Source organism: Aeromicrobium sp. PE09-221, from assembly GCF_002174305.1.
GTDB lineage: Bacteria > Actinomycetota > Actinomycetes > Propionibacteriales > Nocardioidaceae > Aeromicrobium.
This window is the reverse complement of the sequence record NZ_MIJB01000010.1, coordinates 1-113149: the sequence shown is the minus strand read 5'-3', so window position 1 is coordinate 113149 and position 113149 is coordinate 1. Positions and strand designations below refer to the sequence as shown.

The following is a 113149-nucleotide window of genomic DNA, read 5'->3' as shown; positions in this document are numbered from 1 at the left end:
CGGTCGAGCGGCCCGATCCACTCAGGATTACGAAGTTGGTCGTAGAAGATTCTCCGGTGCTGAGGTCCGCCGACGCGAGCGAACGTTGCCGCCACTTCGCCGGCCGAGGGGGTTGTCCAGTCGCCGCCACCGGTTCGCACGTTGGCAGCGTCCACCGCGTCCCGAAGTTGTCGCTTGACCCTGAAGAAGCCGAGGACACGACTAGTGATCGCACTCTCAATGACGGTCAAGGCGCCCATGTACGCCTCACGGTCCATCGGCAACTCAGCGTCAGCCTTAGACGGGTGTCGGAGGCGCTCAAACGCTCCGATCGCGCTAATCACAACTCTGACGCTGCTGTCCTCGACGCCTTCGGTCGTTCCGAGGACGAGCGCCGCTCGCCGTGCCTGCGAGTTCTCACTGATCTGTTCCTGAGCTTGTACCCACGCCGTCATCGCCTTCATCACCGTGTCCGGAACGAGACCCAGCGCGGCCGTGCCAGCGGCGATATCGGCTTGGTAGTCGTTCCATGTGCCCACGAGCTGTTCACGCAGGTGCGCATCAGGGACCCGCTCGGGGAGGTCCACGTCTCCCAAGATTGACGGGAGGAGATTGACCAACTCGCGGAGGGCGTGGCCGGCGACAACCAACTTGCCGGTATCGAACTCAGTCGCCTCGACCGCCTCAACCACTTCGCGATATAGCTGTCCGCACAAGGCACTCTGGGACGAAAGAGCATCGAAAAGCTCTTCGCGTGGGACGGTCCACATCGAGCGGCGAGGTTCGGAGCTCGATTCTGGAGCGTCTGACGTGAGAGGAAGGTCAGTCGATTCACCAACGTCGTCGGATGAGCTACTGCTGCTGGTCTGCTCCGGCAAGGTTGCCTACCATCCCCTCGCTGGTCGAATTCTGGCGTGTGTAGGAAGAGACTAGGCCCACGTATCCGTGCTTGTGGCGGAGGCGAACGCCAACGTTGGGTCCGCGAGTTGTCAGTCGCACTGCCTACGGCCACGGCGGTCGAGCGCCGCGGCAGGACTTTACTGGTCCTGACCTTGGGTCCGGTCATAACCCGTTCACGACCCGCCTTCCTAGGTCACGCCGCGAGACCCCATGCCAGACTGCGGCGCCCTGCATGTGACGCCTGACGCCGTCCCCAGGGGGCCCGCGCGCACGTCGCTTCCAGACAGGGGGTGTTCGGAGGTGTTCGCGTGGCGAGGGTTCCGAATATTCTCCATTTTTTTCCGAACGGCCTCTGACCTGCGCAAACACTCTGCGAACGCCCCCAACGGCATGGGGGTGTTCGGGGGTGTTCGCACCGTGTTGCGCCGGAGCGGGGTGCACATTCGGGGCATGAGCACAGTCCAGATGCCGGCGGCGCCGGCGTATCGCTGGGGACCCGAACTGCACGAGGCACTCGCTATCGCCTCGACGCGCTTGGATGCGGTGAGTCTCCTGCTGAGTCGGGGCATTCCCGTGTTCCCGTGCGTGCCGGGCGGGAAGATTCCGCTGACGGCGCATGGGTTCCACGACGCCTCCTCCGACATCTCTCAGGTCGGCCCGTGGTGGACCCGGTGGCCTGAGGCCAATATCGGCGTACCGACCGGAGAGCGATCGGGCGTGGACGTGGTGGACGTGGATGTTCACCCCACTGGTTCAGGGTTCGCTGCCTTCGAGCGGGCGCGCTCGGAGGGTCTGGTCGATGGCTGGTCGTGGCTGGTGCGGACGCCGTCGGGCGGGGTGCATGCCTACTACCCGAGCGAGCCGGGTCGTGAGCAGCGGTCGTGGCAGGTGCCCGGCAAGCACATCGATTTTCGTGGCGATGGTGGCTACATCGTCGTGCCACCGTCGGCGGTCGCGGACGCTGACGGGTGCGGCGGCGTGTACCGGTCGATCGCTGTCGCCGCCCACCACGAACCGGCTCCCGTCGATGCGCGCGCGTTACGGGCGTTCTTGGATCCACCGAAGCCGATGGCAAGGCCGATCGACGCGCCGTCGGTCGATGCTGGGCCGGAGCGGCTCGCAGCGTGGGTGGCGAGTCGTACCGAGGGTGGACGGAATGCTGGCTTGTTCTGGGCGGCGTGCCGAATGGTCGAGCAAGGTCGCGACTTCCCCACGACCGCAGCTTTGCTGAGTCGAGCCGGCTGCGAGGCGGGTTTGTCCGAACGCGAATCGATCACCACCATCCGCTCGGCCTACCGGGCGGCGACCCCAGCACGTCCGTCTGCGGACCGATCAGTCTCCGTTGAGGCGGTCGGGCGATGAATACGCAGCAGCCGTACCGGCGTCGCGTTGACCGTGCCGCCCGTGAGCTCGGCACCACCCCTGTTCCGGATGGAAGCACGGATGTTGCCACGCGCACCGAACCGCCGATGCCGGGTACGCCTGGTCACTCGTCGTCGAGAAGTGGACAGAGTCGGACCATCGCGTGGGTGCGCGTCAGTGAACTGCACGCGGTGCTGGGGTCGCGCGTCGCTGGGCGCGGGATCGATCTGCAGGGCGAACTGGCGCGTCGGGCACGCCGGGCTCCCAGCGCGGTCGCGTCGCGAGTCTCGGCGTTGGGGCGCCCATGGCCATCGGCCACGCCGGGCGAATCGGCTCGCCCGAGTGACCGGACGGAGGAGCGGTCGCTATGACTGCGCATACGAATCTCGAGTCCACGGAGGGTCTGAGGTTCCTGTTGCTCCGGCTCGCCTACTCCGGGCCACGCGCGTGGCAGGACGAGGCCGAGGCCACCGAGCTGGTCGACTTCCTGACGACCAAGTACGGCGCGCTGGCCCGCAAGTACGGGCTGGAGCCGGCTGACGCCGCGGCCGCCGCCTTCGACGTCATGCGCACCAGGTCGGCCCGGGTCGCGGACGACACGTGGGCTGTCATCACTCGTGCCGTGCAGCTGACGCTGATCTACGAGGCACGTGCGCAAGGACTCTTGTGTTCGAACCAAGCGGCTCGGCGCCCCGAGCTGGCGGACTGCCATGACGCGGAGCGGTTCAGCGACCGCGAGCGAGCGCTGGCCGAGTTCCATCCCGCGTTCCACATCCGCGACACCGAGCCCTGTCCCGACACCGACGACGATCGCGCCGAGGAGTCGACCAACTCCTTCGTCGCACTGGACCGCGCGGTTGAGCTGTTCGCCGAGAACGGATGGCCGCCGGCCGCGGCCCGGATGGCGCTGGAGTACGTCTGCGCCCAACTGAGCAGCTGCGGTGACCGCCAGCGCGCCTACGAATACCTTCGCCGCGACGTCAAAGGCCGCAACCAGCTCGATCTGGATCAACGGTCATGGATCCGCTTGTTACGGGTCGTGCTCGGCGATCCGCGCCGAGACTTCGCCGGCACCCGCATGGGACGGGGGATCCTGCTTCGACTCTGCTTGGGTGAAGAACTCACCGAGTTGTGTTGCGACGACGAGGTCACCGCGATCATCTGGGACTCGTCGCCGACGGCGACGGGAGACGCTCATGTCTGAGACCGCAGGCCATATCGAGCTCGAGCGCCGGACCGATTCGATCCGGGTAGGCGTCCGGCACCGCCACACCACCGGCGACCTCACGCCATTGGTGACCTCGATCGGACGTGTCGGCCTGCTGCAACCGATCACGATCACCCCCGATGGCCTGCTCATCTGCGGGTATCGCCGCCTGGAGGCGGTGAAGCAACTCGGGTGGCGCACCCTTCGGGTGTGGGTGCGGCCCGGGCTGTCTGATGACCTGGCTCGCTTGCTGGCCGAACGAGATGAGAACACCACCCACAAGCCGCTCACCGCCCTGGAAGCAGCCGCGCTCTACGACGAAGTCAAGACGCTGCTGCGCGAAGACGCCGCCCGTCGCCAAGAGGCCACGAGGTTCGGCGGCGAAAACAACGTTTGCGCAGGTCAACCCGGTGATGCCGAATCGGCGGCACCGGGGCGCGGCCACGGGGACGTGCGCCGACAAGCCGCCGAACTCATTACGCACCGGGCGTCCTACAACCAGTTGGAGCAGATCCTGCAGATGGAGCGTGTGGCGGCGGATCGTGGCCGTCCGGCGGATGTCCGCAAGGTCGCCGAGGACGAGCTCGAACGGATCCGCAACGGTGGTGCAGTCGATCCGAGCTACCAGCGGGTGCGCGCGGTGGTGAGGGCGGCGGAGCAACGACCCACGCCCGCTGACGATTTCGATGAGATCGCCGCTGCCGCTCTGGCACGAGCGAAGGAAGATGACCGGCGACGTGCCCGTGAGAACAAGGCCCGGCGCGCCGCAAGTCTCGCGTCGATCAAGCGGAGCCCGCGGTCCTTCACTCTGTTGTGGGCCGAGATGTTGGGCTGGACCGGTCGGTACGACGCCGAACAACTCGCCCGGGAGCTTAAGGACGACGACTGGCAGCTGTTCCGCAACGTCTTGGACGAATCAACCGAGTTCGCGCGTGAGATTGAAGCGCTCCGGGCGGAAGCGGCCACCTGAGTGGTGCCACTTCTACCGAAGGCCACACCATGCTCAGTCCAACCCTGACTCGCCCCCATCCCCGACGGTTGCTCGTCTTGGCCGCCACAGGTGTGTCGGTCGCGTTGATGCTCGGCGCCATCGCGATCAGCTTCGACTCCCGACCGTCTGAGCCCACCACGCGTCCCGGCGACTCAACAGTGCCCCTGTCCTCCGCAGCGCCCAGCAACGCCGATGTCCGGCCGGCCGTGGCCGTTCCCCGCAATGGCGATCCGCGGCAGTTCGTGCGCGATGTCGCCGCCGCGATCTTCGCGTGGGACACCCGGACCGCGTCGGGACCCGCGGAGCTCATCGAGCCGTTTCTGACGATCGCGGACCCGACCGGTGAGTCCTCCCCCGGGCTCGTCTCAGACCTGGCCGGGTATCTCCCGACCCACGACGCCTGGGTGGATCTGCGCCGCTACCAAACCCAGCAGCGTCTCGAGGTCACAACGGTCGCGGTACCGGAACTGTGGGCCACCGCAATCGAGCAGGCGGGCGGGGAGCTCGCACCGGGCACTGCCGCTTTCACGGTCCGCGGCATCCGTCATCGCGCGGGTTCGTGGGAGGGCGACCTGGTGAGGTCGAAGCACCCGGTCGCGTTCACGGTCTTCGTCGTCTGCGCCCCGACGTATCCCACCTGCCACCTACTGCGGTTGTCGCGTCTCGACGACCCGCTCGAGTAGGACGCTGCGATGCGAGTCCTGCTCGCCAGTGCACTGATCTCGGTCCTGTTCGGACCAGCGGCCGTCCTGCTGAGCGTCGGCCTGCTCGTCAACCCGGCTGCACAGGCCTCCTGCATGACAGGCGAATCAACCCTGAGGGTTGGCCCGGTACCGGACCATCTCGACACCAAGACCGCGGACGGCACGCGAGTCCGGCTGAACCGCCAGCAACTCACCCACGCAGCGACGATCGTCCAGGTCGGCAGCCGTCTGGACGGCGTCGGCCGCGACGGGATCACCATCGCGTTGATGGCCGCGCTGACGGAGTCGGGCCTGCGGATGCTCGCGAACTCCATCGTCCACCCCGGCTCACGGTCGTTCCCGAACGACGGCGACGGCGGCGATCACGACAGCCTCGGCTTGTTCCAGATGCGGCCCAGCAGCGGCTGGGGACGAGTTCCCGAGTTGATGGACCCGACTTATCAGGCGCGAGCGTTCTTCGGCGGCCCGTCCGGCCCGAACCACGGGTCACCGCGTGGCCTACTCGACATTCGCGGCTGGGAGTCGATGTCCAAGAGTGCCGCGGCCCAAGCCGTCGAGGTGTCGAGATACCCCGACCGCTACGCGACCTGGGAACCGGTCGCCACGCGCATCATCGACACGCTGACCGGCGCGTCCCGCGCCACGGCCAGCGAGCCCGAGTCCAGCCGTGTCGTGTTTCCCCTCCCCCGCGGGACGTGGGTGCGCACCAGCGGGTTCGGGATGCGCCGGCACCCGGTCACCGGTCAGTACAAACTCCACACGGGCGCCGACTACGCCACCGCGGCCGGAACCGCGATCCTGGCCGCGGCGGACGGCCGCGTCACGTTCGCCGGCCCGGCGACCGGGTACGGGAACCTGATCATGATCGAACACACCGTCGGCGGCCGCCGCGTCGCCACCGGCTACGCGCACATGTACGCCGACGGCATTCACGTGCGGGTAGGTGACCGGGTGACGGCCGGTGAGCGCATCGCTGACGTCGGCGTCGCCGGCTATTCCACCGGCGCCCATCTGCACTTCGAAGTCCGCCCAGGTGGCGCCGACGCCGCACCAAGCGACCCCGAACCGTGGCTCGCCGCCGGTGGCGCCTCCGAACTCGAAACAAACCCGACCGAGACGGGTGCGCGCTGCGGTCCACCGACGGACGACGCCGAGAGCTTTGCCGGAGCGGACCCCGGCCAACTCGTCGACGACCCCACGACCTCCGGCCGGATCACGGCACGAGCCGCGCACGTCCTCACACAGATCGAGCAACGCTTCCCGACCTCATCCTGGGCATGTTGGCGACCGGGCAACCCAGACGACAATGACCACTCGGCCGGTCGCGCCTGCGACGGCACCTTCGGCAACTCAATCGGCACCCGCGCCACCGGCGCCGCCCTCAATGCTGGCTGGACAACGACCAACTGGCTCAAGGCGAACGCCGAGCAGCTCGGCGTCGAGTACCTCATCTGGCAGGGCCGGATCTGGTCCGTCCGACGCGCCGCGGAGGGATGGCGGCCCTATGACGGCGGCGGAACGTTCGACCCCCGATCCGTCACCGGCGGGCATTACGATCACCTGCACGTCACGGTCTCCTGACCGGCGCGCGCACCTGCATGACGTGACCCATCCACTCTCCTTCGCGCCTACGCTGGCCAGCCCGGACTTCGGGGCAATCGGCTCGTCCTCAACGCTGCGCCACCTCGTCGGGGCCCTGCTGGCCTACGGCCTGCTGACCGCCATCCTGATGGTCGTCGTCTGCGCAGCGATGTGGGCACTCGCTTCAGCGCAAGGCAGCTGGCACGCCGCCACCAAGGCCAAGACCGGGATCGTCGTCGCGCTCGCGGGAGCCGTACTCACGGGAGGCGCGCTCAGCTGGGCGAACTGGCTCCTCGATCTCGGAGCAACGCTCTGACCCATCGCGCACCACCGGGCGCTCTGCGCACCTGTGAAGCAGGACCCAACCCGCCAGGAGGCAACCGTGCTTCACCTCAACCCGACTCGACTTGCAACCCATCTGCAGGCGAACGTCGACATCAACCCGAACTCCAATGGGCTTCCCGGGATCCGCCAGCTCAGCTCCATCGTCGGCGCTTCGATGACCGTCGGGCTGATCCTGGCGGTGCTCGCGGTCGTCATCTCGGCGATCGTGTGGGCACTCGGCTCGAACTCGTCCAACCCGCACCTGGCCGGGCGCGGCAAGCTCGGCGTGCTGGTCGGGCTGGGCGCAGCGATCGTCACCGGCGCATCAGTCGCGCTGGTGAACTTCTTCTGGAACGTCGGCCAGGCCGTCTGATCTGCCATGGCCGATGTGTGTGACGTCCCGGTGATCTCCGCGGTCTGCGCCACCGCGGGTGAAGGTGCCGCGAGTCTGGTGGCCGCCCCGTTCGACTGGCTCGCCGTGAGCATGGGGAACGCGGCCGCGTGGATGTTCGAGTCCGTCTGGGCGGTCTTCGACTCCACCACGATGGTCGACGTCACCTCCGGCCAGTTCACCAAGGTGTACGACATCTTGTTCGGGGTCGCGGTGTTCGTGATGCTCGGGTTCTTCATGCTGCAGGTCATCGGCGGGATGATCCGCCGCGAACCCGCGGCGCTGTCGCGAGCGGCGCTGGGCCTGGCGAAGTCGATCCTGGGGTCCTTCGTCGCGCTCGCTCTGATCGCCACGGCGCTGGAGATCACCGACCGGATCAGCATCGGCATCGTCCACGCCGCCGGCACCAACATGGACGCGATGGGTGAACGGATCACCCTGCTCGCCGGCGGAATCGGTTCGCTGCAGGTCGCGGCCCCGGGCGCCGGCGCGGTCATCACGATCCTCGTCGCCGGTCTGGCGCTCGGCGCAGCGGTCATCGTCTGGATCAGCCTGCTGATCCGCAAGGCACTGCTGCTGATCGCGATCGTCTTCGCGCCGGTCGCGCTCGCTGGAGCGAGTTGGGACCAGACCCGTGGCTGGGTGTCCAAGTGGGCCGCGTTCGTGCTCGCCCTCATCCTGTCCAAGGTCGTCCTGGTCGTGATCTTCCTGCTCGCGACCGCGCAGGTCTCCGCGCCCATCGACAGCGACCTTCGGTCGGTCAGCGAACCCATCTCCGGCGTGGTGCTGATGCTCATGGCCGGGTTCGCGCCGTACCTGACCTACAAGGCCATCGGCTTCATGGGATTCGACATGCACCACGCAATGTCCGCCGAACAAGAAGCCAAATCCGCTCTCAACCGGCCCGTGCCCATCCCCCTGAATCGCAGATTCGGCCAGGCACCGTCCGCCGTCTTGGGAGGCGGAAGCTCAGGCACGTCCCCCGCATCACCTACGCCGTCGCCGGGACCCAAGCCCGGGACAGCGACGGCCGGCCAGGCCGGCATGGGCGGCGGCCAAACCGCGGCCGCGGCCGGCCCGGTCGGTGTGGTGGCTACCGCGGCCACCACCGCATCATCAGTCGCCAAGGGCGGCGGCAGCGTCGGCCGAGCGGTCGGTCACGCAGCGACCCAGCAGGCCCACGCCAGCACTCCCCCGCCATCAGCCCCGCCCCCGCCGACCGCGGCCGTGCCTGTTGTCGACTCGCCCGGCGGACGGTGAGTGCCATGACCGACATGTCTGAGGCGGCCCTGCGCCCGGTCAAGTTCTCCCGCCTTTCACGCCGCGGGGTTCTGCTCGGACTGTCGGTTCCTCAGCTGGCGACGGTCGGTGTAGGTGCCGTCGTTCTGGTGGTCGCGCTCTATGCCGGCGGATCGGCGCCGCTGCTGATTGCTGTCCCCGTCGTGGGCGCGTGCGTCGTGTTGGCGTTCGTCGGGATCGGTGGCCGCAAGCTGGTCGAGTGGACGCCGATCGTCGCGGTGTGGCTGTGGCACGCGACGGGCGGTCAGTTGCTGTTCCGGCGCCAGGTCGTGCGCCCGCGTCCCGCTGGCACGCTGGCCCTGCCAGGTGACGCGGCACGGCTGCGCGAATGGGTCGACCCGGGCACCGGCGCGGTGATGGTGCACGACCCGCACGCCGCCACGCTGACCGCCGTCGTGGCGGTGACGCATCCGGCGTTCATCCTGCTCGACCCCGCGGAGCAACATCGGCGAGTGCTCGGGTGGGGGCGAGTGCTCGCGACAGCCTGCCGGTCCGGCCGCGTCGCGGCGCTGCAGGTCTGTGAGCGGACCCTCCCGGACTCCGGGCGCGGATTGAGTGACTGGTGGACCCGTCATGGCGAGCACGACGGGACGTGGGCTTCGACCGTCTACGACGAACTCATTGGTCGGGCGGGGCCTGCCGGCGAGCGGCACGCGAGCACCGTCTCGCTGTCGATCGACTTGAAGTCAGCCGCGCGGGCGATCCGCGCTGCTGGTGGCGGCAATCGCGGCGCGGCCGAGGTCTTGCGCCAGGAGATGTCGACGCTGACCTCGGCGCTGCGATCAGCCGATCTGGGACCGACGGACTGGCTCGGACCGGGCGATCTCGCGGTGATCCTGCGCTCGGCCTACGACCCGGGTGTGGCGGCGGCGCTGGAGCGCCACGGCGACGCCGGCCGTGACCTCGCGACGGCTGGTCCGGTCGCGGTGAGCGAGGAATGGGGCAGCGTGCGCAGCGACTCGGCGCACCACTGCGTGCTTTGGATTAGCGAGTGGCCCCGGTCGCTGGTCTATCCAGGATTCTTGGCGCCGGTGTTGCTGTCCTCGGGGATCCGGCGGACCTTCACGCTGCTGTACACACCGATGCGGACCGATCAGGCCGCCCGCGACATCCGGCGCAAGAAGACCGAGTACATCTCCGACGCGGCACAACGCCAACGCATCGGCCAGATCGAGGACGCGCAACAACACGCCGAGTACACCGACGTCCTCGCGCAGGAGGCCGACCTCACCGCCGGCCATGGCGTCCTGCGGCTCACCGGGTTGATCACCCTCAGCGCCCCGGACGTTAACGAGCTCGAGCGCGCGGTCGCCGACGTCGAGCAGGCCGCGATCCAAGCCTCGTGCGAGACCCGGCGGCTCTGGGGCCAGCAAGCGCGAGCATTCTGCGCCGCCGCCCTGCCGCTGTGCCGCCACGTCTGACAACGACAGTCCCCCACCCACTTATCGATCAGGTCTCAGGAGGCAACCGGCATGAACGATGCCACGGCTGACGACGATGCAACACGACAGGCACTGCAGGCACTCACCAAAGAAACCGCACAGCTCGACGGTATCGAGCAAGCCGACACGACGGTCGCATCGCTCACTGCCGCCACCGAACCGCTGAGCGAGTCCCTGCACCAGATCACCGCATCCCATCACCAGCAGAACGCGTCGAGTCGCCGCAGTGCGCGCACCAGCGCTCCCGCGAGTTGGACCGGGGTCAGGCGATGAGCCGCCGCGCCACCGGCCGCGTGCACAGCGCCGTCCTGGTCACTCCACGACGCGAACGCCGCCGGATCCGTCGAGCGCGAAAGGTGGCCGCCACCAAGCGGGTCACAACGGCCCGTGCTGACCAAAAGGCCGCAAATCGTTCCGAGTACCAAGCACTGCGGCAAGAGCGGCGCGACACCGAGATCCTGCCGCGGTCCGGTGAGGCGAGGGCCGAGGCCCTGCGGACACCAGGTCGCCTTCGGGTACCGCGTCACCAGGACACCTCGGCGACCCTGGCCGGCGCCTATCCCTTCCTCGCCGAAGGCGGCACCGGCAGCGACGGCGTCTTCATCGGCCAGGACCTCTACAGCGCGAGCTCGTTCGTCTACGACCCGTGGGTGCTCTACGCCCGCGGCCTGATCACCGCACCCAACGTCGTCATGGCCGGCATCGTCGGTGCCGGGAAGTCGTCGCTGGCCAAGAGTCTGTACACGCGCTCGATCCCGTTCGGCCGTCGCGTCTACGTCCCCGGCGACCCCAAGGGCGAGCACACAGCCGTCGCCGAAGCCGTCGGCGGCAGGGCGATCGCGCTCGGTCACGGGATGGTCAACCGCCTCAACCCTCTCGATCCTGGTCACCGTCCGACGGGCGTCGACGACGTCCAGTGGGCCGCGCAGCTCGCCGCGCGTCGCCGTGATCTCCTCGGCGCTCTGGCCGAGACGGTCCTGGAGCGCCGGCTCACTCCTTTGGAGCACACGGCGATCGACGTGGCTCTGGACGACACCGTCGCGTCATCGGACGTGCCGGTGCTGCCGATGGTCGTCGACCGGCTGCTGTCACCCGCGACTCATGCCGACCCCGGCGGTCGCCTCGCGGAGGATGGCCGCCTGGCTGGTCACGCCCTGCGCAGGCTGGTGGCCGGCGACCTGGCGGGACTGTTCGACGGACCGTCGACCGTGCGCTTCGACCCGACGCTGCCGATGGTCTCGCTCGACTTGTCCCGGGTCACCGAGAACTCCACGCTGATCTCGGTGCTGATGACATGCGCGTCGGCATGGATGGAGTCGGCCCTGCTCGACCCGAACGGTGGCCAGCGCTGGGTGATCTACGACGAGGCGTGGCGCCTGATGGCCCACCCGGCACTCCTGAAGCGGATGGACGCCCACTGGCGACTGGCCCGCCACTACGGGATCGCCAACATGCTGATCTTCCACAAGCTCTCGGACCTGGACAACGTCGGCGACCACGGCTCGGCCATGCGTGCCCTCGCCTCCAGCCTGTTGGCGAACGCCGAAACCCGAATCGTGTACCGGCAGGAGTCAGATCAACTTGGGTCCACCGCCGCTGCTCTCGGGCTCACCGGAACCGAGCAAGCACTCCTTCCGACGCTCGGGACGGGGCAGGCCTTGTGGCGGATCAAGGACCGCTCGTTCGTCGTCCAACACCAACTCCATCCGGCCGAGCTGGCGCTCTTCGACACCGCCGGTCGGATGAACGCGTCATCGCCCAGACACCTGAACAGCGAGGCAACGACCAAAGGCGATGGTGACCGATGAGCAAGCCGGCACGGGATCAGGAAGCGCGCGACGCGAAGCTCGAGGCGCTCCAGCGGGGCCTGACCGACGCGGTGGCCTCCCTGGTCACCAGTAACGACTGGAAACGGGCGATGGAGTTCGCCGCTCGGTTCCGGGCCCGGTCGTTCAACAACACCATGCTGATCTACGCCCAACACCAGACCGCCTTCGATGAGGGGCGAGTACCGGAACCGATCCCGACATACGTGGCAGGTTTCCGCCAGTGGCTCACCTTGGGCCGCCACGTCGACAAGGGACAACGCGGCTACGGGATCCTCGCCCCGGTGACGGCCCGGTTCGCATCGCCCTCCCCCAGCGACTCCACCTCATGGCGACGTCTCGCCCGCGGCGAACGCCCAGCTCCCGGCGAGGCCGTCCGGTCCCGGCTGGTCGGACTCCGACCGACGTACGTGTGGGACGTGTCCCAGACCAACGGGGAACCACTGCCGGAACAACCTCGCGCGACCCTGCTCCGGGGAGTCGCGCCGGAAGGACTCTGGGACGGCCTGGCCGACCTCATCACCGCCCACCAGTTCGAGCTGCGCCTCGTGTCGACCGCCACCGCGATCGGTGGCGCCAACGGACTGACCGACTACACCACCCGCGAGGTCTCGGTCCGGATGGACATGGACGACGCGGCACAGGTCAAGACGCTGGCGCACGAGCTCGGCCACGTGATGCTCCACCGCCGCGACAACGCGGACGTGATGTTGCATCGGGGTGTCGCGGAAGTCGAAGCCGAATCGGTCGCGCTGATGGTCGCCGCCGCGCACGGCCTGGACACCAGCACGTACACCGTCCCCTACGTCAGCTCATGGGCCTCCACGGTCACGGACAAGACGCCCGACGAAGTGGTCCGATCCACCGCCGAACGCGTCCGCGCCGCAGCAATCACGATCCTCGACGCGCTCCCAACCACGCAGCTCGGGGACGGCAACCCACCCGGACTCGACCACAAGCCCCTCTCGACACCGCAGCCCGAGTTCACCGCACCGGCCGCCTCGAACCGGGTCGCGGAGGTGACGACGCCATGAGCATCAACGCTGCATTGTCGTACCGACGTGTAGAACGGCCGTCGCTGCAGGTGCCACCTGTGCTGCCGCAGGTCACCGTCTCCGTCGACGAGGCAGGGCACCTCGACGTCCGCCTGGACGCCGAGCCCTACGCGACGGACAAGACCTGGGAACGGTCCGACCTTCAACCGATCATCACGAGCATCGCGGCCGACCTGGCCAGTCCCGTACGCGTCGAAGTCCGCGAGACCGACGGCGCAGTTTTCACCGACATCGTCACCCCAGACGACCAACCTCCGATCGAGGACCCGGCGCCCGAACCCCCGACTGCGGTCGACACGTTGACCGCGACCGGCTTCACGCCCCACGCGCCGGTGGCAGTCGTGGTCATCGTCGCGCACCAGACCGCCGACGCGGACGGGACCGTCACGGTCCACCTGCCACCGTCGCTGCTCGCGACGCACGGCAGCAAGCTGCTGATCGTGCCGGCTCCAGCGGTCTCACCGCCGGTCGAGGGTGCGGCGTGAACCAGCGGGGCAGGTCGGTCGACGACGGCTTGGTGAACCTCGCGCTGGTCGCCGTCGCGGTCCTTGGCGTGGTCGCTGCGGTGCTGCGTCTCGCCGGGGGCGTGACGGCCTGGTTGACCGGGGCGGACACGCCCGCCGTCGGGTGGTCCGGGGCGGTCGGAGTGCTCGCTGACCCCCGCAATCCAGGCGCCGCGCTCGGCTCCGGCGAACTCTCGCCTTGGGCGTTCTGGTCGGTGACGGCCGCAATGGTCGCCGCTGTAGTCGCCTGCGCGCTGGTGGTGTGGCGCCGGATCAATGCGTGGCGGCACCGGACCCGGCACGACCCCCGCAGGTTCGCCGGCGTCGCGACCCGCGCCGACGTCAAGGCCACTGCATCGCGCCGAGCCCTCCTGGTCCGCGCCCGCACCCTACGCCCCTCGGTGCACAAGCCGAAGGCGGCCGACGTCGGGTATCTGCTGGGCCGCGCGCACGGGCAGGACGTGTGGGCGTCGGTGGAGGACTCGATCCTGCTGCTCGGTCCACCACGCTCCGGCAAGGGCCTGCACGTGGTGATCAACGCCATCCTCGACGCCCCCGGCGCGGTGATCACCACGGCGACACGACCGGACAACATCGCCGCCACACTCCGCGCCCGCGAAGCCCGCGGCCCGGTCGCGGTGTTCGACCCGCAGGGGCTCGCCGCGGGTCTGCCGGCTGGGTTGCGCTGGTCGCCGGTCCGGGGGTGTGAGGACCCGCTCACCGCGATGATCCGCGCCGCCGGCCTCGCGTCAGCCACCGGTCTGTCGACCGGCGGTGTGGAGTCCGGCGGGTTCTGGGAAGGCAAGACACGCACCGCGCTGCAGGCGTTGCTGCACGCCGCCGCGCTGGATGGCCGCACCGCACGCGAGCTCTTCAGTTGGACACTGTCGCCGCCGGCCGCGTCCGATGCCGTCGCCATCTTGGCCAGTCACCCCGCAGCCGCCGCGGGGTGGGCGGACTCGCTGGAGTCGATGATCCACGCCGACCCGCGCACCCGTGACTCGATCTGGATGGGGGTCTCGCTGGCGTTGTCGTGCCTGGCCGACCCGCGCGTGCTCGACGCCGTCACACCGAGTCCCGGCGAGCACTTCGACCCGGCAGAGTTCCTGACCAGCAACGGCACCCTGTACCTGCTCGCCACCGGCGCCGGAGCCGGCGCCTCCTGGTCACTGGTGGCGGCGTTCATCGAAGACCTCGTCGAGACCGCCCGCCATCTGGCCGCCGCATCCCCCGGCGCCAGGCTCGACCCGCCACTGCTGCTCGCCCTGGACGAGATCGGAAACCTGTCCCCGCTGCCATCACTGCCGGTGCTCATGGCCGAAGGCGGCGGCACCGGCATCACCACCATCCCCGTGCTGCAGTCGCTGTCCCAAGCCAGAGACAAGTGGGGTGCCCACGCCGCCGGGTCGATCTGGGACGCGTCCATCGTCAAAGTCATCCTCGGCGGAAGCTCCTCGGCCGCCGACCTCCGAGACCTGTCCTCACTGATCGGCGAACGGGACGAGAACACCGACACCGTCTCAGTCGGCGACTACGGCTCACGGTCCCTGCAACGATCCACCCGCCGCGTCCCGGTCCTGCCACCAGAGACGATCCGCACCCTGCCGTTCGGCACCGCACTCGTGCTCCTGCGCAGCGCACCACCCCTGGTCACCGAGCTGCGCGGCTGGACCCGACGGGCCGACGCCGCACGTCTCACCGAACAGCGCGCCAACATCGAAGCCACCCTGCGTCGCCGCTGACCCTCGTCAATAGTCCTGGGTCGCGACATCCTGGCGATCGGCTCGCGCAGGTGCAGCGTTCGGATCAGCCCACACCGGCACCAGCCGCTCGGCTCGCACCCAGTCCACGTGCAACGACAACGTGGTCTGCACGCGCTCGGGGTCGTCGACCACATACACGACCTTGGCCTCCCAGCCGCCCCGTCGGGTACGGCGCCAGCCAGTCACCAACCCCCGAGCCGGCAACTGCCACCGCTCCCGGCGGATCAGGACGAAACGCACGGACCGGTACGCCGGCCACGCATCACGCCGCCCCGGATTCGCACCCATGGCGACACCTTACGCCGCACTCGAACACCTGTTCGACTGGTGGCCTAGGCGACGACGGCGCACCTGTCCGTCGAGACCGACAGCGACCAGGAGTGCACCATGACGATTCCCACCCAAGTGAGCCTGCACGGGTTCATCGCGACCGCACCCGAACTCAGCTTCACCGGCACCGGCGCAGCCCGGTTCTACGCGCGAGTCGGCGTCGAACAGTTCCGCAAGGAGACCGACGGAACGTTCACCAAACTCGAGCCCACGTTCGCCGACCTGGTGATGTTCAACAAGACCGCCGAACGCGCCTACTCCCGGCTCCGGGTGGGCGACCAGTTCGTCGCCTCCGGCTACGTCCACCAGTACGAGCGAGACAAGGACAACCGCACCGTCGAGCAGTTCGTCGCCCGTCGCATCGGACACGACTGCGCCCGCACCCGCTACAGCGTCGACCGCTCCCCTACCCACCAGCCCGACCCGCCCGCCGACCAGATGGCCGTCACCGATTCCCCAGCACCGGCCGTGGGGCTGTGACGACGATGAGCGCCGCACACGACTACGTCGACCAGGAGCCGCTGTTCACCGACGGCGAGTTCGACGACCCACCGTTCCAGACCACCACCTCATTCGACGACGCACTGGTCAGGCCGCTGAACTGGAACCTGCTCACTGCGGACGAAGCCGAAGCCGAATGGCTCGACCTCAACGCCTGGGTCAACTGGCTCCGGCACACCTACGGACTCCCACCGACCGTCGTGCCGCCGTTCTGGCATCGGCACGACGAGCTCGTCTGGGAGCTGTCAGCGCTGCACCAGCACTGGCTGAACTCCTACGACCCGGACGGCTCCCCCTCCGGACCCCTCGCCTGGCACCGCGACTTCGCCGACGCCCGCAACCGACTCCGCGAATGGGTATCGACCTGCGGCACCAAGCTCGACCGCGACCGGCCCACCCGTCAGACCGTCTGGCCTGGCGAACCGGCGACCGTCACGGCGATCGAATCCGTCGTCGAGGACCGCGACGCCGACTTCGTCCAATTCGTCCTCGACGACGTCGAAACCCGCCGCCACGTGGAACTCGGCGGCCGGACCTGACCATCCCCGGTGCCAACGGCGTCGGGTTCTCCACAGATCCAGGACGCAGCCGACTCCACCTGGGTCTCACGAACACACGGTGGTCTCACTACCCGCGACCGAAAGGAATTGCTCATGCTCTTGGCTCACGCTCTCGCACTCGCCGAGGCCCGGTCAGCCATCGCCTCTCTGGCCGACCGCGCCCATACTCGTGACGCGTCTCTGGAGTACGAGCGCGCCCTCCTGCAGCTCGACTGGACCCACCACGACGTCACACCAGGCATCACCCCCGCGATAGACGACGCCCGCGACGTCCTCCTCTGCATCGCCGAGACCGCGATCGACCAACTCGCCGGCTTTGGCGTCGACGCCCTCGAACTCGAGCTCGTCCTGTCCATGCTCGACGCCGCCCGCGCGAGGGACGACGGCTGATGTACGGCGAGAACACCCGCGTCATCCGCGAACAGCTCGCCATCCTGCTGCGCCAACACCGCATCCAACACCGGATCGGCGGACCAGGAATCCCCACCCTGCCGGTCACCACCACGCCAGCAGAGCGGCGCCTGCTCGGTCTTCAACTCGGACGCTACCGCCACGCCGTCCTCGTCTGGGCACTCGAAGCCGTGCGCGCCGTCGACCCCAGCCCCCACGTCCCGCTGGCAGACCGGCGCGACAGGTCACCCGCGACCGAACTGCAGATGCGACTGGACGAGTGGGTGCGGCTGTCAATGCGTCGACCCACCATCGAGGAACTGAACAGCCCACAGCGTTACCCGATGCTCGCCGCATGGCAAGCCGCCGCGCGGGCCGCAAGCCTCGGCGAGCACGACTTCGGCGCAGACATCAGCTTCAGTACCCTGCGCGCCGAACAAGTCCGAACCGTCCTGAAAGACGCGGCGACGGTCACCCGGGCTTTGATCGTCCTGGATCAGCGCTACGCGAACATCCCCGGCTGGCGACAACTAGGCCATGCGCTCCGCGTGGAGGAAGCCGCGGAACGCTGCATCGCGTTCGCCGAGTCCCACGGGACCGACCACAGCGTCGACCTCCGTGGATGGCGGCGGACGCTGGAACTGATCGAGGAACCGGCACCTCCCGGCCTCGCCGGCGTGCTCCACGCACACCACAACCTGCTGGTCTCTCTCAGTTCGATCCCCGATGCCCGCGACCTGCGCCGCATCGTAGCGTCCCAGTTGATCGTCTCGAGGACAATCGGTGGCCTCGCGCCGGAGGACACCGCGCTCCGCGAGGCGTGGCTGGACCGCGAGCAGAAGTACGAACTCCTTCAGCGCTGGACGAGAGACCTTTACGGGCAGGTTGGCCACGGCACACCCGCCGTACCCCACGCGTACCTCGCCGCCAATCGAACCAAACAGTTGACTGTTGACGACCTGCACAACGAGCCGCAACTGCAGAAGCTCTTGGCGCTCTCGAGGCACATCGACGTCCGCCTCGGCCGAATCATCGAAGCAGGAACACGCAAACGACTCTTCTTCGAACGCGTCCCGCTGCCGGAGATGGACAGCCGATCCGCTGCGCTCGTCAAGGTTCCGGCGGCGGAGTACATCCCCGTCCGATCAACCGCCGCGGCCGGTCTCGACGCTTTCGCTAGGGAACACCTTCGAGCCCCGAGGCGATCTGATGATCGCTCAACCGATTCGCAACAGAGCCGAACTCGACTCGATGCAGCACTCGGTCCCCGCAGCTCCGGCGATGGGCAAGGTCCCGTCGCACCAGCGGTCTGACCACATGCTCCCGATCCGCCTGTGGCTGACCTATTCCGCCCAGAAAGACACACCTCCGCAGTTGCCATCTCCGTCGACGTCGGTGAGGTCGGGGAGGTTAGTGCTTACCCACGACGTTGAGAAGACACGCAGGCATGAGCCGACTATGTGAGATCGAGGCGTGCTGCCGCCGCGAAGGAATTCAAAGACTCGTCGGCCCACCGGTAGGCGGCGCTCACCGCATCGGCCGATGGGGCGTCGGCGATATCGCTCGCGACGTATTCATCGAGGGTTCGTAGTAGCCCCTCGGCGGCGTCGGTCGTCCCTGGCGAGGCGTAGAGGCGAACCGTTCCGAGCGATCGGACGACGTCGTCCAAGATATCGAAGTCAGGTTGAGCAGCCCCTTCGCGGTGGGCCTTCCAAACTGCCTCGACGACTAGCCGAGCACCCGACTGAAACTCCTCATAGGCGACACGCCGAGCGTGAAAGAGACGTTCAGTTCGGGCTTCCTCGCGATCCGCGTCGGCGCTCTTACTTGCGAGGATTGCGGCGACGACGACGAACACGCCAGAGAGAACGGCACCGATCGCGACGCCCAGCAGCGTCCATAGAGCTTCAGGCATGCGTCGACGCTATCGTGACTATGACGACGAGAGGCCTCGCTCCTCGTCGGTGCGATACCTGGAAGGGCGAGGCTGTGTCGTGTCAGGAACGCTGGGCCAGCACGTCCAATATTTGCGCTGGTCGGCCCGGTGGGCCCCTGCTTGAGTTGTTCGCGAGGGGCGCCCACGCCGGTGCACCCGGCACGGTCCGCCCGCGAGCCTCCGAGCGGTATTAGAAGAGTTTCCTATGCTCTCGGACATGAGTGAGGCGGAAGCGGGCGTGTGGAGGCCAATTTCCGCGCGGAGGTCGGCGCTGCGCGCGGAGGAGTTGGCGAGTGTTGTCGAGGGATTCCCTACGTGGCTTGCGCCCTCGGTTCGCGAGTGGCTCGGCTCGGCCTCACATGGACTCGACGCGCAGAAGGCGGAGCGTGTGTTGAGGGTGGTTCTCCCCCACTACGCAGGCGCGTACGCTTCGAGGTTCGTCGACTACTGGGACGAGGTCGACGACGACGACGATCGGATCGACCTCGTCGACTTTGTCCTCCGCGAGTGTGAGATCGAGTTTCGGGGTGGATGGGGAGCAGCAGCGCGGAGCGGAGCGGAGAACATCCCGTTCTGGTTGGAGAACATCCTCGCCGAAGGTGGCTCAGCGTGGCGCGTCGTGGAGACGCCTTATTGGGGGCTTGAGCGCCGCGTCAGCGAGGAGACGAGGGGGCTCGTCGAGTCGGCAGCCAGCGGCGAGACGGATGCGGCGAGGGCGATCAGGGGAGCGTGGAACGCGTGCTACTCGCCGAGCCCGGACTATTCGAAGGCCTACGGCGAAGCGGTGAAAGCGGTCGAGGCGTGCGTGTTGCCGCTGACGATTCCGAAGGACGCGGGGGCGACGCTCGGTAAGGCGATCGGTCATGTTCGGGACACGGTCTCGGTGTGGTCAGTCGGTGGCCTGGGTGGGAAATCCCGGGCGCCGGGCGAGACCCTTCTAGCGATGCTAGAGACGCTCTGGCAGGGACAGGAGCGACACGCGACGCCAGAGGGCGCGATCCGAGACGTAGCCCAGTCGGAGGCGGAAGCGGCGGTCTCTCTGGCGGTGACACTCGTTCATTGGTTCACGTCTGGACTCGTTAGCCGCCCTTAATAGCGCGCGTCGTGTGGGGATTCGCCGATGCGGTCCGCGACAGTCGGGACTGCCGCTGTCAGGTAACAGCCGGCGTCCGTCACTCCACCGCAAGTGATCGTTGAGGCGCGGCCCAGTTGACAGAAAGATGGCCCAATCGGTCTGGACCGAGATTGAGAGACCCGAGGCGGGCGTGCCCGTCACCCGCGTTGTCCGCTACGAGCGAGTCAAGCCCTCCAACCGCAGGTCCGCCTGCCACAGTCCCAGTGGGATCAGATCCTGGACGAGTAGGGAACTGGGCCGCTCTCGCCTAACGCGCTCCCCAAGAAGTTCGGCGTCCACCCCAGGCAGTGCTCGATCGAGTTCACCCTGCCAGAATCCCGATCAAGCATCCGTGGAGTGAGAGACGCTGCGAGGCGCAGAAGAACCGCTGACACACGACTTCTCAACCAGAACGTTCAGGCCCAGCCCCACTGCTGGAGAATCTCGGGGTAGGCGTCCGTTTCTCGGTAGTCCCACCAGTGCTCGACATCGTGGTCTGCGGAGTGCTCATCATCGTGATCGTCGAAGCTGAAACCGAGCAAGTTGTGGGCGTCGCGTAGGAACGCGCCAACAACGGTCCACGCGATGTGGCTCGCTGTGAGCACGTCGTGGTCCGCGCTCAGTTTCGGCTCGTAGTAGATCCTCCGGACGACGTATTGCTCACCCTCCGGGCGGCGGTCGTCGGGAAATAGGAGGTTGGTCGCCCGGACGCGCTCCAACACGTTCGCGCTGGGCTCGTCTGACTTTCGCTCCCACCCGAAACTGAGCTTCCGTCGGTTGTACTTGAACAGGTTCACCTCAACTCGGCTGCTCTGAACGAGGGCACCCTGGTGAAGCACGATGTTCCGACCGTGCGAGAAGGCCGCGAACACGGAATCGCCCTTCAGAGCCTCGAACCGAGCGCGTCGCCACTCATTCTGGCCGGCACGTTCGAGGTCGAGTCGCAGCATGTCAACAACTGACTTCAGTGCGCTCAAGAAGGCGTTGGCCGAGAAACGGAACGTAAGTGGGGTGTGGTAGTTCGTCATCATCTGATGCATGAACCAATGCGCTTCTGAGAAGCGTTCGTGCGCCAGGGGCACCGGGCAATCAGCACTCGCGTCGCCCTCGACGGTATTGCCGACGGGGCTAGGGATCTCGAAGTCCGTCACCCACCTAGCAAACCATCCACCGGACCGAGCGACATCAGCACGAGGTGTGCCTGAATAGATCGAATGGGATCAGGTCCTCAACGACCCGCGCCGGACTGCTGTCCGCGAACGTTCGCGCCAGGTAACGGGTTCGTCTTGCAGACGGGTCTTGACCCCGGAAGGGACTGTTGCCGGTCGACGTTCAACGGCGGGTGGGTCCTTCCGCCGCGAAGGCAGTAGCCGGTCCTGAGCTCTAGGCCGGAAAGGTTCGTTCCGGAGCCGGTGAGCTCTTTAGCCATACGACACCAACGGCCACTCCAGCAATGCCCAAGAGCGCCGCCTCGCCGAGTGCCGACAAGACAGTCCGTTGGATTTCTGCTGGAGCCACCCGCGCGACAGCGCTCTGTACGTCGCACTGGACCGTGAACCGACCGCTCGGAGGGGTGGTGAAGATGAGGTCGAGCATCTCGGTATCCGACGTCGTAAATGTGACGCCCGGGTCTCGAAGCTCAATCGGCTGACCATATTCGTCGGCGGCCCGGCACGAATGGCCGTAGCCGCTGTTGTCTGAGTCGTTGAAGTAGATTCCCCACGTCTGGCTGCTTGGCGCTTGGACCTGAATCGGCTTTTCTTCCAGAACCACGCTCGTAGCATCGGATGCCTGCATGGAGATGGCGATCGGCACCACGAAGGCGAACGCTCCGAGGACAAGCAGGAGCAAAGACAGCCAGCCCAGCGCTCATGATCGTCTGCGCGCAACAGCCATGCACGAACCTTGGCACGTCAAAGGACGGTCCGGACCCGAACGATCACACCGAGGCTGCCCGGCGACCACGAGCGGCGGAGTCCATTCGCGTCGGCTTTGGATCCACTCCGCGTCCTTGCCCTGCCTTTGACGGGATGCCGAGGCCGTCGCTGCAGCAGCCGGACAAAAGTGCCGGTGGGGTCTGAAGAAACTGCTGCGTGGGCGCATTCGACTTCGCCGCCTAGGCCGGGCTTTTGGCTCGTCACATTCGGAGGTTCGTCGCTTTCTGCCTCGTCCTTGGTGTCCCGGGCGTCCCTTCATTGCGGGACTGGTATGGCGATCAGGCCGCGCGTCACGGCAAACACATCGCCGACGCGATCGTCCAGCAACTCGACTTCGCGTCGAGCGCAGCGCTGTCCGCGCCCGCCCGTCGCCAGACGAGAAGTCTCCCTAGTCGAAGGCGGCTTCGACCGAGCACATCTGCGGCACCGCGAGCGCCCTGCAGCATTCCACCGCGTTGGGCACGCTGGGCGAAGTGACGGAGCACCTACGGAATGGGAACAGCTCCCTGCGTCCGCTGTCACGGACCCACTTCCTTGGAAGGTGCCTGCTCATGACCGCCGAGCCCGTTGAAGACCGTCGAAACGTCCATCTCCTGACCGTCGCCGAGGCTGCGGCGTACTTGAACGTTCCGCAGCGCTGGGTCGCAGACGCGGTCCGCGCGAGACGAATCCGCTGTACGAGGATCGGCAAGCATGTGCGCTTCCGTCCTGCTGACCTCGAGGAGCTCATCGTGGCCGGCGAGCAGCCGGTGCTCGACCATCCGTCAAAGGTTGCAATCCTCCGGCACGCGTCGAGTGCGCGTTCGCACCTGTGACGGCCTCACCGATCGCCCCGCACCAGCCGCATGACCGGCCGGATGCGCCCTCCGGTGAGCGCCGTCTCGATGATTTCGGAGATCAGCTCGTCGCCGGCAGGCAGCAGGTGACCGTAGGTGTCGATCGTGGTGGTGATCGATTCGTGGCCCAGGCGCGCTTGGATGTGCGGCAGTGGTGCGCCGCCGGCGATGAGCCAAGCGACGTGGGTGTGGCGCAGGTCGTGGAACCGGAACGGCGCTATGCCCGACTCCTGCAGATCGAGACTGAGAGGCTGCCACACGCGCTCGTAGAAGTCGCTGTTGTGGACGGCGAGTCCGGTCGGCGAGGTGAAAACGATGTCATCCGGGAGCCGGCCTTCCACGAGGGGTCGCAGGAGCTCGACCAGGGCCGGGGCGATCGTGATAGTGCGGCGTGACTTCGGTGTCTTGGGGTTGCCAAGGTGATGGCCGCGCATGGCGTGCTTGGGTCGCACCAGCTTCTTGAGCCATCCGGGAGTCTCGGTCTCCCCATCCTCGCCGTCGCGTTTCCAGGCCTTGTTCACGCGGATGGTTCGGTGCTCGAGATCGATGTCGCCGCACCACAGGGCGGTGACCTCCCCGAATCGCAGCCCGGTGCCGACCGTCAGGGTGAGCAGGTCCTTGGCGTCGGCGGCGAGTTGCGCGGCGATCCGGAACTCGTCCTCGGTCAGGAATCGCAGGTCGGCTTGGGATTGGCGGATTCGCGATCGCTTGGGCGCGGTGCGCGCGCAAGGGTTGACGTCGACCTGGCCTTCTTCTTGGGCGTAGGTGAAGATGCCGAAGAGCAGCCCGTGGTAGTTCGCCTTGGTCTTGATGGATCGGTCCCAGTCGATCAGCCAGGCTTTGATGTCCTTCTCGGTGATGGCGTCGATGGGTCGGTTGAAGATCCGTATGCCGCGGACCTCCGTCTCCCTCAGCACCCGCACTTGGGACAGGTACCGGCTGCGCTGCCCGGGCGACAGGTCGACGATCTGTCGCACGTACTCCTCGGCCACCTCGGCGAAGGGCGGCGGCGGCACGTAGCGGTCGTCGCGCGAACGTACGAATCCCTCGCCCTTGACCCAGCCGTCGGGCCAGTTGCCACCTGCGGCCTCGACCATTTTCTTGAAACCCTCAGCGCGAGCGCGGTTCTGCGCGTCGGTGCCGGCGCTGAACGTTTCGATCTGGAACGGGCCCGTGCGGCCCCCTCCGAGGCGCCACTTGACCCGCACTGAGATCCCGCTGTCGGTCCGGTGCCGCTGTTCGATCCATGCCATGTCGGGTGCTCCTTTGACCCTGGTTAGGTGTCATCGGTGCATCCCGCTGGGCCGCATGTGCTCCCCTGGTGCTCCCCTGGGCGCAAATGCAAAGTGGCCCCGCCTGCGTTTCCGCAGATCAGGGGCCACTTCACAGGTGTGTCCGAGGGGGGACTTGAACCCCCATGCCCGTAACCGGGCACTAGCACCTCAAGCTAGCGCGTCTACCTATTCCGCCACCCGGACGTGGTCCCGAACCGGAACCGTGGTGCGTCGAGAACACTACCAAATAGCTCCAGCGAGGCGAACAGGGAGGGGGTGTCGTCGAGACACCCCCTCCCCAGGCTCAGGGGGCCCGGACCTGCGCTTCCACGGTCACCCGTTCGGCACCGAACCCGCCGCCACCGAGGTAGTGGATATCGAGGGTGTGGCGTCCCGGTCCCAGGACGACCGGCAAGACCGGGACGCGCGCCGATCCACCGCTGAGACGTCCGATGCCGACCGGTAGCCAGCCGGCCTTGACCACGACGCCCCCGCGCGCGTCCGCGTGGGCCGAGACCTCCACCACCGGGCCCTTGGGCCACCGGACCGGGTCCGCGCGGGCGCTGAGGCCCAGCACAGGCTCCTCGGACGTGGACATGCCGACCACGGCCGGATTGTGGTCGCTCGCCCGATACGGGCTCGTGTCGTACAGCTGGGTGACGTTCTGGTTGAAGCGGCTGTACTCCCGAGCGATCGACTCTTCGGCATTGATCGTCCAGACATGGGCTCCCGTGACCCGCTCGGCGGCACCGGGTGAGGCGAACACGTGATCGAGGGATCCCATCTGACCACCGAACTGATAGGTCGGATCGGCCCCGTATTCGGCCGGCACATTGACATATCCGGCGTCCTCGATGACGCGGAGGGGGTCCTCCTTGCTGTAGGCATTGAAGTCCCCTGTGAGGAAGACCAGCTCCGTGTCCGCGCGCTGCTGCTCGGACTCGGCGAAGGCGACGAGGGACGTCGCCTGCCGCACGCGAGAGGCATTCGAACTCCCCTGCCCGTCCCCCTGATCCGCATCCTCGCCCGAGCCCGAGCCCTTGGACTTGAAATGGTTGACGATCACCAGGAAGTCGTCCTCCTCACCCGAACCGACCGGACGGAACTCCTGCGACAACGGCTCGCGGGCATTGCCGAACGCCTCGTCCTCGAGGATCACCGAGTCACCCACGAGCTCGACCTCGGCGGGCCGGTAGATGAAAGCCGTGCGGATGACGTCCTCGTCCTCGGGTACTGCTTCCGGGGACGGCACGAAGGCCCACCGGTCCTCACCCGCATGCTCGTTCAGCGCCTCGACCAGGGTCCGCAGAGCAGCGTCCCGGTCCTCGCCGAAGGCCGCCGAGTTCTCGATCTCCTCCAGCGACACGACACCGGCATCGAGTCGATTGATCGCCGCGACGATCTTGGCCTCCTGACGCTCGAAGCTCGCCCGGTTCGCGGCCCCGCGTGGACCGTTGTTGGCGCACGAGTCGACCGTCAGGTTGTCGCCCGCGCGATCGGCGTAGTAGGTGCAGTCACCCTTGCCGGCCGCCGCGTACTCCTCCCCCAGCGTGGTGAAGTAATTCAGGACATTGAAGGTCGCGATCCGCACATCGCCACCCACGTCGGCGGGACCCTCCGTCCGGGTGGACCTCTCCACCACGAGCGGCTCCTCGTCTCCCGCGGCGAGCCGGCTCGTGGGTTGGAGCTTCCACGTGTCGTTCCGGAAGTCGAGGATCATCGGATCGGTCACGGTCGCCCGGGCACCGACGCGAACCTCGTTCTCGGGTGTCAGCCAGGGCACGGGGATCTCGCGATTCGCGCCGTTCAGGAAGTTCACGGTCGAGCCATCGTCCACGGTCACGGCCCGTTCCGCGTTCTCGAGCACCAGCGCCTCGTACTCGGCCGACCCCGGACGCGCCACATCCGTCGGCTGCGCCAGCGGGGCGTCACCGGCCGCCAGACCGATCTGGCCGTACTGATGGGTCGTGTAGTTGTCGGTGACCGTGAAGTCATTGGCCGGGGCCACCAGCATGCCCTCGAGGGACTCGCGCTGAGCCTCCGTGAGGGGGAACTCTACCGACGCGGGTTTCACAGCCTCCGCCGGATCATCGAGCACCTGCCAGCCACCCGCCCGTGGGACGAGCTGAGTGAGTCCGTAATACTCCCCGACCGTGCCGGTGATCTCCAGATGATCGCCGACCTCCGCCTGCGCGGCCAGAGTCGACGAGTACACGAAGAGCCCGTTCGAGGCGACATGCTCACCCAGTTCGAGGTCGCCTCCCGTCCCCTCGGTCTGCAGGTACAGTCCGTCGAATCCGCTCTCGGGATAGACGGCCGTCACCACACCGCGCGTGCGCACCGGTCGCCCGAGCAGGGGGCTCTCGGCGCCCTCGCCCTGGATCTTGGCGATCGTCACATCCTGCGGCTCGCCGGGCTCGCTCGCGTCGCCGTCGCAGACCTCACCACAGGCCTCGGGCGATGGGTCCTGGGCCGAGAAGTCCGCGGCATTGTCATCGGTGTCGGTCAGATCCTCGTCTCGCCCGATCGCCGATGTGACCGAGTAGCCCTGTGCCTGTCCGCTTCCCTCGTAGGTCACCGACGTGCCGTATCCCACGAGGTCGACGAGGGTGGGATCACCGAGGACCGTCTCTCGCTCACCGCTCAGCGCGCCCGCCGAGCGGACGAGTGCCAGGATGCCACCCGCGCTGCCGGAGAAGGCGATGCCGCTCGTGACATCGGGCTCCGGATTCTCGGTCCCCGCGCCCCCATTGCTGTTCCCGCCGACCAGGAGCTGTCCGCCCGCGGGGATGGTGTGATCGCCGAGCTCGATGACGCCGCTGAACCTCCCCGTGCTCGTGGCCGAGCGGTACTGCACCGACCATCCGCGGACGTCGACCGCCTCGTCGGTCGGATTGGCGATCTGCACGTACTTGTTCCGATAGGCCGCGCCGGCGCTGCCGCCGTTCAGATACGCCTCCGAGATGACGAGGCCGTCCCCGTCGGGTGCCGCCGTGCTCGCGGCCGGAGCCCCGAGAAGCCCCGCGGCGAGAGCCAGGCTCCCGAGCAAGCCTCCGACGACCCGACCACGGGTCCGGCTCATCGTCGGACCTTGACCGTCACCGGTACCGAACTGCGTTCGTACTGCCGGTCACCCCAGTGGGTCAGCGTCAGCTGGTGCTCACCCGGTCCCAGCACGAAGGGCAGGGTGTACACCCTCGCCGAACCACCGCTCAGGAAGCCGACGCCGACCGGGAAGCCCTTCGAGGCGACCGTCACCACGCCGGTCGCGTCCGGACGCGCGGTGACATCGATGCGCGCGGGCAGCGGGTAGCGGACCGGGGACGCCTCGGCGCGCAGACCGGCACCGGGGGCCTCCTGCGGGTTCACGGTGACCGGAGGGGTGGTCACGACCGTGCCGGTCGGCTCTGCCGTCATCCGCAACCGCACCTGACCGGACAGCTCGGCGGGCAGGTCGACGGAGACCTCGGCTGCCCCTTCGCTCACGGGCACCGTGCCGAGATCGACGGCCTCGTCGTCCTCGGTGACGGCCTCGACGCGGACCTCCGTATTGGCCGGCGCGCCACGCGATGTGAGATCCAGCGCAGGGAGGGTCAGGGTCAACGTGTCACCGGCGGTGTACTCCTCGGCGAGCCCCTGGACCTCGACGGAGCGGCGGGCGAAGTCGGGCGAGACCGGCGAGGTGGACTCCAGGTACTCGATCCACGCCTCGTAGTCGACCAGTCCGGTATCGGTATTCGTGCCCTCGGCGAAGGCTCGGAAGTTGTCACCGCCCTGGGCCAGGAAGGAGAACGTGGCGATCCGGTAGCTCGCGGCGGGATCGACCGGCTCGCCGTCGATGGTGATCCCGGTGATCCGATCGCCCTCAGGACGTGTCGAGTCGAAGCTGTACGAGACGTTCTCGGAGACCCCCAGCTGCAGATAGGCGCGGCTCGGCACGTCACCGTTCGCATCACGCTGCCACTGCTGCTCGAAGATCCTCTTGAGGGTCTCCCCGGTCACCTCGACCGAGCTGACATTGTTGACGAAAGGCAGGACCGCATTGGCTTCGGCATAGGTGATCTCCCCCGGCTGCTCGGCACCTGACGGCGCATACAGCAGGTCCGCGCGCAGACCGCCCGGGTTCACGATCCCGAGATCGGCACCCGCCTGAGTGTCGGAGACCTTCGCCAGCAGCGAGTCCGCCACGAGACCGCCGAGCGTGGACTCGGCCCCACGGTCCTCGCTCGTGCCGCTGAAGGCCCGGGTGATGTCGGCGGTCTGCGATCCCTTGACCTCGCGCCCGATCTCATCGGCCACCTCCAGCGCGGCATCGACGATGGCCTGGACCTCGCCCACACGGGGGAACTGGTCGACGAGGACGGCATCCTCGGTCTCCGTCCGCGGCACGTTGCGTACCGTGTGCGAGACGACCTCCCCGGACTCGGTGTCGATCGTCAGACCGACCTGTCCGATGTTCTCCCCGTAGCTGCCGGTCTGCAGGATCGGCCGCGTGCGATCGGGCTGACCGGGTACCGGCGCGTCCCAGGCGTACTCCTGGTGCGTGTGCCCCATGAAGATGGCGTCCACGGAGCCCGAGACACCCTCGGCGATGTCGCGGAAGGTCGGGCTCGATGCGACGGCCTCCTCGTAGCTGACGCTGCCATCGGGAGATCCCTCGTGGATCTGCGCCACGATCACATCCGGCGGCGTCTCGCCGGCTTCGAGCTCCTCGACCGCCTCGTTCACGGACTCCGTCACGTCCGCGAACTCCAAGCCCTCGACACCGCCGGGACTGACCAGCGCGGGCGTCTCCTCGCTCACCGCCCCGACCACGGCGACCTCCAGGCCAGCCACCTCGAAGGTTTCATAGGCCGGCAGGACCGGATCACCGTCGGGGCCGAGCACATTGGCCGCCAGATAGGGGAAATCGGCGGCGTCCCCCACGCGGCCGGTGAGATCGTCGACCCCCTTGTCGAACTCGTGGTTGCCCACCGAGCTCGCCGCGACGCCGAGCGCATTGAGCACGTCGAGCGTGGGGATGTCCTCGGAGACCGCCGAGGCGAACAGCGAGGCGCCGATATTGTCGCCATTGGACAGCACGAGCGTGTTGTCCGCACCGCCCTCGGCCCTCAGCTCCTCGACGGTGCCGGCGAACTTGACGGTGTTCTCGTCGATACGGCCGTGGAAGTCGTTGAAGCTGAGCAGGTTCAGGGCGACCTCGTCGGCCTGTGCCGGCGCCGCCGCGAGTGTGGTCAACGTGCCCGTGACCAGCAATGATCCGAGCGCCGCTCCTGCGAGACGGCGCGATGCGCGTGTCATCGATATTCCCCCGATATGGTGTCTGGATACTCCAGGTCCCGACACCATCACCCGAAGGTGAACGCGCTGTCAACGGTCGATGACGAATGCGGTGCGATCCTCAGTAGGAGGCGGCGTCCTCCGCGCCCGTGCCCCGACCGCCGGCGGATCGCGCCGCGAGATCGTCCAGGATCACGCGGGTCGCGCTCGTGCCGAAGCGAGTGACTCCCGCCTCGCGCATCTCCAACAGGGTGTCCAGGCCGCGGACGCCCCCGGATGCCTTGACCTGGACTCCTGGACCGACCGAGGCCCGCATCAGACGCACGTCATCCAGGGTCGCTCCGCCCCCGGCGAAACCGGTCGAGGTCTTGACGAAATCGGCGCCCGCCCGCTCGGCCGCGCCGCATGCCGCGATCTTCTGATCGTCGTCGAGCAACGCCGTCTCGAGGATGACCTTCACCACCTGGTCTCCGGCGGCCTGCTTGACGGCACGGATGTCCTCCTCCACATCGTCCAGGAGACCGCTGCGCAACCGGCCGATGTTCAGCACCATGTCCAGCTCGAGGGCCCCGTCCTCGAGCGCCTGGCGTGTCTCGGCGACCTTGGCCTGCGTGGTGGTGGTCCCGTGCGGGAAGCCGATGACCGTTCCCACGGCAACCGGCGAGCCGGCGAGCCGCTCGACCGCGTGCGCGACATCACTGGGACGTACGCACACGCTGAAGATGCTGTATTCGCGTGCCAGCTCCAGATCGGCGTCGACCTCGGCTCGGGTCAGCTCGGGCTTGAGGATGGCGTGATCGATCTCGCCGGCGATCTCCGCGACAGAGAGCAACGTGGTCATGTGCCCAGCCTAAGAGGTCGCGCCGTGTCTGGGCGAGCGGTCCGCGCCGGACGGCGGGGCGTGGACTCCCCGTCGTCCGGGCGTGTTTCCATAGATCCATGCCCACGCACGTCTCCGTCGACTCCGGGCCTCGTGTCCACCCGGCGAGGCCTACCGCGTGAGCACCACCCTCCACCCCCGTTCCGAGCGGCCCGCGACCGATACCGAAGGGTCCCCTCGTCCGGTTCGGCACCTCGCGGCACTGGACGGACTGCGGGCGATCGCCGTGGTCCTGGTCCTGGCGTATCACGCCGATCCGGATCGTTTCCCTGGAGGCTTCGTCGGTGTCGACGTCTTCTTCGTGCTCAGCGGCTTCCTCATCACCGCCTTGATCCTGCGCGAGGCGCAGTCCCGAGGACGTCTCGCGTTGCGACGCTTCTGGCTGCGCCGCATACGCCGGCTCGCCCCCGCCCTCCTGGTGATGGTCGCGGTGACCAGCGCCATCACGCTGGCGGTCGGCAACGACACCGGTGCCGGGCTACGGAGTCAGGTCCTCGGCGCCCTCACCTGGACCAGCAACTGGATCCAGATCCACGAGGGCTGGTCCTATGCCGATGCCAGCGTCCCACCGCTGCTCAACCACCTCTGGTCGCTGGGCATCGAGGAACAGTTCTATCTCCTGTGGCCGGTCCTCATACTCGGCCTCCTCACGGTGACCAGCCGAACGGCGAGCCGACGGATCGTCCTCGGACTCGCCCTCGTGTCCGCCGCGCTGATGGCGGCCTGGTACGTCACCGCCGACCCGACGCGCGCCTACATGGGTCTCGACTCGCACGCTTTCGGGCTGCTGCTGGGTGCCGCCACCGCGCTCGGCAGCGCCCCGCACCTGCTGCGGGACGGCTTCGCCGCCGCCACCGAGAAGATGCGGTACACCGCCCTCGGACTCCTCGGCCTCGGCGTGCTCGCCGTCTACACCCTCACCGTGCCCTGGGACAGCGACCGGACCTTCCTCGGCGGTCTCGCGCTCGCCAATCTCGCCACCGTCGGCCTCGTCCTGGCCGCGGCCAACCCGACACCGCTCGCGCGAGCCCTCGGCTGTGCACCGTTGCGGTGGCTCGGCGAGCGCTCCTACGGCATCTACCTGTGGCATTGGCCGCTCCTGGTCATCGTCACCCGCCTCGTTCCCGGCGAGCACCGGGTGCCGGCCGGCTGGCTGGCGGTGCTCGCCTCCGTGCCGGTGGCAGCCCTCTCCTATCGTTTCATCGAGTCGCCGATACGACGCGACGGTGCCCGGGCCACGATCAGCCGGTGGGGGGCGCAGATCCGCGGAGACGAGACGGTCTACCGCCCACGGCGCACCCGCCCCCTCGCCCTGGCCGCGCTCGCCGTGCTCCTCACGGCGTCGGTCGCCGTCTGGAAGGCTCCGGCGGAGTCCGATGTCGAATCGGCGCTGCGCGAAGGTCAGCGCGCCGTCTCCGCCTCGATCGAATCATTGGAGGAGCCGGCGCAGCCCGATGCTCCGCCCGCCCCGCCCGATGCGTGCCGCGCCGTGGGTGCGAACGAGGCCGTCAGCGCCTTCGGTGACTCCGTCACCGTCGCCGTGGCTCCTGCGCTCCTCGAGCGCCGCCCCGGCTCCTCTGCCGTCGCCGTGGTCGGCTGGCAGTACGGGGATGTCGCCGGCGCGGTCCGGGAAGCCGCCGCGCAGGGACAGCTCCATCCCACTGTGCTCATCGCCACCGGCACCAACGGTGAGATCGACGCCGCCGACCTGGACGCCCTCGTCGGGAACGAGCTCGCCGACCGGCAGGTCGGGCTCGTCGCCCCCTATGTCCCGGGCCGCTCATGGAGCGACCAGTCCCTCGCGGCGGTCCGGAGCGTGGCCGAGGCCCACGACAATGTCCACCTGATCGACTGGAACGCCCTCGCCTCACAGCATCCGGAGATCACCGGGACCGATCAGGTGCATCCGACCGGTCATGGACAGGGCGTGTTCGTCGACCAGGTCGGCCAAGCCCTCGCCGTCTGCTGATGCAAGCGCGCGCCGTGATCGTCGCGGGCCCCTCGGGCTCCGGCAAGTCGCATCTCGCCGCCCGCCTGGGATGGCCGGTACTGCGGCTCGACGACTTCTACTACGACGCTGATCACCCGTCGCTGCCCATGAGTCCCCTGGGACTTCCCGATTGGGACGATGTGCGGAGCTGGGATCGGGACGAGGCGATCCGTGCCATGGAGGAACTGTGCCGGACGCGCGCCACCAGCGTGCCGGTCTACGATCTCTCACGCAGTGCGCGCATCGGCAGCCATCGGGTCGAGGTCGTCGGTGACCGGTTCATCGCCGAGGGTCTCTTCGCCCCGGATATCGTCGCCGCCTGCAGGGAGCGCGGCCTGCTGGCGGATGCGATCTGTCTCGTGCGGCCGCGCCTGCTGACCTTCGCGCTTCGACTGGCCCGTGATCTGCGGGAGTCCCGCAAGCCGCCCGGTGTGCTGCTGCGCCGCGGGTGGGCGCTGATGTCGACTGAGCAGGCGGTCGTCGCGCGCGCGGTGGCGGCCGGATGCCGTCCGCTGACCCCGGCACGTGCCCGGCGTGAGCTGACCGCCTCGCTCTGACGACATCCGACCATGGCGGCGGTAGTCCATCAACCTCATCGGGGCCGGATGAGGTTGACAGACTACCTCCACCGGAGCGGAAGGGTTGATGGCGTACCGCCGCCGGTGGCGGTCAGGCGCCGTAGCCGGGCTTGATGACCTCGTCGATGAGCTGGAGCCGCTCGTCGAAGGGCAGGAAGGCGCTCTTCATCGCATTGACCGTGAACCAGCGCAGGTCGCCGACGGAATAGCCGAAAGCCTCGCTGAGCAAGGTCAACTCCCGGCCGATCGAGGTCTGGCTCATCAGCCGGTTGTCCGAGTTCACCGTCACCCGGAAGCCGAGCTCGGCGAGCAGCGCGATCGGGTGGTCCGCGATCGAGGCCGCCGCCCCGGTCTGGACATTGGACGAGGGGCACAGCTCGAGCGGGATGCGCCGGTCGCGGATGTACGCCGCCAGCCGGCCGAGGCGCGGACGGTAGCCCGAGACGTCGATATCGTCGACGATCCGCACGCCGTGGCCGAGTCGGTCGGCTCCGCAGCGCTGGACGGCCTGCCAGATCGATGGAAGTCCGAAGGCCTCACCCGCGTGAATCGTGAAATGCGCATGCTCCCGGCGCAGATATTCGAAGGCCTCCAGATGCAGGATCGGTGGGAAACCGTCCTCGGCACCGGCGATATCGAAGCCGAAGACCCCGCGATCGCGGTAGGCGACGACGATCTCGGCGATCTCCAGTCCACGCGAGGCGTGCCTCATGGCCGTCAGCAGCTGTCCGACGACCATTGTCCCACCGGCTGCGCGGACGGCCGCGACACCTTCGTCGATACCCTCCTGGACCGCCTCGACCGCCTCGGTGAGGCTCAGCCCTGCCTGCTGGTGCTGTTCGGGAGCCCAACGGAGCTCGGCGTACACGACCCCATCGGCGGCGAGGTCCTCCACGGCCTCACGGGCCACACGACGCAGGTCCTGCGGCCGCTGCATCACGGCCACGGTGTGCTCGAAGGTCTCCAGATAACGTTCCAGCGATCCCGAACTCGACGCCTCGGCGAACCAGGCGCCGAGCGTCTCGGCCGGAGCCGGAAGCTGATGACCGATCTCGGCGGCGATCTGCGCGACCGTCGCGGGCCGGACTCCGCCGTCGAGATGCTCGTGCAACGCGACCTTCGGCAGCCCGGCGATCTGCTCCGCGCTGGCCCGACTCATCCGGCCGTCCCCCCGTTGTCCATGAGCAGCACGACGGCCTCGGCCACACAGGCGGGTGTGTCCTCACCCTCGATCTCCACCGTGTGCTGGAAGGTCACCTGCTGGCCCTTGGCGATATCGCGCACCTCCAGGACCGTCACCCGGTCGCGGATGCGCGAGCCCACCCGGACCGGCGTGATGAACCGGACCTTGTTGAGGCCATAGTTGACCCGCGCGAGATCGCCCGCGAAGGCGTACACCTGGGCACCGAGGAAAGGCAGCATCGACAGCGTCAGGTAGCCATGGGCGACCGTCGCGCCGAAGGGGCCCTCGGCCGCGCGCTCGGGATCGACATGGATCCACTGACGATCGCCGGATGCGTCGGCGAACATGTCGATGCGATCCTGCTCGATCGGCATCCACGCGCTGACCCCGAGTTCAGTACCCGCGGAGTCGGCGATCTCTTGACGATTGTTCAGCACACGCATGGCCCGACCCTAACCAATCCGGTCGATCACGACGGGACGCAGGTCACATCCGGTGTCGTCGATCGTCCACGCGCCGGCGAGTGCCGCCGCCGCGCGCTCGAAGCGCTCCGGGGTGTCGGTATGGAGGGTCGCGAGCGGTTGTCCGAGGCGGATCGGGTCACCCGGTTTGGCATGCAGCTCCACACCAGCGGCGGCCTGGACCTCCTCCCCCGGACGACTGCGTCCCGCTCCAAGCCGCCACGCGGCGACGCCCACGGCCATCGCGTCGAGGCGGCCCAGCACGCCATCGGTCTCGGCGAGGATCACCTGCGTCTCCGCCGCCTGCGGCAGCGCCGCATCCGGGTCGCCGCCCTGCGCCGCGATCATGCGCCGCCAGACATCCATGGCACGCCCCGAGGCCAGCACGTCCGCGGGGTCGACGTCCTCGCGGCCCGCGCCGGCGAGCATCTCGCGTGCCAGCGCGAGGGTCAGCTCGACGACATCGGCCGGCCCGCCCCCGGCCAGCACCTCGACGGACTCCCGGACCTCCAGCGCGTTGCCGGCGGTCATGCCGAGCGGTGTGTCCATATCGGTCAACAGAGCGACCGTGCGCACACCGGCATCCTCACCGAGCGCGACCATCGTCGCCGCCAGCTCGCGGGCGTCCCGCTCCCTCTTCATGAAGGCGCCCGATCCGGTCTTGACATCGAGCACCAGCGAACCGGTTCCCTCGGCGATCTTCTTGCTCATGATCGAGCTCGCGATGAGCGGCAACGACTCGACGGTGCCCGTGACATCGCGCAGCGCATACAGCTTCTTGTCGGCGGGGGCCAGGCCCGATCCTGCCGCGCACACCACCGCGCCGACGTCCTCGAGCTGCGCGAGCATCTCCTCATTGCCCAGATGAGCCCGCCAACCGGGGATGGCCTCGAGCTTGTCGAGGGTCCCGCCGGTATGTCCCAGCCCGCGTCCGGAGAGCTGCGGCACGGCGACCCCGCACGCGGCGACCAGGGGCGCCAGCGGAAGCGTGATCTTGTCGCCGACGCCGCCCGTGGAGTGCTTGTCCGCGGTCGGGTGCGACAGCCCGCTGAAGTCCATCCGCTCGCCGGAGGCGATCATCGCGTGGGTCCACCGGGCGATCTCGCCGCGATCCATGCCGTTGAGATAGATCGCCATCGCCAGCGCGGCCATCTGCTCCTCGGCGACGACGCCGCGCGTGTAGGCATCGATCACCCAGTCGATCTGATGTTCCCCGAGCACCTGACCGTCACGCTTGACGGCGATCACCTCGGTCGCATCGAACGGCTCCTTGGCCACCGTGTTCACTCCTTCGCTCGTACGGGGATGCTCTCGTAACCGCGCAGCACCCAGGTCGGACGGCGCGGCGCGGGCTCGGCGAGAGCCAGAGCGGGCAACCGGTCGAGCAGAGCACCGATCGTCAACTGCAGCTCGAGGCGCGCCAGCGGGGCGCCGAGGCAGAAATGCAGACCCATGCCGAAGCCCACGTGCGGATTAGGGTCGCGCGCGACGTCGAACTCGTCGGCACGCTCGAAGACCGCGGCGTCCCGATTCGCCGAGCCCATCAGACAGGCCACCTTCTGACCCTCGCGGATCGTGACTCCCTCAACCTCGATGTCTCCGGTCGCCGTGCGCTCGAACAGCTGCAGCGGAGCGTCGTAGCGGATGAGCTCCTCGAGCGCCGTCTCGACGGATACCTCACCACCGCTGACGCGCGCCAGCTGCGGACGATCGGCCAGCAGCGCATGCATGCCGTTGCCGAACACATTGACCGATGCCTCGTGCCCGGCGTTCAGCAGCAGCACCACCGAGGCGACGAGCTCGTCCTCGCTCAGACGAGTGCCGCCATCGCGTTCGGCGATCAGGTCGGTGATGAGGTCCTCACCGGGGTGATCCCGGCGATGGGCCACGACGCCCCGCACATAGCCGGAGAACGCCTCGCTCGCCTCGATGGCCGCATTCCTCGTGTCGGCATCGACATCGGGCTCGTACATGTGCACGATCGCCTGCGACCACCGCCGCAGGTCGTGATGATCGGCACGCGGGACGCCGAGGAGATCGGCGATGACGAAGACGGGCATCGGTTCGGCATAGGCCGCGAGGATGTCGACGTGTTCACCGTCGTTCACCTGCTCGATCACCCCTCCGGGAGCGTCGAGCAGGGAGGCCGCGAGGTCGGCGATGCGCGGGCGCATCCGCTCGACATGGCCACGGCCGAAGGCTCCCGCGACCAGACGGCGCAGCCGGGTGTGCGCAGGAGGCTCGTTCTCCATCATCTGGTTGCGATGCAGAGCGTTGAACGGCTCCATCTCGTCGAGGGGCGCCTGATCGGTCCAGATCCGACCGAAGCGCCGGTCCCGCAGCACGGCGCTCACCGCACCGTGGGTCGTGGCGAGCCAGACGCCCCAGGTATCGTGCCACACCACCGGCGCCCGTGAACGCAGGTCGGCCAGCACCGGATAGGGATCGTCGAGGAAGCCGGGGTCCGAGGTGTCCAGGCGGGCGGCCGTCATGCAACCACCACCGCGGTGGAAGATCGCGCAGATGACTCACCAGGCATAGGTCTCCTCGTCACTGCTGCAGGTCGGTCTCGTCGAAGGCATCGGGAAGCACCTCGGACATCGACACCGGGCCTCGTGGGGTCAGCACCTGGCAGTCCGCTCCTCCGTGCTCCCAGATCAGCTGGCGACAGCGCCCGCAGGGCATGATCGGCTTCCCCTCGCCGTCCACACAGGCGACCGCGCGCAGGCGTCCTCCGCCGGTCGAGTGCAGTGCCGAGATCATCCCGCACTCCGCGCACAGGGCCACGCCGTAAGCGGCGTTCTCGACATTGCAGCCGAGCACCACTCGGCCGTCCTCGACCAGTCCCGCCGCTCCGACGCGGTAGGACGAGTACGGCGCATAGGCCCGGCCCATGACCTCGGTGGCATATCGGGTGAGGGCGTCCCAGTCGACGGGGGCCGCAGCCGAGGTGAATCCGAATCCAGCGCTCATCCGGCTTGTCCCTTCCGATACGGTTTTCCGTCCGCTGCCGGCATGCGCAGCCGTTGCGCGGCCACTGCCAACACGAACAGGGTGAGGATGTAGGGGGTCATGCCGGTGAAGTCCGAGGGCACGGAGTCCACCGCCAGATACCAGGCGAAGAGAGCCACGGCGATGCCGGCGACCACATAGGCCGTCATCCGCTCACCGCGACGGAACTTCAACGCGGCATAGCCGAGCAACAGCACCGCGAGGAGCAGCAGGATGGCGTGCACCAGAGGTCCGTTATTGGACAGCAGGCTGATGCCGTCGGCGTACCCGAACATCAACGAGCTCGCGAGCACGCCGGTGGGATTCCAGTTGCCGAAGATCATCGACGCCAGGCCGATGTACCCGCGTCCATTCGTCTGCCCGGTCGTGAACGACGAGGAGGCCACCATCGCGAGATAGGCACCACCCAGTCCGGCGAAACCGCCCGAGATGACGACCGCGATGTACTTGTACAGATAGACGTTGACGCCCAGTGTCTCGGCCGCCTGAGGGCTCTCGCCACAGGATCTGAGCCTCAGGCCGAAGGGCGTTCGCCACAGCACCCACGCCGTGAAGGCCACGAGCAGCAGGGCGAGGATCGTGAGCAGCGAGAGGCGGGTGGTGACCCCGGCGATCGCGCCCGCGACATCCGAGATCAGGAACCACCGTTGCTCTGACACCCAGCGCGCCGCCGAGGAGATGCCGGGGATGGTGACCTCTCGGGGCACCGCGTATCCCGACAGATTCCGCGGACCGCCGCCTTCGTAACCGTCGAAGAAGGTCTGCGCCAGGTAGCCGACGGCTCCGAGGCCGATGATATTGATCGCGACACCGGAGATGATGTGGTCCACGCCGAAGGTGACGGTGGCCAGCCCGTGCAGCAGCCCACCCAGGGCGCCCATCGCGATGGCGCCGGCGACTCCCGCCCAGGCGCCGAAGTGATAGGCGAAGAAGGCGGCTCCCCAGGTGCCCAGCAGCATCTGGCCCTCGAGGCCGATGTTCACGATCCCGGCGCGCTCGGCCCACAGACCGCCGAGGCCGGCGAGCAGGATCGGGCAGGCCGCGATGAGTGCGAGCCTCAGCGTGCCAGGCGTGGTCATGCGGTTCTGATCGGTCAGCACGCGCACGAGGGACACGGTGATGAGGACGGCCAGCACGACGATCCACGTCAGGTACCGCACCTGCCGGACCGCCGCTGGGGAAGCGATCGTGCGCGTCATGCCCGCACCCCCTCGCTCGTCGCGCCCAGTTCTCGGGCGACGCTCTCCTGTTCGCGCCGGGCCTTGACCCGCCGGGAGATCTCGAAGGCGATGACGACCATCAGCACCACCACGCCCTGGGTGATCTCGACGACATCGCGGCCGACGCCCACGCTCTGCAGACGATTCGACTGCGTCGAGAGGAAGGCGAACAGGGTGGCGCCGAAGAAGATGCCCAGGGACGTGTTGCGGCCGAGCAGCGCGACGGCCAGCCCCGTGAAACCGAGACCGCGCTGGAAATACTCGGGGATGCCGAAGGTGTGCGTGCTCCCGAAGAAGCTGGGCATCCACACCAGCCCGGCGATCGCACCGGAGATCGCCATCGTGATGAGCACCATCTTCTTCGGATTGATGCCATTGGCCAGGGCCGCGGTCCGCGACTCACCGGCGGTCCGCAGGTCGAAGCCGAAGCGCGTCCACCCGAGCAGGAAGGAGTAACCGACGGCCACGATCACCGCGAGGATCGAGAGGGCCCAGACATCGGGCGCCCCGGAGAAGATCCCGAACCCGAGCGGCTGACTCGACGGCGGGATGGTGCCGGTCGTGAAGGTGTACCCGCTCTTGGAGCCGTAGGTCTTCACGAGATAGCCGGCCAAGGTGAGCGCGACATAGTTCAGCATGATCGCCGAGATGACCTCGCTGACGCCGCGGGTGACGTTCAGGACGGCGGCGATCATCGCCCACGCCATACCGGCGAGCATCGCCACGACGAGCGTGGCGAGGATGTTCAGCGGACCCGGCACGATTCCCGACCCGGCGAAGAAGGCACCGGCGCATGCGCCGATGATGTACTGCCCCTCGACGCCGATATTGAAGATATTCATGCGGAAGCAGATCGCGGCGGCGAAGGCCGACAGCGCGATCATCGAGGCCTGGTTGACGATGATCACCAGATCACGCTGTCCGGGGACCGAGAGCATGGCCTCGAGGAAGCCACCGACCGGCGCCCCCGAGATCCAGACGATCGCAGCCGTGGCCAGCAGCGCCGCGGCGATCGCCACCAGGGTCGGCACGATCGAGTACGTCACCATCTGCGTGACCCGGCGGACGAGCTGGCTCATGCCGCCACCGCCTCGAAGAAGACGAACAATAGGCGATGCCGGCATGAGAGAGACCCCACCGTTCGCTCGCCGCGCTCGCTCATGCCGCGCCTCCTGTCATGGCTGTGCCGAGCTCCTGGGCGGTGACTTCGCGAGGATCGAGCTGGGCGGTGAAATGTCCGCGCAGGATCACCTCGAGACGATCGGACAGCCCGATGAGCTCGTCGAGATCAGCAGAGATCAGCAGCACGCCCAATCCCTCCTGGCGCGCTCGGCGGATGTGGTCCCAGATGGCGGCTTGGGCACCGACGTCGACGCCACGGGTCGGATGCGAGGCGAGCAGCAGGATCGGATCCCCGCTCATCTCTCGTCCGACGATGAACTTCTGCTGGTTGCCGCCGGAGAGGGCCCGCGCCGTGGTGTGCACCGAGGGGGTCCGCACGTCGTAGGCGTCGATGATCCGCTCGGCGTCCCGTCTGGCTCCGCCGGGACTGAGCAACGGTCCGCGTACTGCCGGAGCAGTGGTCTGGTGCCCGAGGATCCGGTTCTCCCATAGGGAGAAGTCGAGGACCACACCGTGACGATGCCGGTCCTCGGGGATGAATCCCACCCCCCGCTCCCGGACCTTCCGCACGGACAGCCGCGTGATGTCCTCCTCGGCGAGCACGATGCTGCCCTCGGTGGCTCGCCGCATGCCCATGATGACCTCGACGAGCTCAGTCTGACCGTTGCCCTCGACACCGGCGATCCCGACGATCTCGCCTCGGTGGATGGTCAGGTCCAGATCGGCCAGCAGGGTGCGTCCGGTGTCGTCGACGAGCGAGATGGAGCGCAGCGAGAGCACCGGCGTGTCGGTCACCGTGTCGGCACTCAGCTCGGGACTCGGCAGTTCGGCCCCGACCATCAGCTCGGCCAGCTGCTGACGCGTGGCCGTCGCCGGGTCGGCCGTGCCGACCGTGGTGCCACGCCGCATCACCGTGATGTCGTCGGCGATCTGGAGCACCTCGTCGAGCTTATGGGAGATGAACAGCACCGAGCAGCCCGAGGCGACGAGCTCGCGCAGATTGGCGAAGAGAACCTCCACCTCTTGCGGCACCAGGACCGCCGTCGGCTCGTCGAGGATGATCAGTCGCGCTCCGCGGTACAGCACCTTGAGGATCTCGACGCGCTGTCGCGCGGCCACCCCCAGTTCGGCGACACGGACGTCGGGGTCGATATCGAAGCCGAACTCGGCGGAGATCTCACGGACCCGTCCGCGAGCCTTCTCGCCGATGCCGTGCATCTTCTCCGCGCCGAGCACGATGTTCTCGAGCACGGTGAGATTGTCGGCAAGCATGAAGTGCTGGAACACCATACCGATGCCGGCCTCGATCGCATCGGTCGGCGAGGAGAAATGCCGTTCCCGGCCGTCGACGACGATGGTGCCGTCGTCCGCGCCCTGGACGCCGTAGAGGATCTTCATGAGAGTCGACTTCCCGGCGCCGTTCTCGCCGATGAGGGCGTGGACGGCCCCGGCTCGGATCGTGAGGTCGACATCGTGATTGGCGATGACGCCGGGAAAGCGCTTGGCGATCCCCCGCAGCTCCACCTGCATGCTCTGCCCCTGCTCTGACATCGTCGTGATCGGGCGAAGGCCCGGGGTCGCACCGTCAGGCGCGACCCCGGGCCGTCGATTCAGCGTCTCACGGCTCCGCGGGAACCTCGAGGTCGCCGTCGATGATCTGCTGCTTGTAGTCGTCGATCTCGGTGACCAGGTCCGCGGGGAGGAAGTCACCGGAGGTCGAGTAGTCGACACCCTCGTCGGCGAGCGTGAACTCGGTGTAGCCCGACAGCGGCTCACCGTCGAAGGCCGCGGCGATGAAGTCGTACGTCGAGACGTCGACCCGCTTGAGCATCGAGGTCAGGATATGCGGCTGCTGCTCCGGCGAGGCGGTCAGGTACTGATCGGAGTCGACGCCGATCGCCCAGAGATCGGCGCTCGTCACGGCATCGAAGACACCGATGCCCGAAGCACCCGCGGCGTGGAAGATGACATCCGCGCCGTCGTTGATGAGCCCCTCCGCGGCCGCCTGGCCACCGGCCGGGTCGCCGAAGCCGCGGGGATCGGACTCCTCGATGTAGGTCGTGACGACCTCGGCATCGGGATTGGCCTCCTCGACGCCCGCCTTGAAGCCGGCCTCGAACTTCTGGATGAGCGGATTGTTCACGCCGCCCACGAAGCCGACCGTGTTGCTCTCGGTGGTCTCGGCCGCCGCGACACCGACGAGGAACGAGCCCTCATTCTCGGCATAGGTCAGGTAGGCGACATTGCAGTTGACGTCGTCCTCGGTCGGGTCGAAGCCGTCGATGACGGCGAAGGAGACATTGGGGTAGTCCGGCGCGACCTTGTCCACCGACTCGCTGTACGCGAAGCCGACGCCCACGATGACGTTGTAACCGTCATCGGCGAAGCCGCGGAGCCGCTGCTCGCGGACCTCCTCGCTCTCGTCGGAGGCGGCCTCGCCCTCGGTGCCCTCGAAGCCGAACTCGGTCTGTGCCCTCTCCAGGCCGGCGTAGGCCGCGTCGTTGAAGGACTGATCCCCGCGTCCGCCCACGTCGTACGCGAGCGCGACCTGTGGATCGCCCTCGAGCTCCACGGCCTCGCACTGCTGCCCGTCGGCGTTGTCGTCACTGTCGTCGTTGTCAGCCGCGGTGCCGCAGGCACTCAGCACGACTGCTGCGGCGCCGACTAGCACGGCAGCCTTGGTCAGATGGCGCACTTCTCCTCCTCGTCTCGCACCAGCGCGTCTGGCACGTTCACTGCACGTGGCCGACCCTAATCGCGGTGACGGGAGCTTGGGGAGGGGCGGAGAGCTATTCAACGCCCCTGACACCGATTTGTAACCTGTGCGGCGCGATACGACGGCTCCGACGGTGAGCCTCCCGCGACGGTACCCTGAGGCCATGGACGCCATCTCCTCCCCGATCGTCGTCGGACACGACGGTTCGGCCTTCGCCGACACGGCTCTCGCATGGGTGCTGCGGTGGGCGGACGTCACCGGTCTCCCGGTCACCATCGCGCGGGCCTGGACCCTGCGCACCGCTCCCCGGCCGTCTACCTGGGAACACGGCTATGTGCCGCCCGCTGCCGATTTCGAGCAGGCCGTCCGTGAGCGCCTCATGGCCGACACGCGGACGCTCGTCTCGCAGTACGGCACCGTCGAGGTCTCCTATGCCACTCCCCGCGGTCCCGCCGCGAACGGACTGCTGACGCTCGCCGAGGGGGCGAGCCTGGTCGCGGTCGGGCCGCGCGGTCTCGGCGGGTTCAAGGGCCTCGTGCTCGGCTCTGTCAGCGAGGCAGTGGTGCGGCACGCCTCCTGCCCCGTGGTCGTCGTGCGCGACAGCGAGGATCCTGCCCGCAGCGACCGAGTGCTCGACCTCGACAGCTGATCAGCTGCTTTCGCGAGAGCACATCAGGCGTCGAGCGGGCGCGCGGCCACACCGGCGAGCACCCGTGCGCCGACGGAGATCGCCTGCTCGTCGACTCGCAGATTGCCCTGGTGCAGGTCGTAGGTCGGTCCGTCGGGAGTCCGCGTCCCCAGGCGTCCCATCGCACCCGGGATGGCCTCCAGGTACCAGGCGAAGTCCTCTCCTCCGAGACTCTGCGGAGTGCTGGCCGCTCCCTTGACGCCGAGCGTCTCGGTCACGGCCTGACGCAGGCTCTGCGTCGCGGCGAAGTCGTTCACGACCGGTGGGACGCCCCGCGTGTAGGTGATCTCGGCGGTCACGCCGAAGGGCTCGATGATGTCAGCGATGAGTCCTCGGACGAATCTCTCGGCATCGTGCCAGGCCGCCGAGTCGAGCATCCGCAGTGTGCCGGTCAGCTCCCCGACGGAAGGGATCACATTGGCGGCATTGCCCGCGGCCACCTGGCCCCACACCAGGCTCACGCCGGCACGGGGATCGAAGCGGCGCGACAGCACCGCCGGCATCTGCGTGATGAGGCTGCCCAGGGCGTAGGTGAGGTCCTCGGTGAGGTGTGGCCGGGAGGTGTGGCCGCCTCGGCCGCTCAGCACGACATGGACATGGTCCGACGCCCCGGTGATGGGGCCCTCGCGCAGCCCCACCTGTCCGACATCGAGCGAGGGATCGCAGTGGAGCGCGTAGATGCGCGCCACCCCCTGCAGCGCGCCCTCGCGGAGGACCCGCAGCGCCCCACCGGGCATGACCTCCTCCGCCGGCTGGAAGAGCAGTCGTACCCGGACCGGGAGGCCGTGCTCCTCGTGCGCCCGGGTCAGCGCGTGTGCGGCACCGACGAGCGCCGAGATGTGGACGTCGTGGCCGCAAGCGTGCGCGATACCGGGCTGCCGCGAGCGCCACGGATCCTGAGTGGCGTCCAACACCGGAAGGGCGTCGAGATCGGCGCGCAGGGCGACGATCGGCCCCTCGGCGGGACCGACGTCCGCCGTCAGGCCGGTGCCGATGTCCAGGCGCTCGTACCGCAGACCGAGCTTCTCCACCTGAGCGACCACGACATCGGTCGTGCGGTGCTCCTGCCATGAGAGCTCGGGGAAGGCGTGCAGGTCGCGACGCAGCTCGATCAGATCGGGGGTGATCTCCTCGATGGTCTGCGCGATGACGTCCTGGACACTCACCGGCCCAGGGTACCGCTCACTGCTCGAGCACCCGCAGCGCGAGAGCGTCGAGGGTTGCCGTCCGGCGCTGGCGCCTCTGAGGTGGTGGTGGATTCGGCACCTCTCAACGCGGTTGAGAGGTGTGTAATCCACCGCTCTCGCACGGGATCACGGAGCATCGGGGGTCAGGGATGCTGATCGAGCCCGTCCTCGAGGAGATGTGCTCGGGGTGCGCGCCGCGGCACGAGGCTGCGCAGGCTGACGTGACGTACGCGAGCGTAGGCCAAGCCCGCGACACCGATGCCCACGCCGACGATGGCGCCGCTGATCACCAGTGCGGCGCGTCCGCCCAGATGCTCTCCGAACCAGCCGATGATCGGGGCACCGAGCGGGACACTGCCCATGAACACCATGAGATACAGCGAGACGACACGGCCGCGCATGGACGGCGTGGACGTCATCTGGATGAGGGCATTCGCCGTCGTCGCCGTCGTCAGGACGCTGAGCCCGACGAGAGGGAGGATCGCCGCATAGGACCAATAGGTCGGCATGATGCCCGAGGCGATCTGAGCCAGCGAGAACGCCAGACCGGCGCCCACGATGAACCTCAGCCGTGGATGGCTGCGGCGAGCGGCGAGCAGTGCGCCCGCCAGCGATCCGATGGCCAGGATGGAGCCGAGGACGCCGAACTCCCCCGCGCCCTTGCCGAAGACCTCCGTGGCCATGAGCGCCGAGGTGATCTGGAAGTTCATGCCGAAAGCCCCGAGGAAGAACACACAGGTGAAGAGCAGGAGCAGATCGGGACGCGAACGGACATAGCGCAGACCAGCCCGGACGGCACCCCGTCCTCGCCCGACCATCGGCGGACGGTGCAGGGCGGTGCCGTCCAGCACGGCCAATGCCACCAGGGTGAAGCCGTAGCTCAACGCATTGAGGAGGATGACCCAACCGGTGGCGTCGACCCCCGAACCGAGTGCTGCGATCAGAAGTCCGGCCAAGCCAGGACCGATCAACCGCCCGGAGTTGAAGGAGGCGGAGTTCAACGAGACGGCATTGGCGAGCCGCTCGATATCCACCATTTCGCTGACGAAGGACTGCCGCGCGGGCGCCTCGAAGGCACGGGCGCTGCCGAAGACGAAGGTCAGGACGTAGACGTGCCACGGTTCCACCAGGCCGGTGACCGCGAGAACGCCCAACGCGCCACAGGGCAGCGCCATGCCGATCTGCATGATCGCCAGCAGGCGCCGTTTGGACATCCGGTCCGCCAGCACCCCGGCCATGGGCGAGAAGAGCAAGGACGGCAGCAGCTGGAGCGCGACGGTGATACCCAACGCCGCACCCGAGCCGGTCAGCTGCAGGACCAACCAGGCCTGCGCCGTGTTCTGCAACCAGGTGCCGATATTCGAGACGAGGCCGCCCGTCGCGTAGATGCGATAGTTGCGGATCGAGAGCGCGCTGAAGGTGGGGCTCACTCGGACTCCGCCAGCCGCGTCAGGATCGGTGTCGCATCCCGCAGCAGCCGTCGCTCAGTCTCACTGAGGGCGGCGAGATGCTGTTCGAGCCAGGCGTCCCGTCGTTCGCGTTCATCGGCGAGGATGCGATCTCCTTCCGCCGACAGCTCGATGAGCAGCTGGCGGCCGTCATCGGGATGAGGGGCACGCGAGACATAGCCGCACTCGACCAGGTGATTGAGCACTCGGGTGATGGACGGCGGACGGACCCGCTCCACGGCGGCGATCGCACCGGGTGTCGCCGGGCCGATCCGAGCGACCACGCCGAGCACCGACAATTGGGTCGGAGTCAACGTGGACTGACGCTCCTGGCGCAGTCGGCGGCTGAGGCGGGCCACCGCCATAGCGAGTCGTTGAGAATCCGTCGGCACGCCCTTTAGCTTAGCTCATTACCCACGCTAAAGACATGCCATCGACCAGCGCCGGATCTGCGCATCGCGAAAGGACCGTTAGGCTGTCGCACGTGTTCTCGGACTGGAGCCGACGTCGCGCCGCGCGACGGGTCAAGGCCGGGGACGGACACCCTCTTCAGCGCTACCGCTGGTGGCAACCCCTCTCGCGATCGCTGCTCCACATCGAGCTGCCCGCTCAGGACGGCCAGACCCACACCTGGTCGGTCGACGTGCGACTGTGGGGAGACGAGGACGGTAATGTGCTCGGTCAGCTCTACCGAGACGGGCGGCATCACGCGCAGTCCAAGCTGCCTGCGACCTTCCCTGTGCCCGGAGGCCATATCGAGGTCGTCACGACCCAGTTCGGGCTCAAACGCTGTCACTTCGTGGGCACGGACGGCTCGGAACGCCAACTGGTGCCCGACCCCGCCTCCGCCGAGGGACGGCGCGCGCGGCTCGATCGCCGTCATCCCCTCGTGGGACGCGCCCTCAGCCTGATGTCGATCGTCGTCCTGTTGTTCGCCGCGGTGCTCGGCATCCCGCAGATCGTCGATCAGATCTCGCATATCCCGCTCGTGGCAGAGAGCATCGGCACCTTCACCTCGCCCTTCGGCCTCCCCGCGTGGCTCAACATCACGCTCGTGGTCGCGACCCTGGTAGCCAGCACGGAAAGGGCGCTGCGACTGCGCAATCACTGGCTGCTCGACGGCGGCCTGTTCGAAGGCGACACCTGACGGTCGCCGCCGCTCACTCGAAGGGGGTCGGATCCCCCGCACCCACTCGCACGACCTCCGCGACACCCTCGGAGAGATCCACCACGGTGGTGGGCTCAGCACGAACGTCCTCGCCCGCGTCGATGATCGCGTCGACCCGCCCGTCCAGTTCCTCGTTGATCTCCCAGGCGGTCGTCATCGCATTCTCCTGGCCGGGAAGGATCAAGGTCGTCGACAACAGCGGCTCGCCGAGCGCCTCCACCAGCGCGAGGCTGATGCGGTGATCGGGGATGCGGACACCCACGGTCTTCTTCTTGGCCTGCAGCAGCCGACGCGGCACTTCGCGAGTGGCAGGAAGGATGAAGGTGTAGGAGCCGGGTGTGGCTGCCTTGACGGCACGAAACACGGCGTTGTCGACGTGCACCATCTGCCCCAGCTGCGAGAAGTCACGGCACACGAGCGTGAAGTGGTGCTTGGAGTCGAGATCTCGGATCGAGCGGATGCGGTCCAGCGCCTCGGCATTGCCGAGCTGGGCACCGAGGGCATACCCCGAGTCGGTCGGATAGGCGATGAGTCCCCCGTCGGCGAGCACCGCCACCGCCTGGTCGACGGATCGCTGCTGCGGGTTGACCGGGTGAATGTCGATGAAGCGTGCCATGGAACGAATCTAGTGGTTCATAGGATCGTCTGCTGCCGGGGAGAGGCGATGCCGCCCCGAGAACGGCATCGCCTTTCTCCGGCAGACGGTCAGGTGAAGATGCTGACACCACCAGGACCCACCAGCAGGGCGACGACGATGAGGATCACACCCATCACGATGTCACGCTGCAGGAGACGGATGATGCCGATAATGCCGATGATCACCGAGGCGATCCACAAGATGGTGGCCCACATGGTCGCATCCCTTCGTCGAGGCGTCGTACTGACCGATGCGTCCAGCATCGCCCCCTGTGACCCGGTCCGCCATTCGGACAGCGCGATGCGGGAGCGGTCGGCGACCTAGGCTGGGACCCTCATGAGTTCCACACCCCTGACCCTGGCTGAACGTCGTGAACGCCAGCTCGCCCACGACAGCGCGCGCGAGCGGCATCGCGCCGAGCGCCCGTCGCTGCTGGCACCGAAGCGCTCGGCCGACCAGCTGCGCGCGATCGCCGACGAGGCCGAGACGCGTTTCGCCGAGGCGGACACCGACGAGGTGCTCGCCTGGGCCGCCGAGGAGTTCGGCTATCGCACCGCTGTCGCCTGCTCGATGGCCGATGCGGTCCTCCCCCATGTCGTCGCACGACACATCCCCTGGGTCGACACGCTGTTCCTGGACACCGGCTATCACTTCGCCGAGACCATCGGCACGAGGGACGCGGTGGAGGCCCAGCTGGAGCTGAGCATCGTCGACGTCACTGCCCACCAGACCGTCGCCGAGCAGGATGCCGAGTATGGGCCTCGCCTGCACGAGCGCGACCCGGCACTGTGCTGCCAGCTCCGCAAGGTCGAACCCCTCCAGCGCACCCTCGGCGAGTACGAGGTGTGGATCACCGGCGTCCGCCGGGAGGAGGCACCGACCCGCGCGAACACGCCCTTCGTGACCTGGGACGACAAGAACGGCCTGGTGAAGGTGAACCCGTTGGCCGCCTGGTCCTGGGACGATCTGCTGGGCTATGCCGCCGAGCATGATGTCATCGTGAACCCGCTCGTGAACGACGGCTATCCGTCGATCGGCTGCGCCCCCTGCACCCGCCGCGTGGCGCCCGGAGAGGATCCTCGCTCCGGACGCTGGGCCGGCCTGGACAAGACCGAGTGCGGACTGCACACCTGAGAGACGAGACCATGACACTCACCCCTTCCCGCGAGCTCAGCCAGTTGCAGTGGCTGGAGTCCGAGTCGATCCACATCATCCGCGAGGTGGCCGCCGAGTTCGAGCGCCCGGTGATCCTGTTCTCCGGCGGCAAGGACTCCGTCGTGATGCTGCACCTGGCGGTCAAGGCCTTCTGGCCCGCGCCGGTCCCCTTCGCGGTGCTGCACGTCGACACCGGCCACAACTTCCCTGAAGTGCTGCAGTTCCGCGACGAGACCGCCGAGCGGCTCGGCCTGCGCCTGGAGGTCGCGCGCGTCCAGGACTACATCGATGACGGTCGCCTGCGCGAGCGCGCGGACGGCACCCGCAATCCGCTGCAGACGCAACCGCTGCTCGATGCGATATCCGAGCATCGCTTCGACGCGGTCTTCGGGGGCGGGCGGCGCGACGAGGAGAAGGCACGCGCCAAGGAGCGCGTGTTCAGCCTGCGCGATGAGTTCGGCCAGTGGGACCCGCGCAATCAGCGCCCCGAGCTGTGGAATCTCTACAACGGCCGCCACACGCCCGGCCAGCATGTGCGCGTCTTCCCGCTCAGCAACTGGACCGAGCTGGACATCTGGCAGTACATCGGTGCGGAGAAGATCGAGCTGCCGAGCCTCTACTACGCCCACGACCGCGAGGTCTTCGAGCGCGACGGCATGCTGCTGGCCGTCGGACCCCACTCCGAGCCCCGCGAGGGCGAGACGGTCACCACCCGGCAGGTGCGCTACCGCACGGTCGGCGACATGTCTTGCACCGGCGCGGTCGCCAGCCCGGCCTCGACCGTCGAGGACGTCATCGCCGAGGTGGCCGCCACGCGTGTCACCGAACGCGGGGCCACGCGCGCGGACGACCGCATCTCCGAGGCCGCGATGGAAGACCGCAAGAAGGAAGGCTACTTCTGATGAGCACGCTGCTGCGGCTGGCGACGGCCGGATCGGTCGACGACGGCAAATCCACCCTCGTGGGGCGTCTGCTGTTCGACTCCAAGTCGGTGCTCGCCGATCAGTTCGACGCCGTCGAGCGGGTGAGCCGCGACCGCGGGCTGGCCGCCGCTGACCTCGCGCTGCTGACCGACGGCCTGCGCTCCGAGCGTGAGCAGGGCATCACCATCGACGTGGCCTACCGGTACTTCGCCACCGCGCGCCGCACCTTCATCCTGGCCGACTGCCCCGGCCACGTGCAGTACACGCGCAACACCGTGACCGGTGCGAGCACGGCCGATGTCGTCGTGGTGCTCGTCGACGTCCGCGGCGGCCTGCAGGAGCAGACCCGCCGCCACCTCGCCGTCGCCTCGCTGCTGCGCGTCCCGCACGTGGTCGTCGTGGTCAACAAGATCGATCTCGTGGACTACGACCAAGCCGTCTACGACTCCGTCGCCGCCGATGTCATCGCGGCAGCGCGCGACCTCGGCATGCCCGATGTCACCACCATCCCGGTCTCGGCCCTCGCCGGCGACAATGTCGTCACGCGCTCCGAGCGCACACCCTGGTACACCGGTCCGAGCGTGTTGGAGCACCTCGAGGAGCTCTCCCCCAAGGGTGCCCCTGATGACGAGCCGCTCCGTTTCCCCGTTCAGCTCGTCATCCGTCCGCAGAGCGCCGCCGACGCGCGCTTTCGCGACTACCGCGGCTATGCCGGGCAGATCGCCTCGGGCGTGGTCCGTATCGGTGATGAGATCGTCGCCCTGCCGAGCGGCCGCACGAGCCGGGTCGTCGGCATCGATCAGGCCGGCCAGGAGCTCGACGAGGCCTTCGCGCCGCAGTCGGCCACCCTGCGTCTCGCCGATGACATCGACATCAGCCGAGGCGACCTCATCGCTTCCGCCGTCGGCGCCCCCGAGCTGACCCAGGACATCGAGGGCACGCTGGCCTGGTTGTCGGACGCACCGCTGCGCGCGGGCAGCAAGGTGCTCGTCAAGCACGGCACCCGCACCGTTCAGGCCCTCGTCAGGGCCGTGACAGGGCGTCTCGATCTGGACAGCGCCTCGGTGCTGCCGGCCGACACCCTCGGCCTGAACGACATCGGCCACGTGACCCTGCGTCTGGCCTCGGCGGTCCCCGCCGAGCCCTATGTCGACGCACGCAGCACAGGCGCCTTCCTCATCGTCGATCCGCACGACGGCAACACGCTGGCCGCGGGCATGGTGGGCGACGCGCTGCTGGCGACGGCGAACGTCTGACGGTGACAGAGGCGCTCTTCCCGCTGTCGCTGCGGATCTCCGGACGACGCGTGGTCGTCGTGGGAGGCGGGCACGTCGCGACCCGGCGGGTCGCCACCCTGCTGGACGCCGGCGCCGACCTCGTGGTCATCTCTCCTGAGGTCACCGAGTCACTCGCCGCGACCATCGCCCGTGAGTCCCTCACCTGGCTGCGTCGCGGCTACCGCACCGGCGATCTCGACGGCGCCTGGCTCGTCCAGACGGCCACCGCGGACGCAGCCGTCGACGACCTGGTCGCCCGGGATGCCGAGGAGTCCCGCATCTGGTGTCTCAAGGGAGGAGACCCCGACCATGCGACCGCCTGGGCGCCTGCCACCGGACGAGTGGACGACATCACGATCGCCGTCAACGCCGGAGGCGACGCACGACGCGCAGCGCTGCTCCGCAATGGCCTCGTCGCGGCCATCGAGACCGGCGATCTGCCCCTGCGCCATCGCACACATCATCCCGGCGGCCGCGTCGCCCTCGTCGGCGGCGGACCGGGCGACCCGGGACTGCTCACCGCCCGCGCCCGACGGCTGCTCGCCGAAGCCGATGTCGTCATCACCGACCGGCTCGCGCCCCTCGCGGTGCTCGACGAGCTCGACCCCGATGTAGAGGTCATCGATGTCGGCAAGCTCCCCGATCGCCACCCGATCCCCCAGGACGAGATCAACCGACTGATCGTCGACCGTGCGCAGGCCGGACATGTCGTCGTGCGCCTCAAAGGCGGTGACCCGTATGTCTTCGGGCGCGGCGGCGAGGAACTGATCGCCTGCCGGGAGGCGGGTGTCGAGGTCGAGGTGGTTCCCGGTGTCACCAGCGCGATCGCCGTGCTCGCCTCGGCGGGCATCCCGGCGACGCATCGCGGTGTCGCGCGCGGATTCACCGTCGTGACCGGCCATGAGGAGCTGGGTGAGCTGCCGAGCCGCGGTGACCACACCCTCATCCTGCTGATGGGCGTGCGGAGGCTGGCTACCACGACAACCGAGCTCATCGCCAGCGGCCATGATCCGTCGACGCCCGCCGCGGTGGTCGAACGCGGCTGCACGCCGGACCAGCGGGTCACCGTCGCCACGCTGGGCACGCTGGCGGAGCGGGCAGCGGAGGTCGGCGCCACGTCACCGGCGATCATCGTCATCGGCGATGTCGTCACGGCACTGGATCACTGACCCCGTCTCGGGCGGTGACTTACGCACCCCTCGACCCTCAGAGCGGTGACTTACGCACCCCTCGAGCCGACTGAGAGGTTCCTGAGCCACCGCCCCAGGCGGCGAGGGGTGCGTAAGTCACCGCCCTCCAGCCAGGCGGCGAGCCGGCGTTCCCCGCGCCGCATCAGAACGGCGTGCGACACCACGAAGATCGGGCGGGCCAACGGATCCACGCTCCGCATCCAGACTCGCGTGGCGACGACGTCCCACTCGATCAGCAGGATCGTGGCCGACCGCGCCGCCGGCACGAAACGGACCACAGCCCGCCCTCGTAGGTCGCCGTCCGCTGAGAAGGTCAGGTGGTCGGGGCGGGCGAGCTCCAGATCGGACACGGTGAACCTCAGCCGGTATCCGAGACCGGTGTCCGCGCGCAGATCGATCGTGTCGGGAGTGGTGCCGACCGCCCGCACGGAGCCCCACCACGGCAGCGGATCCCCGGATTCCAGCTGGGACAGCAGCGCGTCCCACAGCTCGCCTCGTCCGACCGGCAACACCCAGCGCGAGCGCAGAAAGTAGGGCCGGGACCACACGGGCTCAGCCTCGGATGGCGCGGTTGCGGAAGACCCACCAGAGGCCGATGACCGGAAGCAGCAAGGGAACGAAGGCGTACTGGATGCCGAAGGTTGACCAGACCGTCGCGTCCGGGAAGAGCGCCGCATCGAAGACCGTGAGCACGCCGACCACGACGACCCCGACGAGCTCGAAGCCGATCGTCCAGGTCGCCAGGAGGCGGCGGTTGGTGGCCAGTGCGTAGGTCGCGACGATGTAGACGAGGCCGGCGAGCGCCGACAGACCATAGGCGAAGGGGGCCTCATCGGCTTTGGTGGCCAGCTGATAGAGCGAACGCGCCGATGCCGACAGGGCGAACACGGCGTAGACGGCCACCACGATGCGGCCGAAGCCGTGGGAGGTGTGAGTGTCGGACGACATGATGACCCCAGCCTAGAGCCCCGCCCGCCGACCAGAGCAGCCAGTGCCGCACCGATGATGATGCATCGTGGTGGCTATAACAGCCCGAACGGATCGAGTGCGGACCCCGGCTCAGAAGGCCGAGCCCGATCCGGTCCAGATACCGTGCAGGCGGAGCATGAGAGCGGCAACCGTCACCATGGCGATGACGACGACGCCGGTCCCCCATCTCGACCTCTCGATGACGCCCCAGAAGACCGCCACGGGGGGCACGACGAGCACGGTCGCGAGATAGGAGAAGAACAGCACCGGATCGACTTCGTGGTCGCGTCCGTTGTACGCGATGATCGCTCCGATGAGGATGGCGACGAGCACGAGCTCCAGCACCGCGAGCGCGTAGAACAAGGGATTGCTGAAGCGATAGCCGCGCCAACTGTGCCAGCCGGCGTACACCGCGATCGCCAGGGCGTAGGCACTCGTCAGGTAGACCACGAGCGAGCTCATACCGTCCCTTTCCGGTCGTCCACCGTGCTCAGTCTCCCATGTCCGTGCCATACCCCCGTTGGGCGGTGAGTTATCCCGCGCTTCGCGCCAAAGCGCGGGATGGCTCACCGCCGGCGCGAGGTGTTGCGTCAGGCGGGGACAGCTCACCGCCCACCGCTACGTGAGTCACCCGATGGGCGCGAAAGCCTCCGGCGGCGGACACGAGCACATCAGATTGCGGTCACCATAGGCCTGGTCGATCCGGCCGACCGGAGGCCAGTACTTGTCCTGGGTGACTCCGGTCGGGAAGAGGCCCTCGGCCACCGGATAACCGTGCGACCAGTCGAGCAGCTCGCGCGCGGCATGCGGCGCGCCCGCCAGCGGCGTATCGCCGTCGGCGTACTCCCCCGCCGCCACACGGTCGATCTCGGCACGTATCGCCAGCATCGCCTCACAGAAGCGATCCAGCTCAGCGAGATCCTCGGACTCCGTCGGCTCCACCATCAGCGTGCCAGCCACGGGGAAGCTCATGGTCGGCGCGTGGAACCCGTAGTCGATGAGCCGCTTGGCCACATCGTCGATCGTCACGCCCGCGGGACCCGCGACCGATTTCACATCGAGGATGCACTCGTGGGCGACCAGGCCGTTCTCGCCGGTGTAGAGCACCGGGAACGCATCGGACAGCCGCGCGGCGACGTAGTTGGCGGCGAGCACCGCCACCGAGGTCGCATCGGTCAGTCCTTGCGCTCCCATCATCGCGATGTACGCATATGGGATCGGCAGGATGCCCGCGGACCCGTACGGAGCCGCGGAGATCGCCCCGGTCTCGGCACGGCGATCGACATCGGGATGCAGCGGATGCGTCGGCAGGAAGGGCACCAGGTGCTCCGCTACGCCGACGGGCCCGACCCCCGGGCCTCCACCCCCGTGAGGGATGCAGAACGTCTTGTGCAGGTTCAGATGAGACACATCGCCACCGAACTCACCCGGGCGGGCGTGTCCGAGCAGGGCGTTGAGGTTGGCTCCGTCGACGTAGACCTGGCCGCCGACTCCGTGGACGATCTCGCACAGCTCGGTGATCCCGTGCTCATAGACCCCATGCGTGGACGGATAGGTCACCATGATCGCGGCGATCTGGTCACCGTGCCGCTCGCAGGTCGACCGGAGGTCGTCGAGGTCGACCTCACCTGCCTCGGAGGCCGGGACGATGACGACCCGCATGCCCGCCATGACCGCCGACGCGGCATTGGTGCCGTGTGCGGAGCTCGGGATGAGACAGATGTCGCGGGCCTCATCGCCCCGGCTGCGATGGTACGAGCGGATCGCGAGCAGGCCGGCGAGCTCTCCTTGCGAGCCGGCATTCGGCTGTACGGACACCGCGGCATAGCCGGTGACCTCCGCGAGCCACCCCTCGAGCGTCTCGACGAGCTCGATCATGCCGGCAGCATCGGCCGCAGGCACGAAGGGATGCAGGTCGGCGAACTCGGGCCAGCTGATCGGTTCCATCTCCGTCGTGGCGTTGAGCTTCATCGTGCAGGAGCCCAACGGGATCATGCCCCGGTCCAGGGCGTAGTCGCGATCGCTGAGGCGGCGCAGGTAGCGCAGCAGCTGCGTTTCACTGCGGTGTTCGGTGAAGACCGGATGGGTCAGGATGTCGTCACGACGCACGAGCGGCTCGGGCAGGTAGGTGCGACCGCTGAGCATGCTGCGAGCCTCGACGCCGAAGGCCCGCAGAACGCGGTTGACATGATCGAGCGTGGTGACCTGGGAGCAAGCGATCTGTACATGGTCGCCGTCGAGGATCCAGAGATGGACGTCCTCACTCCTCGCCGCGGCAACGACACTGTCAGCCCGACCGTCCACGCGGACGACCACGGTATCGAAGAACTCGTCGTGGAGCGTGACGATGCCGGCATCGTTCAGCGCATCGTGCAGCGTCGCGGCGTGCTGGTGGACCGACAGAGCGATGGCCCGCAGCCCCTCCGCACCGTGGTAGACGGCATACATGCCCGCCACCACGGCCAGCAGCACCTGCGCTGTGCAGATATTGGAGGTCGCCTTCTCGCGCCGGATGTGCTGCTCGCGGGTCTGGAGCGCGAGACGGTACGCCGGTTGTCCGGCGGTATCGACCGAGACGCCGACGAGCCGGCCCGGCAACTGCCGCTCCAGACCGTCACGCACCGCCATATACCCCGCGTGCGGACCCCCGTAGAACATCGGCACGCCGAAGCGCTGGGTGGAGCCCACGACGATATCGGCGCCCAGCTCCCCCGGGGACCGCAGGGCCACCAGGGCCAGCGGGTCCGCGACGACGACCGCCAGTCCGCCAGCCTCGTGTGAGGCGGCGATGACCCCGCTCGGGTCCGTGACGGCTCCGTCGGACGCGGGATAGGCGATGACGACTCCGGCGGTCTCCGCCACCTGCGCGGGCCCGCTGAGATCGGTCTCGATCAGCTCGATCCCGATGGCCTCGGCACGGGTGCGCAGGACGGCTAGGGTCTGCGGGGCGAGTCGCGTGTCGACGGCGATGGGTCGCAGGTCCTTGCCCCGCCTCGCCCGCCGGATGACCGTGAGGGCCTCGGCGGCAGCCGTCCCCTCGTCGAGCAGCGATGCGTTCGCGGTCGGCAGTCCAGTCAGATCGCTCACCATCGTCTGGAAGTTCAGCAGCGCCTCGAGCCGGCCTTGGGAGATCTCGGGCTGGTACGGCGTATAGGCGGTGTACCAGGCGGGATCCTCGAGGACATTGCGCCGGATCACAGCCGGCGTCTCGGTCGGGTAGTAGCCGAGACCGATCATGGCGATACCGGGGGTGTTCTTCGCGGCGAGCTCCCGCAGTCGCGCCGTCGCGGCCGCCTCGCTCGCCGCGGGCGGGAGGCTCAGATCGGATTCATCGCGGATCCCTCGCGGGACCGCGGCCTCCATGAGGTCCTCGAGTGAGTCGTATCCGAGACGCTGCAGCATCGCGAGCTGGTCGGTGGGGCGTGGGCCGAGGTGGCGCGAGGCGAAGGGCGCGGACGTCACGAGGAACTCCTGGGTCGGCGGTCAGAACGCCTCCCCCTCTGTCACAGCGCTTCAGAGGTGCCTCGATCACGTGGTCCGGGTGCCTGAGAGGTTCCGGGGAGGAATTGCCCCTTCGGCGCCGCACACGAAGGAACGGACTCTCCCACGCGCGTCTACAGCACTACCGAGTCTAGGACATCGCCGCGCCGGAGTGTCAGCTGGACTTGCGGGCGCGACGGGCAGCGAGCTCGTCGGTGATGTCGCTGGTCGTCTCGGCGCGCTCGGTGGGGAGCTCGAGGAGCGTACCCTCGATCTCCTTCCAGACCCCGCCGATGGCGATGCCGAAGACGCCCTGTCCGCCCTGGAGGAGATCGATGACCTCGTCGGCCGAGCGGCATTCGTAGACGCTGGCTCCGTCGCTCATCAAGGTGACCTGGGTGAGGTCGTCGGTGCCGCGCTGACGCAGGTGGTCGATGGCGGTGCGGATCTGCTGCAGCGACACTCCAGCGTCGAGGAGACGCTTGATGATCTTCAGCAGCAGCACGTCCTTGAAGGAGTACAGCCGCGCCGTGCCCGAGCCCGTGGCATCGCGGACCGTCGGGACGACCAGCCCGGTACGCGCCCAGTAGTCGAGCTGGCGATAGGTGATGCCCGCCGCATTACAAGCCGTGGGACCACGGAAACCGGTGTCCTGCGGGAGTGGCGCGAGGTCGTCGTTGAAGAGCAACCCCTGATCGCCGGCGCGCTGGCGCGCCTCAGCGGAGTCGTCTCCGTGGGTCGGATCGATCATCGTGCGCCTTCCTGCGTGGCCGTGAGGGAAGTCTACCGCGTGGAACGACACTCGTGTACTTCCACGTGCACCCTCAAGTTAAGGGTGAAGGTCTGCCCGCGTCCACGACCGGCGCGGCGTGTCGCGGACGAGTCTGAGCTCAGCCCTCGAAGTCCTCGGGATCGACCGACTCGAGGAACTCGCGGAAACGCTCGACCTGGGTCTCCTCGTCCTCATCCTGATCGATCGCGGCCTGGTCGAGCACGTCCTCGGCGCACAGGATCGATGCTCCGATCCTGAGCGCCAGCGCGATCGCATCGCTCGGCCGCGCCGAGACGAGGGCCCCCGACCCGAACACCAGTTCAGCGAAGAAGACCCCCTCGCGGACATCCACGATGCGCACCTCGTCGATATCGTCCCCGAGCGCGTCGATCACGTTCGCCATCAGCTCATGGGTCAAGGGGCGCGGCGAGAGGACACCCTGCTGAGCCTGGGCGATCGCCGCCGCCTCGACCGCACCGATCCAGATCGGCAGGTAACGATCGCCCTCGACCTCACGCAGCAGCACCAGCGGTTGACTCGTGGGCATCTCGACCCGGACGCCGATGACCTCGAGCTCACGCATCGCTCAGCCCCGCAGCTCCCCGCGCACCAAGACGGCGTGCAACCTCACCATGGTGGCGGCCAGCTCGATCACCTGTGCCGTCGAGTGGGCGTTGGTCCGCGACCCGCGCGGGATGGCCTGGTCCAGCAGCGCGGCCTCGCGATCGGCGGCCGCCCGGAAACCGCGCAGGTGGCGCGGCTCGATCCCGAGTCCCGCCATCTTGCCGACCAGTGCCGCGATCTGCAGATCGTCGCGGCTGTAGAACCGCTGATGGGGACGCCGGCGGATCAATTGGAAGCCCTCGATCTCCGAGAGCATCGCGTCGTCGATGCCCGTGGCCTCGAGCAGTTCGTCACGCGAGAGCCGAGTGGATCCCCGGCCCTCGGCGAAGGTCTCCACGGTGGGGAGCCCGTCCTCGCCGACCGCGACCTCCGGCACGAACAGCGCCGGATCGTCGATCTCGGGCATCGCCCCGCGGTCCATCTCGTCGAGGACCTGGCGGATGTGGCTGAGCGGCCAGAACTTCTCCTTCTGCATCCGCAGCACGAAACGCAGGCGCTCGACATCGTCATAGGAGTACTTGCGGTATCCGGCGGCGGTCCGCTCGGGCTCCACCAGCCCCTCGGTCTCCAGATAGCGCAGCTTGCTGAGCGTCAGCTCGGGGAAGTCCGGCCGCAACTCGTCGAGGACCTTGCCGATCCCCAGACGCGCTGGCCTTTCGCCGAGGGCTTCGCTCACGCCGACCCGTCCTGGGAGGATCCAGGGAAGTAGATGAGCCGGTACTTGCCGATCTGGACCTCGTCACCGCCGCTGAGGGCGATATCGCCATCGATGCGATCACGGTTCACGTAGGTGCCGTTGAGGCTGCCCAGGTCCGAGACGACGTATCCCCGGTCACGACGCGTGAAGACCGCGTGACGGCGCGAGACGCTGATGTCATCGAGGAAGATATCGCTCGAGGGGTGACGTCCCACCGACACCTGCTCGGCGTCGAGCAGGAATCGCGAACCGGCATCGGGGCCGCGCTGCACCAGCAGCATCGCGCTGCCCTCGGGAAGACTCTCGACGGCCGAGATGTCGGAGGCTGACATCTCCTCGGTGTCGGCGTCGATCGCCGGGAACATGTTCGTGTCGTCGTCGGAACCACCCGGCGTGGACATCGATCACCAACTCCTCTTCAGTCTCAAGGTCACGTTCACCGTCAGGCTCCAACCTAGCAGGAGGGACGGGCCCGCGACAGAGCCCGTGAGCACTGCTCGTGGACGCTTCAGCCGGCGATGTGGGCCGCATAGCCCGAGGCGTCCAGCAGGCCCTCAGTCGGGTCGCCCGCGACGCGGATGCGCAGCAGCCACCCCTCGCCATAGGGATCGCCGTTGATGGTCTCCGGGGTGCTGTCGAGTGTCTCGTTGCGCTCCACGACCTCGCCATCGACGGGCGAGAAGACATCCGACACCGACTTGGTCGACTCCAGCTCGCCGATGACCGAACCGGATGCGACGGCCTCGCCCACCTCCGGCAGCTCGACGAAGACGATGTCACCGAGCTGATCCTGCGCGTAGTGGGTCACTCCCACGGTCACGACATCGCCGTCCGGGCGAACCCACTCGTGTTCGCGGCTGTAGTGCAGGTCCTCAGGGATCACGGTGTCTCCTCCGGGTCGGTCGATGCGGGTCGAGCGTACTGGGCTTCGGTCGCGTCAGCCAAGGCAGTGATCGTCAACCGCTCGCGCCGCTCGACGCTCACGGTACCGCCCTTCGACTCGACCCGGTCGGCGAGTCCGCCGCGGAAGTACACGGCCTCGTCCAGCGTGTGCGGGTCGCCGATCGCCTCGATCACGAAGGGCGGCTCCAGCAGGCGTCCACCCACGCGGATGCCGTCGCGGTCGTCCAGGAAGTAGGTATTGGCGACGACCCGTGCGGTGCCGTTGACCGCCAGGACCTCGGCTCCCGCGTCACGGAGCTCCTCGATCGCGTCGAGCAGGACCGCGGCGGTCATGACCTCCTGGCCCCCGTCGATGTCGACGGCGATCCCCGGTCCCGCGGCGGGAGCCGTTCCCGCGAGGATCGCGAGCTCATCGGCGCGCTTGCGGGCCGCCTGCTCGGCCTGCTCGTCACTGGCCGTGGAGTCGCGCAGCTCGTCGCGTGTCTCGGTCAACTCTGCGATCTGGCGCGACAGGCGTTGGTTCGAGGCGTCGAGGGACTTCAGCAACTCGCCGAGCTCGGCACCGCGGACACCGGCGAAGTCACGCTGCTCGTCCTCCCGCCATTGGGCCACGATCGCGAACCCGAGGGCACCGACGAGCAGCGCGATCAACAACTGCATCGGGCGCGTCACCCTGCGGCGCCGCTCACGCATGGAAGATCTGCCTACGAATCGCCGCGGCATTGGCGAAGATGCGGATGCCGAGCACGACGATGACGCCGGTGGACAGCTGGGAGCCCACACCGAGTTGGTCGCCGAGGAAGACCATCGCGGCGGCGATCAGCACATTCGAGACGAAGGACACCACGAAGACCCGGTCATCGAAGCGCTTCTCGCCCATCGCCCGTGCCGCGCCGACCACGGCATCGAGCGCCGCGATGATCGCGATCGGCACATAGGGCTGCAGCGGGGCGGGCACCGTGGGCTGCAGCACCAGGCCGGCCGCGATACCGATCGCCAGACCGATGACGGGGATCATGGCGCCTCCTCCAGCTTCGTCGCCTGGTTCAGACGCAGACGCGTGTCGGGCGCCGCAGGGAGTCGCAGCGTCTCGGCCTCCTCGATTGTCCAGGAGACCCCGCTCTCGGCCGAGCGATGATCCCAGTGGCGACCGGAGGGATTGGCGCGCAACCTCTCCCCCAGGCTCGCCGGACCGATCGCCGCGATCTCGTAAGGCTCGTTGATGGGTCGGAAGTTGACCGTCACCGACTCCCCCGCCCACCGGATCGCCGTGGTGCTGGCGAGACGCTGTCCGTTGATCGACACCGCCTCCGCGCCGGCGTACCACAGGCCGTTCGCCAGCAGTTGCAGGTCCTGATCGGTGATCTCGCCGCCGACCCCCTCACCGGATGTCGCGGTCACCGTGATCCCAGGACCCTCGACCGGCATCGCCGCGGCCGCGATCGCACCCTGCTCACCGCCGGCGCCCGGCACCGCGGCCTCGGTCCGCAGACCCTCGACCTCTGCTGTGAGCTCCTCGATCCGCGCGCGCTGCGATGCCACCAGATCCTCCCGTTGGTCGATGTCGCTGATGACCGCAGCGCGCTCGAGGTCGCTGGCGGGCTGCCCGACCCGTGTCTGCACCGCCGCCGTGGCGATGAGCAGACCGAAGGCCAGCATGGTGACCGCCGAGAGGGCGCGCGCCCGCCGTGGCGGACGATCATGCGGGGCGTAGTACTCGTCCTCCAGCGCGGTGTCCCAGATCCGGTCCAGCAGGGACTCGGCCCCTTGCGGCCCCGTCCGCGGGCCCTCGGTCATGTCGAGCGCACCGCGGGCGTGGCGGACATCAGGTGCCGCAGCTGGAAGGTGTAGAGGATGCCCGCCCACCAGTACAGGCCGACACCCCAGATCGTGAACGCCCAGCCGAAGACATTGGCCAGATCGGCCACGACGCCGACACCGTCGCCGAGCAGCAGCAGCGGGAAGGCGTAGAGCAGGCCGGCCGTCGCCGCCTTGCCGAGGAAGTGGACGGGGAGAGCACTGTAGCCGCGGGTGCGCAGGAACGGGATCAGCGAGAACAGCAGCACATCGCGCAACGGCAGGATGATCGCCAACCACCACGGGATGATGTCGCGCAGGCCGAGGCCGACGACGACCGCGAGGATGTAGAGCCGGTCGGCGACCGGGTCGAGGATCGCCCCCAGACGAGAGGTCTGCCCGAGCGAACGGGCGATCTTGCCGTCGAGATAGTCCGTGATGCCCGAGACGACGAGCACCGCCAGCGCCGCGACATCCCACTGCGGCCCGAGCACCAGCCACAGGAAGACCGGGACCAGGGCGATCCGCACGAAGCTCAAGAGGTTGGGAACGGTGAATATCCGTTCGCTACTGCGCTCGGTCACCCGACCTCCTTCGTCAGCTCGCCGATGTCTGCAGAACAGCCTAGGGTATCGGGCCTTGCGCGGTCCGCACGCGCCGCCGGGTGATCCCGGTCTTGCGAGTCGGGGAAGGACTGAGAGACTGAGGGTGTTACTTCCCCCATAACGCTCTGACGCGAGCCGCCGAGGCTCGCGCGATAGAAGGAGGACGCGTGGCTGAGTACACTTTGCCGGATCTGCCCTATGATTACGGGGCGTTGGACCCGCATATCTCGGGCAAGATCATGGAGCTGCATCACGACAAGCACCATCAGAACTACGTCAACGGCCTGAACACCGCGCTGGAGAAGCTCGAAGAGGCCCGCGCGAACGAGAAGTTCGACACCGTGAACATGCTGGAGAAGAACCTGGCGTTCAACCTCGGCGGCCACATCAACCACTCGATCTTCTGGAAGAACCTGTCCCCGGACGGTGGCGACAAGCCCACCGGCGAGCTCGCGGCCGCGATCGAGGACAACTTCGGCTCCTTCGACGCCTACCGGGCCCAGTTCGAGCAGGTCGCCCTCGGCATCCAGGGATCGGGGTGGGCCATCACCGCCTGGGACACCCTCGGACAGCGTCTGGTGATCGTCCAGCTCTATGACCAGCAGTCCAATATCCCCGCGACGCTGATCCCGATCTCCCAGCTCGACATGTGGGAACACGCCTTCTACCTGGACTACCTCAACGTCAAGGGCGACTACGTCAAGGCCTTCTGGAATATCGCCAACTGGGCCGACGCCCAAGAACGCTTCACCGCCGCCACCACCGGCGGACAGATCATCTTCTGACCCGCACGCGTTGAGTGGGGGGGGAACCTCCCTGGACGGAGCTCTGCGGAGTCTTTGAGTGTGACGTTTGGACGGCGAAAACAGTCATTTGACCGTCCAAACGTCACACTCAACGCGAAGACGAGTGACAAGTGCCGGCGCCCGCCCCACCTGAGGCGGGCGCCGTCGTCATTCCCGATCGAGCGACTCGAGGTACGCGTTGTAGCGCTCGAGCTCGGCATCGGCATCCCGGTCGGCCTGGCGATCGTGACGGCTCGCCTCCCGCGCGTCCGATCGGACCCACTGGACGAAGATCGCGATCAACACCAGGACGAGAGGGACCTCGCCAGTCGCCCAGGCGATCCCGCCGCCGACGTACTGATCGTGCAGCAGGTCGGTCGCATAGGGCCGGTCGAGCACCTCGTAGAAGCTCTCGGCGATCACATAGCTGGCACTCATGACCGCCACCGAGAAGAAAGCGTGGAAGGGGATCGAGACCATCAGCAGCCCGAAGCGCACGAGCGCCGGCACAGGGCGCGGAGAAGGGTCGACCCCGATGACGACGTAGTAGAAGAGCACTCCAGCCAGCAGGAAGTGCAATTCCATGAACACATGTCCGGAATGCGACTGCATGAGCGTACCGAAGAGATCGCTGAAGTAGAGCACATAGAGACTGCCCATGAAGATCGCGGCCGAGACCACCGGATGGGTGAAGAAGCGCGCGACCCGCGAGTGCAGGAAGGCCATCAGCAGAGCCCGCGGCGACTGCTCACCCGGCCGCCGGGCACCGGGCAGCGTCCGCAGCGCGAGGGTCATGGGCGCCGCGAGCACCAGGAAGATCGGCGCGATCATCGACAGCATCATGTGCGACACCATGTGCCAGCTGAACATCACGTGCGAGTACTGACCGATACCACCGAAGGTCGCCCACGCCACGATGACGACCCCGGTGAACCATGAGGCCGTGCGGGCGATGGGCCAACGGTCGCCGCGCCGGTGCAGCACGATGAGTCCCCAGGCGTAGAGCGAGACCGCGAAAGCGACGAAGGCGAGCCCGAATCCGTTCGGATTGAATCCCAGGAAGATCTCGCGCACGCTCGGCGGGGGCGGCATCGGCCCGCCGAGCAGACGCTCGGCGGGGGTCTGGAGGACATCCTCCCCGACGGGGGTCGGTGTCCGCGAGAGGACCACGGCCACGGCGATCGTCGCGACCATGATGAAGACCTCGGTCACCGCGAGTCTCGCGAATCCTGCCCCCCGGGCGACGATGCGCCGTCGCTGGGCCCATCCGAAGACGCCGAGCGCCACGAAGGCGACCGTCTTGACCACCACGAGCGCGCCGTAGTCGGTGGCGATCTCGCTCCAGCTGCCGAGACGGATCGAGGCGTTGACGACCCCGGACACGCCTACGGTGGCGAAGGCCCACAGCGCGATGGTGGAATAACGCTCGACTGCCTCGTCGAGGCGTCGGCTGCCACGCAGGGCGACCCAGCCGAGCGCGAGGAGTCCACCGACCCACACCATCACGCCGAGCAGGTGCAGCATCAGACTGAACACGGCCAGCGTGTGCGAGCCGGCATTGGCGGCGTGGCCGGCGAGGGCGACGGGGACGACCGCCGCCAGGGCGATGCCGAGGGTCACGGCCAGCGGGCGGATCCCGAGGGTCCAACGGCACGTCACCGCGACGATGAAGGCACCGAGAGCCTGCAGAGCGAGTGCCCTGCCTGGCCCGAAGTCCAGCACGAAGGAGGCGATCAGATCGATATTCAGATCACCGAGGGTCCGGGCGAAGACATCGGCCACATTGAGCACGAGCAGGATGGCCGACGCCGTCCCCCAGGTGAACGCGAACCACGACGCGATCCGCACCGCCTGGACCGAGAGTCCCTCGAGACGCGGGCCGGACGGCAGCAGAATGACGGCCGTGAGCAGGAATCCGGTGGTGGCGAGGGAGGCGATATCGGCCGTGAGCCGGGCGACGGGGAGTCCCCAGCCGACCAGCTGACCGGGATCAGGGATCCCCGGCGGGGCCGGCTCAGGTGCGTTGCCCGGGATCATCAAGGCGAGTGCCACGACGGCGAGCGCCACGATGAGGCCCGCGGCAGCGAGCCGGACCGTCTGTCTCATCGCGGGTCCCTCTCCCGCCGGCCGCCGCGGGCGAGCACGACCGCGATCACCAGCACCAACACGACGATCCCGGCCCAGGGCCAGGGCGTGCCCCAGATGCTCTCGTCCTCCTGCGCGCCCTGGCCGATCGGCTCATCGTTGACCTCGGCGGTGGGTACCGAGAAACGGGTGCTGCCTTCCAGCACGCCGCTCCCTGCCGGGACGCGGTAGGCGACCAGCCAGTCGCGCCCCGCGGTCTCGACACCCGAGAGGTCTACGACGACGCGGTCGCCCTCGACCACCGGGTCACCTGCCGGCAACGTCACCGGATGGCCGTCCACGACGACGCTCGCGTAGGCGGGATCGCTCACCGGCTCGTCGAAGGTGAAGGTGACGGCCGACGGCACATCGTCCAGCTCGGCGCCATCACCGGGATCGACGGACACAGGGCCTTCGGATGTCGCGGCCGCCGGGGTGCCGAGCAGCAGCACGGTCGCGGCGAGCGACAGGATCAACAGACGGCGGCGCGCCGCGGACATGACGACTCCAGAGGAAGAGGTAGGGGCACCTCGAGGATACCGGCGTGCTGGTCTCGACCGATCAGCCTGCCTAGTGTGGGGCCATGACCGATACGCAGCAGACGGCCGAGTACATCGCTCGCGACGAGCGCTGGGGTGCGCACAACTACCACCCCCTGCCCGTCGTGATCTCCGAGGCGGAGGGTGCCTGGGTCACCGATGTCGACGGACGCCGGTATCTGGACTTCCTCTCCGGATACTCCGCACTGAACTTCGGCCACCGCAATCGGCGGCTGATCGACGCGGCTCACCAGCAGCTCGACCGGCTCACCCTCACCTCCCGGGCCTTCCACAACGACCAGTTCGGTCTCTTCTGCGAGGAGCTCGCCGACCTGACCGGCACCGAGATGGTGCTGACGATGAACACCGGTGCCGAAGCGGTCGAGTCGGCCATCAAGATCGCCCGGAAATGGGCCTATGAGATCAAGGGGGTGGAGACCGACCGGGCCGAGATCATCGTCGCCACCCATAACTTCCACGGCCGCACCACCACGATCATCTCCTTCTCCGATGACCCGGCCGCGCATGACAACTACGGGCCGTTCACTCCCGGCTTCGTGACCGTCCCCTATGGCGACGCCTCCGCGGTGCGCGCCGCCATCGGCCCCAACACCGCCGCGGTGCTGATGGAGCCGATCCAGGGTGAGGCGGGAGTCATCGTCCCGCCCGCGGGGTTCTGGTCCGATGTCCGCAGTGCCTGCGATGAGAACAATGTCCTGCTGGTAGCGGACGAGATCCAGTCCGGGCTGGCCCGCACCGGCACGCTGTTCGCGCTCGATCACGAGGGCGTCCGTGCCGACCTGTACACGCTCGGCAAGGCGCTCGGGGGAGGCATCATCCCGGTCTCGGCGGTCGTGGGACGTGCCGATGTGCTCGGCGTGCTGAAGCCGGGCCAGCACGGTTCGACCTTCGGCGGCTACCCCGTGGCCTGCGCAGTCGGCCGGGCCGTCGTGGAGCTGCTCTCCACCGGTGAGTTCCAGCAGCGGGCCAAGGAGCTGGGCGAGCACCTGCACGCGGGGCTGCGCTCTCTCGAGGGCAAGGGGATCTCGGCGGTACGTGGACGTGGACTCTGGGCCGGGGTCGACATCGACCCGCGCGCCAAGACCGGCCGCGAGGTCTCGATGCTGCTGCGTGATCGGGGTGTGCTCTGCAAGGAGACCCACGAGCGGACCCTGCGCATGGCTCCCCCGCTGGTGATCGAACGCGAGGAGATCGACCAGGCACTCGCGGCGCTCGCCGAGGCCCTCGATGAGTAGGCCGGGCGCGTTGGCCCGCCAGAACGCCAAGCTGACCGTCGTCGGGGCGGGGAGCGTCGGCACGAGCCTGGCCTATGCTGCGCTCATCCGCGGTATCGCCCGCGAGGTGGCGCTGTACGACATCGACGAGGCGAAGGTCGAGGCCGAGGTCCTCGACCTCGCCCACGGCACGCAGTTCACGGGCGCCAGCCAGGTGACCGGGGGCGCAGATCCGGCGGTGGCAGCGGGATCGCAGCTCGTGATCATCACGGCCGGGGCGAAGCAGAAGCCCGGACAGACCCGGCTCGATCTGGCCGAGACGAATGTCGGCATCCTGCGCACCCTCCTGCCGACGCTGCTCGAGTACGCCCCCGACGCGGTCTACTGCATCGTCACCAATCCGTGCGACGTGCTCACCGTCGCTGCGCAGCAGATCAGCGATCTGCCCACCGCGCGCATCTTCTCCTCCGGCACCGTGCTCGACACGTCGCGACTGCGTAGACTGCTCGCCGACCGGGCGGGCGTCTCCGCCTCGAGTGTCCACGCCGATATCGTCGGTGAGCACGGCGATTCGGAGTTCGCCCTCTGGTCGCAGGCGCGCATTGGACCGGTGCCGATCCTGGACTGGGTATCGCCGGATGGCGACCACTTCTCCTATGGCGAGCTGGAGCGCCTCACCGATGACGTCCGCGGCGCCGCCTATCGGGTCATCGAGGGCAAGGGCGCGACCAACTACGCGATCGGTCTCGCCGGAGCGCGGATCGCTCAGGCGATCCTGCACGATGAGCACGCCGTGCTGCCGGTGAGCACAGTGCACCGGGGCTACCGGGGACTCCACGGGGTGGCGTTGTCGGTTCCGAGCGTCGTCACGGCGCGCGGAGTGGAGCACGTGCTGGACCTGACCATGTCGGCCGCCGAGGAGCGTGGTCTCCACGCCTCGGCAGAGGCGCTCCTCGCCACTCAGCGCACCCTCGGCCTCTAAGGCCTCCGGCCCACCTTCTGCCGGGTTGTGGCCCTCTCTCGCCCTCGAAAAGGGCCACAACCCGGCAAAAGTCGGACCTGTACGGTCAGGTGGGCCAGGCGAGCGGAAGCAGGTGGTCGGTGCTGAGCGGGGCGATCGGGAGGCGCTCGAGGTCGGCCGGCTCGATCCAGCGCAGCTCCTCGATCTCGGCGGCGATGACGACCTCGGGTCCCCGGACATCCACGAGGAATGCCTCCGCCTCGACCTGATGGTCTGGCTCGTTGGCCGCCTCAGCGACGAAGCGCCCGACATAGGTCAGCTCATCGGGTGCCAGCTCGAGGGACAGCTCCTCGGCCAGCTCGCGTCGGATCGTGTCCAAGGCCGTCTCCCCCGGCTCCGGCTTGCCACCGGGTTGCATGAACATCGACGTGCCGCGCTTGCGGACGGTGAGCACCCGGTCCTGATCGTCGAGGATGATCGCCGCTGCGACTCGTACAACGCGCTGCTCCACCCCCCGAGCATCCCATCACCGCTCACGGTCATGACACGTGGGAGCCCCCCGGACGATGTGCTTCCGCGGTCGCCATCACAACCACAGAAGCACATCCTCCGTCATCACGGGGCAGAGATGAGCTGGCTGCAGTTCGCCCCGCCGTGTGGACGCTGAGCCACGGTCCGGGGCCGGGGGAACCCGCGAAGGGCCGGGGACGGGCATCGCTGCGCGTCCCCGGCCCTTCGTCAGGCAGCTCAGGCCTCGTCGTCGAGCGCCTTGGCGACCCGGCGATGGGCCTCCCAGATCTCCTCCGGCAGACCCTCGAACTGGTTGAGGTGCTCCTCGCGGAAGCCCATCTCCTGACGCCAACGATCGACGTCGATCGTCAGGATGCGGTCCAGATCCTCCTGCGGGAGGTCCAGGCCTTCGAGGTTCAGTTCCTCCTCGGTCGGCAGGACGCCGACAGCGGTACGACGGCCCTCGACCTGGCCGTTCTTGTACTGCATGAGCCACAGCAGCGCCCGCAGGTTCTCGCGGTAACCGGGCCACAGGAAGTGGCCGTCCTCGGCATCGCGCTGGAACCAGTTGACGTGGGCGAAGACCGGCTTCTCGCTGGCCCGGCCGATGACCTCAAGCCAGTGAGCGGCGTAGTCGGCCTCCGGGTAGGACATGAACGGCCGCATCGACATCGGGTCGTAGCGCAACTGACCGTCCAGGCCGTCGGCCGCGAAGGTGGCCTCGGCGCCCAATGTCAGACCGTCGTAGACGCCCTCGGCGACATCATCGATCGCGCGGATCAGCGGCTCACGGTCACGTGTACGACCACCGAAGATGATGCCGTGGATCTCGACGCCCTTCGGGTCCTCGTAGTCCTTGGCGACATTCGGCACATTGGCCATCGTCGTGGTGAAGCGGCTGTTCGGGTGCGCCCACGGCTCGTCAGCCTGCTCAGGCGTGCGATCGGCGATCGCCTCACCCTTCCAGTCGTGCCAGCCGTCGAGATCGGCCGGAGGGTTCTTCGTCTTGCCCTCCCACCAGACCTCCTGGGTCTTGACGTTGTAGGCCACATTCGTGAAGATCGCGCCGCTACCGGGCCGGATCGAGTCCAGCGCCGTGGGGTTGGTCGCCTCGTTGGTGTCCTTGGCCACGCCGAAGACACCGTTCTCCGGGTTCATCCCGTAGAGCTTGCCGTCCTCGCCGATCCACAGCCAGGCGATGTCGTCGCCGTAGAACTCGACGTAGTACCGGTCGCCCAGCGCGTCGGGGGCCAACGTCATCGCAAGATTCGTCTTGCCCGAGGCGCTCGGGAAGCCGCCACAGATATTGTACTTCTCGCCGGTCTCCTTGTCGGTGATGCCCAACAGCATGAACTGCTCGACGAGGAAGCCGTTCTTCCAGCCGTCATAGGAGCCCTGGCGCAGACCATGGGCGATCTTGCCGAGTAGCGCGTTGCCGCCATAGGACGAGCCGAAGTGCAGGATCGTGCGCTCGTCGGCGACCGTCACGAAGTAGCGCTTGTCGTCCGGGGTGCCCTGGCCGAGGTTCGGCAGGTCGCCCGTGACGTGCACGGCCCGCACGAATGAGTCGCCCAGGTCGTTGATGTACTCCGCTCCCACGCGGGCCATGCGGATCATCTGCATGACGACCGACCGGTTGTCGGTCAGCTCGACGCCCGCGGCGAACTTCGCCAGCGGGGAGCCCTTGGGCGACATGAGGTACGGGATCACGTACATCGTCTTGCCCGCTGAGGCACCGGTCATCAGCTCGATGAGCTTGGGCTTCATCTCGCTCGCCGGACGCCAGTTGTTGTAGATGCCCTTGTCCGCCGGATCGTTCGTCGCGACGATCGTGCGCTCCTCGGAGCGCGCTGTGTCCTTGTAATAGGACTGCGAGTAGTACAGACCCTCTCCCGCCGGCTTGAACTCGCCCGATTCCAGGGCTTCGGCGACCAGCCGCGCATCATCGGCGGCGCTGACGACCTCGATCCGATCGGGCGTCGTGACCGCCGCCCACTCCTTCACGTACTCGCGCACGTGCGGGTTCGTCAGACCGGCTTCGTCCAGGACCTTGTCCACATCGACCATCGGCTTGTCTCTGTCCTCTCGTACGAACACCCACCGCCCCAGTCGCTCCAGTCTCGACTGTGATCGGCGTTCTACTTGGTGGGCACACTACCCGACCCCCGGGGTCGCCAGACGGCCGGATGTGACGGAGAGTACTCAGGCCTGGGAGTCGAGCGCTGCCACGACCTCATCGACGGCCGTAGGAGGTCCCGCGACGGACCATGTGACCGGTCCCACATCGAACTGTCGGGTCGCTCCACCGACCCCGGCGACCAGTGCCGCTCCGGGCAGCCAGTCCCAGGTCGGGACGCTGTGCTGAAACCAGCAGCCGAGCAGGCCGGTGGCGACGCCGACGAGGTCCATCGAACCCGATCCCAGCATGCGCAGGGTGGCCGGTAGGGACGCGGCGCGCATGAAGGCGTCCGCGATCTCCGGTTCGCGCAGCCGCGGAGGATGCAGATAGGTGGCGGCGCTGATGCCCGCGAGCGGGAGATCGGGAATCGGGCCGGCGGGCAGCCCGTTCACGGTGGTGGGGCGTTTCGGGCCGCCGACGTAGACATCTCCGGTCGACGCGTGCGCCACCGCCCCGAGCACGAGCTCGTCGCCGTCGACGAGGGCGATGGCCGAGCACCAGTAGTCTGAGCCGGAGGCGAAGTTATAGGTGCCATCGACCGGGTCGATGATCCACCGGCGCCCGCTCGTGCCCTCAGCGGCCGCACCCTCCTCCCCCAGGATCCCGTCCTCGGGGCGTGCGCCGGCCAGAGTCTCCACCATATGACGTTCGGCCGCTGTGTCGGCGGAGGTGACGATGTCCGAGATCGAGGTCTTCTGCATGATGCGCAGATCACTCTCCGAACGCATGCGGGCGGCGAGACCCGCCGCCTCGCTGACGAGCGAGGCCGCCAGCCGCGCGTCGTCAGTCATCCGCGTGCCCCGTCAGCTGCTGCTCGATCCGCTCGACCTTGGCCGTCAGCTGACCGTCGTGCCCGGGCCGGATATCGGCCTTCAGGACCAGGCTCACCCGTGGGTGCTTCTCGGTGAGGGCGTCGACACAGGACTTGACGACGGCCATCACCTCGTCCCAGTCCCCCTCGAGATTGGTGAACATCGCGTTGGTCTCGTGTGGGAGACCTGAGGCGCGGACGATGCGAACCGCCTCCGCGACGGCCACCGAGACGCTGCCGGAATCGTCCGGGGTCATGGGAGAGATGCTGAAGGCGACGAGCATGTCTCCATCGAAGCACGCCGGTCCAGCCGGGTCCTACCGGGTCGGATGCGCTCAGCGACGCCCGAACAGGACCACGGCATCGTCGATCGTCGCCTCCTGCCCGTCCGGACCGGTGACGGCGCGCGGACGGTTCTCCGCGACCAGGACCTCCCAGTCCCGGGACGGCAGGTCGAGTGCGGTGACCTCCTCCTCCGCACGGCGCAGAGCCGGGCCGTGCCAGTCATGGTCCCTAGCCCAGGGCGGCGGCGAGGCATGGGACACCACGAGAAGATGTCCACCCGGTGCAATGCTGCCGGTGAGCTGGCGCAGCACCTCATCACGAGGGAGCTCAACCGGGGACTGGAAGAAGCAGGCCGCGATCAGGTCGACTTGTCCAGCAGGCTTCCAGACAGCGAGATCGGCGCTGACCCAGTCGATGCGGTCGGTATCGATCCCCGCATCGTCGGCAGCCCGCGCTGCGCGGTCCAGGGCGACCTGGGAGATGTCCACAGCGGTGACCTGCCAGCCCTGTCGCGCCAGCCAGATCGCGTCGCCACCTTCGCCAGCCCCGAGATCGAGGGCCCGCCCCGGTGGCATGTCCTCGACCACGTCGACGAGGGCGGCATTCGGGCGCCCCGACCAGGACTGCTCCCGCTCGCCGTACCGCTGGTCCCAGAAGTCCCGCACCTCGTCGCTCATGTCACCAGTCTGGCACTGCCCCCGGCTCAGGCCGGGAGCGGTGAGTTATGCACCCGTCGTCGCGACCTCAACCCAAAGAGCGGTGAGCAGAGCACGCCTCGAGCGCGTCGAAAGGTGCATAACCCACCGCTCACGCCGTCGAAACGTGCGTAGGTCACCGCCTTGGGACGCGGGAGCGTCACGAGGGGTCCAGTGCGGCGATCTTGGCCTCGATCACGCGGCGTTGGGGCCCGTCTGGCAGCAGCTCGACGGCCCGACGCAGTTCCGCGCCGGCCTCGTCTCTGCGACCCGCTCGCAGCAACAGCTCGCCGCGCACGCTCGGCACCAGATAGGAGGACCGCAGAACCGTGAGATCCGCCTCGTCGAGGAGCCGCAGGCCCACGAGAGGGCCACTCGCCATCGCCACGGCGACGGCGCGGTTCACCGTCACCACCGGATTGCCCGTCAGCTGCTCCAGCGCCTCGTAGAGCGCGACGATTTCGTGCCAGTCAGTCGTGTCGGTGCTCGATGCGCGCGCATGGCAGGCCGCGATAGCCGCCTGCAGCGCGTACGGGCCCCGGCCCCGGCCGAGAGCGTCGGAGTGCGCCAGGGCGCGTAGACCCCGGTCGATATGACCCCGATTCCAGCGGGTCCGATCCTGATCCTCCAGGAGCACCGGTGTGCCGTCGGCTCCGCGGCGGGCAGCAAACCGCGATGTCTGCAGTTCCATCAACGCGACCAGGGCCTGGACCTCGGGCTCGCGCGGCACCAGCGAGACGAGGATCCGTCCGAGCCGCAGCGCCTCACCGGCGATATCGCGACGAACCCATTTCTCACCGGAGCTCGCCGCGTAGCCCTCGGTGAACATCAGATACACCACCGACGTCACCGCGCTCAGCCGTTCGGGCCACTCCCCCGGATCCGGGATCTCGAAGGGCACCCGCGCCGCGGCGAGCGAACGCTTGGCCCGGACCACGCGCTGCTGGACCGTCGAGACCGGTACGAGCAACAGCCGGGCGATCTCCTCGCTCGACAAGCCGGCTACGACGCGCAAAGTCAGCACGACCCGGGCGTCCCGGCTCAACACCGGGTGGCAGGCGGCGAAGACGAGCTTGAGCACGTCATCGCGGATGGGCTTCCAGTCGTGCTCCACCGTCTCGCTCAGATCGCGGCCGATATCGCGGTAACGTTCGTCCAGCCGTTCGCGCCGCCGCCACCCGTCGATCGCGCGGCGCTTGGCGACCGCGGTGAGCCAGGCCCCCGGATTCCGCGGAACGCCACCCGCCGGCCACTGCGCGAGCGCCTCGGTGAGCGCATCCTGCGCAAGGTCCTCGGCCAGGCCGACATCGCCCACCATCCGGGCGAGGGTGGCGACGACCTGGGCGCCCTCGATGCGCCAGATCGCGTCGAGGGCGCGGCGGAGGTCGTCGCTCCCGCCGCCGGCCTGCTGATCGCTCACTGCGTGCCGAGCTGCTCGCGCCAGCCCTCCTCCTTCTGGACGTACTCGTTATCGGCGTAGTCGGCAAAATCGGTCTCGTCGGTGACTCGGCGTACCTCCAGCTTCACACCCGCGCCGAGGGGTGCCCGCGTAGCCCATTCGACCGCCTCCTCACGGCTGGCGACCTGCAGGATCCAGAACCCGTTGAACAACTCGTGGGTCTCGCCATAAGGGCCGTCGGAGACGATCGGGGCCTCGGCGGAGAAGTCGACCACGAAGCCCTCGCTCGCATCGGTGAGGCCCTCACCTGCGACGAGGACTCCGGCGTTCATCATCTCCTCGTTGTAGCGCCCCATCTGATTGATGATCTCTTCGAAGTCCATCTCGTCGGACGCGGCAATCGCCTCATCGCTCGAACGCATGATCAGCATGTACTTCATCGGGTCCAACCCTTCATCCGGGGCGCTGCCTCCCAGCGCCCTCTATCCAGACGTCGAACGGCGCGGCCCAGGATCGACATCGCGCGAGAAACTCTCTCAGATCCGCGCGCGAAGCTCTACTGTTCGGGCGGCAACGGCAGTCGCCGAGCGCTGGCGAAGCAGCGCGGGACGCCGTCGACGGGGTCCGCGAAGCGCAGCTCGCTGGCGAGCAGCTGCAGGGGGCGGGTGAAGTCATCGGGGTCAGTGCGGGTGATCTCGGGATACAGCGGGTCGTCGACGATGGGCACGCCGAGTCCGGCGAGATGCAATCGCAGCTGGTGTGTACGTCCGGTGCGCGGGACGAGCCGGTAGACGCCGTGCCCACCGTGTCGCGCCTCCAGTTCGATATCGGTCTCCGCATTGACCGGTGCGCCGCCGACGACCTTCGCCCGCCACTCGCCTCGGACCTTGTGGATGTGGTTGCGGACCGTCCGAGGCAGGGTGAGCGTATCGTCCACGGGGGCGAGTGCGCGATATACCTTCTCGACGCGACGTTGCTGGAATAGCGACTGGTAGGCGCCCCGCCACCGTCGTTCCGTGACGAGCACCAGCACACCGGAGGTGATGCGGTCCAGGCGATGCGCGGGTGTCAGCTCCGGCAGCCCGAGTGAGGCTCGTAGCCTCACCACGACGCTCTGACGGATGTGCCGACCTCGAGGGATCGTCGCCAGGAAGGGCGGTTTGTCGACCACCACGATCCGCTGGTCGTGGTACAGGATCGGCAGAGCGCCCGGCACCGGCGTCTCCTCACGCAGGTCGCGATGGAACCATACGAAGGTATGCGGCAGATAGGGATCGCCGCCGACCACGGGCCGGCCGCTGTCATAGACGAAACGCTGGTCGCGGAGCATGCCCACGGCATCTACATGGTCCGGGAGGCGGCTCCTCAGCCAGTCCCCCATCGTCGTCCACGGCGCAGGCGCGGTGCGATCACGATCAGGTGTGCGGAGCCAGGCGGCGTCCAAACCGTGTCGCGGCGGCAATGGGGAACGAGGTGGCACCCCGGCATCGTACGGGCTGCCCTGAGGGATGCGGCAGGATGTGACCATGCTGGACGTCGTGCTATACGTGCTCGCCACACTCGGGCTGGTGGTCGTGGCGCTGATGATAGGCGGCGCACTGCGCGTGACGCGGATGCGCCGGAGGCATCGGCGGGCGCTCGCCGCCGCCGGTGTGACTGAGTCGACCGCCGCGACGCTGTTCGGTCTCGCCTCGGAGCGACGACACCAGCGTCCGGGGCCCGGCACACTCGGCCTGAGCGATGACGGCCTGATCTTCGTGCAGATCGCTCCTCAGCGCGAGGTACGGGTACCGCGCGCCGAGATCACCTCGGTCTCGGTGGACACGAGCTTCATGGGCCGGGCGGCGTCCCGGCCGTTGCTGGTGGTGACCTGGGACGCGCAGGGCATGGGCGATGCCGCCGCCTTCGTCGTCCCCGATGCCGAGTCCTGGCGCGGGCGCCTCACCTGAAGGCGGTACGTCGTCAACCCTTCCGTCGCGGCGGAGGTAGCTGGTCGACCCCATCGGTGGACCATGAAGTTGAACGTCCACTCCGGCGAGCGACCGTCGTCACTCTGCGACCACCCGCAGCTCGTGCGTGCCTGCGGGCGTGCCGATCGCGACCACATCGCCGGGGATCAGCTGCCGGCCGCGGCGGGTCTCCGGCTCACCGTTGACCCGCACCTCCCCATCGGCGATGATCGCCGCCGCATGCGAGCCGGACTCGGCGACGCCCGCGAACTTCAGCAGCTGACCCAGCCGGATGACGTCGGACGTGATCGGGATGTCTTCGCTCTCGGCCATGGCTTCTACTGTGCCCTATCCTCGGCCCATGGATCCCAGCACCGTACGCACCGACGTGTGGGTCTGGGCCGTGCGACTGTTCCCGAGCCGCTCGGCCGCGGCCACGGCCTGCAAGGGCGGCAAGGTCCACGTCAACGGCAAGCGGGCCAAGCCGGCTCAGCCGGTCGCGGTCGGTGACCGGGTGGAGGCGACGGCACCATCAGGTGAACGCGTGGTGGTGGTCACGCGGTTGCTGACGAAGCGCGTGGGTGCCACCCCCGCGCGCGAGTGCTACGAGGACCACTCGCCGGCGCCGGAGCCCCGCGAATGGCGACTGGCGATGCCCCGCCGCGACCCGGGGACCGGACGCCCGACCAAGAAGGAGCGCCGCAAGCTCGACCGCTTCCGCGGTCGCTGAGGTAGTTCAGGCGGTGTCGGCGCGCACCTTGGCGAGACCGGCCGCGCGATCGAACTCCTCCTCGATCTCCTCATCGCGCTGGTAGGTGGCCAGGCTCACGATCACCGCGACCACGACATTGGCGATGAAGCCGGGGATGATCTCGTACAGCTCCGTGCCCCAGGCATTCCAGGCGAAGACGGTCACCGCCCCGGCAATGAGGCCTGCGAGAGCGCCCCAGTTGGTGAGCCGTCGCCAGAAGAGGCTCAGCAGGATGATGGGGCCGAAGGAGGCACCGAAGCCGGCCCAGGCGAAGGAGACCAGCTCGAGGATCGTGCCATTCGGGTCCAGGGCGAGGAAGGCGGCGAGCACCGCGACGACGAGGACCCCGCTCCGGCCGAGGAGCACGAGGGCGGCCGGAGCCGGCGGCCGCTTGGCCACGACCTTGTACAGGTCCTCGACCAGGGCCGAGGAGCACACCAGCAGCTGACTGGAGACTGTGCTCATCACGGCTGCCAGTACCGCGGCCAGGACGAATCCGGCGACGACCGGGTGCAGCAGGATCTGTGACATGGTCAGCATGACCGTCTCGGGATCGCCGAGGTCCACATCGGACTGCGCGAAGTAGGCGACGCCCACGAGACCGCCGGTCACCGCCCCGAGGAGGGACAGGATCATCCACGTGATGCCGATCCGGCGGGCGCTTCGCGCGCCGGAGGGATTCGGCAGTGCCATGAAGCGCACGATGATGTGCGGCTGACCGAAGTATCCGAGGCCCCAGCCGAGAGCCGAGATGATGCTCACGACCGCGGCACCCGTCAACGCACCGCCCCCGACGAAGGACAGGTGGCCGGGTTCCAGTTCGCGCACCATCGACCACGCCTCACCCGGTCCGCCGACCGCGATGATCGCCATGACGGGGACGATGAGAAGGGCCACCATCATCATCAGCCCTTGGACCACATCGGTGAGCGAGGCACCGAGGAATCCGCCGAACAGGGTGTAGATCAGCGTGACCCCTGCGACGAGGGCCATGCCGAGCAGATAGGTCGAGCCGAACGAGCTCTCGAAGAACACCCCTCCGGCGACCATGCCCGAGGAGACGTAGAAGGTGAAGAACACCAGGATCACGAGCCCGGCGGCGATGCGCAGGAGCCGCGTGGTGTCACGCAGCCGGTTCTCCAGGAAGCTCGGGATGGTGATCGAGTTCCGGGAGACCTCGGTGTAGGCCCGCAGTCGCGGCGCGACGATCAGCCAGTTGAGATAGGCGCCGATGGTGAGCCCGATGGCGATCCACGCCTCGATGAGGCCGGCGACGTAGATCGCCCCGGGAAGGCCCATCATGAGCCATCCGGACATGTCCGAGGCGCCGGCGCTGAGCGCTGCTGCCCAAGGAGGCAGGTTGCGCCCGGCCAGCATGTAGTCCTCGTGATCGCTGGTCCGCCGGTAGGCGTAGAAACCGATGGCGAGCATCAGGGCGAAGTAGATGCCCAGGGCGATGATCTCCCAGGTCTGATCGGACATGACCGCGGCCTTTCTCGAGCGTGGGCGTCACCCTACCGTGATCACACCGGCTGATGCGATCTCACCGCTGTCACACCTGCGGACGCATCGGACGCCCGCCGGGACGGCTCACGCGCTCGGCCACCGCGGCGATCAGCTCCGGATCGACGACCTTGCGGCGAGAACGCCGAGCGGCTGCCCCACGGACCCGTTCGAAGCGCTCCACCGCGCGCCAGGTGGCGAGGTCGACGACACCTGGGAGGGTCCGGGTCAGGAAGGAGTCGAGGGGCTCGCGGGTCGCCGATCCCAGTGGCACTCGGCCGATGTTCACATCGGCCACCAGACTGGCGATCGTCTCCTGGGCATCCGTCTTATTCGTGCCGATATATCCCGAGGGTCCGCGCTTGATCCACCCGGTGACATAGACCGGCGGGGACGCCGGGTCACTCTGTCGAACCCGTCCGTCCTCATGCGGGACGGTGCCCGTGGCGGGGTCGAAGGGGAGGTCGCGCAGCGGCACGCCGCGATAGCCGACCGAGCGCAGCACGAGCGAGGTGTCGATCGTGATCGCCTCCTCAGTCGGCTCGGCGGTCACGCGGCCGTCGATCACGCGGAGAGTGTTGACGCCCAACCGCACCCCCTCGACACGTCGCGCTCCCTCGATCTCCCACGGCGAGAGACCGAAGCGGAAGACGATCCGGGGGCGATCGTCATCGGGGGCGGAACGGTCCGCCAATGATTCGAGAAGGCTGATCTTGTGGTCGAGGAGTGGATCGATGGTGCCGTCCCGGCGAGCCCGCTGCGTCCCCTCGTCCAGGTGCAGATCGCCCTCGACCAGCACGGTCAGGTCGTCGCGTCGCGAGAGGCTGGTCAGCTCCGGGAGCGTGCACGCGGCTTGGGCTGCCCCGCGTCTGGCCACGATGACGATCTCGCGCACGCGCGAGCCGCGCAGCGCCCGCAGCGCCTGATCGGAGATATCGGTGCCGGTGAGCCGCTCGGGGTCGGTCGCCAGAATCCGCGCGATGTCCAGCGCGACATTGCCGTTGCCGATGATCACGACCCGTTCGGCGGACAGGTCGAAGGAGGCATCGGCGTGAGAAGGATGACCGTTGATCCACCCGACGAGGCTTGTGGCGGGGTGGCTTCCGGGAAGCTCCTCTCCCGGAACGCCGAGACGCGTGTCATCGGAGGCGCCCGTCGCGTAGATCACGGCGTCAACGTGGCGGAGGAGATCCTCGTGGCTGACATCCGTGCCGACGTCCACGCCCAGGCTGTAGGCGAAACCGGGCAGCTCCTCGATCTTGGCGAAAAGGGCCGAGACGGCCTTGGTGTCGGGGTGGTCCGGTGCGACCCCCGATCGGACCAGTCCGTGCGGCGTCGGGAGCCGGTCGACCACGGTCACCTGGACGTCATCGTGGCGGAGCAGCTCGTCCGCGGCGTACAGACCGGCCGGTCCGGCTCCGACGATGGCTACGCGCAGTGTCGCCCCGCCGGTGCGCAGCCGTTCGTACACCGGCGTCCTGGCCTGCGGGGGGCGTGGGGCCGGCTCGGCATGGAACATCTCGTTGATCGCCACGAAGGGCAGCTCGGCATCGGTGAGCTTGGTGTGATGCTTGATCGCACCGACCGGGCAGGCACTCACGCAGGCCCCGCAGTCGACACACGAGGCAGGGTCGATGTAGAGCATCTCCGCTGTCGCGAAGCCCGGCTCGTCGGGGGTGGGATGGATGCAGTTCACCGGGCACGCGTAGACGCATGAGGCGTCGCCGCAGCAGGACCGGGTGACGACATGGGTCATGGGGTCACCCGGCGAAGGCTGTCGGCGGCTCGCTGCGGAAACGCGATGGACGCCGGCCGAGCATCCGCAGCCGCTTCCATACGCGGCGGCTCACCGGATTCATGAGCCCTGACTCCTCGGCCAGCATGCGCACATCGGCGAAGGTGTCGCCCAGGAACCGCTCGGACGCGTCGGACTTCCAGTACAGCTCGTCGATGAGTCCCTCGGGGACATCGAAGCGCCGCTGGAACTCCTTGGGCGGCAGCAGGATCGCGTCGCCGAGGATCCGCATGATGACGGGGAACATCAGCGACACGAGGAACCGCGAGACCGGGTTCAACCGTGGAGCATGTCTCTTGACGAATTCGTGCGCGAAGGAAATGTGCCGGGCCTCCTCGGCGACATGGATCTCCATGATCCGGCCCATCACCGGGTGGATCTCTCGACGGCTGCGCAGCACGGCCTTCTGCAGGTGATCGATGGGCTCCTCCCCGGCGAGCACGCCGACGAAGAAGATGACCGGCATCCGGTGGGCCACGAGCGGCAGGAACGGACTCACGGCGCGGATCCAGCGCGGCATGCCCGAGACATCGATGCCGACCCGGTTCACCGCCTCCTGGAACATCTGGATGTGGTGGCATTCCTCGGTGGCCTCGTGCATGAGGTACCGGTACTCCGTGGACCGATTGGGCAGGCTGAAGTTGTACTGCAGGATGCCGCGGATGAGGATGCTCTCGAACTGCCAGCCGACCTTGAAGATATTGGACTGCCGCCACAGTCCCATGGCGATCTGTCTGTCGAGGGGCTGGGCCCGGTACCAGTCGCTGCCGCCCAGCGGATCGGCCTCCGGGAGCCGCCAGCGCGGATCATCGTGCCGCACCTCGAAGTCGGGGTGGTCCCAGTCGATATCGGCGAAGGCATCGAAATGACGCTCGACGGAGGCCACGGAGAGGCGGTGCAGCACCTCATCGTATTCGGCCGTGGAGAGCCCCTCCGGGATCTCCGGGGCGTCCCAGTCGATCTGGTCGAGCAGTGCTCGATCGGCGGCATCGGTGGTCATGGCCGTCTCCTCGTCCCCCGGTCGTGGTCGTCGACCGGGTCCTGGCGCTTGCCACCATCCTCCGTGCCCCGGAGAACCCTGTCAATAGGTATGTGACATCTGCACTGTCACGTTCTCGGGAGTGTGAGGACGCAGAGGCGGCAGCTCATCTTCTCGCGGACGTGATAGGGGCGCTCGGCGATCTCGGCCGTGACCGCTCCGAGGGCGACCAGGCGCTCGATTTCAGCCCGGTAGCCGCCGGATTCCCAGACATCGGAGTGCACGGTGACGACGATGACCCCGCCCGGCGTCGTGATCCGCGCGAACTCCGCGAGCACCGCCGGACCGACATGGCCGCCCGTCAGCGTCCCGACGCAGACGACCGCGTCGTAGGTGTCGTTGTCGATCGACAGCCGTGTGGTGAGATCGGCGGTCTCCAGCGAGCGGTAGACATCCCTCGCCCTCGCGCGTTCGAGCATGCCTGGAGACAGGTCGATGCCGTCGAGAACGACATCGCGATGACGACGGACCTCCTCGCCCACGAGTCCGGTTCCACAGCCGGCGTCGAGCACGCTCACACCGTCCTCGATGCGTTCGGCGAGCTTTTCGGCGGCGATTGCCGGCGCGACATAGCCCATAGCGCCGACGGTGTCGTGGTCGTACTCCTCGGCCCAGTCGTCGTACACCTGACGGGCCTCGTCGGCATCCTTCAATGCGTAGAGCCGTGCCAGCTTCGGGTGGGTGTCGTTCACCGTGGGCACTCCTTCGTCTCGGGGGCGAACATGAGTGATGCCACGCTAACGAAGGTGTGCCGTGGCCTCACGACTCCATGCCGCGGATCCGGCTGTCATCGCCTTCGTCGACCAACAGGCGGGAGATCTCGCCGACCTTGACATTCGAGTGCTGTGACGCCCTCTTGAGGACCGCGAAGGCGGCGACCGCGTCGATCGAGAAGCGTTCCATCAAGATGCCTTCCGCACGACCGATCGAGGTCCGCTGGGCCAGCGCCGACTCGAGCGAGTCCACCACTTTCGCCGCCATGAGCGAGGCCGTGACGTGGTCGGCGAAGAGGCGGAGCTCATCGGGGTCGAGATGTGCGAACTGCTCGTGCCGGCGGCCGTAGAGGTTCAGCGCGCCGAATCGGCTGGTCTCGGTCACCAGATCGACGGCCACCACGCTGCGGATGCCGAGACCGGCGATCGCCGGTCCCCATCGAGGCCATCGGTCATCGCGCTGCGGGTCGTCGGAGACGACCAGCTGCTGCTCGGTGGCCGCGTCCACACACGGCCCCTCGCGGAGCTCGTATTGCAGCTCGTCGGCTCGGAGGGCGATCAGCTGGGTAGGCCCGATCGTCTCCAGGCGTCGTCCGCGGATGACGGTCACGCCGGCCTCATCGGCCTCGAAGAGCCACCGCGCGGTCTCGGTGACCCGTTCCACCGACTTGTCCAGTCCCGGGAAATCGGCCAGTTCCATGACGAGCTCGGTCAGATCGCTCACCTCGAAGCGCATCGTTGTCCCCTCCACTGGCGACGGCCTGTCGAGGTCACGACAGCCTACTGGTCTGTCTACTCTACGAGCCGCGTAATCTTCCTGTCGACGCACCGGTCAGAGCGTGGCCATCGAGCGTCGTGACGTTAGGCGCGTCGTTGAACGACAGCTTCTCCGAGAAGCTTGCCTCCGCCGTTGTCCGCTGGTCGCATCATCAGGAGCTGGCGGGCTTCGCACATGACTGTGCCCTCTTCTGCGCCGACGTGCTCGAGGGCTGCACGTTCGCCGCCTTGGGCCAGACCGGACGCCGGATGCGGCTCTCGCATCTCGCCGCCACGGGCACGGTGGACGACGCCCCATGGCACCGCCAACTCCAGTGGCGAGAGGGTCCCTCCTTCCATGCGGTCGCCACCGGGGCGACGGTCAGCGCCAGCGCCCTCGATGCCGGCGAACGGTGGCCGAGGTGGTCCGCCGCCTGGACCGCGGTCAACGGTCACGGTGCCGTCCGGGCGTTCCCTCTGCGCCATGAGGACACGATCATCGGCGTGCTCGAGCTCTGGACGCGCCGACCCGAGGACGCCGCGCGCCTTCCCGCCACACTGTCGGAGCACGTGGCCGCCCACTTCGCGATGGTCCGGCGACACGAGCACCTGGACCGGGCGCTCACGACCCGGACCGTCGTCGGACAGGCGCAGGGCATCGTGATGGAGCGTTTCGATCTGACCGCCGAGGCGGCCTTCGCGGTCCTGAGCCGGCTCTCGCAGCACCAGAACATCAAGCTCACGCATCTCGCCCGTCGGCTGGTGGCCGGAGGGGCGGTCGACGGGCTCACGCCGGCCGGGGACGACGGCGAGGCCGAGGAGCTGCCCTCGGCCTGATTCAGAGCACCAGGTCCAGGGCACGGTCACGCCATGACCACAGCGAGTCCCGAGGACGCCGGCTCGAGGACGGCCGTGACCAGCACGGCGAGCCCGACCAGGTGGCCTGGCCATCATCCCGACAGGAGCCGAGCATGAGCAACGATCCGCAGCGTCCGCCGGGTGCCCCCGGCGCCGTACCGCCCCCGTACGAGGAGCCGACCTCGCCGAGCGGGGAGGCACCGTACCCCAAGCCCGACCAGACGACTCCCGACACCGTCACCGCGACCGGCCACCCGGTCGCGGCGGACCCGAATGCCCGCGCGCAACAGGGCGACCGGCTCACGACGGCGCAAGGCGTGCCCCTCCGCGAGACCGACCACTCGCTCAAGGCCGGCGAACGCGGGCCGGCCCTCCTGCAGGACCACCACCTGCGCGAGAAGGTCATGCACTTCGATCACGAGCGGATCCCTGAGCGCGTGGTCCATGCCCGCGGCGCCGCCGCGCACGGGGTCTTCCGCTCCTTCGGCCGGGCCTCGTCCTTCTGCTGTGCGCAATTCCTGCAGCCGGAGCAGGAGACTCCGGTCTTCGTGCGCTTCTCGACCGTGCTGGGCTCACGGGGATCGGCCGACACCGTACGGGACACGCGTGGCTTCGCGGTCAAGTTCTATACCGAGGAGGGCAACTTCGATCTCGTCGGCAACAACATCCCGGTCTTCTTCATCCAGGACGCGATCAAGTTCCCCGATGTCATCCATGCGGGCAAGCCGCACCCGGATCGAGAGATCCCGCAGGCCCAGTCCGCCCACGACACCTTCTGGGACTTCGTCTCCCTGCACACCGAGGCGCAACACCACACGATCTGGAACATGTCCGACCGAGGCATCCCCCGTTCCTATCGCATGATGGAGGGCTTCGGGGTGCACACCTTCCGCCTCGTGGCCGAGGACGGGAGCACAACCCTCGCCAAGTTCCACTGGAAACCCGAGAACGGCGTGCACTCGCTCGTCTGGGAGGAGGCGCAGATCGCCGCTGGAGTCGACCCCGACCTGCATCGTCGCGATCTCGCCGATGCGATCGAAGCGGGCGCCTATCCCCGGTGGACCCTCGGCGTGCAACTCTTCGAGGATGGCGGCGATCAGACCTTCGAGGGCATCGACCTGCTCGATCCGACCAAGATCGTGCCCGAGGAGCTCGCACCGGTCCACCCGATCGGCGAGCTGATCCTCACCCGCAATCCGAGCAACTACTTCGCAGAGACCGAGCAGGTGGCCTTCCACGCGGGCCACTTCGTCCGCGGCATCGACGCCACCGACGATCCGCTGCTGCAGGGTCGGCTGTTCTCCTATCTGGACACGCAGCTCACCCGCCTGGGAGGTCCCAACTTCGCCCAGATCCCGATCAACCGGCCGCACGCGCCGGTCAACGACATGTTGCGCGACGGCTTCCACCAGCAGGCGGTCCATGAGGGGGTCGCGCCCTACCGGCCGAACTCCCTCGACGGAGGATGTCCCTTCCTAGCCGGCGAGAGCGGGTTCATCGACACCCCGATGCCGCTCCCCCAGACCACCAAGACCCGCGAGGCCCCAGCGTCCTTCGACGATCACTTCAGCCAGCCGCGACTGTTCTGGAGAAGCCTGTCGGCCATCGAGCAGCAGCACACGATCGATGCCTATGCCTTCGAACTCTCCAAGGTCTACGAGCCGACGATCCGCGAGCGGCAGCTCGCCCAACTGGCGCGCATCGACCGACGGCTGTGCGAGGAAGTGGCGCAGCGCCTCGGCCTCCCCGCCCCCTCCGCGGACCCCGGTGAGGACGAGGGGCCCGTCGAAAGCAGTCCCGCACTTTCCCAGGTCGGGGGCACCTGGCCCGTGACGGGCCGGCGTGTGGCGGTGCTGGTGACCGAGGAGTCCACGGGCGCGGCCGCCATCGTGGCGGGCCTGGAGGCGCAGGGCATCGTCGCGGCCGTCTTGTCGGCACGCGCCGGCGAGGTGGCGTGCGCCGATGGCACCGTCGCGGCCGAGCGTCCGCTGACGGCAGCGCGCTCGATCGAGTTCGACGCCGTGATGGTCGGTAGCGGTATCGAGCGCCTCGACGGCCCAGCGACCTCCTCGGCGCAGGTGATGATCGCCGAAGCACACCGACACGCCAAGGCGCTGGCCTTCTGGGGTGAGGACGGCGAGCGGGTCGCCGAGCATTGTCATGTGCCGGTGGATGAGATCGGCGTGATCTTCGGGGGCACCGATCGGGTCGTCTCGTCGATGGTGGAGCTTCTCTCGGGGCATCGTTGCTGGGATCGTGTCCTCGGGATCTGACACCCACACGAAGCGGGGTCTCCCGGTCGCTGGCGCGGACCGGGAGACCGCGGCACGGCTCCTCCGCCTCCGTGCTGACTGAGATCTCGCTGAGAGCGGTTGCCGCGGACTGCGAACCGGGGCAGAGTGAGGAGCAGGTCAGAAAGCGGCCTGCCGATCGCGTTCCAAGGAGCGCTATGCCCACCCTGAACCACCGTGACGACCTGGACACTCTCGTCCGTACCCATCACAACCTCGCGTTGACCCTAGCGCGCCGCTATCGCCAGCGCGGGGTCGAGCTCGCTGACCTCGAACAGGTTGCGCTGACCGGACTGGTTCGGGCTGCGCAGCGCTATGACGCCGAGCATGGAGCCTTCGCGCCTTTCGCGACGGCGACCATCCATGGGGAGATCAAGCACCACTTCCGCGATTCGGGGTGGACCATCCGCCCGCCGAGACGGTTGCAGGAGCTCCAGGCGAGGTTGAACGCGCTGCGCGCGGATGCTGAGACGGAGTCCGGGGAGGAGCTCTCCATCGCCGAACTGGCCGAGCGACTCGGCGAGCCGATCGACGAGGTCCGACGTGCCGCGTCGCTGCACCATTGCTTCGCCCCCACCGCCCCCACGACTCCCGACGGCGAGCAGGTGATCGAACAGATCGGCACGGAAGACAGCGAGTTCGAACGCGTCGAGGAGACCTTGGAGCTGCGCAGCGTGCTCCGGGACCTCGAGGACAGCGATCGCGAGCTGCTGCGGATGCGCTTTTACGACGAGCTCAGCCAGCGCGAGATCGCCATCCGTATCGGCTGCAGCCAGATGCAGGTGTGCCGTCGGCTGCGCCGACTGGTCGCCGAACTGCGTGGTCGCCTGGAGGTCGCGGCGGCCTGACGATGGCTAGCGGAGTCGACGAGTCGTCAGCGCGTGATCCAGAAGCCGGCCGCCGCGGCGAGGACCGCGAGCACGAGGACACCGAGCCCGTTGGCGGCTCCGGCGCACCAGCGCCCCTCGCGCAGCAGATCGACCGTCTCGTAGCTGGCGGTCGAGAAGGTCGTGTATCCGCCGAGGAATCCCGTACCCGCCACGAAGGCGAACGAGCCGGGCAGAGGCGCGCCGGCAGCAACGCCCACGACGCACCCCAGGGCGAATGAGCCGGTGACGTTGATCGTGACAGTGCCCCAGGGGAAGCGCCCGGAGTTCCTCTCCTGGATTATGCCGTCCAACAGCAACCGGCAGACAGCGCCGAGGCCGCCCGCGAACGCGACCGACAGGAAGCCCAAGATCGTCATCGCCCACCCCCCGCCCGGCGGACCATGCCGGCGGCGACGCCGGTCCAGGTCGCGACCGCCCCCGCCAGGAGGGTGACAAGCGCGTAGCCCGATGCCGTACCGAGAGCACCGCCGTCGGCCAACAAGACGGTGTCGGCCGCAAGAGCGCTGTAGGTCGTGAATCCGCCCAGGAACCCGGTTCCCGCGAGCAACCGCAGAGCGCGACGACGACCGATATCGGGCCCACGAGTGACGAGTCCGGCCAGGAGGACCCCGAGCAGGAAGGCTCCCGCGATGTTGACCAGCAGAATCGTCACGGGCACGCCGTCGATCGGCGGGAAGGCCAGACTGAGGGCCTCACGACAGGCTGTCCCCATCGTTCCCCCCACGAGCACCAGAGCTATCGACCAGGGCGACCGGTACGCCGGCCGATCGGTAGGCAGATCCGGGTCGATACCGCTCATGTCTCAGCTTCCCTCTCGGTCAAGGCGGTCGAGCAGATCGACCGCCGCCCGAGCATAGTCACCGATCCACCGGTCGTGGATGCGCCGGATGGGCAGCGGGGCGAGCGCCAGGTGCCGCTCGCGGCCCACCCTGCGCCCGGTGACCAGCGACGCCTCCTCGAGGACGCGGAGGTGCTGCAGCACGGTGGTGCGGTTCAACTCCGGGAACTGTGCGCACAACTCCCCCGTGGTGCACGACGAGGCGCGCAGGACATCGAGCATGCGTCGCCGGGTCGCCGAGGCGAGCGCCTTGAACACCCGATCATCCTCATCGGCACTGGTATCCATCTCGGACATGTTGTAATTTTACAACATGTCTGAACTCGATGAGATCGCTTTCACGGTGTCCGGGCGCGTCGCCCGCCCCTGCGCCGAGGTCTACGAAGCGATCGCCGACCCCGCCCAGCTCTCGCAGTACTTCACGACGGCCGGAGCCCGCGGCCGCCTCGAATCCGATGTCACGGTGACGTGGGAATTCGCTGATTTCCCCGGCACCTTCCCAGTACGCGTCGTGGAGGCGACACCGCCTCGACGCATCGTCATCAGCTGGGACAACGAGGCAGCCGTCTCGGCCTCCGGCACCACCACCGTCGTGTTCGAGCTCGAACCCATCGACGGCGACACCCGCACCCTCGTGACGATCACCGAGTCCTCGTGGACCGCCACTCCCCAAGGACTCGGCGCGGCCATGGGCAACTGCCAGGGCTGGACCGGGATGCTCACCGCACTCAAGGCATGGCTCGAGCACGGCATCAACCTGCGCGAGGGTTTCTACGCCTGACACTCAGGGTCCAGCTTCTGCCGGGTTACGGCCCCTCTCCCCCGCGAGAGACCCTAACCCGGCAAAAGCTGCGTCGGGTCCCTCACCACACGCCGTTTCCCCGCCCACCCATCTAGGGTGGGAGCGATGGCCGATCTCACCAGGGCGCCGGAGCGCGCCGCCCGGACCCGCGATCTCGACTCGCTGGCGACCCTGATCTCGTCATGTCACGCGTGTCCGCGCTTGGTCGCCTGGCGGGAGAAGGTGGCACACGAGAAGCGCGCGGCCTTCCGCGATCAGGAGTACTGGGGACGGCCAGTACCGGGTTTCGGCCCCGAGGATGCCTCGATCCTCATCGTCGGCCTCGCTCCAGCGGCCCACGGCGCCAACCGCACGGGCCGGATGTTCACCGGGGATCGCAGCGGCGACGTGCTGTTCGCCGCCATGCATGCCGTCGGACTGGCCAATCAGGCCCATGCCGAGAGCATCGATGACGGACTGCGTCTCATCGATGCGCGGGTGACCTCGCCGGTGCACTGCGCGCCCCCGGACAACAAACCGACGCCGGCCGAACGCCGCACCTGCGCGCCGTTCCTGACCCGTGAGCTCGAACTGATGTCCTCCACCCTCGAGGTCGCAGTGGTGCTCGGCGGGTTCGGCTGGCAGGCGCTGTTCGGGGTGCTCGGCCAGGCCGGGTGGAACGTGCCGCGTCCGCGACCCCGCTTCACCCACGGCGCGATCGTCGATCTCGCGCACCCTGACGGACGGACGCTGACGATCCTCGGGTGCTTCCACGTCAGCCAGCAGAACACCTTCACCGGACGACTCACGCCCGCGATGCTCGAGGAGGTCCTCGCGCTCGCCCGCCGGCTGGCCGGATCGACGGGTGAGCCCTGATGAGGGTGCGGATCCGGCGGATCTACGAGGAACCCCACCCCACGGACGGGGCCCGTGTCCTCGTCGACCGTCTCTGGCCCCGCGGCATCAGTAAGGAACGCGCACATCTCGACTCGTGGTGCAAGGACATCGCGCCCTCGAGCGAGCTGCGCCGGTGGTACGGCCACGATCCGGATCGCTTCGAGCAATTCGCCGAGCGCTATCGCACCGAGCTGGACGACCATCCCGAGGCCGTCGATGAGCTGCGTCGTTATTCCGACTCCGGCTCTCTCACCCTGCTGACCGCGGCGAAGAGTGTCGCGATCAGCCACGCCGCGGTGCTTCAGCGGCTGCTGACGGAGGAATGAGATGAAGGCTCCTGGTCCCTGGATGATGGCCGCCACGACCGCCATCGCGGCCGTTGGAGTCTTCGTCGTCCGAGGCCGGCACCGACGACTCGGGGCGAGTCTCAAGGAAGTCACGGATCGACGTCCCGGCGACGAGCTCCTCGTCGGCCCGGTGGTGCAGGCCGACCGTGCCTGCACCATCGATGCCGCCCCCGAGGCGGTGTGGCCGTGGATCGCCCAGCTGGGCCAGGACAAGGCCGGCTTCTACTCCTTCGAACTGCTGGAGAACCTGGTCGGGTGTCGCATCACGGGGTCTGAGCGCGTTCACCCCGAATGGCAGAAGTTGCACGTCGGCGATCCTTTCCGGCTGCATCCGCGCGTGGCATTGCGCGTGGCGTCCGTCGAGCCGGGCCGCCACCTGGTCGTGACGTCACAGGGTGGCGATGCCCCCGGCAACGCGGACTTCGACATGACCTGGGCCTTCTGCCTCTCGTCGCCCGAAGGACTCGGCGGTCGCCCCACGACGCGGTTGCACCTGCGCGAGCGGTACGCCGCCCATCGCCGTGCCGACCGGTTCGGCGGTGGGTTCATGAGTGTCGTGAGCGCGGTGATGACCTGGCGGATGATGGCTCGTCTGCGCACGCTCGTACCTCGCGCCTGACCCACTGGCGCCGAGCACCCGTCTACGTAGCTCGGCCCTCGAACTCCTCGATCCGGCGCGCGACATCGTCGTCGTAGCGCGCCATGAACCGCCTGTAGCCCCGAAGGATGTGCTTTCACGGTTGCTGGGACAACCGCAGACGCACATTCTCCGTCACCTGCGCACGCAGGATGTGCATCCGTGGTCGCTATGACAACCACGAAAGCACATCCCGCGTATGTGTCGGCACCACTGGGCCTGGGACGTCACCCAGCCACGTGAGGCCTCGGGCCCCAGCAGGAAACACCCCAGGGCGCCGGACGCTGCTTGAATGGGAGCGTGCTGCACTCCTTCCACCTGGCCGAGCTGCCCGTCCGGGTGACCGCCCGGGCGCTCGCCAGGCCAGTGCGGCGCGGCGAGGTCCGAGGTCTGCGGCATGCAGAGCCGCTGGCGATGATGCGCCTCGGATCGCCGATCGTGTCGCCCGACCGGATGCAGCTGCGCCGCCTCGCGATGTTCTGCGCGTGGGACGATGAGGCCGCCCTCGAGGAGTTCCTCGCACGCCATCCACTCGGCGGGCGGCTGGCCGGCGGGTGGCATGTCCGGCTGGAGTATCTGCGTCGCTACGGCGAGGTGGCGGCACTCGCACCGTTGCCGCAGCGGGCCGGGGACTGGCAGCCCGATGAGCCGATCGTCGCGGTCACGCTGGCCCGGCTCAGACTGCCGGAGCTGCCGCGCTTCCTCCGCTGGGGACGACCGGTCGAGCGGCTGGTGGCCGCTCACCCGGCGACCACGTTCTCGACCGCTGCCTTCCGGCCGCCGCATACCTTCTCGACCTTCTCGATCTGGCGCACGGTCCACGAGATGATGGACATGGTGCACGGCCGCGATCCACGAGTCGCGGGAGCCCCGGCCCACGCGGTCGCGATGGCCGAGCAGCGACGTCGGGAGTTCCATCACGAGTCGGCCTTCATGCGCTTCCGCCCCGTGTCCGAGCACGGCACCTGGCAAGGCCGGCGACTGGTACCCGGGAGGGATGATGATGCGTTGCCGCAGCCATGACAGTCACGCCACATCATCGCCGGCGAGGAGGTGAGACCGATGACACCGGCACATGAGAATGATCGGGCATTCTCGCCCGACGACCTCGCTGAGCTGGAACGGCTGCTCAGCGCCGACCGCGAGCGCACGGTGCGTCGGATGGCCGCGCTCGGCCGCGATGTCACGTCGATCGTCGAGACGACACAGCTCGGCGCCAACGACGACGAGCACGATCCCGAGGGCTCGACGATCGCCTTCGAGCGCTCGCAGGCGAGTGCGCTGCTCGCCTCGGCCTCGGCCCATCTCGCCGAGATCGACGCCGCGCTGAGCCGGCTCGGCAAGGGCGACTACGGGCGATGTGAGGACTGCGGCGAACCCATCGCTCACGAGCGGCTGCGGGCACAGCCGGCCGCACGCCGGTGTATCGGTTGCGCGACCCGAGCGGCCCGCTGATGGATGAGCTGGACGCTCGATTGCACCGGATCGGCCGGCAGCGGTTCCGTGCGCGCTTCCGGCTGTACGGGCGGGACCGGGCCGTGGTCGACCTGCGCGGGATCGTCACGGTCCGCCGGCACGCGCAGGATCTGATCCAGCGCCGGCTCGCCCCGGCTGAACCGCGCAACGACGGACGTCAGACGCCATATCGCGGTCACCCGGTGTTCGTGGCACAGCACGCGACCGCGACCTGCTGTCGCACCTGTCTCGCTCGCTGGCACGGCATCCCCGCAGGTCGGGCCCTCGACGAGGCAGAGAAGGACTATGTCGTGGAGGCGATCTGCCGGTGGATCGCGGGCCAGTACTCGTCCGGCGGACCTCCGCCTTGATCAACGCGAGGTGACGGCTGCGCGCGCACGCCACGGAGCGAGCCGGTTCTTCAGGCGATGGTGACCGGTTGGCGCAGGATCGTGCGCAGCTTGTCCGGGGCCGTCCGGCGAGGATCGCTGAGGTAGATCTCGTGATGCTTGCCGTCCATCCGGAGGTCGTGGGCGGGGATGAACTCGTCGTGCAACCGGGCGAGGACCGGACCTTCATCGTCGAAGGATCCGATGTGGAGCGTCTGGACGCAGCATCCCTCGTGCAGCGAGCCGAGACGAAGATCGTCCAAGCGAGCAAATCCCTTCCTCGCACCCGCGTGTCGCATGGCGGTCTCTACCTGCTTCTCGTCCAACCAGTCGGGCACCATCAGCATCATGGTCCAGTCCCAGCGGGACTTGTCGCGAGATGTGGTGAACACATCCATGTCGTCGGCCCACCAGAGTCCCTCGAGCGGGGGGACGACGTAGTCGCGTCCGAGTTCCCGCTTGCTGGCGAACTTGAGCGTGTAGGCGACGGGATAGAGGGCCGCGAGCGCATCGGCATAGGCCGGCGAGGTATTGGGGTCGCCGTGACCGTCGACCATGAGGAACCGCATCGCGGGGATGTCGACGATCTCGAAGCGGCCTCGCGGTGCCCGGTAGGCGTCGAGGGTCTTCTTGAAGTCCGTCTTCTCCGCTGTCACGACTTGCGCGCCACCGGATAGCCGAGGTGGACCTCGTCGAGGGACATGTCCATCGAGTACGTGATCATGGCCGTCAGGAACCTCCTACCGGCGCCTGGCCAGCGCCGCTGAGCCGAGCGTAGGTCCGGGACGGGCCGATGACAACGGCCGCTCACCGGACCCCGAGCGCCGTCCGCCGTTCAGCGCAGGAGCGCGTTCAGGGTCTGGATCGTGTCGGCCTCCTGGGGATATTTGTCGGGACGGTACTGCTTGACCCGCGCGAAGCGGAGCGCGATGCCGCCGGGATACCGCGATGAGCGCTGCACGCCGTCGATCGCGATCTCCACCACCGTCTCCGGTCGCAGGAACACAGTGTCCTTCGTGCGACGCGTCTCCAACTCGGCGAAGTGCTCGGTCTGCCATCGCAGGAGATCGTCGGTGAGCCCCTTGAAGGTCTTGCCGACCATGACGAAACCACCGGGTTCACCGAACTCCCCCGACTGGTCCAACGCGCCCAGGTGCAGGTTCGAGAGCCATCCTTGCCGCCGACCCGATCCCCATTCGGCCGCCAGCACGACGAGATCGTAAGTGTGCACGGGCTTGGCCTTGACCCATGCCTTGCCCCGACGTCCAGCCACGTAGGCCGAATCGATGGCCTTGAGGACCACCCCCTCGTGCCCGGCCTCCAGGGCATCTCGCGACAGTCTCTCGACCTGTCCCACGTCCCCGGTGACGATGCCGGGCACTCGCCACTCCCCTGCGACGCGCTCGAGTTCGGCCGAGCGTACGCCGAGCGGCTCGTCGATGAGATCGCGGCCGTCAACGTGGAGCAGATCGAAGAACCACGGCCGCAACAGCACATCGCGCGCGACGTCCGCGCCGAACCGCGCCATGGTCTCCTGGAATGGACGAGGGGCACCGTCCTCGCGCAACGACAAGGTCTCACCGTCGAGTATGAGCTCACGGGCCGGGAGACCCCGTACGATCTCGACGATCTCCGGCACGCGGTGCGTGATGTCGGCTAGGCTCCGGGTGAAGACGCCGACCTCGTCGCCGCGACGATGCACCTGGATGCGCGCACCGTCGAGCTTGTACTCGGCCGATGCTTCCCCGGTGATCTCCAGTGCGGCCGATGGCGTCGCCGCCGTGGAGGCGAGCATCGGCAGCACGGGGCGTCCGACCACCAACCCGACCGCGTCGAGATCCTCCGCGCTGCCGGTGAGTGCGAGGCGGGCGGTCTCACCGAGATCCCCCGAGAGCATGGCCGCCCGCCGGACCGCGGCCTGCGGGTGTCCGGACGCCCGGGCGATGGCGTCGAGGAGCACGCCTTCCAGCGCACCGGTGCGCAGCTCGCCGAGGATCACCCGGACGAGAAAGTCCCACTCCTCGGCGGTGGCGCGGGACGCGAGGTCCTCCAAGAGCCCGCCGCGGGTGGTGACCGATCCCCTGCCGGCCACCCCGACCAGTGCGTCGAGCGCCTGGTCGACATCCGCGACCGACAGGGAGGGAGAATCCGCATGCGTTACCTGGAGGCCCGTGATGCCTCGCCACCCGACTCCGATGCGTCCCTGCCGGGGAGCGGCGGTCAACAGCCCGACCGCCGGCCCGACCTCGTCGCTTTCCGAGCGCTCCAGCAGACGTGCGAGCGCCTCGATCTTGGCGAGCCGCGAGGACGTCGCGGTCACCTCCTGCGTCGTGGCGACCAGCTCAGAGAGCATCATTCCCGCATCGTCTCACCACGCACCGACATCCGCCGCGCGACGACAGCGCGCCTACCGTGCCGGTCGGCGGACGGACCCGGTGGTTAGGCGAGCCCCGTCACGCACTGTGGCGAGTGGTCGAGCGGCGCGGTTGGCCGCGGGCGTCCATGCGGGAGGTCGCCTGCGAGGCCGGGATCTCACTGGGCCAGCTGCAGCACTACTTCAGTTCACGAACGGCGATGTTGACCTTCGCGATGCAGTTCGTCGCCGACCAGACATCCCAACGGGTCGCACGAGGCCTCGAGGCACTGGATCACCCGCCACACCCGCGAGAGGCGCTCCGGGTGGCGATCACGGAGGTGCTCCCACTGCGCCCTGCGGCACGCACCACGAACCGCATGAACACCGCGTACGTCCTCGAAGCGCTGCATGATGAGGCACTGCGCGAGCAGGTGTCCGCCGGTTTGCGCGACGGACGCACCATGATCGAGCGCCTCATCAGGGAGGCGATAGCCGGCGGACACATCGCGACGGACCGAGATCCGGCCATTGAGACCGACCTCATCCTCGCGCTCACGGAGTCACGCCATTACTCGAACTCTCGGTCATCACGCCCCAGGCCGCGCTCGCCGCCGTCGACCAGCATCTCGACCGGCTCTTCTCACCTGCCGCCTGACAGATCAGGACAGCGACGGAAGGGAGGCGAGACTCCCGTGACCCATCCCGGCCCGTCTCCCGGGCCACGGCCCTCGGCTCTCTATCGGTGCAGGCGGGGCCGGTACGTGAGTTCCTGGATACGTCCGTCGAGTGTGCGGCCGTGGAAGCGACGGTGTCGTGGAGGTCGCCGCTGGACCTGCGGACGATGCCGACTTGGTCATCACCGTGGACCCAGGCTTCCGCGATCTGCTGGACGACTTCGTCTCCATCTTCCACGTTCCCTACCGCTCGGTTGGATGATCCCGAGCGAGTGAAGCCCAGCCCGGCCTGCCCCGCTCTTGCCGGCTAGCCTTCCGCGCTGGTCGAGGGGTCCTCACCGCGACGGAACGGCACCGTCCGCTCGATCCGGCGTCCCACCTGGTGGAGCCTGCGCTGGGCCGGCTCCACCAGGTGCGGCGCGACGTCGTGGCGAGCCAGCACGTCGGCGCCGTCACGCAGCCGGTCCACCACCGAGAGCGGGAGCGACGAGAGCGCATTGCCCGGCGGTCGCCGCGCCACGACCGGGTGCGCCCGGGTGGGGGAGACGCGTCGCACCGCCTCCCACGCGACGCCTAGGGCACGCAGCTGTCGACGGCTGAGCCTGTCCTGCAGGCGCGGCAGGAGCTCGTCCTCCTCGTCGCGCACGTCCTCGCGCAGCACCGCGGCCAGACGCGCGATCCGGGTCGCCCGGTCCGGCGACGGGTCCTTCTCGTCCTCCAGGCTCCGCACGAGCTCATTGACCTCCTGGTGCTCTTGCTCGACCTCCAGCGTCAGCGCCTGCCCGTCCGCGAGGACCCGCCGGATGACAGGCCACAGCACGGTCTCCTCGGCGAACGCGTGCGGGAACACCAGTCGGTAGATTCGCTGCAGGGTCCGGTCTTCCTCCCAGCGCGTGCCGGCGGCTTCGAGCTCGCGCAACAGCCGGTCGAGCTCGATGTGGTCACTCTTCTGCCGGGACAGCACGCTGAGCCGGCCGCCCAGCTCGTCGAGGGTCTGGTCGGCCAGGGATCTCATGATCGTCTCCTCGTGTCGGGGCTCGTGGGCTGGGTATGCCCGCTCCCCGCCCCTTCGAATCACGCGCGGCCCAGAGGGGGGTGAGTTGGACGCGTTCGTCCAGTTGTAGCCTCGACGTGTTCTGTCGACGACCTGCCGAAAGGGCACCATGGCCCCGAAACCGTCTCGCCGATCAGGCCCAGCGATCGCGCTGTCCGGTCTCTGCATGACCGCCGTCACCGCCGCCGTCCTCGTCTCCGCCCCCGCCGGCGCCGAGCCCCGCGAGACCGGCACCTCGACCCCGCCTCTCGCGGTCATCATCGACGGCTCGGGTTCGATGAACGCCGACGATGCCGGCGGACAGTCCCGCATCGACGCCGCGAAGCAGGCGACCCGCGGGCTCATCGAGTCGCTCCCCGACGAGCAGGAGGTCAGTCTCCTCACCTACGGAACCAACACCGGCAGCACCCCCGGCGAGAAAGAGGCCGGTTGCCAGGACATCACGGTCCTGGAGCCCCTCGGCACGGGCAACCGCGATCAGCTGCTGTCGTCCGTCGACGCGCTCGCGGCAAGCGGGTACACCCCGCTCGGCAATGCGTTGCTGACGGCCGAGGAGCAGCTTCCCGCCGAGGGACCGCGCCAGGTGGTCCTCGTCTCCGATGGCATCGACACCTGCGCGCCCCCACCGGTCTGCGAGGTCGCCCAGCAGATGAAGGAGCGCGGCACGGACCTGGTCGTCAACACGATCGGCTTTAACGTCGACCCGGAGGCGCGCACCGAGCTAGAGTGCGTCGCCCAGGCGACCGAGGGGACCTACGCCGATGTCGGTGACGCGGCGAGCCTGCAGACCGAGCTCGTGCGCAAGGCGGGCCGCTCGCTCGTCGGCGCGGAGGTCGAAGGCGAGCCCATCACCGGCTCGCTCCGCCCCGGCGAGGGGCCGGTCATCGTGCCCGGCGGTGTGGAGGACGGTGTTGCCAGTCCCGTGTTCTATCGAGACGTCGTTCCGGCCGAGGCCGAGGAGTCGGCGCTCCATTACACGGTGGAGCTCGAGGAGGGCGACCGTCTGCACGTCGGCATGATGATGCCGCCACCGCCCAGCGTGGGGCTGCAGGCCGGACGTGCGTTCGTCGTCCAGCCCTCGCTCCGGCCGATCGGTGAGACCCTCACCTGCGAGGCGTGGGGCAGCGCGATGAGCTACGCCAATAGCTTCGCCCATCCCATTGGCGGCGCGCTGGTCTCCGAGCCCATCGGAACCTCCGAGACGTGCCCCGCCGGGCGATACGAGCTCGTCCTCGACCAGGTGCAGGGCGCCCGCGGCAACACGGTGGACCAGCCGTTCCGCATGGGTGTGTGGGTGGACAACGGCACTGACGAGAGCGGCCTCGCCCCGGCCTCGCAGGACCCCTCGTTCGTCCCGCTGTCCGCCGCCGACCCCGTGGCCCCTACGACTCCGGCCACCTCCCCCGCCGATGCCGAGGTCCTCGATAACGGTGATGCCGTCACCGCCGAGATCGTGGCCGGTGAGACCCACTGGTTCCGGGTGCCGGTGCAGGACGGGCAGCGCCTGCGTGCCACGATCCAGCTGAACAGCAACGAGGCACCCCAGGCCGACGGCGGCATCGTGGACGAGATGGGCCGGAGGCTCGAGATCGTGGGGTTCTCCCCGGCGATGCTGCCCCTCGACCTCGTCCAGGACGACGAGGAGAGCCAGCCCGGTCTCGAGATCCCTCACGACGGGTCGGTGCCCGCGACCTCCGCGGCGGTCGCCAGCGCCCCGGTCCGCTGGGCCAACCTGGAGGCCGACGCCGACCTGCGGTCCGCCTACCTCGCCGGGGAGCAGTTGGTGGCCGTGCGCTACGACGCGTTGTTCGCCCGCGCCGACGCCACCACCGAGCAGTTCCCGGTCACCTACACGTTCACGGCCGACGCCCACGGCGACGCCGAGGAGGGGCCTGGCCTCGCGGGGCCCAGTTCGGCCGCTTCCGACCCGGATGACACGCAGGAGACCTCCACCCCGCAAGACGAGGACGACGGGCTGGGGCTCTGGGCCTGGGTGCTCGTCGCGGCCGCGATCGCCGCTGTGCTGGCACTCAGCGTGATCGTCGCGATCGTGCTGATCCGGCGCCGCCGCACGTCGCCGGGCGGGCTCGGACAGGGAAGTGCCGGCGGCTGAGCCTCGCTGGGCACGTTGCGTGACCGGCTCTCCGGGCTACGTCAGGGATGGACGCCCGGCGAGAGGAGTTGCGGTGAGTGCACCGACGGTGGCCGACGGAATCGTCGAGCGACTGACGCAGTGGGGCGTGGGCCGTGTCTTCGGCTTCGCCGGCGACGGGATCGACCCGCTGCTCGCGGCCTTGCGTCGTCGCGAGGATGAGGTGGAACTGGTGACCGCGCGGCACGAGGAGATGGCCGCGTTCATGGCGACCGGCCACGCCAAGTACAGCGGAGAGGTCGGCGTCTGCCTCGTGACGCAGGGGGCCGGGCGCGATCACCTGCTCAACGGCTTGTACGACGCCAAACTCGACCGCAAGCCCGTCGTCGCGATCGTCGGCCAGGTGGTCAGCACGGCGCTCGGCAGCGGCTACCTCCAGGAGGTCGACCTCCACACGCTCTTCAAGGACGTGTGCGCGCAGTACGTGCAGACGGTGACGACGCCCGACCAGCTCCCCCACGTCCTCGACGACGCCTTCCGCACGGCGCGGGCGACGTCGAGCCCGGTATGCGTCATCGTCCTGCACGATGTCCAGAAGGCCGATCTGCCAGAGCAAGGCCAGCAGGCTCGGTACCGGTGTCACGACCTCGCTGCTCGGCAAGCCCGTCCTTGACGAGGCGCTGACGTATCACTGCGGCGTCATGGGACACCTCGGCACCACCGCATCGACCGATCTCATGGCCGGTTGTGACACCCTCCTGATCGTCGGCAGCAACGACCCGTGGGCTGAGTTCTATCCGGCGCCGGGTCAGGCCCGCGCCGTCCAGATCGACATCACCGCTCGCAACATCGGCGCGAAGTACCCGGTGGAAGTGGCGCTCGTAGGTGACGCCGCCGACACACTCGACGGCCTCCTCCCTCTGCTCCCTGAACGGCAGGGTTGGCGCTCGGAGGTGGAGGGGTTCGTGCAGACCTGGCAGGAGGCGGCCGAACAGCATATCCAGCAGGAGACCGACTCGCTCAACCCGCAACGGGTGGTGCAGGAACTGAGCACGCACCTGCCCACCGACGCGCAGGTCTCGGTCGACGTCGGCTCGGTCGTGTACTGGTACACGCGCTACGTCCAGTTGCCGTCTGGGGTGCCGGCGCATCTGTCGAGCACGCTCGCCTCGATGGGATCGGCGATGCCGTACGGGATCGCCGCCAAGCTGCTGCACCCGGACCGTCCGCTGGTCGCCCTCGCCGGGGACGGCGCGATGCAGATGAACGGACTGTCGGAGTTCATCACCGTCGCGGCACGGTGGCGGGACTGGGCGGACCCACGCTTCGTCGTCCTCGTGCTCAACAACGGCGATCTGTCCGAGGTGAGCTGGGAGCAGCGTGAGATGGAAGGCGATCCCCGCTTCCCGACCTCGCAGGAGGTGCCGGCCTTCCCCTATGCCGAGTACGCAGAACTGCTCGGGTTGAATGGTATCCGCGTCGACGACGAGAGCCAGGTAGCCGACGCACCACCGCGCCGCCGGCCTCCTGCACGAGCAACGCGATCACGAGGAGTGATCGCGCCTCGGATCGCTGCCGTTGCCATATCGGCCTTCGTCCCGCTGGACAGCGATTGAGCTCAGCGCAAGCGGGTAGCTCGCCGGTTCAGGACGGCGGCACCTGGACACGAAGGAGCCCCCGGCTTGGCGGCTCGGGGGCTCCTCCCGGTGGATCGGTTCAGCGCAGGTCGAAGCGGTCGAGGTCCATGACCTTGACCCAGGCCGTGACGAAGTCCCGTGCGAAACGGTCCTGGCCGTCGGCGCTCGCGTAGACCTCGGCGAGGCCACGCAGCTGCGAGTTGGCGCCGAACACCAGGTCGACCGAGGTGGCCGTGCGGGTCACCTCGCCAGTCGTCCGGTCGCGACCCTCGAACACGTCGTCACCCGCAGACGTCCACTCCGTGTTCGGATCCAGCAGCGCGACGAAGAAGTCGTTCGTCAGCGTGCCGGGCCGGTCGGTGAAGACGCCGTGGCTCGTGCCGCCGTGGTTGGCTCCGAGAGCGCGCATGCCACCCACCAGCACCGTCATCTCCGGCGCAGTGAGGTTGAGCATGTAGGCACGGTCGACCAGCAACTGCTCCGCGGGGAGCTTGGCGTCCTCGCTCACGTAGTTGCGGAAGCCGTCCGCGCGCGGTTCGAGGACCGAGAACGACTCGACGTCGGTCTCCTCCTGCGAGGCGTCGGTGCGGCCCGGGTGGAACGGCACGGTGATCTCGACGCCCGCCTCGCGCGCCGCCTGTTCGACCGCCGCGGTGCCGCCGAGCACGATGAGGTCGGCCAGCGAGATCCTCTTGCCGCCGGTCTGCGCGGCGTTGAAATCCTGCTGAACCCGTTCGAGTACCGGCAGCACCGTCGCCAGCGCGGCCGGGTCGTTGACCTCCCAGTCTCTCTGCGGCGTGAGCCGCAGGCGGGCGCCGTTGGCACCTCCGCGCTTGTCCGTGCTCCGGAAACTCGCCGCGGAGGCCCACGCCGTGGCCACCAGCTGGGTGATCGACAGACCGGAGTCGAGCAGCCGCCGCTTGAGCTCGGCGATGTCGGCGTCGTCGACGAGCTCGTGATCGAGCTCCGGCACCGGGTCCTGCCAGATCTGCGGCTCGGCCACCCACGGGCCGAGGTAACGCGACACCGGACCCATGTCGCGGTGCAGCAGCTTGTACCAGGCCTTGGCGAATGCCAGCGCGAACTCGTCCGGGTTCTGCCAGAATCGGCGCGAGATCTCCTCATAGGCGGGGTCGAAGCGCAGCGCCAGGTCGGTCGTCAGCATGGTCGGCTTGTGCTTCGTCTCGGGGTCGAACGGGTCGGGCACGCTCGGCTCGGCGTCCTTGGCCACCCACTGGTTCGCGCCGCCGGGGCTCTGCTCGAGCTCCCACTCGTAACCGAAGAGGTTGTCGAAGAAGTAGTTGCTCCACTGCGTGGGTGTCTGGCTCCAGGTCACCTCGAGGCCGCTGGTGATGGTGTCGTCGGCCTTGCCCGAGCCGTAGCGGTTGAGCCAGCCGAGTCCCTGGTTCTCCAGCGGCGCGGCCTCGGGCTCGGGACCGACGTAGTCGTCCGCGGGCGCGGCGCCGTGCGTCTTGCCGAAGGTGTGGCCACCGGCAATGAGCGCGACGGTCTCCTCGTCGTTCATCGCCATGCGGCCGAAGGTCTCGCGGATGAAGTGCGCGGACGCGGCCGGGTCGGGTCGGCCCTGCGGGCCCTCGGGGTTGACGTAGATGAGGCCCATCTCGGTGGCGCCGACGTCGGGGACCATCTCGGACTCGCTGATGTAGCGCTCGTCGCCGAGCCAGGCGTCCTCCGGCCCCCAGAAGATCTCCTCGGGCTCCCAGATGTCCTCGCGGCCGAAGCCGAAGCCGAAGGTCTTGAAGCCCATCGACTCCAAGGCCACGTTGCCGGCGAACACCAGCAGATCGGCCCACGAGAGCTTCTGGCCGTACTTCTGCTTGACGGGCCAGAGCAGCCGGCGGGCCTTGTCGAGATTGGCATTGTCCGGCCAGCTGTTCAGCGGGGCGAAGCGCTGGGCACCGTCGCCGGCACCGCCGCGGCCGTCGGTGATGCGGTAGGTGCCTGCGGCGTGCCAGCTCATGCGGATGAACAGACCGCCGTAGTGGCCGAAGTCGGCAGGCCACCACTCCTGCGAGTCGGTCATCAGGGCGATGAGGTCCGCCTTCAGCTCCTCGACGTCGAGCTTCGTGAACTCCTCGGAGTAGTCGAAGTCCGGCCCGAGCGGGTTCGCCTGGGGCGAGTGCGGGTGCAGCACGCTGAGGTCGAGCTGATTGGGCCACCAGTCGCGGATGGTACGGGGGTTGGGCACCACGGGTTCCGGCGAATCGATGCCCGGGTTCTCACTCTCGCTGCCGTGTTCGGTCACGCCTTCGCGGTGGACGGGGCACTGGTCGGTCATGGGATTCCTTCCGGCGTTGCTGGTTCAGGAGCTTGCGGTGGAACAGTCGGGGCACACACCCCAGAAGACGACCTCGGCCTCGTCGATGATGAAACCGTGGCCGGCCGGCGCAGCGAGACAGGGCGCCTCACCGATCGTGCAGTCGACGTCCTCGATCGCACCGCAGGAACGGCACACGAGGTGGTGGTGGTTGTCCCCGACCCGCAGTTCGTACCGTGCCACCGAACCGGCCGGCTGAATCCGCCGCACGAGACCCGTGTCGGTCAGGGTGTTCAGCGAGTCGTAGACGGCTTGGTGCGAGACATTCGGGAGTTCGGCGCGAACCGCGTCGATGATCGAGGACGTGTCAGCGTGCGGCCGGGCTTCCACCGCCGCCAATGCCGCGAGGCGAGGGCGGGTCACACGCAAGTGGGCAGTCCGCAGTTGATCCGCGAACTCGGCAGCCGTCGACACTCCACCCAGTCTGGTTGCCTCACTGGAATCGGTCAAGAGAAGCGAGACGTCGCCAGCCGAGGCGTTGGCTGGGCGGGTTGAGGCCGAAGACGGCACAGGCATCTGGTTCTGCGGGCGGAGGCGCGCTGGCCGCGGCCCACGCGCACCTGTCTGACACGTGCCGACGCTCAGCCGGCTCGGTGCCACATCACGAGCTTCTGCGGGTTGCGGACGGTCCACACCTGCTCGATCGTGCCGCCGTTCGTCGTGGCGAAGGCGAGTACGGCGAGCGTGCGATCCGCCCGGTCAGTTGCCACGAGCCCAGGTTCACCGTTGACGATTTCTTCGTGGATGGTGAGGTCGGGCTGCCGTGTGAGCACATCGACGAAGAACCTTGCGATGCGCTCCGCTCCGTGCAGCGGTTCGAGGGACGCGGAGACGAGGCCCCCGCCGTCGGTGATCGCGGTGGCACCAGGATCGAGCACGTCCATCAGTCCGGCGAGGTCTCCGGTCTGCCACGCGACCTTGAACGATCGCACGGCTGCGGCATGCTCGTCACGCGGTACAGGCCGGCGCCGATGATCGCGGACGCGGCGTCGGGCGGCCGACGCGAGCTGACGGCATGCCGCTGGCGTCCGCCCGACGATGTCCGCGATCTCCACGAAGGTGTAGGCGAACACGTCATGGAGGACGAATACCACCCTCTCGGCGGGCGTCATCGATTCCAGGACGATCAGCAGCGCCATCTCGACGGAGTCACCCACGGTCGCGCGCTCGGCAGGGTCTGACGCCGACGATGCGCCCTGGCTGCTCCACCGGTCGGCTACGGGAGCAGGCTCTGGCAGCCACTCGCCGACATAGTGCTCTCGACGCGCACGGGCCGTCTTGAGCATGTCGAGGCCGATGCGGCTGGCAGTCGTGATGAGCCACCCGCGGGGATTCGCGATGCTGCGGCGCTCATCCTCGCTGAGGCGATGCCAGCGGATGTAGGTCTCCTGCACCGCGTCCTCGGCATCGGCTAGGGAACCGAGGAGTCGGTAGCTCAGGCCGAGCAGCAGGCTGCGTTCGCGGACTGCGTCGACGATCTCCGGCGGTTCGCCGGGCCGCGACGTGGCACCTGCCGACACTGTCCCTCCTTCCTTCGCCCCGAGCGGGACACCCGCTCTCATCGGATCACGCCACCTGTCAAAGAGACGAGACCGGCCGGCGAAGTGTGAGGCGGCACGCTCCCGGATCGGGAATGCCGTGGACGTCACCTCACAGTTCGACGCGCGACCTCGTCTACCTCATGACGCGGCAGTGGCTCTGGAGGTGAGAAAGGCATGAACGAGCGATTCGAGCAGTCTGATGTCGACTCCACACCGTCCTCGATCGCTGAGGCCGGCATAGCCGAGGGCGGGACGAGGAGCCAGAACCCATCGAGCGTCAGGAGGTGCTCGGCGTGACCGCATCCACCCTCACGGCACTCGCTGCGGTGACCGTCGCGTGCGTGGCCGCGAACGCGTTCATTGTCGTCGCCGACCTGTCACGTGCCCGTTTCGTCCTCGCCAACTCCGCCGAGGTCGGGTTGAAGCCCACGACGCTGCCCTATCGTGCGGCGCTCAAGGGCGCCGGATCGGCCGGACTGGTGATCGGGCTCATCGGCGTCACACAGCTCGGGCTCGCCGCCGCACTGGGACTGGTCATGTTCTACGTGGGCGCAGTCGGCGCGCACCTTCGAGCGTCAGTCCTGCACACCATCGGATTCCCGCTCGTCTTCCTCGTGCTCGCCACGGGATCGACCATCTATTTCGCACTCGTCATGGCCTCATGGCCGTGACACCGTCCGGCCGGGCCGCTCGCCATCTTGTGACCCGACCGCCAAACACGATTGAGAGGAAACCATGTCTGACCCCGTCACGTTCATCAATGCCATCGACGTCGACCCGTCCAAGCAGCAGGAGCTGATCGACATCCTGAACGAGGGAACCGAGCAGGTCATCGGCAAGCGGCCCGGTTTCATCTCCGTCACGATCCTGGCCAGTGCCGACAAGAGCCGCGTCGTCAACATCGCCCGCTGGGAAAGCGCCGACGACGTGATCGCCACCCAGGCAGACCCGACCGCCGCCGAGTATGCCAAGCGGACTGCCGCGATCGCCCAGGCAGATCCGCGCCTGTACACCATCGTCGGTCAGTTCTTCGGCCGAGCCGAGCGGTGACTGGCTCCATGACGCGATCGCTGAGATCGACAGCCTCACCGTCGCCTCCTGACCGGTGAAACGGCACGCGTCCGATGACCGGTCAGGGGATGGCCGGACTGCCGTAGAGGCCTGCTGCGCGGCCCCGTGAGTCGCTGGATCTGAGGTGCTTACGGACAACCGAGCATGTCGATGGAGTGCTCGATGGACTGCTCGTCGAGGATCCTTGCCGCGTCGCTGATGAATGAGGCGTACAGGTCGTCATTCGCGCAGGTGCCGGCGGCGCCCAGCGTGAGTGTCACCCTCACCGTGCCGTCGATGTCTCCCCCGATCGTCCACACTCGTTCGGCACCGAAAGACACGTCCAGCTCGTCGGCGTCACCTTGGCCGGCTCGCGCGGCGATTTGGCGCAATGCCTCATTGAGTCCCGGCAGTTCGGTGGTCGTCAGCACGGTGGTGTCGTTCGAGCCCTTCAGGTACAAGGCGGTCGGACCATCGAGGACATCAGCTGCGATACCGGTCAGACGCGCCGATTCGCCGAGGAATTCGGCAGCCGGCGATTCGAGGCGGGCCCCGACGGTGAAACTCTCGTGGATGTCGCGCCCGAGGATCTGGTCGTACAGCGGCGGCCCGGCGTCCATGAACTGTCCTTGCTCGAAGGTGGAGGGATCGAGATCGAACCAGGCGCCTTCGGGGAGGTCGAGCGCGTAGCCGGCGATCCGGCTCAGCTCGTCATCGGATCGAGTGACCAGCGGCTGCACCACTCCCCACCCATCGAAGATCCGCCGCTCACTGCCGAGCTGGGTGTAGTTGACCGAAACCGCGTGGCGCGCGAGCGCCGGGTCCGCCAGCTCCTGGCGGGTCGATATGAGCACCTCGGCGAGCTGCTCCGGTCCCAGATCCGAGGCCAGGACGATGTCGATGGTGACCTCGCCACGGGGACTGGCGGTGCCGCTGAGTCGCTCCCGGAGCACCCGCCGATGACTGCGGAATCGCTGGTCCACGGTGGCCTCAGCCGACGTGACCCCTGGAAGGGCTTCGGCTGCTTCGGCCGCGCGGTTCGCGATCGCGGCCGCCTCATGGCGATCAAGGAGTTGAGGGCCAAGCCGCACGCCGATGCCGACCAGGACGAGGCCCACGACGACGATGACGGTGATGAGCCAGGTACGCCCCCGTGCCCATACTCCCCGCCCACTGGGCTCTGTCATCGCGCTCCGTCCTGACGGGTCGCGACGAGTCGCCGCGGGCTGAGTCTTCTGCGTTGTACGCAGCAGTACCTTACCCACGCTCCTCCGCGAAGTGACCGTATCGCCCCCGCCATCGGACAGCGTCGCCACCAGGTCCATTTCACAGCGATGCCACGGTTCGGTCCCAACAGGAGACCGGTGGCCTCGTGTTCGACCCACGTCTGTAACTCGCGACCGACGTCGACCCAGGTGGTGATCTCGACCCTGTGCGGCCGTCACCACCAGGTGCCCAGCGCCTCCATACCCCGCCGAAGATGAGCAGCACGGTGTCGTGCCGCCTGATCAGCGGGAGTGGTTCGCAGTCGATCAGGGGTGCGTGCCTCTGCGATGGCCGCAGTGAGGTCAAGCACCCGCTGAGGAGGCCGGATGTTTCGCGGACAGTATGTCCAGACCTTCGTGTGCGCGTACTTGGGCTTTCCCGCGCGGAGACCGGCCCGTAGTGGGCTGTATCTCGGCGACCTGATCAACGCCGCAGGCCACGACGTGCTCCCTGCACCGCGGCGAGCACGGCCGCTAGCGTGAGCAGGGCCCAGTACGCGCGCACTCCGCCTGCGACCTCTACGACCGCCGATATGACGATAGCCGCCACACAGCCGGTGGCGGTCGTCAAGGTGAACAGCAAGCTGAAACCATTCACAGGATGGTCGAGTGTCCGCGTGAACCAGGCGACCGCGCTCCCCCGATGCCGGGCCCACTCGCGGATTTCGTCCGTGAAGAACAGAGCCACCACGCCCGTGACGATCGCCAGCCGGCTCAACAGGTGCACATATGCGAAAGCGCCTTCTTTGGGCTCGTCCCAGCCGACGACCATCATGACGCTGTTCACGATGGTGACACCGGTGAAGGCGACACAGACCACCGTCGGATAGTCGACCGCAGCCCACCAGCCTCGCATGCATCGAGCCTAGCCTCGGCGATGGTGGCTTCAGACACCCGTGGTGCGTGCCGGTTCCCGGTCGACCCTCGTTCCTGGCGAGGGCCGACCGGGAACCCGATCAGGTGTTGTGCGCGGGCTGCACGTCGATGACCCACGTCACACCGAAGCGATCGGTGAGCATGCCGAAGCCCGGGCTCCACGCCGATGCGGCGAGCGGCTCGATGACATCGGCACTTTCCGCGAGCGCGTCCCAGATCGTGCTGACCTCGTCGAGAGTCTCACCGCGTACGGACTGGAAGAAGATGCGGTCGGTGATCGTGGCACCGTTCTCACGGCGGGTGCTGCCGGCCACAGCCGAGATGTCGGTGGTGTCCTGGCCAGGGATGTCATAGGCCATGAGGCGGAACCCATTGTCGTTCTCGACCTGACCGAAGACGATCTTGTCCGCCCCCGGTGTGTCAGCGGGCATGCCGAGGTCGCCGTAGGTTGTCGCGGTGACGGTGCCCCCGAAGACGGACTGGTAGAAGTCCAGGGCTTGCCGGGCCGTGCCGGGGAAGTTGAGGTGGGTCGTGGTGGTGATGCTCATGGCCTGTCCTTGTCTCTGGCGATGTTCACGGCCGTGTGCCGCGATTCCACAGTGCATCGCGTAGAGGACAGGACGAGTCCGCTACTGATGGGATAGTTAAGTCATGTCCGGAACGTCGTCTCGCATGCTCGCGCTGCTGTCCTTGCTGCAGTCACGCCGCGACTGGCCCGGGCAGGTGCTCGCCGCGCGACTTCAGGTGACGACCCGTACCGTTCGCCGCGACGTCGATCGGCTGCGCGAGTTGGGGTACTCGATCACGGCGGCCAAAGGCCCTGACGGTGGCTACCGTCTCGCGGCAGGTTCGGAGTTGCCGCCGTTGCTCTTCGACGACGAGCAGGCGGTGGCGATCGCGGTGGCTCTGCAAAGCGGCCCCTCGACCGGCGTCGATCTCGACGATGCCGCAGCCCGCGCGTTGGCGACGGTGCGGCAGGTGATGCCGTCCAGGCTGCGGCACCGCGTCGATGGCATCCGTTTCACCGACAGCGGGCCGAGGCTGCGGGTGGACCCGAAGGTGCTGGAGACGATCAGTGCCGCTGTCCGTGATCGCAGGACGTTCCGCTTCGACCACAGCGAGGACGCCGACCGTCCACCACACACAGTGGAACCGCACGCGGTCGTGACCAGGAACGGTCGCTGGTATCTCATCGCCTGGGACCTCGACGCGTCCGACTGGCGCCTCTACCGGCTCGACAAGATCATCCCGAAATTCGCCGGCGGCGCTGTCTTCACTCCCCGCCCGATTCCGACCGGTGACGCGCGCACCTTCCTCTCGGCACTCTCCAAGGGCTCCCGCCCCGAGGATGTCTGGCCGTGCCACGGAGAGTTTCTCCTGCACCTCCCTGCCCGCGACATCGCTCCGTGGCTCGACGACGGGGACATGGAACAGCTTTCGGAATCCACCTGCCGCGTGCGCATCGGATCCTGGTCCTGGACGGGACTGCTGGCCTGGATCATCCGATTCGACGCGCCTTTCACGATTGTCGGACCCGACCCACTCATCGACGCCGCCGCCAATCTCGCCACGCGCGTCTCAGACGCCGCGAGCGGGACTCACGCCCGCACCGACGGGAGCACGGCACATGACCCTCACGGTGCCCGATGCTGCGGCCTGGCGGGCCTGGCTCCATGCACACGAGGACACCCGTGACGGCGTGGCTGACCCTGGCGAGGAAGGGCGCCATCACCCCGACGACGCTGGCGTACGCCGAAGCGCTCGATGAGGTGCCGTGCAGCGGCTGAATCGACGGCAGCAAACACGCCGTCGATACGGCCACCTATCGTCAGCACTTTACGCCGCGGCGGGCACGATTGATGTGGCCCAAACACAACGTCGACTACGCCACTCGACTGATCGAGACCGGGCGCATGCGCGAGCTCTCATCAGGGCTTTTACGTCGGGCTGACAGGATTTGAACCTGCGACCCCTTGACCCCCAGTTGTACGTTCACGCCCCCGTCCCTGATTTTCCGGGCATCTCAGCGACTCAGAACGCCGCACATCACGTCATGGGTTGCCTGCATTGCATGATTCTGGTCCCGGTTTGGTCCCGGCCAACGTTGAAAGCACCTCGCCAGGACCATCACCTCGGTCCGTTCTAGCAACGAGACACCCCCAACGCTTCCTGGCCCTCAAAGAAAGGCGGCTCCGCGGCAAGTCCGAGTTGCCGAACGAGTACAACTTGGCCGATCATATCCCCAGGAACGGCCTGGCTCCCTCGCACATAGTTACGAATCCCAATCCGTCCCGCGAAGCCATGTAGGCACTCCGGAACAGAAAAATCAAAGGGATATCGAAACTTCAAAATTTGCGAGAATCTCTCCTTGCAGCAACACTGGATGAACTCCCCACACTACCGATGCCGAGCTTCTCCAGATCTCCGAGGACCCATCAGTAGTGATCTTACTAACGAGATTCTTCAGGTGGTCGTCGTCTCGGCCACGAAACATCCGTAGACGAAGAGTACGAGAACTTGGGCGCACATACAGAGCGTCATATTGAACCGCCGGAACCAAGGTAGCTTGATCCAAATTTATCACCACGCAACTCTCCAGGGAGGTTTTGTCCCAACCCTCCCCCTCGATCAACCCCTGGGAAGCAAGTGCCTCCCCCACAGAAATTTCCGCCATCCGCCGCTGAAAAATCTCCCAAACAAAATCATCGATTCTCAGATGCCGCACATTTCGGAAGCGTTTCGGAACCTGACTGTGGTGTCTTCGTTGCCGATCTCTCAGGTAGTCGATTACCATTTTAAATGGCTCATCGACCGGCAACCTTCCCTGGCCAAGCACCATCCCTTCAATATAGACGTTCTCAGGAATATGTCTGTGAATAAGATGTACAACAGAATCCCAAGACCACGAAACCGGCATATCAACTTCTAGAACACCGGAAAAGCCTATAAGATTTACCTGTAGAAAGGCATCGCCCTCAAAAGCCACGGCGAACCCTCGGGGTCTCGTCAACCCCACCGTGCAACGTTCGAGAGGATTAGCGATCGAGCGATAAATCTCATAAGCCGCCGACTGCTTCTCCAGGCCGCGTAAATAAAGATTACGCTCTCCTCCGCCATCATTTAAAATCTCCACAGCGTGATGGGAGTGATACTCGAACGCACTTAAAGCAGTAATATGTCGAGGATGATAGGGGTACTCCACAACTTCCTCGAAAGACAACGTAACATCCATCATTTCGATAGGCGCTGATCCACGCAGTAGACGTACTGCTTGACGCAAGTCTTCGGGTGTTGAGAAGGTTACTGCGCACCAACAGGGCTGTCCGGAGACGGACCCTACTGCATAGAGAGCGTACTCAAAAGATCCGTCTTCTTCAGAAAGATCCCGAAACACGCCGTCAACACTGGCTACACCAATACCAAATATGGAACGCCGGAAGCTTCCTAGTAACGGCTGCACTCCCACATAGAAAACAAACCTAGGTAAATTCGGCATCAGGACACGATCTAGCCTTAAGTAGGTACATGCCATTATCGACAGGAGCGCTTCGGTGCAGTTCCTGAAGGAAAGCACAGCTTGATGCCTATCGTCGGACTCGACAAGTACAAATGCGCTAGATTCACCTACCGATTTTATAGAATCTACGATGTTGCCGTCTGAACCGTAGACGGATCTTAGATACAGCGCTAGGTCGCCCACAAGAAGCGCAGGATCACTTGAACCTTCCCAGAGCTCGATAAATGATGACACTACACGCAGCTGCGAAGGAGAGAAACCTAGAATGTCACTACATATTTCCCGTCGATCCGTTTCGACCAAGATGGAATAATCTTCGAAAACGCGTACGAAGTCGAGCGCGAGAGAGACCGACAGAGATTTTAGTTTCTCACACAACCGAGGAATAGATTGTAGCGCATTTTCGGCGGCCATCTTCTTCTCATTAACGCGCAGGACGGTCCGCCAGATGGCGTCGCGCTTGACTTCATGGAACCAGCGTCGGCCCTCCAATCCTGATGTGACTAAATGCGCGTATTCTAATCTGCGTTCAATAGCATCCCAGCGCGCCGGGCTCGCTCTTATGATTCTCGGAATTTCCTCGTCAGGAGGTCTTTCGGAGTACGCACTTAGAAGAATACATGCTTCCCGTGTCTCGTGGTCGAGATCACGGAATGCGCGCTCCATGATGACCTGTACGGTGTCTAAACGAGCTCTGTCGCGGAATTCCGGGTCGACATATATTTCCTCGAGGTCGCCGCCCTTCTCCATGTAGTCGACGACAGCTTCCACGTAAAGTGGATACCCAGCCGTAAGCTGATATACCCTGTGAGCCGTAACATCCGAAACTTCTTCACCCAGCCATTGACGGACGTCACCTTCAGCCAGACCTTCCAACCGTAGAACTTCTGCGCCTTCCATGCGCAGGCCATCCAGGAGATGAACGTCTGATGGTTCCCGTGTCGCGTAGCCAAGCCACACCGACAAGCCTTCTGGAATGCGCCTAACGAGATCTAGTAGTTGCTGCTGATCCGGCGTCGATAGTTTATCTGCGTTATCCAATGCCAACACAATTTCGCGATCACCTCTCGCTTTCACGACCTCGCCAACAAATCGCAAAAATACGTCATTAAAGTCTTCATGCACGTTGCTTCGTATCCGTGATTCTAGATCAGGATATGAATCATGCGTAAGATAGCCGAAGAAATCTCCAGCCGCTTCCACTCCGCTTTCACCGATCTTTCCTGAAAGATAACCTCTCAGACTTCCGGTGACAATCTTGAGGAGCCCGCGCATAAGTTGGTTCGCCCGGTCCGCTGCGACTGACCGCGAGGCATCCACCACCTTGGCCGAGGCGTCCCGCAGTACGTCGACGCCGCTCTGGTGCCCGGAGGCCAGCGCTTCACCAAGTGTTTCAAGTAGCCCGATCTGTAGCGATCCGGACTGTCTGGAGAGTTCTTTTCTAGAGGACATCGTAGACAGATCTAAGCTCGCCAGGGCTGCCCGAAGAAGAGAGGTCTTGCCAGCGCCAGGCTCGCCGTGGACGATCGTCAACCGCCTTCCGGACCCCGATAGGATTGCGATCTCACGGTCTCGTCCGACCAGTCCAGACATATCGATCATCCGACCTTGCACGCATCGATGCTCCATTACTTGGCGTGAGTCTATACAGACTTGCCCGCCTGGGTTGGCGGGGTGCTGAGACTTTACGCCGCCGAAGACAAGGCTTCCTTCTCCGCCTAGTCGAATCAGACTTTCTGCGAACCTTGAAAAGATGCGAATAGATCATCGCCACCTCCCGCCCATCGGAGTACCCCTCTCCCAAGACATCGCCAGCCGCAACGGCCGATTCCGAGCTCGTGCCAGGTGGACTGACCCCGTCTTACACGAGCGGCGTAGCTATTCGGCCACCTTCGATCGAGAGGACGATGCCCGAGCGCTGTTGGAGCAGCTCCGGTCCCGCACGCGCATCACGAGCGATCCGCTGGTCTCGTTCGCCGATTACGTCACCGAGATCGACGGTCGGCACCTTCGAGGACTCGACCCATCGTCCACCGCCAACAGCTATCAGTGCAGTGTCAGGGCCCGCGTGGTTCCGATGCTGGGACACCTGCCTGTGCGGGCAATCAACGCAGCCGTGATCGACAGGGCGATCGATCGGTGGGAGCCCCACTGCGCGCCTTCGACGTTGAAGAACACCGTGGCCGCGCTCACGCGTGTGCTCGATGAAGCTGTGCGCGACGAGATCATCGCCATCAATCCGGCGCGAGCACGCGCCAAGCAACGGACACGCTCCGTGGCACATCCCGTCAAGCGTAAGATCCCGACCTTCGATGAGGTCCAGGAACTCGCCAGCCGCTGCAGTCGTGCCCACGCCGCGTATGGGGACTTCGTCCTCATGTCGGCGTTTCTTGCGGCGCGCGTCTCCGAGGTCGCCGGGCTCTTCGTCGGTGACATCGATTGGGAGAACCGGCTCGTGACCATCACTCGCCAATACTTCCCGGGTTCGGGTGGGCTCTGTCTCAAGCCCACCAAGAACGGGCACGCCCGCAGGGTGCCGATCCTGGCTCCCTTGGAGCCTGTGCTTCGACGGATCACCGAGAGCCACGAAGGCGACCAGCCGCTTCTGCGAGGGCCACGAGGCGGAATCCTCGCCACCGGGACGATCGCGCGTGCCACCGATTGGAATAACACGGTGTCAGCTCTCGGCCATCCTGGCTTGCGACGCCACGATCTTCGACACGCCGGCGCGACATGGTTCGCGAACGCCGGTGTCCCTCTCCACATTGTGAGTGAGATCCTCGGGCACGCGTCGATCGAAACGTCCAAGAACTACCTGCACGCTGATACGACGGACCTCATACTCGCCGGCGAACGGGTCAATGAACACTTGGTCTAGGTCGGGCGACCCGTTGACCCACTTAACTCGGATCGCAGTGGGTTACGTCAGTGGGAACAGATCGGGAACACACACCCGGACTCCTGGACACTCATTCGAAGCATCTCCGAAGAGCGATCTCCACCCTTCGATCCGCCGAAGCAGACCGAGCGAAAATATGCCTGATATCAGGCATATTTTGTCGGGATGACAGGATTTGAACCTGCGACCCCTTGACCCCCAGTCAAGTGCGCTACCAAGCTGCGCCACATCCCGTTGTTCAGTTTTCCGGGCCTGACGCGAGGCTAACCCA

116 protein-coding genes, 2 tRNA genes, 1 pseudogene and 1 riboswitch (1 of these 120 cut by a window edge) are annotated in these 113149 nt (G+C 67.6%); of the genes and pseudogenes, 52 read left to right on the top strand and 67 right to left on the bottom strand.

Annotation, left to right across the window (positions count from 1 at the left end):
• Nucleotides 1–749: the beginning of a hypothetical protein gene (locus tag BHE97_RS06490; RefSeq protein WP_087623216.1), read on the bottom strand. 2686 nt of this gene lie to the left of the window's left edge; only the first 749 of its 3435 coding nucleotides appear in the window; it begins with the start codon at nt 747–749; its stop codon lies beyond the left edge, outside the window.
• Nucleotides 750–1329: 580 nt separating this feature from the next.
• Between BHE97_RS06490 and BHE97_RS06485 the strand changes: the two genes are divergently transcribed.
• From BHE97_RS06485 to BHE97_RS06420, 14 genes are all read left to right on the top strand, one after another.
• Nucleotides 1330–2241 carry a bifunctional DNA primase/polymerase gene (locus BHE97_RS06485; RefSeq protein WP_236757553.1) on the top strand — a complete coding sequence of 304 codons (912 nt, stop codon included), beginning with the start codon at nt 1330–1332 and terminating at the stop codon, nt 2239–2241.
• 367 nt (nt 2242–2608) lie between these two features.
• Nucleotides 2609–3445 (top strand): hypothetical protein, encoded by an 837-nt coding sequence (locus BHE97_RS06480; protein ID WP_087623214.1) that lies wholly within the window; start codon nt 2609–2611, stop codon nt 3443–3445.
• Nucleotides 3438–4418: a ParB N-terminal domain-containing protein gene (locus tag BHE97_RS06475; RefSeq protein WP_087623213.1), complete on the top strand. Its 981-nt coding sequence runs from the start codon at nt 3438–3440 to the stop codon at nt 4416–4418. Before BHE97_RS06480 ends, BHE97_RS06475 begins: the two co-directional genes overlap by 8 nt.
• A 29-nt stretch (nt 4419–4447) precedes the next feature.
• Nucleotides 4448–5122 carry a hypothetical protein gene (locus BHE97_RS06470; RefSeq protein ID WP_087623212.1) on the top strand — a complete coding sequence of 225 codons (675 nt, stop codon included), beginning with the start codon at nt 4448–4450 and terminating at the stop codon, nt 5120–5122.
• Between the two features lie 9 nt (nt 5123–5131).
• A complete protein-coding gene (locus tag BHE97_RS06465) occupies nt 5132–6724 on the top strand; it encodes a M23 family metallopeptidase (RefSeq protein ID WP_087623211.1) in 1593 nt (530 codons plus the stop codon).
• 22 nt (nt 6725–6746) lie between these two features.
• Complete coding sequence (locus BHE97_RS06460; RefSeq protein ID WP_236757552.1) at nt 6747–7040, top strand: DUF6112 family protein; 294 nt, start codon at nt 6747–6749, stop codon at nt 7038–7040.
• A 66-nt stretch (nt 7041–7106) separates the two neighbouring features.
• Nucleotides 7107–7421, top strand: coding sequence for a DUF6112 family protein (locus tag BHE97_RS06455; RefSeq protein ID WP_170931301.1), 315 nt, complete (start codon nt 7107–7109; stop codon nt 7419–7421).
• 6 nt (nt 7422–7427) lie between these two features.
• Nucleotides 7428–8699 carry a type IV secretion system protein gene (locus tag BHE97_RS06450; RefSeq protein ID WP_087623210.1) on the top strand — a complete coding sequence of 424 codons (1272 nt, stop codon included), beginning with the start codon at nt 7428–7430 and terminating at the stop codon, nt 8697–8699.
• A 14-nt stretch (nt 8700–8713) separates the two neighbouring features.
• Nucleotides 8714–10159: an SCO6880 family protein gene (locus tag BHE97_RS06445; protein ID WP_087623265.1), complete on the top strand. Its 1446-nt coding sequence runs from the start codon at nt 8714–8716 to the stop codon at nt 10157–10159.
• 51 nt (nt 10160–10210) lie between these two features.
• Complete coding sequence (locus BHE97_RS06440) at nt 10211–10453, top strand: hypothetical protein (protein ID WP_087623209.1); 243 nt, start codon at nt 10211–10213, stop codon at nt 10451–10453.
• On the top strand, nt 10450–11988 hold the full coding sequence (locus BHE97_RS06435; protein WP_087623208.1) for an ATP-binding protein: 1539 nt from the start codon (nt 10450–10452) through the stop codon (nt 11986–11988). The genes BHE97_RS06440 and BHE97_RS06435 overlap by 4 nt, the downstream gene beginning before the upstream one ends.
• Complete coding sequence (locus BHE97_RS06430; RefSeq protein ID WP_087623207.1) at nt 11985–13040, top strand: ArdC family protein; 1056 nt, start codon at nt 11985–11987, stop codon at nt 13038–13040. The genes BHE97_RS06435 and BHE97_RS06430 overlap by 4 nt, the downstream gene beginning before the upstream one ends.
• Nucleotides 13037–13546, top strand: coding sequence for a hypothetical protein (locus BHE97_RS06425; RefSeq protein WP_087623206.1), 510 nt, complete (start codon nt 13037–13039; stop codon nt 13544–13546). The genes BHE97_RS06430 and BHE97_RS06425 overlap by 4 nt, the downstream gene beginning before the upstream one ends.
• Nucleotides 13543–15306, top strand: coding sequence for a TraM recognition domain-containing protein (locus BHE97_RS06420; protein WP_087623205.1), 1764 nt, complete (start codon nt 13543–13545; stop codon nt 15304–15306). The genes BHE97_RS06425 and BHE97_RS06420 overlap by 4 nt, the downstream gene beginning before the upstream one ends.
• A gap of 6 nt (nt 15307–15312) precedes the next feature.
• On the opposite strand, the gene BHE97_RS06415 is transcribed toward BHE97_RS06420, so the two are convergent.
• Nucleotides 15313–15615, bottom strand: coding sequence for a hypothetical protein (locus BHE97_RS06415; protein ID WP_087623204.1), 303 nt, complete (start codon nt 15613–15615; stop codon nt 15313–15315).
• Between the two features lie 99 nt (nt 15616–15714).
• On the opposite strand from BHE97_RS06415, the gene BHE97_RS06410 reads away from it, so the two are divergent.
• The 4 genes from BHE97_RS06410 (at nt 15715) to BHE97_RS06395 (ending at nt 18421) form a co-directional block, all read left to right on the top strand.
• Nucleotides 15715–16137, top strand: a complete 423-nt coding sequence (locus tag BHE97_RS06410; protein WP_087623203.1) for a single-stranded DNA-binding protein — start codon at nt 15715–15717, stop codon at nt 16135–16137.
• 5 nt (nt 16138–16142) lie between these two features.
• Nucleotides 16143–16697, top strand: coding sequence for a hypothetical protein (locus BHE97_RS06405; RefSeq protein WP_087623264.1), 555 nt, complete (start codon nt 16143–16145; stop codon nt 16695–16697).
• 114 nt (nt 16698–16811) lie between these two features.
• Nucleotides 16812–17108, top strand: coding sequence for a hypothetical protein (locus BHE97_RS06400; protein WP_087623202.1), 297 nt, complete (start codon nt 16812–16814; stop codon nt 17106–17108).
• On the top strand, nt 17108–18421 hold the full coding sequence (locus BHE97_RS06395; RefSeq protein WP_087623201.1) for a hypothetical protein: 1314 nt from the start codon (nt 17108–17110) through the stop codon (nt 18419–18421). Before BHE97_RS06400 ends, BHE97_RS06395 begins: the two co-directional genes overlap by 1 nt.
• A gap of 143 nt (nt 18422–18564) precedes the next feature.
• Here the strand turns inward: BHE97_RS06395 and BHE97_RS06390 are convergent, their stop codons facing one another.
• On the bottom strand, nt 18565–19023 hold the full coding sequence (locus BHE97_RS06390) for a hypothetical protein (RefSeq protein ID WP_087623200.1): 459 nt from the start codon (nt 19021–19023) through the stop codon (nt 18565–18567).
• A 238-nt stretch (nt 19024–19261) separates the two neighbouring features.
• Here BHE97_RS06390 and BHE97_RS06385 point away from each other — a divergent pair, with 238 nt between their 5' ends.
• Nucleotides 19262–20137 carry a hypothetical protein gene (locus BHE97_RS06385; protein WP_140399997.1) on the top strand — a complete coding sequence of 292 codons (876 nt, stop codon included), beginning with the start codon at nt 19262–19264 and terminating at the stop codon, nt 20135–20137.
• Between the two features lie 437 nt (nt 20138–20574).
• On the opposite strand, the gene BHE97_RS06380 is transcribed toward BHE97_RS06385, so the two are convergent.
• Nucleotides 20575–21309 carry a hypothetical protein gene (locus BHE97_RS06380; protein ID WP_087623198.1) on the bottom strand — a complete coding sequence of 245 codons (735 nt, stop codon included), beginning with the start codon at nt 21307–21309 and terminating at the stop codon, nt 20575–20577.
• 232 nt (nt 21310–21541) lie between these two features.
• Nucleotides 21542–21973, bottom strand: a complete 432-nt coding sequence (locus BHE97_RS06375; protein WP_236757551.1) for a hypothetical protein — start codon at nt 21971–21973, stop codon at nt 21542–21544.
• Between the two features lie 673 nt (nt 21974–22646).
• Between BHE97_RS06375 and BHE97_RS06370 the strand changes: the two genes are divergently transcribed.
• Complete coding sequence (locus tag BHE97_RS06370; RefSeq protein WP_087623196.1) at nt 22647–22910, top strand: helix-turn-helix domain-containing protein; 264 nt, start codon at nt 22647–22649, stop codon at nt 22908–22910.
• 5 nt (nt 22911–22915) lie between these two features.
• Here the strand turns inward: BHE97_RS06370 and BHE97_RS06365 are convergent, their stop codons facing one another.
• From BHE97_RS06365 to deoC, 5 genes are all read right to left on the bottom strand, one after another.
• Nucleotides 22916–24184: a site-specific integrase gene (locus BHE97_RS06365; RefSeq protein ID WP_087623195.1), complete on the bottom strand. Its 1269-nt coding sequence runs from the start codon at nt 24182–24184 to the stop codon at nt 22916–22918.
• A gap of 139 nt (nt 24185–24323) precedes the next feature.
• Nucleotides 24324–24409, bottom strand: a tRNA-Leu gene (locus BHE97_RS06360).
• Between the two features lie 100 nt (nt 24410–24509).
• A complete protein-coding gene (locus BHE97_RS06355) occupies nt 24510–27287 on the bottom strand; it encodes an ExeM/NucH family extracellular endonuclease (RefSeq protein ID WP_087623194.1) in 2778 nt (925 codons plus the stop codon).
• Nucleotides 27284–29506, bottom strand: a complete 2223-nt coding sequence (locus BHE97_RS06350) for a 5'-nucleotidase C-terminal domain-containing protein (protein ID WP_170931300.1) — start codon at nt 29504–29506, stop codon at nt 27284–27286. Before BHE97_RS06350 ends, BHE97_RS06355 begins: the two co-directional genes overlap by 4 nt.
• A 100-nt stretch (nt 29507–29606) precedes the next feature.
• Nucleotides 29607–30326, bottom strand: a complete 720-nt coding sequence (gene deoC, locus BHE97_RS06345) for a deoxyribose-phosphate aldolase (RefSeq protein ID WP_170931299.1) — start codon at nt 30324–30326, stop codon at nt 29607–29609.
• 157 nt (nt 30327–30483) lie between these two features.
• Between deoC and BHE97_RS06340 the strand changes: the two genes are divergently transcribed.
• Both BHE97_RS06340 and BHE97_RS06335 read left to right on the top strand, forming a co-directional pair.
• The gene (locus BHE97_RS06340; RefSeq protein WP_170931298.1) at nt 30484–32334 is read left to right on the top strand and encodes an acyltransferase family protein; all 1851 of its coding nucleotides are present in this window, start codon (nt 30484–30486) and stop codon (nt 32332–32334) included.
• A complete protein-coding gene (locus BHE97_RS06335; protein WP_087623191.1) occupies nt 32334–32912 on the top strand; it encodes an ATP-binding protein in 579 nt (192 codons plus the stop codon). Before BHE97_RS06340 ends, BHE97_RS06335 begins: the two co-directional genes overlap by 1 nt.
• Nucleotides 32913–33024: 112 nt before the next feature.
• On the opposite strand, the gene BHE97_RS06330 is transcribed toward BHE97_RS06335, so the two are convergent.
• The 9 genes from BHE97_RS06330 to BHE97_RS06290 all read right to left on the bottom strand — a co-directional run bounded on the left by BHE97_RS06330 (nt 33025) and on the right by BHE97_RS06290 (nt 42626).
• Nucleotides 33025–34092 carry an adenosine deaminase gene (locus tag BHE97_RS06330; RefSeq protein ID WP_087623190.1) on the bottom strand — a complete coding sequence of 356 codons (1068 nt, stop codon included), beginning with the start codon at nt 34090–34092 and terminating at the stop codon, nt 33025–33027.
• Entirely contained in the window at nt 34089–34559 is a 471-nt protein-coding gene (locus BHE97_RS06325) for a MaoC family dehydratase (RefSeq protein WP_087623189.1), read from the bottom strand. The genes BHE97_RS06330 and BHE97_RS06325 overlap by 4 nt, the downstream gene beginning before the upstream one ends.
• Nucleotides 34560–34568: 9 nt before the next feature.
• Nucleotides 34569–35855, bottom strand: coding sequence for a thymidine phosphorylase (locus BHE97_RS06320; RefSeq protein ID WP_087623262.1), 1287 nt, complete (start codon nt 35853–35855; stop codon nt 34569–34571).
• A gap of 5 nt (nt 35856–35860) precedes the next feature.
• Nucleotides 35861–37069 carry a cytochrome P450 gene (locus BHE97_RS06315; protein WP_087623188.1) on the bottom strand — a complete coding sequence of 403 codons (1209 nt, stop codon included), beginning with the start codon at nt 37067–37069 and terminating at the stop codon, nt 35861–35863.
• 58 nt (nt 37070–37127) lie between these two features.
• Nucleotides 37128–37550, bottom strand: a complete 423-nt coding sequence (locus BHE97_RS06310) for a cytidine deaminase (protein ID WP_087623187.1) — start codon at nt 37548–37550, stop codon at nt 37128–37130.
• Nucleotides 37547–38788 carry an ABC transporter permease gene (locus BHE97_RS06305; protein WP_087623186.1) on the bottom strand — a complete coding sequence of 414 codons (1242 nt, stop codon included), beginning with the start codon at nt 38786–38788 and terminating at the stop codon, nt 37547–37549. Before BHE97_RS06305 ends, BHE97_RS06310 begins: the two co-directional genes overlap by 4 nt.
• On the bottom strand, nt 38785–39888 hold the full coding sequence (locus BHE97_RS06300) for an ABC transporter permease (RefSeq protein ID WP_236757550.1): 1104 nt from the start codon (nt 39886–39888) through the stop codon (nt 38785–38787). Before BHE97_RS06300 ends, BHE97_RS06305 begins: the two co-directional genes overlap by 4 nt.
• 79 nt (nt 39889–39967) lie before the next feature.
• Nucleotides 39968–41482: an ABC transporter ATP-binding protein gene (locus BHE97_RS06295; protein WP_087623185.1), complete on the bottom strand. Its 1515-nt coding sequence runs from the start codon at nt 41480–41482 to the stop codon at nt 39968–39970.
• A gap of 67 nt (nt 41483–41549) precedes the next feature.
• Nucleotides 41550–42626: a BMP family ABC transporter substrate-binding protein gene (locus BHE97_RS06290; RefSeq protein WP_236757549.1), complete on the bottom strand. Its 1077-nt coding sequence runs from the start codon at nt 42624–42626 to the stop codon at nt 41550–41552.
• 184 nt (nt 42627–42810) lie between these two features.
• On the opposite strand from BHE97_RS06290, the gene BHE97_RS06285 reads away from it, so the two are divergent.
• Nucleotides 42811–43296 carry a universal stress protein gene (locus tag BHE97_RS06285; RefSeq protein ID WP_087623183.1) on the top strand — a complete coding sequence of 162 codons (486 nt, stop codon included), beginning with the start codon at nt 42811–42813 and terminating at the stop codon, nt 43294–43296.
• 23 nt (nt 43297–43319) lie between these two features.
• Here BHE97_RS06285 and BHE97_RS06280 read toward each other — a convergent pair whose 3' ends face one another.
• The 3 genes from BHE97_RS06280 to BHE97_RS06270 all read right to left on the bottom strand — a co-directional run bounded on the left by BHE97_RS06280 (nt 43320) and on the right by BHE97_RS06270 (nt 46362).
• Nucleotides 43320–44501 (bottom strand): amidohydrolase, encoded by a 1182-nt coding sequence (locus BHE97_RS06280; RefSeq protein WP_087623182.1) that lies wholly within the window; start codon nt 44499–44501, stop codon nt 43320–43322.
• A 164-nt stretch (nt 44502–44665) separates the two neighbouring features.
• Nucleotides 44666–45952: an MFS transporter gene (locus BHE97_RS06275; RefSeq protein WP_087623181.1), complete on the bottom strand. Its 1287-nt coding sequence runs from the start codon at nt 45950–45952 to the stop codon at nt 44666–44668.
• Nucleotides 45949–46362 (bottom strand): MarR family transcriptional regulator, encoded by a 414-nt coding sequence (locus BHE97_RS06270; protein ID WP_201791334.1) that lies wholly within the window; start codon nt 46360–46362, stop codon nt 45949–45951. The genes BHE97_RS06275 and BHE97_RS06270 overlap by 4 nt, the downstream gene beginning before the upstream one ends.
• Nucleotides 46363–46454: 92 nt before the next feature.
• Between BHE97_RS06270 and BHE97_RS06265 the strand changes: the two genes are divergently transcribed.
• Complete coding sequence (locus BHE97_RS06265; protein WP_087623179.1) at nt 46455–47117, top strand: hypothetical protein; 663 nt, start codon at nt 46455–46457, stop codon at nt 47115–47117.
• Nucleotides 47118–47130: 13 nt separating this feature from the next.
• Here BHE97_RS06265 and BHE97_RS06260 read toward each other — a convergent pair whose 3' ends face one another.
• Together BHE97_RS06260 and BHE97_RS20070 are read right to left on the bottom strand one after the other, a co-directional pair.
• Nucleotides 47131–47754, bottom strand: coding sequence for an L-threonylcarbamoyladenylate synthase (locus BHE97_RS06260; protein WP_087623178.1), 624 nt, complete (start codon nt 47752–47754; stop codon nt 47131–47133).
• 89 nt (nt 47755–47843) lie between these two features.
• A complete protein-coding gene (locus tag BHE97_RS20070) occupies nt 47844–47990 on the bottom strand; it encodes a GPGG-motif small membrane protein (RefSeq protein WP_170931297.1) in 147 nt (48 codons plus the stop codon).
• A 121-nt stretch (nt 47991–48111) separates the two neighbouring features.
• Here BHE97_RS20070 and BHE97_RS06255 point away from each other — a divergent pair, with 121 nt between their 5' ends.
• From BHE97_RS06255 to cobA, 4 genes are read left to right on the top strand one after another with little or no spacing between them, the layout of a single operon-like run.
• Entirely contained in the window at nt 48112–48909 is a 798-nt protein-coding gene (locus BHE97_RS06255) for a phosphoadenylyl-sulfate reductase (RefSeq protein ID WP_087623177.1), read from the top strand.
• An 11-nt stretch (nt 48910–48920) separates the two neighbouring features.
• The gene (gene cysD / locus BHE97_RS06250) at nt 48921–49832 is read left to right on the top strand and encodes a sulfate adenylyltransferase subunit CysD (RefSeq protein ID WP_087623176.1); all 912 of its coding nucleotides are present in this window, start codon (nt 48921–48923) and stop codon (nt 49830–49832) included.
• Nucleotides 49832–51109 carry a GTP-binding protein gene (locus BHE97_RS06245; protein WP_087623175.1) on the top strand — a complete coding sequence of 426 codons (1278 nt, stop codon included), beginning with the start codon at nt 49832–49834 and terminating at the stop codon, nt 51107–51109. Before cysD ends, BHE97_RS06245 begins: the two co-directional genes overlap by 1 nt.
• A 2-nt stretch (nt 51110–51111) precedes the next feature.
• Complete coding sequence (gene cobA, locus BHE97_RS06240) at nt 51112–52299, top strand: uroporphyrinogen-III C-methyltransferase (protein WP_201791333.1); 1188 nt, start codon at nt 51112–51114, stop codon at nt 52297–52299.
• A gap of 50 nt (nt 52300–52349) precedes the next feature.
• Here cobA and BHE97_RS06235 read toward each other — a convergent pair whose 3' ends face one another.
• From BHE97_RS06235 to BHE97_RS06175, 13 genes are all read right to left on the bottom strand, one after another.
• On the bottom strand, nt 52350–52868 hold the full coding sequence (locus BHE97_RS06235; protein WP_087623173.1) for a hypothetical protein: 519 nt from the start codon (nt 52866–52868) through the stop codon (nt 52350–52352).
• A gap of 4 nt (nt 52869–52872) precedes the next feature.
• Nucleotides 52873–53268, bottom strand: coding sequence for a hypothetical protein (locus tag BHE97_RS06230; protein WP_087623172.1), 396 nt, complete (start codon nt 53266–53268; stop codon nt 52873–52875).
• Nucleotides 53269–53379: 111 nt separating this feature from the next.
• The gene (locus BHE97_RS06225; RefSeq protein WP_087623171.1) at nt 53380–53751 is read right to left on the bottom strand and encodes a hypothetical protein; all 372 of its coding nucleotides are present in this window, start codon (nt 53749–53751) and stop codon (nt 53380–53382) included.
• Between the two features lie 165 nt (nt 53752–53916).
• Nucleotides 53917–56751 (bottom strand): aminomethyl-transferring glycine dehydrogenase, encoded by a 2835-nt coding sequence (gene gcvP, locus BHE97_RS06220; protein ID WP_087623170.1) that lies wholly within the window; start codon nt 56749–56751, stop codon nt 53917–53919.
• A gap of 61 nt (nt 56752–56812) precedes the next feature.
• Nucleotides 56813–56906, bottom strand: a riboswitch (glycine riboswitch).
• A gap of 38 nt (nt 56907–56944) precedes the next feature.
• Nucleotides 56945–57520: a MerR family transcriptional regulator gene (locus tag BHE97_RS06215; RefSeq protein ID WP_087623169.1), complete on the bottom strand. Its 576-nt coding sequence runs from the start codon at nt 57518–57520 to the stop codon at nt 56945–56947.
• A gap of 139 nt (nt 57521–57659) precedes the next feature.
• A complete protein-coding gene (locus BHE97_RS06210; RefSeq protein ID WP_087623168.1) occupies nt 57660–58124 on the bottom strand; it encodes a bifunctional nuclease family protein in 465 nt (154 codons plus the stop codon).
• Between the two features lie 3 nt (nt 58125–58127).
• Nucleotides 58128–58841: a MerR family transcriptional regulator gene (locus BHE97_RS06205; protein ID WP_236757548.1), complete on the bottom strand. Its 714-nt coding sequence runs from the start codon at nt 58839–58841 to the stop codon at nt 58128–58130.
• The gene (locus tag BHE97_RS06200; protein ID WP_087623166.1) at nt 58838–59263 is read right to left on the bottom strand and encodes an FHA domain-containing protein; all 426 of its coding nucleotides are present in this window, start codon (nt 59261–59263) and stop codon (nt 58838–58840) included. The genes BHE97_RS06205 and BHE97_RS06200 overlap by 4 nt, the downstream gene beginning before the upstream one ends.
• Nucleotides 59264–59370: 107 nt before the next feature.
• Nucleotides 59371–59745, bottom strand: coding sequence for a glycine cleavage system protein GcvH (gcvH, locus tag BHE97_RS06195; RefSeq protein WP_087623165.1), 375 nt, complete (start codon nt 59743–59745; stop codon nt 59371–59373).
• A complete protein-coding gene (locus tag BHE97_RS06190) occupies nt 59742–60458 on the bottom strand; it encodes a DUF881 domain-containing protein (RefSeq protein WP_236757547.1) in 717 nt (238 codons plus the stop codon). The genes gcvH and BHE97_RS06190 overlap by 4 nt, the downstream gene beginning before the upstream one ends.
• Complete coding sequence (locus tag BHE97_RS06185; RefSeq protein ID WP_087623163.1) at nt 60451–60783, bottom strand: small basic family protein; 333 nt, start codon at nt 60781–60783, stop codon at nt 60451–60453. Before BHE97_RS06185 ends, BHE97_RS06190 begins: the two co-directional genes overlap by 8 nt.
• The gene (locus tag BHE97_RS06180; RefSeq protein ID WP_087623162.1) at nt 60780–61562 is read right to left on the bottom strand and encodes a DUF881 domain-containing protein; all 783 of its coding nucleotides are present in this window, start codon (nt 61560–61562) and stop codon (nt 60780–60782) included. The genes BHE97_RS06185 and BHE97_RS06180 overlap by 4 nt, the downstream gene beginning before the upstream one ends.
• Nucleotides 61559–62146 carry a CDP-alcohol phosphatidyltransferase family protein gene (locus BHE97_RS06175; protein WP_087623161.1) on the bottom strand — a complete coding sequence of 196 codons (588 nt, stop codon included), beginning with the start codon at nt 62144–62146 and terminating at the stop codon, nt 61559–61561. Before BHE97_RS06175 ends, BHE97_RS06180 begins: the two co-directional genes overlap by 4 nt.
• A 188-nt stretch (nt 62147–62334) precedes the next feature.
• Here BHE97_RS06175 and BHE97_RS06170 point away from each other — a divergent pair, with 188 nt between their 5' ends.
• Entirely contained in the window at nt 62335–62952 is a 618-nt protein-coding gene (locus tag BHE97_RS06170) for a superoxide dismutase (protein WP_087623160.1), read from the top strand.
• 168 nt (nt 62953–63120) lie between these two features.
• Here BHE97_RS06170 and BHE97_RS06165 read toward each other — a convergent pair whose 3' ends face one another.
• Nucleotides 63121–65058, bottom strand: a complete 1938-nt coding sequence (locus BHE97_RS06165; protein WP_087623159.1) for a cytochrome c oxidase assembly protein — start codon at nt 65056–65058, stop codon at nt 63121–63123.
• Entirely contained in the window at nt 65055–65576 is a 522-nt protein-coding gene (locus BHE97_RS06160; RefSeq protein WP_087623158.1) for a copper resistance protein CopC, read from the bottom strand. Before BHE97_RS06160 ends, BHE97_RS06165 begins: the two co-directional genes overlap by 4 nt.
• 83 nt (nt 65577–65659) lie before the next feature.
• Between BHE97_RS06160 and rocD the strand changes: the two genes are divergently transcribed.
• Both rocD and BHE97_RS06150 read left to right on the top strand, forming a co-directional pair.
• A complete protein-coding gene (gene rocD / locus BHE97_RS06155; protein WP_087623157.1) occupies nt 65660–66871 on the top strand; it encodes an ornithine--oxo-acid transaminase in 1212 nt (403 codons plus the stop codon).
• Nucleotides 66864–67832, top strand: coding sequence for an L-lactate dehydrogenase (locus BHE97_RS06150; RefSeq protein WP_087623156.1), 969 nt, complete (start codon nt 66864–66866; stop codon nt 67830–67832). Before rocD ends, BHE97_RS06150 begins: the two co-directional genes overlap by 8 nt.
• 85 nt (nt 67833–67917) lie before the next feature.
• Here BHE97_RS06150 and BHE97_RS06145 read toward each other — a convergent pair whose 3' ends face one another.
• The 8 genes from BHE97_RS06145 to BHE97_RS06110 form a co-directional block, all read right to left on the bottom strand.
• The gene (locus BHE97_RS06145; RefSeq protein ID WP_087623155.1) at nt 67918–68322 is read right to left on the bottom strand and encodes an NUDIX domain-containing protein; all 405 of its coding nucleotides are present in this window, start codon (nt 68320–68322) and stop codon (nt 67918–67920) included.
• A 236-nt stretch (nt 68323–68558) separates the two neighbouring features.
• The gene (locus BHE97_RS06140; protein WP_087623154.1) at nt 68559–70388 is read right to left on the bottom strand and encodes a phosphoenolpyruvate carboxykinase (GTP); all 1830 of its coding nucleotides are present in this window, start codon (nt 70386–70388) and stop codon (nt 68559–68561) included.
• 135 nt (nt 70389–70523) lie between these two features.
• Complete coding sequence (locus tag BHE97_RS06135; RefSeq protein WP_087623153.1) at nt 70524–71291, bottom strand: inositol monophosphatase; 768 nt, start codon at nt 71289–71291, stop codon at nt 70524–70526.
• Nucleotides 71284–71595, bottom strand: a complete 312-nt coding sequence (locus tag BHE97_RS06130; protein ID WP_087623152.1) for an MTH1187 family thiamine-binding protein — start codon at nt 71593–71595, stop codon at nt 71284–71286. The genes BHE97_RS06135 and BHE97_RS06130 overlap by 8 nt, the downstream gene beginning before the upstream one ends.
• A 51-nt stretch (nt 71596–71646) precedes the next feature.
• Nucleotides 71647–72273: a methyltransferase domain-containing protein gene (locus BHE97_RS06125; protein WP_087623151.1), complete on the bottom strand. Its 627-nt coding sequence runs from the start codon at nt 72271–72273 to the stop codon at nt 71647–71649.
• A gap of 178 nt (nt 72274–72451) precedes the next feature.
• Entirely contained in the window at nt 72452–73711 is a 1260-nt protein-coding gene (locus tag BHE97_RS06120) for an RNA polymerase sigma factor (RefSeq protein ID WP_201791332.1), read from the bottom strand.
• Nucleotides 73708–74130, bottom strand: coding sequence for a YciI family protein (locus tag BHE97_RS06115; protein ID WP_087623149.1), 423 nt, complete (start codon nt 74128–74130; stop codon nt 73708–73710). Before BHE97_RS06115 ends, BHE97_RS06120 begins: the two co-directional genes overlap by 4 nt.
• 116 nt (nt 74131–74246) lie before the next feature.
• The gene (locus BHE97_RS06110; protein WP_201791337.1) at nt 74247–75071 is read right to left on the bottom strand and encodes a pseudouridine synthase; all 825 of its coding nucleotides are present in this window, start codon (nt 75069–75071) and stop codon (nt 74247–74249) included.
• Nucleotides 75072–75216: 145 nt separating this feature from the next.
• On the opposite strand from BHE97_RS06110, the gene BHE97_RS06105 reads away from it, so the two are divergent.
• On the top strand, nt 75217–75639 hold the full coding sequence (locus tag BHE97_RS06105) for a hypothetical protein (RefSeq protein WP_087623147.1): 423 nt from the start codon (nt 75217–75219) through the stop codon (nt 75637–75639).
• A gap of 99 nt (nt 75640–75738) precedes the next feature.
• On the opposite strand, the gene BHE97_RS06100 is transcribed toward BHE97_RS06105, so the two are convergent.
• Nucleotides 75739–75972: an RNA-binding S4 domain-containing protein gene (locus BHE97_RS06100; protein WP_087623146.1), complete on the bottom strand. Its 234-nt coding sequence runs from the start codon at nt 75970–75972 to the stop codon at nt 75739–75741.
• Nucleotides 75973–76000: 28 nt separating this feature from the next.
• On the opposite strand from BHE97_RS06100, the gene BHE97_RS06095 reads away from it, so the two are divergent.
• Nucleotides 76001–76369 carry an RNA-binding S4 domain-containing protein gene (locus tag BHE97_RS06095; RefSeq protein ID WP_087623145.1) on the top strand — a complete coding sequence of 123 codons (369 nt, stop codon included), beginning with the start codon at nt 76001–76003 and terminating at the stop codon, nt 76367–76369.
• Nucleotides 76370–76375: 6 nt separating this feature from the next.
• Here BHE97_RS06095 and putP read toward each other — a convergent pair whose 3' ends face one another.
• The 5 genes from putP to BHE97_RS06070 all read right to left on the bottom strand — a co-directional run bounded on the left by putP (nt 76376) and on the right by BHE97_RS06070 (nt 82176).
• The gene (gene putP, locus BHE97_RS06090) at nt 76376–77872 is read right to left on the bottom strand and encodes a sodium/proline symporter PutP (protein WP_087623144.1); all 1497 of its coding nucleotides are present in this window, start codon (nt 77870–77872) and stop codon (nt 76376–76378) included.
• Nucleotides 77873–77942: 70 nt separating this feature from the next.
• Nucleotides 77943–79649, bottom strand: a complete 1707-nt coding sequence (locus tag BHE97_RS06085) for an FAD-dependent oxidoreductase (RefSeq protein ID WP_087623143.1) — start codon at nt 79647–79649, stop codon at nt 77943–77945.
• A 4-nt stretch (nt 79650–79653) separates the two neighbouring features.
• Nucleotides 79654–80688, bottom strand: a complete 1035-nt coding sequence (locus tag BHE97_RS06080; RefSeq protein ID WP_087623142.1) for a diiron oxygenase — start codon at nt 80686–80688, stop codon at nt 79654–79656.
• Between the two features lie 107 nt (nt 80689–80795).
• Entirely contained in the window at nt 80796–81419 is a 624-nt protein-coding gene (locus BHE97_RS06075) for a class I SAM-dependent methyltransferase (protein ID WP_087623141.1), read from the bottom strand.
• Nucleotides 81420–81486: 67 nt separating this feature from the next.
• Nucleotides 81487–82176, bottom strand: a complete 690-nt coding sequence (locus tag BHE97_RS06070) for a GAF and ANTAR domain-containing protein (protein WP_087623140.1) — start codon at nt 82174–82176, stop codon at nt 81487–81489.
• 137 nt (nt 82177–82313) lie between these two features.
• Between BHE97_RS06070 and BHE97_RS06065 the strand changes: the two genes are divergently transcribed.
• The 3 genes from BHE97_RS06065 (at nt 82314) to BHE97_RS06055 (ending at nt 86193) form a co-directional block, all read left to right on the top strand.
• A complete protein-coding gene (locus BHE97_RS06065) occupies nt 82314–83033 on the top strand; it encodes a GAF and ANTAR domain-containing protein (RefSeq protein WP_087623139.1) in 720 nt (239 codons plus the stop codon).
• Nucleotides 83034–83167: 134 nt separating this feature from the next.
• The gene (locus BHE97_RS06060) at nt 83168–85327 is read left to right on the top strand and encodes a catalase (protein ID WP_087623138.1); all 2160 of its coding nucleotides are present in this window, start codon (nt 83168–83170) and stop codon (nt 85325–85327) included.
• Between the two features lie 176 nt (nt 85328–85503).
• Nucleotides 85504–86193, top strand: a complete 690-nt coding sequence (locus BHE97_RS06055) for a sigma-70 family RNA polymerase sigma factor (RefSeq protein ID WP_087623137.1) — start codon at nt 85504–85506, stop codon at nt 86191–86193.
• 26 nt (nt 86194–86219) lie between these two features.
• On the opposite strand, the gene crcB is transcribed toward BHE97_RS06055, so the two are convergent.
• From crcB to BHE97_RS06040, 3 genes are read right to left on the bottom strand one after another with little or no spacing between them, the layout of a single operon-like run.
• Nucleotides 86220–86591 carry a fluoride efflux transporter CrcB gene (gene crcB / locus BHE97_RS06050; RefSeq protein ID WP_087623136.1) on the bottom strand — a complete coding sequence of 124 codons (372 nt, stop codon included), beginning with the start codon at nt 86589–86591 and terminating at the stop codon, nt 86220–86222.
• Nucleotides 86588–87034 (bottom strand): CrcB family protein, encoded by a 447-nt coding sequence (locus tag BHE97_RS06045; RefSeq protein WP_087623135.1) that lies wholly within the window; start codon nt 87032–87034, stop codon nt 86588–86590. The genes crcB and BHE97_RS06045 overlap by 4 nt, the downstream gene beginning before the upstream one ends.
• 3 nt (nt 87035–87037) lie before the next feature.
• Nucleotides 87038–87370: a metalloregulator ArsR/SmtB family transcription factor gene (locus BHE97_RS06040; RefSeq protein ID WP_087623134.1), complete on the bottom strand. Its 333-nt coding sequence runs from the start codon at nt 87368–87370 to the stop codon at nt 87038–87040.
• Between the two features lie 16 nt (nt 87371–87386).
• Here BHE97_RS06040 and BHE97_RS06035 point away from each other — a divergent pair, with 16 nt between their 5' ends.
• The 7 genes from BHE97_RS06035 to BHE97_RS06005 all read left to right on the top strand — a co-directional run bounded on the left by BHE97_RS06035 (nt 87387) and on the right by BHE97_RS06005 (nt 91561).
• A complete protein-coding gene (locus BHE97_RS06035; protein ID WP_087623133.1) occupies nt 87387–87854 on the top strand; it encodes an SRPBCC domain-containing protein in 468 nt (155 codons plus the stop codon).
• 126 nt (nt 87855–87980) lie between these two features.
• Nucleotides 87981–88730: a uracil-DNA glycosylase gene (locus BHE97_RS06030; protein WP_087623132.1), complete on the top strand. Its 750-nt coding sequence runs from the start codon at nt 87981–87983 to the stop codon at nt 88728–88730.
• Nucleotides 88730–89077: a DUF488 family protein gene (locus tag BHE97_RS06025; protein ID WP_087623131.1), complete on the top strand. Its 348-nt coding sequence runs from the start codon at nt 88730–88732 to the stop codon at nt 89075–89077. Before BHE97_RS06030 ends, BHE97_RS06025 begins: the two co-directional genes overlap by 1 nt.
• A gap of 1 nt (nt 89078) precedes the next feature.
• On the top strand, nt 89079–89717 hold the full coding sequence (locus tag BHE97_RS06020) for a hypothetical protein (protein WP_087623130.1): 639 nt from the start codon (nt 89079–89081) through the stop codon (nt 89715–89717).
• A 318-nt stretch (nt 89718–90035) separates the two neighbouring features.
• Nucleotides 90036–90758 carry a hypothetical protein gene (locus BHE97_RS06015; RefSeq protein WP_170931294.1) on the top strand — a complete coding sequence of 241 codons (723 nt, stop codon included), beginning with the start codon at nt 90036–90038 and terminating at the stop codon, nt 90756–90758.
• 39 nt (nt 90759–90797) lie between these two features.
• Nucleotides 90798–91190, top strand: a complete 393-nt coding sequence (locus tag BHE97_RS06010) for a TraR/DksA family transcriptional regulator (RefSeq protein WP_087623129.1) — start codon at nt 90798–90800, stop codon at nt 91188–91190.
• The gene (locus BHE97_RS06005; RefSeq protein WP_087623259.1) at nt 91190–91561 is read left to right on the top strand and encodes a DUF4186 domain-containing protein; all 372 of its coding nucleotides are present in this window, start codon (nt 91190–91192) and stop codon (nt 91559–91561) included. The genes BHE97_RS06010 and BHE97_RS06005 overlap by 1 nt, the downstream gene beginning before the upstream one ends.
• Nucleotides 91562–91611: 50 nt before the next feature.
• Here BHE97_RS06005 and BHE97_RS06000 read toward each other — a convergent pair whose 3' ends face one another.
• The gene (locus tag BHE97_RS06000) at nt 91612–92235 is read right to left on the bottom strand and encodes a GyrI-like domain-containing protein (protein WP_236757546.1); all 624 of its coding nucleotides are present in this window, start codon (nt 92233–92235) and stop codon (nt 91612–91614) included.
• Between the two features lie 179 nt (nt 92236–92414).
• Nucleotides 92415–93935: an ATP-dependent DNA ligase gene (locus tag BHE97_RS05995; RefSeq protein ID WP_087623128.1), complete on the bottom strand. Its 1521-nt coding sequence runs from the start codon at nt 93933–93935 to the stop codon at nt 92415–92417.
• A gap of 146 nt (nt 93936–94081) precedes the next feature.
• Between BHE97_RS05995 and BHE97_RS20595 the strand changes: the two are divergent.
• A pseudogene (locus BHE97_RS20595) lies at nt 94082–94432 on the top strand (TetR family transcriptional regulator C-terminal domain-containing protein); the annotation flags it as partial.
• Nucleotides 94433–94721: 289 nt separating this feature from the next.
• Nucleotides 94722–94871: a hypothetical protein gene (locus BHE97_RS20590; RefSeq protein WP_236757564.1), complete on the top strand. Its 150-nt coding sequence runs from the start codon at nt 94722–94724 to the stop codon at nt 94869–94871.
• A gap of 45 nt (nt 94872–94916) precedes the next feature.
• On the opposite strand, the gene BHE97_RS05985 is transcribed toward BHE97_RS20590, so the two are convergent.
• Nucleotides 94917–95624 carry a hemerythrin domain-containing protein gene (locus BHE97_RS05985; RefSeq protein WP_087623127.1) on the bottom strand — a complete coding sequence of 236 codons (708 nt, stop codon included), beginning with the start codon at nt 95622–95624 and terminating at the stop codon, nt 94917–94919.
• Nucleotides 95625–95829: 205 nt separating this feature from the next.
• Here BHE97_RS05985 and BHE97_RS05980 point away from each other — a divergent pair, with 205 nt between their 5' ends.
• The 3 genes from BHE97_RS05980 to BHE97_RS05975 all read left to right on the top strand — a co-directional run bounded on the left by BHE97_RS05980 (nt 95830) and on the right by BHE97_RS05975 (nt 99371).
• On the top strand, nt 95830–97776 hold the full coding sequence (locus BHE97_RS05980) for a VWA domain-containing protein (RefSeq protein ID WP_170931293.1): 1947 nt from the start codon (nt 95830–95832) through the stop codon (nt 97774–97776).
• A gap of 73 nt (nt 97777–97849) precedes the next feature.
• Nucleotides 97850–98428 carry a thiamine pyrophosphate-binding protein gene (locus BHE97_RS20355; protein WP_201791331.1) on the top strand — a complete coding sequence of 193 codons (579 nt, stop codon included), beginning with the start codon at nt 97850–97852 and terminating at the stop codon, nt 98426–98428.
• A complete protein-coding gene (locus BHE97_RS05975) occupies nt 98343–99371 on the top strand; it encodes a thiamine pyrophosphate-dependent enzyme (protein WP_201791330.1) in 1029 nt (342 codons plus the stop codon). Before BHE97_RS20355 ends, BHE97_RS05975 begins: the two co-directional genes overlap by 86 nt.
• A 100-nt stretch (nt 99372–99471) precedes the next feature.
• Here BHE97_RS05975 and katG read toward each other — a convergent pair whose 3' ends face one another.
• The 3 genes from katG to sigJ all read right to left on the bottom strand — a co-directional run bounded on the left by katG (nt 99472) and on the right by sigJ (nt 103250).
• Nucleotides 99472–101691: a catalase/peroxidase HPI gene (gene katG, locus BHE97_RS05970; RefSeq protein WP_087623125.1), complete on the bottom strand. Its 2220-nt coding sequence runs from the start codon at nt 101689–101691 to the stop codon at nt 99472–99474.
• 24 nt (nt 101692–101715) lie between these two features.
• A complete protein-coding gene (locus tag BHE97_RS05965; protein ID WP_236757545.1) occupies nt 101716–102144 on the bottom strand; it encodes a Fur family transcriptional regulator in 429 nt (142 codons plus the stop codon).
• Nucleotides 102145–102311: 167 nt separating this feature from the next.
• Nucleotides 102312–103250 (bottom strand): RNA polymerase sigma factor SigJ, encoded by a 939-nt coding sequence (sigJ, locus tag BHE97_RS05960; protein WP_236757544.1) that lies wholly within the window; start codon nt 103248–103250, stop codon nt 102312–102314.
• Between the two features lie 314 nt (nt 103251–103564).
• Between sigJ and BHE97_RS05955 the strand changes: the two genes are divergently transcribed.
• Together BHE97_RS05955 and BHE97_RS05950 are read left to right on the top strand one after the other, a co-directional pair.
• Nucleotides 103565–103942, top strand: a complete 378-nt coding sequence (locus BHE97_RS05955; RefSeq protein WP_087623257.1) for a DoxX family protein — start codon at nt 103565–103567, stop codon at nt 103940–103942.
• A 64-nt stretch (nt 103943–104006) separates the two neighbouring features.
• Nucleotides 104007–104321 (top strand): antibiotic biosynthesis monooxygenase, encoded by a 315-nt coding sequence (locus tag BHE97_RS05950; RefSeq protein ID WP_087623122.1) that lies wholly within the window; start codon nt 104007–104009, stop codon nt 104319–104321.
• 149 nt (nt 104322–104470) lie between these two features.
• Here the strand turns inward: BHE97_RS05950 and BHE97_RS05945 are convergent, their stop codons facing one another.
• From BHE97_RS05945 to BHE97_RS05935, 3 genes are all read right to left on the bottom strand, one after another.
• Nucleotides 104471–105508 (bottom strand): hypothetical protein, encoded by a 1038-nt coding sequence (locus tag BHE97_RS05945; RefSeq protein WP_087623121.1) that lies wholly within the window; start codon nt 105506–105508, stop codon nt 104471–104473.
• A 502-nt stretch (nt 105509–106010) separates the two neighbouring features.
• The gene (locus tag BHE97_RS05940; RefSeq protein WP_087623120.1) at nt 106011–106442 is read right to left on the bottom strand and encodes a hypothetical protein; all 432 of its coding nucleotides are present in this window, start codon (nt 106440–106442) and stop codon (nt 106011–106013) included.
• 100 nt (nt 106443–106542) lie between these two features.
• Nucleotides 106543–107010 (bottom strand): VOC family protein, encoded by a 468-nt coding sequence (locus BHE97_RS05935; RefSeq protein WP_087623119.1) that lies wholly within the window; start codon nt 107008–107010, stop codon nt 106543–106545.
• 103 nt (nt 107011–107113) lie between these two features.
• Here BHE97_RS05935 and BHE97_RS05930 point away from each other — a divergent pair, with 103 nt between their 5' ends.
• On the top strand, nt 107114–108157 hold the full coding sequence (locus tag BHE97_RS05930; protein WP_087623118.1) for a WYL domain-containing protein: 1044 nt from the start codon (nt 107114–107116) through the stop codon (nt 108155–108157).
• A 631-nt stretch (nt 108158–108788) separates the two neighbouring features.
• Here the strand turns inward: BHE97_RS05930 and BHE97_RS05925 are convergent.
• On the bottom strand, nt 108789–111572 hold the full coding sequence (locus tag BHE97_RS05925; RefSeq protein ID WP_170931292.1) for an ATP-binding protein: 2784 nt from the start codon (nt 111570–111572) through the stop codon (nt 108789–108791).
• A gap of 574 nt (nt 111573–112146) precedes the next feature.
• Between BHE97_RS05925 and BHE97_RS05920 the strand changes: the two genes are divergently transcribed.
• Nucleotides 112147–112857, top strand: coding sequence for a site-specific integrase (locus BHE97_RS05920; RefSeq protein WP_236757543.1), 711 nt, complete (start codon nt 112147–112149; stop codon nt 112855–112857).
• A 181-nt stretch (nt 112858–113038) separates the two neighbouring features.
• Here BHE97_RS05920 and BHE97_RS05915 read toward each other — a convergent pair.
• Nucleotides 113039–113112, bottom strand: a tRNA-Pro gene (locus BHE97_RS05915).
• Between the last annotated feature and the right edge of the window lie 37 nt (nt 113113–113149).

Bases quoted from the DNA above. Each gene is read 5' to 3' on its own strand.
- BHE97_RS06485 (WP_236757553.1), top strand. From the start codon at position 1,330: ATGAGCACAGTCCAGATGCCGGCGGCGCCGGCGTATCGCTGGGGACCC.
- BHE97_RS06480 (WP_087623214.1), top strand. From the start codon at position 2,609: ATGACTGCGCATACGAATCTCGAGTCCACGGAGGGTCTGAGGTTCCTG.
- BHE97_RS06475 (WP_087623213.1), top strand. From the start codon at position 3,438: ATGTCTGAGACCGCAGGCCATATCGAGCTCGAGCGCCGGACCGATTCG.
- BHE97_RS06470 (WP_087623212.1), top strand. From the start codon at position 4,448: ATGCTCAGTCCAACCCTGACTCGCCCCCATCCCCGACGGTTGCTCGTC.
- BHE97_RS06465 (WP_087623211.1), top strand. From the start codon at position 5,132: ATGCGAGTCCTGCTCGCCAGTGCACTGATCTCGGTCCTGTTCGGACCA.
- BHE97_RS06450 (WP_087623210.1), top strand. From the start codon at position 7,428: ATGGCCGATGTGTGTGACGTCCCGGTGATCTCCGCGGTCTGCGCCACC.
- BHE97_RS06445 (WP_087623265.1), top strand. From the start codon at position 8,714: ATGTCTGAGGCGGCCCTGCGCCCGGTCAAGTTCTCCCGCCTTTCACGC.
- BHE97_RS06440 (WP_087623209.1), top strand. From the start codon at position 10,211: ATGAACGATGCCACGGCTGACGACGATGCAACACGACAGGCACTGCAG.
- BHE97_RS06435 (WP_087623208.1), top strand. From the start codon at position 10,450: ATGAGCCGCCGCGCCACCGGCCGCGTGCACAGCGCCGTCCTGGTCACT.
- BHE97_RS06430 (WP_087623207.1), top strand. From the start codon at position 11,985: ATGAGCAAGCCGGCACGGGATCAGGAAGCGCGCGACGCGAAGCTCGAG.
- BHE97_RS06425 (WP_087623206.1), top strand. From the start codon at position 13,037: ATGAGCATCAACGCTGCATTGTCGTACCGACGTGTAGAACGGCCGTCG.
- BHE97_RS06415 (WP_087623204.1), bottom strand. From the start codon at position 15,615: ATGGGTGCGAATCCGGGGCGGCGTGATGCGTGGCCGGCGTACCGGTCC.
- BHE97_RS06410 (WP_087623203.1), top strand. From the start codon at position 15,715: ATGACGATTCCCACCCAAGTGAGCCTGCACGGGTTCATCGCGACCGCA.
- BHE97_RS06405 (WP_087623264.1), top strand. From the start codon at position 16,143: ATGAGCGCCGCACACGACTACGTCGACCAGGAGCCGCTGTTCACCGAC.
- BHE97_RS06400 (WP_087623202.1), top strand. From the start codon at position 16,812: ATGCTCTTGGCTCACGCTCTCGCACTCGCCGAGGCCCGGTCAGCCATC.
- BHE97_RS06395 (WP_087623201.1), top strand. From the start codon at position 17,108: ATGTACGGCGAGAACACCCGCGTCATCCGCGAACAGCTCGCCATCCTG.
- BHE97_RS06390 (WP_087623200.1), bottom strand. From the start codon at position 19,023: ATGCCTGAAGCTCTATGGACGCTGCTGGGCGTCGCGATCGGTGCCGTT.
- BHE97_RS06385 (WP_140399997.1), top strand. From the start codon at position 19,262: ATGAGTGAGGCGGAAGCGGGCGTGTGGAGGCCAATTTCCGCGCGGAGG.
- BHE97_RS06370 (WP_087623196.1), top strand. From the start codon at position 22,647: ATGACCGCCGAGCCCGTTGAAGACCGTCGAAACGTCCATCTCCTGACC.
- BHE97_RS06365 (WP_087623195.1), bottom strand. From the start codon at position 24,184: ATGGCATGGATCGAACAGCGGCACCGGACCGACAGCGGGATCTCAGTG.
- BHE97_RS06355 (WP_087623194.1), bottom strand. From the start codon at position 27,287: ATGAGCCGGACCCGTGGTCGGGTCGTCGGAGGCTTGCTCGGGAGCCTG.
- BHE97_RS06350 (WP_170931300.1), bottom strand. From the start codon at position 29,506: ATGACACGCGCATCGCGCCGTCTCGCAGGAGCGGCGCTCGGATCATTG.
- deoC (WP_170931299.1), bottom strand. From the start codon at position 30,326: ATGACCACGTTGCTCTCTGTCGCGGAGATCGCCGGCGAGATCGATCAC.
- BHE97_RS06335 (WP_087623191.1), top strand. From the start codon at position 32,334: ATGCAAGCGCGCGCCGTGATCGTCGCGGGCCCCTCGGGCTCCGGCAAG.
- BHE97_RS06330 (WP_087623190.1), bottom strand. From the start codon at position 34,092: ATGAGTCGGGCCAGCGCGGAGCAGATCGCCGGGCTGCCGAAGGTCGCG.
- BHE97_RS06325 (WP_087623189.1), bottom strand. From the start codon at position 34,559: ATGCGTGTGCTGAACAATCGTCAAGAGATCGCCGACTCCGCGGGTACT.
- BHE97_RS06315 (WP_087623188.1), bottom strand. From the start codon at position 37,069: ATGACGGCCGCCCGCCTGGACACCTCGGACCCCGGCTTCCTCGACGAT.
- BHE97_RS06310 (WP_087623187.1), bottom strand. From the start codon at position 37,550: ATGAGCGCTGGATTCGGATTCACCTCGGCTGCGGCCCCCGTCGACTGG.
- BHE97_RS06305 (WP_087623186.1), bottom strand. From the start codon at position 38,788: ATGACGCGCACGATCGCTTCCCCAGCGGCGGTCCGGCAGGTGCGGTAC.
- BHE97_RS06300 (WP_236757550.1), bottom strand. From the start codon at position 39,888: ATGAGCCAGCTCGTCCGCCGGGTCACGCAGATGGTGACGTACTCGATC.
- BHE97_RS06295 (WP_087623185.1), bottom strand. From the start codon at position 41,482: ATGTCAGAGCAGGGGCAGAGCATGCAGGTGGAGCTGCGGGGGATCGCC.
- BHE97_RS06285 (WP_087623183.1), top strand. From the start codon at position 42,811: ATGGACGCCATCTCCTCCCCGATCGTCGTCGGACACGACGGTTCGGCC.
- BHE97_RS06260 (WP_087623178.1), bottom strand. From the start codon at position 47,754: ATGGCACGCTTCATCGACATTCACCCGGTCAACCCGCAGCAGCGATCC.
- BHE97_RS20070 (WP_170931297.1), bottom strand. From the start codon at position 47,990: ATGTGGGCCACCATCTTGTGGATCGCCTCGGTGATCATCGGCATTATC.
- BHE97_RS06255 (WP_087623177.1), top strand. From the start codon at position 48,112: ATGAGTTCCACACCCCTGACCCTGGCTGAACGTCGTGAACGCCAGCTC.
- cysD (WP_087623176.1), top strand. From the start codon at position 48,921: ATGACACTCACCCCTTCCCGCGAGCTCAGCCAGTTGCAGTGGCTGGAG.
- BHE97_RS06245 (WP_087623175.1), top strand. From the start codon at position 49,832: ATGAGCACGCTGCTGCGGCTGGCGACGGCCGGATCGGTCGACGACGGC.
- BHE97_RS06230 (WP_087623172.1), bottom strand. From the start codon at position 53,268: ATGTCGTCCGACACTCACACCTCCCACGGCTTCGGCCGCATCGTGGTG.
- BHE97_RS06225 (WP_087623171.1), bottom strand. From the start codon at position 53,751: ATGAGCTCGCTCGTGGTCTACCTGACGAGTGCCTACGCCCTGGCGATC.
- BHE97_RS06215 (WP_087623169.1), bottom strand. From the start codon at position 57,520: ATGATCGATCCGACCCACGGAGACGACTCCGCTGAGGCGCGCCAGCGC.
- BHE97_RS06210 (WP_087623168.1), bottom strand. From the start codon at position 58,124: ATGCGTGAGCTCGAGGTCATCGGCGTCCGGGTCGAGATGCCCACGAGT.
- BHE97_RS06200 (WP_087623166.1), bottom strand. From the start codon at position 59,263: ATGTCCACGCCGGGTGGTTCCGACGACGACACGAACATGTTCCCGGCG.
- BHE97_RS06190 (WP_236757547.1), bottom strand. From the start codon at position 60,458: ATGCGTGAGCGGCGCCGCAGGGTGACGCGCCCGATGCAGTTGTTGATC.
- BHE97_RS06185 (WP_087623163.1), bottom strand. From the start codon at position 60,783: ATGATCCCCGTCATCGGTCTGGCGATCGGTATCGCGGCCGGCCTGGTG.
- BHE97_RS06180 (WP_087623162.1), bottom strand. From the start codon at position 61,562: ATGACCGAGGGCCCGCGGACGGGGCCGCAAGGGGCCGAGTCCCTGCTG.
- BHE97_RS06165 (WP_087623159.1), bottom strand. From the start codon at position 65,058: ATGAGACAGACGGTCCGGCTCGCTGCCGCGGGCCTCATCGTGGCGCTC.
- BHE97_RS06160 (WP_087623158.1), bottom strand. From the start codon at position 65,576: ATGTCCGCGGCGCGCCGCCGTCTGTTGATCCTGTCGCTCGCCGCGACC.
- rocD (WP_087623157.1), top strand. From the start codon at position 65,660: ATGACCGATACGCAGCAGACGGCCGAGTACATCGCTCGCGACGAGCGC.
- BHE97_RS06150 (WP_087623156.1), top strand. From the start codon at position 66,864: ATGAGTAGGCCGGGCGCGTTGGCCCGCCAGAACGCCAAGCTGACCGTC.
- BHE97_RS06140 (WP_087623154.1), bottom strand. From the start codon at position 70,388: ATGGTCGATGTGGACAAGGTCCTGGACGAAGCCGGTCTGACGAACCCG.
- BHE97_RS06135 (WP_087623153.1), bottom strand. From the start codon at position 71,291: ATGACTGACGACGCGCGGCTGGCGGCCTCGCTCGTCAGCGAGGCGGCG.
- BHE97_RS06130 (WP_087623152.1), bottom strand. From the start codon at position 71,595: ATGCTCGTCGCCTTCAGCATCTCTCCCATGACCCCGGACGATTCCGGC.
- BHE97_RS06125 (WP_087623151.1), bottom strand. From the start codon at position 72,273: ATGAGCGACGAGGTGCGGGACTTCTGGGACCAGCGGTACGGCGAGCGG.
- BHE97_RS06115 (WP_087623149.1), bottom strand. From the start codon at position 74,130: ATGAAGTACATGCTGATCATGCGTTCGAGCGATGAGGCGATTGCCGCG.
- BHE97_RS06110 (WP_201791337.1), bottom strand. From the start codon at position 75,071: ATGGGGGACTGGCTGAGGAGCCGCCTCCCGGACCATGTAGATGCCGTG.
- BHE97_RS06105 (WP_087623147.1), top strand. From the start codon at position 75,217: ATGCTGGACGTCGTGCTATACGTGCTCGCCACACTCGGGCTGGTGGTC.
- BHE97_RS06100 (WP_087623146.1), bottom strand. From the start codon at position 75,972: ATGGCCGAGAGCGAAGACATCCCGATCACGTCCGACGTCATCCGGCTG.
- BHE97_RS06095 (WP_087623145.1), top strand. From the start codon at position 76,001: ATGGATCCCAGCACCGTACGCACCGACGTGTGGGTCTGGGCCGTGCGA.
- putP (WP_087623144.1), bottom strand. From the start codon at position 77,872: ATGTCCGATCAGACCTGGGAGATCATCGCCCTGGGCATCTACTTCGCC.
- BHE97_RS06085 (WP_087623143.1), bottom strand. From the start codon at position 79,649: ATGACCCATGTCGTCACCCGGTCCTGCTGCGGCGACGCCTCATGCGTC.
- BHE97_RS06080 (WP_087623142.1), bottom strand. From the start codon at position 80,688: ATGACCACCGATGCCGCCGATCGAGCACTGCTCGACCAGATCGACTGG.
- BHE97_RS06070 (WP_087623140.1), bottom strand. From the start codon at position 82,176: ATGCGCTTCGAGGTGAGCGATCTGACCGAGCTCGTCATGGAACTGGCC.
- BHE97_RS06060 (WP_087623138.1), top strand. From the start codon at position 83,168: ATGAGCAACGATCCGCAGCGTCCGCCGGGTGCCCCCGGCGCCGTACCG.
- BHE97_RS06055 (WP_087623137.1), top strand. From the start codon at position 85,504: ATGCCCACCCTGAACCACCGTGACGACCTGGACACTCTCGTCCGTACC.
- crcB (WP_087623136.1), bottom strand. From the start codon at position 86,591: ATGACGATCTTGGGCTTCCTGTCGGTCGCGTTCGCGGGCGGCCTCGGC.
- BHE97_RS06045 (WP_087623135.1), bottom strand. From the start codon at position 87,034: ATGAGCGGTATCGACCCGGATCTGCCTACCGATCGGCCGGCGTACCGG.
- BHE97_RS06040 (WP_087623134.1), bottom strand. From the start codon at position 87,370: ATGTCCGAGATGGATACCAGTGCCGATGAGGATGATCGGGTGTTCAAG.
- BHE97_RS06035 (WP_087623133.1), top strand. From the start codon at position 87,387: ATGTCTGAACTCGATGAGATCGCTTTCACGGTGTCCGGGCGCGTCGCC.
- BHE97_RS06030 (WP_087623132.1), top strand. From the start codon at position 87,981: ATGGCCGATCTCACCAGGGCGCCGGAGCGCGCCGCCCGGACCCGCGAT.
- BHE97_RS06025 (WP_087623131.1), top strand. From the start codon at position 88,730: ATGAGGGTGCGGATCCGGCGGATCTACGAGGAACCCCACCCCACGGAC.
- BHE97_RS06020 (WP_087623130.1), top strand. From the start codon at position 89,079: ATGAAGGCTCCTGGTCCCTGGATGATGGCCGCCACGACCGCCATCGCG.
- BHE97_RS06010 (WP_087623129.1), top strand. From the start codon at position 90,798: ATGACACCGGCACATGAGAATGATCGGGCATTCTCGCCCGACGACCTC.
- BHE97_RS06005 (WP_087623259.1), top strand. From the start codon at position 91,190: ATGGATGAGCTGGACGCTCGATTGCACCGGATCGGCCGGCAGCGGTTC.
- BHE97_RS05995 (WP_087623128.1), bottom strand. From the start codon at position 93,935: ATGATGCTCTCTGAGCTGGTCGCCACGACGCAGGAGGTGACCGCGACG.
- BHE97_RS05985 (WP_087623127.1), bottom strand. From the start codon at position 95,624: ATGAGATCCCTGGCCGACCAGACCCTCGACGAGCTGGGCGGCCGGCTC.
- BHE97_RS05980 (WP_170931293.1), top strand. From the start codon at position 95,830: ATGACCGCCGTCACCGCCGCCGTCCTCGTCTCCGCCCCCGCCGGCGCC.
- BHE97_RS05975 (WP_201791330.1), top strand. From the start codon at position 98,343: ATGTCCAGAAGGCCGATCTGCCAGAGCAAGGCCAGCAGGCTCGGTACC.
- katG (WP_087623125.1), bottom strand. From the start codon at position 101,691: ATGACCGACCAGTGCCCCGTCCACCGCGAAGGCGTGACCGAACACGGC.
- BHE97_RS05950 (WP_087623122.1), top strand. From the start codon at position 104,007: ATGTCTGACCCCGTCACGTTCATCAATGCCATCGACGTCGACCCGTCC.
- BHE97_RS05945 (WP_087623121.1), bottom strand. From the start codon at position 105,508: ATGACAGAGCCCAGTGGGCGGGGAGTATGGGCACGGGGGCGTACCTGG.
- BHE97_RS05940 (WP_087623120.1), bottom strand. From the start codon at position 106,442: ATGCGAGGCTGGTGGGCTGCGGTCGACTATCCGACGGTGGTCTGTGTC.
- BHE97_RS05935 (WP_087623119.1), bottom strand. From the start codon at position 107,010: ATGAGCATCACCACCACGACCCACCTCAACTTCCCCGGCACGGCCCGG.
- BHE97_RS05930 (WP_087623118.1), top strand. From the start codon at position 107,114: ATGTCCGGAACGTCGTCTCGCATGCTCGCGCTGCTGTCCTTGCTGCAG.
- BHE97_RS05925 (WP_170931292.1), bottom strand. From the start codon at position 111,572: ATGTCTGGACTGGTCGGACGAGACCGTGAGATCGCAATCCTATCGGGG.